133 protein-coding genes and 5 tRNA genes (1 of these 138 cut by a window edge) are annotated in these 106207 nt (G+C 58.2%); 42 read left to right on the top strand and 96 right to left on the bottom strand.

Annotated elements, in window-relative coordinates:
- The 19 genes from secY to rplC all read right to left on the bottom strand — a co-directional run.
- A protein-coding gene (gene secY / locus NCN05_RS12020) for a preprotein translocase subunit SecY (RefSeq protein ID WP_115010466.1) crosses the window boundary here: on the bottom strand, positions 1-986 show its 5' portion. 334 nt of this gene lie to the left of the window's left edge; the window shows 986 of its 1320 coding nt (coding positions 1-986); its start codon is at positions 984-986; its stop codon lies off the left edge, out of view.
- Positions 987-1090: 104 nt separating this feature from the next.
- Positions 1091-1546, bottom strand: a complete 456-nt coding sequence (gene rplO, locus NCN05_RS12015) for a 50S ribosomal protein L15 (protein WP_250398232.1) — start codon at positions 1544-1546, stop codon at positions 1091-1093.
- Between the two features lie 6 nt (positions 1547-1552).
- Entirely contained in the window at positions 1553-2197 is a 645-nt protein-coding gene (gene rpsE / locus NCN05_RS12010) for a 30S ribosomal protein S5 (protein WP_011363379.1), read from the bottom strand.
- A 14-nt stretch (positions 2198-2211) separates the two neighbouring features.
- Complete coding sequence (rplR, locus tag NCN05_RS12005) at positions 2212-2580, bottom strand: 50S ribosomal protein L18 (protein WP_114987264.1); 369 nt, start codon at positions 2578-2580, stop codon at positions 2212-2214.
- 33 nt (positions 2581-2613) lie between these two features.
- Positions 2614-3153 carry a 50S ribosomal protein L6 gene (gene rplF / locus NCN05_RS12000; protein WP_114987267.1) on the bottom strand — a complete coding sequence of 180 codons (540 nt, stop codon included), beginning with the start codon at positions 3151-3153 and terminating at the stop codon, positions 2614-2616.
- A gap of 14 nt (positions 3154-3167) precedes the next feature.
- Positions 3168-3569 carry a 30S ribosomal protein S8 gene (rpsH, locus tag NCN05_RS11995; protein WP_006850769.1) on the bottom strand — a complete coding sequence of 134 codons (402 nt, stop codon included), beginning with the start codon at positions 3567-3569 and terminating at the stop codon, positions 3168-3170.
- A gap of 19 nt (positions 3570-3588) precedes the next feature.
- Positions 3589-4128: a 50S ribosomal protein L5 gene (gene rplE / locus NCN05_RS11990; RefSeq protein ID WP_006851706.1), complete on the bottom strand. Its 540-nt coding sequence runs from the start codon at positions 4126-4128 to the stop codon at positions 3589-3591.
- 40 nt (positions 4129-4168) lie between these two features.
- Positions 4169-4525, bottom strand: a complete 357-nt coding sequence (gene rplX, locus NCN05_RS11985; protein WP_006852039.1) for a 50S ribosomal protein L24 — start codon at positions 4523-4525, stop codon at positions 4169-4171.
- A 2-nt stretch (positions 4526-4527) separates the two neighbouring features.
- Positions 4528-4893 (bottom strand): 50S ribosomal protein L14, encoded by a 366-nt coding sequence (rplN, locus tag NCN05_RS11980; protein ID WP_114987269.1) that lies wholly within the window; start codon positions 4891-4893, stop codon positions 4528-4530.
- Positions 4890-5186 carry a 30S ribosomal protein S17 gene (rpsQ, locus tag NCN05_RS11975; protein ID WP_006850241.1) on the bottom strand — a complete coding sequence of 99 codons (297 nt, stop codon included), beginning with the start codon at positions 5184-5186 and terminating at the stop codon, positions 4890-4892. Before rpsQ ends, rplN begins: the two co-directional genes overlap by 4 nt.
- 17 nt (positions 5187-5203) lie before the next feature.
- On the bottom strand, positions 5204-5413 hold the full coding sequence (gene rpmC / locus NCN05_RS11970; RefSeq protein WP_115010469.1) for a 50S ribosomal protein L29: 210 nt from the start codon (positions 5411-5413) through the stop codon (positions 5204-5206).
- 2 nt (positions 5414-5415) lie between these two features.
- Positions 5416-5892: a 50S ribosomal protein L16 gene (rplP, locus tag NCN05_RS11965; protein WP_006851743.1), complete on the bottom strand. Its 477-nt coding sequence runs from the start codon at positions 5890-5892 to the stop codon at positions 5416-5418.
- A gap of 16 nt (positions 5893-5908) precedes the next feature.
- A complete protein-coding gene (gene rpsC, locus NCN05_RS11960; RefSeq protein ID WP_011363386.1) occupies positions 5909-6637 on the bottom strand; it encodes a 30S ribosomal protein S3 in 729 nt (242 codons plus the stop codon).
- 20 nt (positions 6638-6657) lie between these two features.
- Positions 6658-7023, bottom strand: coding sequence for a 50S ribosomal protein L22 (gene rplV, locus NCN05_RS11955; protein WP_114987273.1), 366 nt, complete (start codon positions 7021-7023; stop codon positions 6658-6660).
- Positions 7024-7026: 3 nt separating this feature from the next.
- Positions 7027-7302: a 30S ribosomal protein S19 gene (rpsS, locus tag NCN05_RS11950; RefSeq protein WP_006849645.1), complete on the bottom strand. Its 276-nt coding sequence runs from the start codon at positions 7300-7302 to the stop codon at positions 7027-7029.
- Between the two features lie 35 nt (positions 7303-7337).
- Positions 7338-8201, bottom strand: coding sequence for a 50S ribosomal protein L2 (gene rplB / locus NCN05_RS11945; protein ID WP_250398231.1), 864 nt, complete (start codon positions 8199-8201; stop codon positions 7338-7340).
- Between the two features lie 15 nt (positions 8202-8216).
- The gene (locus tag NCN05_RS11940) at positions 8217-8519 is read right to left on the bottom strand and encodes a 50S ribosomal protein L23 (RefSeq protein ID WP_006850625.1); all 303 of its coding nucleotides are present in this window, start codon (positions 8517-8519) and stop codon (positions 8217-8219) included.
- A complete protein-coding gene (gene rplD / locus NCN05_RS11935) occupies positions 8512-9147 on the bottom strand; it encodes a 50S ribosomal protein L4 (RefSeq protein ID WP_250398230.1) in 636 nt (211 codons plus the stop codon). Before rplD ends, NCN05_RS11940 begins: the two co-directional genes overlap by 8 nt.
- Positions 9147-9803, bottom strand: a complete 657-nt coding sequence (gene rplC / locus NCN05_RS11930; protein WP_115010470.1) for a 50S ribosomal protein L3 — start codon at positions 9801-9803, stop codon at positions 9147-9149. Before rplC ends, rplD begins: the two co-directional genes overlap by 1 nt.
- 381 nt (positions 9804-10184) lie before the next feature.
- On the opposite strand from rplC, the gene NCN05_RS11925 reads away from it, so the two are divergent.
- From NCN05_RS11925 to recA, 6 genes are all read left to right on the top strand, one after another.
- Entirely contained in the window at positions 10185-10646 is a 462-nt protein-coding gene (locus NCN05_RS11925) for an NAD(P)H-quinone oxidoreductase subunit N (RefSeq protein WP_250398229.1), read from the top strand.
- Entirely contained in the window at positions 10613-11644 is a 1032-nt protein-coding gene (locus tag NCN05_RS11920) for a Light dependent period protein LdpA domain-containing protein (protein ID WP_250398228.1), read from the top strand. The genes NCN05_RS11925 and NCN05_RS11920 overlap by 34 nt, the downstream gene beginning before the upstream one ends.
- Before the next feature lie 22 nt (positions 11645-11666).
- Positions 11667-13307: an AAA ATPase domain-containing protein gene (locus tag NCN05_RS11915; protein ID WP_250398227.1), complete on the top strand. Its 1641-nt coding sequence runs from the start codon at positions 11667-11669 to the stop codon at positions 13305-13307.
- A gap of 102 nt (positions 13308-13409) precedes the next feature.
- Positions 13410-13481: transfer RNA gene (locus NCN05_RS11910), tRNA-Gln, on the top strand.
- 9 nt (positions 13482-13490) lie between these two features.
- Complete coding sequence (locus tag NCN05_RS11905) at positions 13491-14240, top strand: HAD family hydrolase (RefSeq protein WP_250398226.1); 750 nt, start codon at positions 13491-13493, stop codon at positions 14238-14240.
- Between the two features lie 86 nt (positions 14241-14326).
- The gene (gene recA, locus NCN05_RS11900) at positions 14327-15448 is read left to right on the top strand and encodes a recombinase RecA (RefSeq protein WP_115132346.1); all 1122 of its coding nucleotides are present in this window, start codon (positions 14327-14329) and stop codon (positions 15446-15448) included.
- Positions 15449-15450: 2 nt separating this feature from the next.
- Here recA and NCN05_RS11895 read toward each other — a convergent pair whose 3' ends face one another.
- From NCN05_RS11895 to NCN05_RS11885, 3 genes are all read right to left on the bottom strand, one after another.
- On the bottom strand, positions 15451-15795 hold the full coding sequence (locus tag NCN05_RS11895) for a DUF1815 family protein (RefSeq protein WP_114987287.1): 345 nt from the start codon (positions 15793-15795) through the stop codon (positions 15451-15453).
- Between the two features lie 69 nt (positions 15796-15864).
- Positions 15865-16113: a DUF2839 domain-containing protein gene (locus NCN05_RS11890; RefSeq protein ID WP_250398225.1), complete on the bottom strand. Its 249-nt coding sequence runs from the start codon at positions 16111-16113 to the stop codon at positions 15865-15867.
- A 35-nt stretch (positions 16114-16148) separates the two neighbouring features.
- Positions 16149-17594, bottom strand: coding sequence for an ATP-dependent DNA helicase (locus NCN05_RS11885; protein WP_250398224.1), 1446 nt, complete (start codon positions 17592-17594; stop codon positions 16149-16151).
- Positions 17595-17677: 83 nt separating this feature from the next.
- Between NCN05_RS11885 and NCN05_RS11880 the strand changes: the two genes are divergently transcribed.
- On the top strand, positions 17678-18559 hold the full coding sequence (locus NCN05_RS11880) for a prephenate/arogenate dehydrogenase (RefSeq protein ID WP_250398223.1): 882 nt from the start codon (positions 17678-17680) through the stop codon (positions 18557-18559).
- On the opposite strand, the gene crtD is transcribed toward NCN05_RS11880, so the two are convergent.
- Positions 18543-20045, bottom strand: a complete 1503-nt coding sequence (gene crtD / locus NCN05_RS11875; protein WP_250398222.1) for a C-3',4' desaturase CrtD — start codon at positions 20043-20045, stop codon at positions 18543-18545. The genes NCN05_RS11880 and crtD overlap by 17 nt on opposite strands.
- Before the next feature lie 50 nt (positions 20046-20095).
- On the opposite strand from crtD, the gene NCN05_RS11870 reads away from it, so the two are divergent.
- Positions 20096-20983 carry a fructosamine kinase family protein gene (locus NCN05_RS11870; RefSeq protein WP_250398221.1) on the top strand — a complete coding sequence of 296 codons (888 nt, stop codon included), beginning with the start codon at positions 20096-20098 and terminating at the stop codon, positions 20981-20983.
- A 3-nt stretch (positions 20984-20986) separates the two neighbouring features.
- Here the strand turns inward: NCN05_RS11870 and NCN05_RS11865 are convergent, their stop codons facing one another.
- A complete protein-coding gene (locus NCN05_RS11865) occupies positions 20987-21373 on the bottom strand; it encodes a CAAD domain-containing protein (protein WP_114987298.1) in 387 nt (128 codons plus the stop codon).
- On the opposite strand from NCN05_RS11865, the gene NCN05_RS11860 reads away from it, so the two are divergent.
- Entirely contained in the window at positions 21372-21890 is a 519-nt protein-coding gene (locus tag NCN05_RS11860; RefSeq protein WP_284500694.1) for a M67 family metallopeptidase, read from the top strand. The genes NCN05_RS11865 and NCN05_RS11860 overlap by 2 nt on opposite strands.
- A complete protein-coding gene (gene moeB, locus NCN05_RS11855; RefSeq protein ID WP_250398220.1) occupies positions 21883-23019 on the top strand; it encodes a molybdopterin-synthase adenylyltransferase MoeB in 1137 nt (378 codons plus the stop codon). Before NCN05_RS11860 ends, moeB begins: the two co-directional genes overlap by 8 nt.
- Positions 23020-23028: 9 nt before the next feature.
- Here the strand turns inward: moeB and NCN05_RS11850 are convergent, their stop codons facing one another.
- Entirely contained in the window at positions 23029-24177 is a 1149-nt protein-coding gene (locus NCN05_RS11850; protein ID WP_250398219.1) for a cob(I)yrinic acid a,c-diamide adenosyltransferase, read from the bottom strand.
- A 53-nt stretch (positions 24178-24230) separates the two neighbouring features.
- Here NCN05_RS11850 and larE point away from each other — a divergent pair, with 53 nt between their 5' ends.
- Positions 24231-25058 carry an ATP-dependent sacrificial sulfur transferase LarE gene (larE, locus tag NCN05_RS11845; RefSeq protein ID WP_250398218.1) on the top strand — a complete coding sequence of 276 codons (828 nt, stop codon included), beginning with the start codon at positions 24231-24233 and terminating at the stop codon, positions 25056-25058.
- Positions 25059-25074: 16 nt separating this feature from the next.
- Here the strand turns inward: larE and speD are convergent, their stop codons facing one another.
- Positions 25075-25542 carry an adenosylmethionine decarboxylase gene (gene speD, locus NCN05_RS11840; RefSeq protein WP_186510481.1) on the bottom strand — a complete coding sequence of 156 codons (468 nt, stop codon included), beginning with the start codon at positions 25540-25542 and terminating at the stop codon, positions 25075-25077.
- Between the two features lie 31 nt (positions 25543-25573).
- Positions 25574-26668, bottom strand: coding sequence for a DNA replication/repair protein RecF (recF, locus tag NCN05_RS11835; RefSeq protein WP_250398258.1), 1095 nt, complete (start codon positions 26666-26668; stop codon positions 25574-25576).
- A 103-nt stretch (positions 26669-26771) separates the two neighbouring features.
- On the opposite strand from recF, the gene NCN05_RS11830 reads away from it, so the two are divergent.
- Positions 26772-26845 (top strand) — tRNA-Arg (locus tag NCN05_RS11830).
- Positions 26846-26862: 17 nt separating this feature from the next.
- Here NCN05_RS11830 and NCN05_RS11825 read toward each other — a convergent pair.
- The 8 genes from NCN05_RS11825 to NCN05_RS11790 all read right to left on the bottom strand — a co-directional run bounded on the left by NCN05_RS11825 (position 26863) and on the right by NCN05_RS11790 (position 37265).
- Positions 26863-27318, bottom strand: a complete 456-nt coding sequence (locus NCN05_RS11825; protein ID WP_250398217.1) for an N-acetyltransferase — start codon at positions 27316-27318, stop codon at positions 26863-26865.
- A 6-nt stretch (positions 27319-27324) separates the two neighbouring features.
- A complete protein-coding gene (ppc, locus tag NCN05_RS11820; RefSeq protein WP_502988816.1) occupies positions 27325-30354 on the bottom strand; it encodes a phosphoenolpyruvate carboxylase in 3030 nt (1009 codons plus the stop codon).
- Positions 30351-31493: a glutamate--cysteine ligase gene (gene gshA, locus NCN05_RS11815; protein ID WP_250398256.1), complete on the bottom strand. Its 1143-nt coding sequence runs from the start codon at positions 31491-31493 to the stop codon at positions 30351-30353. Before gshA ends, ppc begins: the two co-directional genes overlap by 4 nt.
- Complete coding sequence (locus NCN05_RS11810; RefSeq protein WP_250398216.1) at positions 31490-33007, bottom strand: anthranilate synthase component I family protein; 1518 nt, start codon at positions 33005-33007, stop codon at positions 31490-31492. Before NCN05_RS11810 ends, gshA begins: the two co-directional genes overlap by 4 nt.
- A gap of 60 nt (positions 33008-33067) precedes the next feature.
- On the bottom strand, positions 33068-33499 hold the full coding sequence (locus tag NCN05_RS11805; RefSeq protein WP_250398215.1) for a photosystem I reaction center subunit II PsaD: 432 nt from the start codon (positions 33497-33499) through the stop codon (positions 33068-33070).
- A 102-nt stretch (positions 33500-33601) separates the two neighbouring features.
- Positions 33602-34951, bottom strand: a complete 1350-nt coding sequence (locus NCN05_RS11800) for a sensor histidine kinase (RefSeq protein ID WP_250398214.1) — start codon at positions 34949-34951, stop codon at positions 33602-33604.
- On the bottom strand, positions 34948-36186 hold the full coding sequence (gene rodA, locus NCN05_RS11795; protein ID WP_250398213.1) for a rod shape-determining protein RodA: 1239 nt from the start codon (positions 36184-36186) through the stop codon (positions 34948-34950). Before rodA ends, NCN05_RS11800 begins: the two co-directional genes overlap by 4 nt.
- 2 nt (positions 36187-36188) lie before the next feature.
- Complete coding sequence (locus NCN05_RS11790) at positions 36189-37265, bottom strand: Mrp/NBP35 family ATP-binding protein (RefSeq protein WP_115080364.1); 1077 nt, start codon at positions 37263-37265, stop codon at positions 36189-36191.
- Positions 37266-37380: 115 nt separating this feature from the next.
- Between NCN05_RS11790 and hemF the strand changes: the two genes are divergently transcribed.
- Positions 37381-38469 (top strand): oxygen-dependent coproporphyrinogen oxidase, encoded by a 1089-nt coding sequence (gene hemF, locus NCN05_RS11785; protein WP_250398212.1) that lies wholly within the window; start codon positions 37381-37383, stop codon positions 38467-38469.
- Here hemF and NCN05_RS11780 read toward each other — a convergent pair.
- Genes NCN05_RS11780 through NCN05_RS11770 form a run of 3 tightly spaced genes read right to left on the bottom strand, consistent with a single transcriptional unit; the run spans position 38466 to position 40291 of the window.
- On the bottom strand, positions 38466-39299 hold the full coding sequence (locus NCN05_RS11780; RefSeq protein WP_250398211.1) for an N-acetylmuramoyl-L-alanine amidase: 834 nt from the start codon (positions 39297-39299) through the stop codon (positions 38466-38468). The genes hemF and NCN05_RS11780 overlap by 4 nt on opposite strands.
- A 3-nt stretch (positions 39300-39302) precedes the next feature.
- Positions 39303-39857 (bottom strand): cofactor assembly of complex C subunit B, encoded by a 555-nt coding sequence (locus NCN05_RS11775; protein ID WP_115080359.1) that lies wholly within the window; start codon positions 39855-39857, stop codon positions 39303-39305.
- Between the two features lie 50 nt (positions 39858-39907).
- Complete coding sequence (locus tag NCN05_RS11770; RefSeq protein WP_115010493.1) at positions 39908-40291, bottom strand: helix-turn-helix transcriptional regulator; 384 nt, start codon at positions 40289-40291, stop codon at positions 39908-39910.
- A 115-nt stretch (positions 40292-40406) separates the two neighbouring features.
- Here NCN05_RS11770 and NCN05_RS11765 point away from each other — a divergent pair, with 115 nt between their 5' ends.
- Positions 40407-41051 (top strand): ribonuclease D, encoded by a 645-nt coding sequence (locus tag NCN05_RS11765; RefSeq protein WP_250398210.1) that lies wholly within the window; start codon positions 40407-40409, stop codon positions 41049-41051.
- 9 nt (positions 41052-41060) lie between these two features.
- Here NCN05_RS11765 and NCN05_RS11760 read toward each other — a convergent pair whose 3' ends face one another.
- Together NCN05_RS11760 and NCN05_RS11755 are read right to left on the bottom strand one after the other, a co-directional pair.
- On the bottom strand, positions 41061-41318 hold the full coding sequence (locus tag NCN05_RS11760) for a DUF8658 family protein (RefSeq protein ID WP_006850096.1): 258 nt from the start codon (positions 41316-41318) through the stop codon (positions 41061-41063).
- Positions 41319-41337: 19 nt separating this feature from the next.
- Positions 41338-42558: a lipid-A-disaccharide synthase-related protein gene (locus NCN05_RS11755; RefSeq protein ID WP_115160575.1), complete on the bottom strand. Its 1221-nt coding sequence runs from the start codon at positions 42556-42558 to the stop codon at positions 41338-41340.
- Positions 42559-42612: 54 nt separating this feature from the next.
- Here NCN05_RS11755 and NCN05_RS11750 point away from each other — a divergent pair.
- Positions 42613-42683, top strand: a tRNA-Cys gene (locus NCN05_RS11750).
- Between the two features lie 1367 nt (positions 42684-44050).
- Here the strand turns inward: NCN05_RS11750 and NCN05_RS11745 are convergent.
- A complete protein-coding gene (locus NCN05_RS11745; RefSeq protein ID WP_250398255.1) occupies positions 44051-44299 on the bottom strand; it encodes a DUF1651 domain-containing protein in 249 nt (82 codons plus the stop codon).
- A 427-nt stretch (positions 44300-44726) separates the two neighbouring features.
- On the opposite strand from NCN05_RS11745, the gene NCN05_RS11735 reads away from it, so the two are divergent.
- The 4 genes from NCN05_RS11735 to NCN05_RS11720 all read left to right on the top strand — a co-directional run bounded on the left by NCN05_RS11735 (position 44727) and on the right by NCN05_RS11720 (position 47693).
- Positions 44727-45305, top strand: a complete 579-nt coding sequence (locus tag NCN05_RS11735; protein WP_250398208.1) for a recombinase family protein — start codon at positions 44727-44729, stop codon at positions 45303-45305.
- The gene (locus NCN05_RS11730; RefSeq protein WP_250398207.1) at positions 45302-45475 is read left to right on the top strand and encodes a hypothetical protein; all 174 of its coding nucleotides are present in this window, start codon (positions 45302-45304) and stop codon (positions 45473-45475) included. The genes NCN05_RS11735 and NCN05_RS11730 overlap by 4 nt, the downstream gene beginning before the upstream one ends.
- Positions 45476-46093: 618 nt before the next feature.
- Positions 46094-46459 carry a hypothetical protein gene (locus NCN05_RS11725; protein ID WP_250398206.1) on the top strand — a complete coding sequence of 122 codons (366 nt, stop codon included), beginning with the start codon at positions 46094-46096 and terminating at the stop codon, positions 46457-46459.
- Between the two features lie 400 nt (positions 46460-46859).
- On the top strand, positions 46860-47693 hold the full coding sequence (locus tag NCN05_RS11720) for a methyltransferase domain-containing protein (RefSeq protein ID WP_250398205.1): 834 nt from the start codon (positions 46860-46862) through the stop codon (positions 47691-47693).
- A gap of 122 nt (positions 47694-47815) precedes the next feature.
- Here the strand turns inward: NCN05_RS11720 and NCN05_RS11715 are convergent, their stop codons facing one another.
- The 3 genes from NCN05_RS11715 to NCN05_RS11705 all read right to left on the bottom strand — a co-directional run bounded on the left by NCN05_RS11715 (position 47816) and on the right by NCN05_RS11705 (position 50023).
- Positions 47816-49219, bottom strand: a complete 1404-nt coding sequence (locus tag NCN05_RS11715; protein ID WP_250398204.1) for a hypothetical protein — start codon at positions 49217-49219, stop codon at positions 47816-47818.
- A gap of 172 nt (positions 49220-49391) precedes the next feature.
- Positions 49392-49865, bottom strand: a complete 474-nt coding sequence (locus NCN05_RS11710; RefSeq protein WP_250398203.1) for a hypothetical protein — start codon at positions 49863-49865, stop codon at positions 49392-49394.
- Positions 49865-50023, bottom strand: coding sequence for a DUF8639 family protein (locus NCN05_RS11705; protein WP_170950470.1), 159 nt, complete (start codon positions 50021-50023; stop codon positions 49865-49867). Before NCN05_RS11705 ends, NCN05_RS11710 begins: the two co-directional genes overlap by 1 nt.
- Here NCN05_RS11705 and NCN05_RS11700 point away from each other — a divergent pair.
- Complete coding sequence (locus NCN05_RS11700; RefSeq protein ID WP_250398202.1) at positions 50022-51038, top strand: aldo/keto reductase; 1017 nt, start codon at positions 50022-50024, stop codon at positions 51036-51038. The two genes, NCN05_RS11705 and NCN05_RS11700, sit on opposite strands and share 2 nt — an antisense overlap.
- Before the next feature lie 9 nt (positions 51039-51047).
- Here the strand turns inward: NCN05_RS11700 and NCN05_RS11695 are convergent, their stop codons facing one another.
- The gene (locus tag NCN05_RS11695; RefSeq protein ID WP_250398201.1) at positions 51048-51680 is read right to left on the bottom strand and encodes a DUF8655 family protein; all 633 of its coding nucleotides are present in this window, start codon (positions 51678-51680) and stop codon (positions 51048-51050) included.
- A gap of 116 nt (positions 51681-51796) precedes the next feature.
- On the bottom strand, positions 51797-52834 hold the full coding sequence (gene purM, locus NCN05_RS11690; RefSeq protein ID WP_250398200.1) for a phosphoribosylformylglycinamidine cyclo-ligase: 1038 nt from the start codon (positions 52832-52834) through the stop codon (positions 51797-51799).
- Between the two features lie 319 nt (positions 52835-53153).
- Between purM and NCN05_RS11685 the strand changes: the two genes are divergently transcribed.
- A complete protein-coding gene (locus NCN05_RS11685) occupies positions 53154-53693 on the top strand; it encodes a septal ring lytic transglycosylase RlpA family protein (RefSeq protein ID WP_250398199.1) in 540 nt (179 codons plus the stop codon).
- Positions 53690-55207 (top strand): bifunctional pantoate--beta-alanine ligase/(d)CMP kinase, encoded by a 1518-nt coding sequence (locus NCN05_RS11680; RefSeq protein ID WP_284500716.1) that lies wholly within the window; start codon positions 53690-53692, stop codon positions 55205-55207. The genes NCN05_RS11685 and NCN05_RS11680 overlap by 4 nt, the downstream gene beginning before the upstream one ends.
- On the opposite strand, the gene NCN05_RS11675 is transcribed toward NCN05_RS11680, so the two are convergent.
- The 10 genes from NCN05_RS11675 to NCN05_RS11630 all read right to left on the bottom strand — a co-directional run bounded on the left by NCN05_RS11675 (position 55191) and on the right by NCN05_RS11630 (position 61350).
- Complete coding sequence (locus NCN05_RS11675) at positions 55191-55670, bottom strand: low molecular weight protein-tyrosine-phosphatase (RefSeq protein WP_250398198.1); 480 nt, start codon at positions 55668-55670, stop codon at positions 55191-55193. The genes NCN05_RS11680 and NCN05_RS11675 overlap by 17 nt on opposite strands.
- On the bottom strand, positions 55667-56299 hold the full coding sequence (locus tag NCN05_RS11670; RefSeq protein WP_250398197.1) for a HEAT repeat domain-containing protein: 633 nt from the start codon (positions 56297-56299) through the stop codon (positions 55667-55669). The genes NCN05_RS11675 and NCN05_RS11670 overlap by 4 nt, the downstream gene beginning before the upstream one ends.
- On the bottom strand, positions 56299-57072 hold the full coding sequence (locus tag NCN05_RS11665; protein ID WP_250398196.1) for a HEAT repeat domain-containing protein: 774 nt from the start codon (positions 57070-57072) through the stop codon (positions 56299-56301). Before NCN05_RS11665 ends, NCN05_RS11670 begins: the two co-directional genes overlap by 1 nt.
- The gene (locus NCN05_RS11660) at positions 57072-57665 is read right to left on the bottom strand and encodes a chromophore lyase CpcT/CpeT (RefSeq protein WP_250398195.1); all 594 of its coding nucleotides are present in this window, start codon (positions 57663-57665) and stop codon (positions 57072-57074) included. Before NCN05_RS11660 ends, NCN05_RS11665 begins: the two co-directional genes overlap by 1 nt.
- Positions 57666-57739: 74 nt before the next feature.
- Entirely contained in the window at positions 57740-58228 is a 489-nt protein-coding gene (gene cpcA / locus NCN05_RS11655) for a C-phycocyanin subunit alpha (protein ID WP_115080337.1), read from the bottom strand.
- A 37-nt stretch (positions 58229-58265) separates the two neighbouring features.
- The gene (cpcB, locus tag NCN05_RS11650; RefSeq protein WP_038551074.1) at positions 58266-58784 is read right to left on the bottom strand and encodes a C-phycocyanin subunit beta; all 519 of its coding nucleotides are present in this window, start codon (positions 58782-58784) and stop codon (positions 58266-58268) included.
- A 136-nt stretch (positions 58785-58920) separates the two neighbouring features.
- Positions 58921-59736, bottom strand: a complete 816-nt coding sequence (locus tag NCN05_RS11645; RefSeq protein ID WP_250398194.1) for a phycoerythrobilin:ferredoxin oxidoreductase — start codon at positions 59734-59736, stop codon at positions 58921-58923.
- Positions 59733-60440, bottom strand: coding sequence for a 15,16-dihydrobiliverdin:ferredoxin oxidoreductase (locus tag NCN05_RS11640; RefSeq protein WP_250398193.1), 708 nt, complete (start codon positions 60438-60440; stop codon positions 59733-59735). The genes NCN05_RS11645 and NCN05_RS11640 overlap by 4 nt, the downstream gene beginning before the upstream one ends.
- Positions 60441-60445: 5 nt before the next feature.
- A complete protein-coding gene (locus tag NCN05_RS11635; RefSeq protein WP_250398192.1) occupies positions 60446-61057 on the bottom strand; it encodes a phycobiliprotein lyase in 612 nt (203 codons plus the stop codon).
- A 59-nt stretch (positions 61058-61116) separates the two neighbouring features.
- Positions 61117-61350: a DUF8630 family protein gene (locus NCN05_RS11630; protein ID WP_250398191.1), complete on the bottom strand. Its 234-nt coding sequence runs from the start codon at positions 61348-61350 to the stop codon at positions 61117-61119.
- Between the two features lie 307 nt (positions 61351-61657).
- Between NCN05_RS11630 and cpeB (NCN05_RS11625) the strand changes: the two genes are divergently transcribed.
- The 6 genes from cpeB (NCN05_RS11625) (at position 61658) to NCN05_RS11600 (ending at position 65876) form a co-directional block, all read left to right on the top strand.
- Positions 61658-62212: a phycoerythrin subunit beta gene (gene cpeB / locus NCN05_RS11625; RefSeq protein WP_250398190.1), complete on the top strand. Its 555-nt coding sequence runs from the start codon at positions 61658-61660 to the stop codon at positions 62210-62212.
- A 61-nt stretch (positions 62213-62273) separates the two neighbouring features.
- Positions 62274-62768, top strand: coding sequence for a C-phycoerythrin subunit alpha (gene cpeA / locus NCN05_RS11620; RefSeq protein WP_006851808.1), 495 nt, complete (start codon positions 62274-62276; stop codon positions 62766-62768).
- Between the two features lie 141 nt (positions 62769-62909).
- Complete coding sequence (locus NCN05_RS11615) at positions 62910-63344, top strand: DUF2656 family protein (protein ID WP_115080329.1); 435 nt, start codon at positions 62910-62912, stop codon at positions 63342-63344.
- 59 nt (positions 63345-63403) lie between these two features.
- Positions 63404-63754, top strand: coding sequence for a hypothetical protein (locus tag NCN05_RS11610; RefSeq protein WP_250398189.1), 351 nt, complete (start codon positions 63404-63406; stop codon positions 63752-63754).
- A gap of 88 nt (positions 63755-63842) precedes the next feature.
- Positions 63843-65168 (top strand): HEAT repeat domain-containing protein, encoded by a 1326-nt coding sequence (locus NCN05_RS11605; protein WP_250398188.1) that lies wholly within the window; start codon positions 63843-63845, stop codon positions 65166-65168.
- 69 nt (positions 65169-65237) lie between these two features.
- Entirely contained in the window at positions 65238-65876 is a 639-nt protein-coding gene (locus NCN05_RS11600) for a HEAT repeat domain-containing protein (protein ID WP_350223294.1), read from the top strand.
- A gap of 8 nt (positions 65877-65884) precedes the next feature.
- Here the strand turns inward: NCN05_RS11600 and NCN05_RS11595 are convergent, their stop codons facing one another.
- Positions 65885-66229 carry a Nif11-like leader peptide family natural product precursor gene (locus tag NCN05_RS11595; protein WP_250398186.1) on the bottom strand — a complete coding sequence of 115 codons (345 nt, stop codon included), beginning with the start codon at positions 66227-66229 and terminating at the stop codon, positions 65885-65887.
- Positions 66230-66624: 395 nt separating this feature from the next.
- Here NCN05_RS11595 and NCN05_RS11590 point away from each other — a divergent pair, with 395 nt between their 5' ends.
- Positions 66625-67776 (top strand): HEAT repeat domain-containing protein, encoded by a 1152-nt coding sequence (locus tag NCN05_RS11590; RefSeq protein WP_250398185.1) that lies wholly within the window; start codon positions 66625-66627, stop codon positions 67774-67776.
- A 28-nt stretch (positions 67777-67804) separates the two neighbouring features.
- Here the strand turns inward: NCN05_RS11590 and NCN05_RS11585 are convergent, their stop codons facing one another.
- The 7 genes from NCN05_RS11585 to NCN05_RS11555 form a co-directional block, all read right to left on the bottom strand.
- Positions 67805-68770, bottom strand: a complete 966-nt coding sequence (locus NCN05_RS11585) for a helix-turn-helix transcriptional regulator (protein WP_250398184.1) — start codon at positions 68768-68770, stop codon at positions 67805-67807.
- A gap of 3 nt (positions 68771-68773) precedes the next feature.
- On the bottom strand, positions 68774-69757 hold the full coding sequence (locus tag NCN05_RS11580) for a helix-turn-helix transcriptional regulator (RefSeq protein ID WP_250398183.1): 984 nt from the start codon (positions 69755-69757) through the stop codon (positions 68774-68776).
- A 245-nt stretch (positions 69758-70002) separates the two neighbouring features.
- Entirely contained in the window at positions 70003-70920 is a 918-nt protein-coding gene (locus NCN05_RS11575) for a HEAT repeat domain-containing protein (RefSeq protein ID WP_250398182.1), read from the bottom strand.
- 156 nt (positions 70921-71076) lie between these two features.
- Positions 71077-71946, bottom strand: coding sequence for a phycobilisome rod-core linker polypeptide (locus NCN05_RS11570; RefSeq protein ID WP_250398181.1), 870 nt, complete (start codon positions 71944-71946; stop codon positions 71077-71079).
- Between the two features lie 328 nt (positions 71947-72274).
- Positions 72275-72772 (bottom strand): C-phycoerythrin subunit alpha, encoded by a 498-nt coding sequence (gene cpeA / locus NCN05_RS11565; protein WP_006850994.1) that lies wholly within the window; start codon positions 72770-72772, stop codon positions 72275-72277.
- A gap of 46 nt (positions 72773-72818) precedes the next feature.
- Positions 72819-73355, bottom strand: coding sequence for a phycoerythrin subunit beta (gene cpeB / locus NCN05_RS11560; protein ID WP_006850273.1), 537 nt, complete (start codon positions 73353-73355; stop codon positions 72819-72821).
- 180 nt (positions 73356-73535) lie between these two features.
- Entirely contained in the window at positions 73536-74732 is a 1197-nt protein-coding gene (locus NCN05_RS11555) for a HEAT repeat domain-containing protein (RefSeq protein WP_250398180.1), read from the bottom strand.
- A 249-nt stretch (positions 74733-74981) separates the two neighbouring features.
- On the opposite strand from NCN05_RS11555, the gene NCN05_RS11550 reads away from it, so the two are divergent.
- From NCN05_RS11550 to NCN05_RS11540, 3 genes are all read left to right on the top strand, one after another.
- The gene (locus NCN05_RS11550) at positions 74982-75302 is read left to right on the top strand and encodes a hypothetical protein (RefSeq protein WP_115080312.1); all 321 of its coding nucleotides are present in this window, start codon (positions 74982-74984) and stop codon (positions 75300-75302) included.
- A 2-nt stretch (positions 75303-75304) separates the two neighbouring features.
- Positions 75305-75586: a Nif11-like leader peptide family natural product precursor gene (locus tag NCN05_RS11545; RefSeq protein WP_250398179.1), complete on the top strand. Its 282-nt coding sequence runs from the start codon at positions 75305-75307 to the stop codon at positions 75584-75586.
- Positions 75587-75647: 61 nt separating this feature from the next.
- Entirely contained in the window at positions 75648-75881 is a 234-nt protein-coding gene (locus NCN05_RS11540; protein WP_250398178.1) for a Nif11-like leader peptide family natural product precursor, read from the top strand.
- An 8-nt stretch (positions 75882-75889) separates the two neighbouring features.
- Here NCN05_RS11540 and NCN05_RS11535 read toward each other — a convergent pair whose 3' ends face one another.
- The 11 genes from NCN05_RS11535 to NCN05_RS11485 all read right to left on the bottom strand — a co-directional run bounded on the left by NCN05_RS11535 (position 75890) and on the right by NCN05_RS11485 (position 84535).
- Positions 75890-76195 carry a CpeR family transcriptional regulator gene (locus NCN05_RS11535; protein WP_250398253.1) on the bottom strand — a complete coding sequence of 102 codons (306 nt, stop codon included), beginning with the start codon at positions 76193-76195 and terminating at the stop codon, positions 75890-75892.
- 1 nt (position 76196) lies between these two features.
- Positions 76197-76811, bottom strand: coding sequence for a chromophore lyase CpcT/CpeT (locus NCN05_RS11530; protein ID WP_250398177.1), 615 nt, complete (start codon positions 76809-76811; stop codon positions 76197-76199).
- Between the two features lie 9 nt (positions 76812-76820).
- Positions 76821-77363 (bottom strand): phycobiliprotein lyase, encoded by a 543-nt coding sequence (locus tag NCN05_RS11525; protein ID WP_250398252.1) that lies wholly within the window; start codon positions 77361-77363, stop codon positions 76821-76823.
- Between the two features lie 279 nt (positions 77364-77642).
- Positions 77643-78386: a phycobilisome rod-core linker polypeptide gene (locus NCN05_RS11520; protein ID WP_115080298.1), complete on the bottom strand. Its 744-nt coding sequence runs from the start codon at positions 78384-78386 to the stop codon at positions 77643-77645.
- 75 nt (positions 78387-78461) lie between these two features.
- Entirely contained in the window at positions 78462-80108 is a 1647-nt protein-coding gene (locus tag NCN05_RS11515) for a phycobilisome rod-core linker polypeptide (protein ID WP_250398176.1), read from the bottom strand.
- Between the two features lie 55 nt (positions 80109-80163).
- Positions 80164-81048, bottom strand: a complete 885-nt coding sequence (locus tag NCN05_RS11510) for a phycobilisome linker polypeptide (RefSeq protein WP_115080295.1) — start codon at positions 81046-81048, stop codon at positions 80164-80166.
- Between the two features lie 172 nt (positions 81049-81220).
- Positions 81221-81940: a pentapeptide repeat-containing protein gene (locus tag NCN05_RS11505; RefSeq protein WP_250398175.1), complete on the bottom strand. Its 720-nt coding sequence runs from the start codon at positions 81938-81940 to the stop codon at positions 81221-81223.
- Between the two features lies 1 nt (position 81941).
- Complete coding sequence (locus NCN05_RS11500) at positions 81942-82700, bottom strand: phycobilisome rod-core linker polypeptide (RefSeq protein WP_250398174.1); 759 nt, start codon at positions 82698-82700, stop codon at positions 81942-81944.
- 71 nt (positions 82701-82771) lie between these two features.
- Positions 82772-83410, bottom strand: coding sequence for a bilin-binding protein (locus NCN05_RS11495; RefSeq protein ID WP_250398173.1), 639 nt, complete (start codon positions 83408-83410; stop codon positions 82772-82774).
- Positions 83344-83769, bottom strand: a complete 426-nt coding sequence (locus tag NCN05_RS11490; RefSeq protein ID WP_115132297.1) for a hypothetical protein — start codon at positions 83767-83769, stop codon at positions 83344-83346. Before NCN05_RS11490 ends, NCN05_RS11495 begins: the two co-directional genes overlap by 67 nt.
- A gap of 109 nt (positions 83770-83878) precedes the next feature.
- Complete coding sequence (locus NCN05_RS11485) at positions 83879-84535, bottom strand: TVP38/TMEM64 family protein (protein ID WP_115080287.1); 657 nt, start codon at positions 84533-84535, stop codon at positions 83879-83881.
- Positions 84536-84654: 119 nt separating this feature from the next.
- On the opposite strand from NCN05_RS11485, the gene NCN05_RS11480 reads away from it, so the two are divergent.
- Complete coding sequence (locus tag NCN05_RS11480) at positions 84655-85095, top strand: hypothetical protein (RefSeq protein ID WP_250398172.1); 441 nt, start codon at positions 84655-84657, stop codon at positions 85093-85095.
- Here NCN05_RS11480 and NCN05_RS11475 read toward each other — a convergent pair whose 3' ends face one another.
- The 12 genes from NCN05_RS11475 to psbB form a co-directional block, all read right to left on the bottom strand.
- The gene (locus NCN05_RS11475; protein WP_114987387.1) at positions 85096-85335 is read right to left on the bottom strand and encodes a hypothetical protein; all 240 of its coding nucleotides are present in this window, start codon (positions 85333-85335) and stop codon (positions 85096-85098) included.
- A 21-nt stretch (positions 85336-85356) separates the two neighbouring features.
- A tRNA-Phe gene (locus NCN05_RS11470) sits at positions 85357-85429 on the bottom strand.
- A gap of 30 nt (positions 85430-85459) precedes the next feature.
- Positions 85460-85798 carry a ComF family protein gene (locus tag NCN05_RS11465; RefSeq protein ID WP_250398171.1) on the bottom strand — a complete coding sequence of 113 codons (339 nt, stop codon included), beginning with the start codon at positions 85796-85798 and terminating at the stop codon, positions 85460-85462.
- Between the two features lie 69 nt (positions 85799-85867).
- Positions 85868-86104, bottom strand: a complete 237-nt coding sequence (locus NCN05_RS11460) for a hypothetical protein (protein ID WP_250398170.1) — start codon at positions 86102-86104, stop codon at positions 85868-85870.
- Positions 86105-86158: 54 nt separating this feature from the next.
- Entirely contained in the window at positions 86159-86434 is a 276-nt protein-coding gene (locus NCN05_RS11455; RefSeq protein WP_250398169.1) for a DUF2470 domain-containing protein, read from the bottom strand.
- A gap of 180 nt (positions 86435-86614) precedes the next feature.
- Positions 86615-87853, bottom strand: a complete 1239-nt coding sequence (locus tag NCN05_RS11450; RefSeq protein WP_250398168.1) for an FGGY-family carbohydrate kinase — start codon at positions 87851-87853, stop codon at positions 86615-86617.
- Between the two features lie 4 nt (positions 87854-87857).
- The gene (metK, locus tag NCN05_RS11445; RefSeq protein WP_114987395.1) at positions 87858-89093 is read right to left on the bottom strand and encodes a methionine adenosyltransferase; all 1236 of its coding nucleotides are present in this window, start codon (positions 89091-89093) and stop codon (positions 87858-87860) included.
- Positions 89094-89116: 23 nt separating this feature from the next.
- A complete protein-coding gene (locus NCN05_RS11440) occupies positions 89117-89890 on the bottom strand; it encodes an HAD family hydrolase (protein ID WP_250398167.1) in 774 nt (257 codons plus the stop codon).
- A 5-nt stretch (positions 89891-89895) separates the two neighbouring features.
- Complete coding sequence (locus tag NCN05_RS11435; protein ID WP_115010536.1) at positions 89896-90987, bottom strand: 30S ribosomal protein S1; 1092 nt, start codon at positions 90985-90987, stop codon at positions 89896-89898.
- A gap of 174 nt (positions 90988-91161) precedes the next feature.
- Positions 91162-91644, bottom strand: a complete 483-nt coding sequence (gene nrdR / locus NCN05_RS11430) for a transcriptional regulator NrdR (RefSeq protein ID WP_115010537.1) — start codon at positions 91642-91644, stop codon at positions 91162-91164.
- A 213-nt stretch (positions 91645-91857) separates the two neighbouring features.
- Positions 91858-91953, bottom strand: a complete 96-nt coding sequence (locus NCN05_RS11425; RefSeq protein WP_011128841.1) for a photosystem II reaction center protein T — start codon at positions 91951-91953, stop codon at positions 91858-91860.
- Between the two features lie 21 nt (positions 91954-91974).
- On the bottom strand, positions 91975-93534 hold the full coding sequence (gene psbB, locus NCN05_RS11420) for a photosystem II chlorophyll-binding protein CP47 (protein WP_114987403.1): 1560 nt from the start codon (positions 93532-93534) through the stop codon (positions 91975-91977).
- A 182-nt stretch (positions 93535-93716) separates the two neighbouring features.
- On the opposite strand from psbB, the gene NCN05_RS11415 reads away from it, so the two are divergent.
- Both NCN05_RS11415 and psbM read left to right on the top strand, forming a co-directional pair.
- Positions 93717-94193, top strand: coding sequence for a 2Fe-2S iron-sulfur cluster-binding protein (locus NCN05_RS11415; protein WP_250398166.1), 477 nt, complete (start codon positions 93717-93719; stop codon positions 94191-94193).
- 59 nt (positions 94194-94252) lie between these two features.
- Complete coding sequence (gene psbM / locus NCN05_RS11410; RefSeq protein WP_025362091.1) at positions 94253-94357, top strand: photosystem II reaction center protein PsbM; 105 nt, start codon at positions 94253-94255, stop codon at positions 94355-94357.
- Position 94358: 1 nt separating this feature from the next.
- Here the strand turns inward: psbM and NCN05_RS11405 are convergent, their stop codons facing one another.
- Complete coding sequence (locus tag NCN05_RS11405) at positions 94359-95207, bottom strand: universal stress protein (RefSeq protein WP_114987407.1); 849 nt, start codon at positions 95205-95207, stop codon at positions 94359-94361.
- Positions 95208-95289: 82 nt separating this feature from the next.
- Here NCN05_RS11405 and NCN05_RS11400 point away from each other — a divergent pair, with 82 nt between their 5' ends.
- The 5 genes from NCN05_RS11400 to NCN05_RS11380 all read left to right on the top strand — a co-directional run bounded on the left by NCN05_RS11400 (position 95290) and on the right by NCN05_RS11380 (position 98502).
- Positions 95290-95694, top strand: a complete 405-nt coding sequence (locus NCN05_RS11400) for an acyl-CoA thioesterase (protein ID WP_250398165.1) — start codon at positions 95290-95292, stop codon at positions 95692-95694.
- Between the two features lie 94 nt (positions 95695-95788).
- The gene (locus NCN05_RS11395) at positions 95789-96820 is read left to right on the top strand and encodes a DNA-processing protein DprA (RefSeq protein ID WP_350223293.1); all 1032 of its coding nucleotides are present in this window, start codon (positions 95789-95791) and stop codon (positions 96818-96820) included.
- Positions 96799-97704, top strand: a complete 906-nt coding sequence (gene prmC / locus NCN05_RS11390) for a peptide chain release factor N(5)-glutamine methyltransferase (protein WP_250398164.1) — start codon at positions 96799-96801, stop codon at positions 97702-97704. The genes NCN05_RS11395 and prmC overlap by 22 nt, the downstream gene beginning before the upstream one ends.
- A 13-nt stretch (positions 97705-97717) precedes the next feature.
- Positions 97718-98332: an L-threonylcarbamoyladenylate synthase gene (locus NCN05_RS11385; RefSeq protein WP_250398163.1), complete on the top strand. Its 615-nt coding sequence runs from the start codon at positions 97718-97720 to the stop codon at positions 98330-98332.
- Positions 98329-98502 (top strand): hypothetical protein, encoded by a 174-nt coding sequence (locus NCN05_RS11380; RefSeq protein WP_250398162.1) that lies wholly within the window; start codon positions 98329-98331, stop codon positions 98500-98502. The genes NCN05_RS11385 and NCN05_RS11380 overlap by 4 nt, the downstream gene beginning before the upstream one ends.
- A 9-nt stretch (positions 98503-98511) precedes the next feature.
- Here NCN05_RS11380 and NCN05_RS11375 read toward each other — a convergent pair.
- From NCN05_RS11375 to ctpZ, 7 genes are all read right to left on the bottom strand, one after another.
- Positions 98512-98583, bottom strand: a tRNA-Thr gene (locus tag NCN05_RS11375).
- Positions 98574-98828: a response regulator transcription factor gene (locus NCN05_RS11370; protein WP_284500687.1), complete on the bottom strand. Its 255-nt coding sequence runs from the start codon at positions 98826-98828 to the stop codon at positions 98574-98576. The genes NCN05_RS11375 and NCN05_RS11370 overlap by 10 nt, the downstream gene beginning before the upstream one ends.
- Positions 98825-99133, bottom strand: a complete 309-nt coding sequence (gene minE, locus NCN05_RS11365; RefSeq protein WP_006851856.1) for a cell division topological specificity factor MinE — start codon at positions 99131-99133, stop codon at positions 98825-98827. Before minE ends, NCN05_RS11370 begins: the two co-directional genes overlap by 4 nt.
- A gap of 4 nt (positions 99134-99137) precedes the next feature.
- A complete protein-coding gene (gene minD, locus NCN05_RS11360; protein WP_006849989.1) occupies positions 99138-99950 on the bottom strand; it encodes a septum site-determining protein MinD in 813 nt (270 codons plus the stop codon).
- Positions 99951-100006: 56 nt separating this feature from the next.
- The gene (locus NCN05_RS11355; RefSeq protein WP_250398249.1) at positions 100007-100645 is read right to left on the bottom strand and encodes a septum site-determining protein MinC; all 639 of its coding nucleotides are present in this window, start codon (positions 100643-100645) and stop codon (positions 100007-100009) included.
- A 7-nt stretch (positions 100646-100652) separates the two neighbouring features.
- Entirely contained in the window at positions 100653-101918 is a 1266-nt protein-coding gene (locus tag NCN05_RS11350; protein ID WP_250398161.1) for an HD domain-containing protein, read from the bottom strand.
- Entirely contained in the window at positions 101915-103192 is a 1278-nt protein-coding gene (gene ctpZ, locus NCN05_RS11345) for a carboxyl-terminal processing protease CtpZ (protein WP_250398160.1), read from the bottom strand. The genes NCN05_RS11350 and ctpZ overlap by 4 nt, the downstream gene beginning before the upstream one ends.
- Before the next feature lie 67 nt (positions 103193-103259).
- On the opposite strand from ctpZ, the gene petB reads away from it, so the two are divergent.
- Together petB and petD are read left to right on the top strand one after the other, a co-directional pair.
- Positions 103260-103916 (top strand): cytochrome b6, encoded by a 657-nt coding sequence (petB, locus tag NCN05_RS11340; protein ID WP_011363493.1) that lies wholly within the window; start codon positions 103260-103262, stop codon positions 103914-103916.
- A 39-nt stretch (positions 103917-103955) separates the two neighbouring features.
- Positions 103956-104438, top strand: a complete 483-nt coding sequence (gene petD, locus NCN05_RS11335) for a cytochrome b6-f complex subunit IV (protein ID WP_006851144.1) — start codon at positions 103956-103958, stop codon at positions 104436-104438.
- Between the two features lie 76 nt (positions 104439-104514).
- Here petD and NCN05_RS11330 read toward each other — a convergent pair whose 3' ends face one another.
- The gene (locus NCN05_RS11330; protein ID WP_250398159.1) at positions 104515-105972 is read right to left on the bottom strand and encodes a glycoside hydrolase 100 family protein; all 1458 of its coding nucleotides are present in this window, start codon (positions 105970-105972) and stop codon (positions 104515-104517) included.
- Positions 105973-106207 lie beyond the last annotated feature (235 nt).

Below are 106207 nucleotides of genomic sequence, written 5' to 3'. Positions count from 1 at the left end.
CCCAGGATCAACGCAAAAAATGTGAGTGCGTATGGCCAGGGGTTCGCTGCCCCAGGATTCAGGGCACTGGCCGCACGGATCAACCACTCACTCTTGGTGAGGTTGGCGATGGTGACCGGCAGGAAAATCAGGGCTGAAGCGAAAATGATCGGCATCACACCGCCGGCATTCAGCTTGAGCGGCAGATAGCTCTGACGCGTGGGGAGCACACCTGCTCCACCCACCTGGCGCTTGGCGCTGACGATCGGGATACGGCGAGCTCCCTCCTGCACGAAGATGATTCCAACGATCGTGGCCAGGAACACCAGCACCAGAACAATGATGCCCAGCACGGTGTCGCGGTCACCGGTTTGAGCGGCTTCGATCGTGGCGCCGAGGGTGCGCGGCAGGGTGGCGACGATGTTCAGAAAAATCACCAGGGAAGCCCCCTGGCCGATGCCCCGCTCCGTGATTACTTCACTCAGCCACATCACCACCATCGAGCCGGTCACCAGGGCCAGTGCCGTCTGAACCACAAAGGTCACTTCGCTCAGACCTTCCACGGCGTATTGGCGCAGGATCATGGCGAAGACCACGCTCTGGACGAGACCCCAACCGAGCGCCACATAACGGGTGATCTGGGCGATCTTGCGTCGGCCAGCCTCGCCTTCATTCTTCTGGAGGTCTTCCAGCTGCGGCAGCGCTGCGGTCAGCAACTGGAGGATGATCGAGGCGTTGATGAAGGGCAGGATCCCCAGGGCAAAGATGCCCAGGGTGGAGATCCCGCCGCCGGTGAAGATGTCGAGAAAACCGATCAGCTGTCCGCCTTGATCGATGAATTGCTTGAACGCTTCCCGATCGATTCCGGGCATTGGGATATAGATCCCAAGACGCACCAACAACAGCAGGCCGAGTGTGGTGAGCACGCGACTGCGGAGCCCAGGGTTGGTGATCAGCTGGCCGATCACTTCGGAGGCGTTGGGGTTGCGACCCCGACTGACGAGCATGTCCGGAAGAAAGTGAAGTTGGGCGAAAAGCCAAGAAGCCGCCCGTGGATCGAAATCCAGCGGACGGCTCAGACCCTAGGGCTGACTTGGGGACGAGCCCTTGATTAGTCGAGGATTTCGCAGGTTCCGCCTGCGGCTTCGATCTTGGTGCGGGCCGAGGCGGTGAACGCCGCGGCTTGCACTGTCAGCTTTTTGGCTTTCAGTTCACCGTTGCCGAGCATCTTCAGAGGATGCTTGGGGCTGGTCAAGATGCCGTCCTTGACCAGGGAATCCAAGTTGACGGTGCTGCCGTCCTTCAGGTCGTTCAACGCAGAAACGTTGAGCACGGTGAAGAACTTGGGATTCACCAGGGGGAAGTGCTTCAGCTTCGGCACCCGGCGGTACAGAGGCATTTGGCCACCCTCGAAGCCGGGGCGCGTGGGGCGACCCGAACGGGATTTCTGGCCGCGCATACCGAAGCCGCAGCTGGCACCCTGACCGGCGGCGATGCCGCGGCCCTTGCGCAATTTGCGGCGACGAGCGCCCTTGTTGGATTTGAGGGAATCGAGTCGGAGAGTCATCGCGAATCAGGAATAGATCTGTTCGAGGGAGATTCCCCGTTCCTTCGCCGTCTCCTTGTGGGTGCGGAGAAGCGACAGGGCCACCATGGCAGCCCGTGCATTGTTCAGGGGGGTCTTGCTGCCCAGGCGCTTGGCCAGGACATTCTTGATGCCGGCGAGTTCGAGCACTGTGCGGATGGAACCGCCAGCGATCACACCGGTACCAGGGGCTGCAGGGCGGATGAGCACGCTGGCAGCACCATCACGACCATTGGAGAGGGTCGGGATGGAGTTGTGGCGGGTCAACGGCACTTTGACGAGGTGCTTCTTGCCATCGGCAACACCCTTGCGGACGGCACCGATCACATCACCGGCCTTGCCGACACCAACGCCGACCTGGCCTTTCTCGTTGCCGACAACCACGATGGCCCGGAAGCTCATCTTCTTACCGCCTTTCACGGTCTTGGAGACGCGGCGGATCTGAACCACGCGCTCTTGCCATTCGGAATCGCGTTCCTGGCCGCGACGGCCACCACGCCGGTCGCCACGACGACCATCACGGTCACCACGGCCGCGGCGCTGTTCCTGTTGCTGCTGCCCTTCGGCTGCCGCTGGAACGTCGGCCGCACCCGGCACGGCGTTGGGATTGGATTGGGGGGAGGAATCTGTCATGGGTTGAGCAGGAATCAGAACTGAAGGCCCGCTTCCCGGGCGGCATCGGCGAGGGCTTTAATCCGGCCGTGGTACAGATTTCCGCCGCGGTCGAACACCACCTGCTGGATGCCTTTGGCGATGGCGCGCTTGGCGACCAGTTCGCCGACGGCGACAGAGGCGTCGCAGCTGCCAGCCGGAGCCTTGAGGCCGGCGCGCAGCTCCTTGTCAACGGTGGAGGCGGAGCAGAGTGTGCTCTGGGCCGCGTCGTCGATGACCTGGGCGTAGATGTGGTTGTTGGAGCGGAACACGGCCAGACGCGGACGGTCTGAGGTTCCGGTGATGTGACGACGCAGACGCCGGTGGCGTTTTTGCGTCTGCTGTTTGCGGGACAGTTGGGACATGGTGGGTGAAGGGAAGGAACGTCAGGACAAGGCTTATTTCTTGCCGGACTTGCCTGCCTTGCGCAGGATGCGCTCGCCCTCGTACTTGATGCCTTTGCCCTTGTAGGGCTCGGGCGGACGGATGGCGCGGACCTTGGCGGCTTCGTTGCCCACCAGCTCCTTGTCGATGCCGGAGACGATCACCTTGGTGTTGTTCTCCACCTTGAAGGTGATGCCTTCAGGGGCTTCCATCTCGACGGGGTGGCTGTAGCCAGCACTCACCACGAGAGTTTTGCCTTTGACCTGGGCACGGGAGCCCACACCAACGATCTCCAAGGCTTTGCTGTAGCCGTTGCTGACACCCTCGATCATGTTGGCGACGAGGGTGCGGCTCAGGCCGTGGCGCTCGCGGGAGATGCGCTTGGTGCTCGTGGGGGAGACCACGATGGTGTTGTTGTCCTGGCTGACGCTGACGCCTTCAGGAAGGGTGCGCTCCAGTTCGCCTTTGGGTCCTTTCACCTTGACAGTGAGACCGTCGAGGGAAACCGTGACCTTTTCAGGGACGGGAACAGGGTTTTTGCCGATTCGTGACATGGTTCAGCTCCGGATCAGTAGACGTAACAGAGCACTTCGCCACCGACGCCCTCACGACGGGCGTCGCGGTCGCTCATCACACCTTTGGAGGTGGAGATGATCGCCACGCCCAGTCCTCCGAGGACTTTGGGCAGGCCGCGAGTGTTCTTGTAGATGCGGAGACCGGGCTTGCTGACCCGCTGCATGGAGCGGATGGTGGGCAGCCTGTGCTTGCCGCTGTACTTGAGGGCGAGCACCAGTTCGGTGCGAACGCCTTCACCCTGCTCGCTGATCTCGGAGATGAAGCCCTCCTGCTGCAGCACCTTGGCGATGCTGCGGGTCATCCGCGAAGCGGGGATCTTGGTGGTTTCGTGACGTTTCTCACTCGCATTGCGAATGCGGGTGAGCATGTCGGAAATGGGGTCGTGGTTGGCCATAGGTGTCGACGGGGAGGGCTCAGTTGCTCTGGAACGGCATTCCCATCTCGCGGAGGAGGGCCCGGCCCTCTTCGTCCGAACGGGCAGTGGTCACGATGGTGATGTCCATGCCCCGGATCGCATCGATCTTGTCGAAGGAGATCTCAGGGAAAATGATCTGTTCGCGCACCCCAAGGGTGTAGTTGCCGCGGCCATCGAAACTCTTTGGGCTGACCCCGCGGAAGTCGCGGATGCGGGGCAGCGCCAGGTTGATCAGGCGCTCGAGGAAGGCATACATCCGATCACCACGGAGGGTGACGGCACAGCCGATCGGCATGCCCTGCCGAATCTTGAAGCCGGCGATGGCTTTTTTGGCACGGGTCACAACGACCTTCTGGCCGGTGATCTGCGCCAGCTCATTCACCGAAGCCTCGAGGGACTTGGCATTGGCGGCGGCTTCGCCGAGACCCCGGTTGACGGTGACTTTCACCACCTTGGGGACTTCATGGATGTTGGTGAGGGAGAGATCCTTCTGCAGCTTGGGCTGGATGGTCTCCCGGTAGCGCTTCTTGAGTGACATAACGGGTTGGGGTGCTTCTGGGCGTGGTCAGAAGTCGGGATCAGTCGAGGACTTCACCGGTTTTCTTCAGCCGGCGCTTCTTGGTGCCGTCCTTCTCGACGACGATTTCAACGCGGCTGGCCACCTTTTTGTCGGTGGAATACAGCATCACGTTGGAGGCATGCAGGGAAGCTTCCTCCGTCACGATGCGGCCGGTCTCGCCCTCCTGGGTGGGCTTTTCGTGGCGGGTGCGCATGTTCACGCCCTCCACGACGACACGGTTTTCGTTGGGCAGGGTGCGCAGAACGGCACCGGTTTTGCCCTTGTCCTTGCCGGCGATCACCTGAACGGTGTCGCCCTTGCGGATGCGCATCTTGATGCGCTCGGTGGCCTTGGCCTTGGTGGTTGCAGTCGCCATGGTCAGATCACCTCCGGAGCGAGGGACACGATTTTGGTGAAGCTGCGGTCACGCAGCTCACGGGCCACCGGTCCGAAGACGCGGGTGCCTTTCGGGTTTTTGTCGTCGTTGATGATGACGGCGGCGTTGTCGTCGAAACGGATCGAGTTTCCGGTTTCACGACGCATGGTGGCTTTGGTGCGCACCACAACGGCCTTCACCACGTCGGACTTTTTGACGCCCATGTTGGGGGCGGCATCCTTCACGGCGGCAACGATCACGTCGCCCACGTGGGCATAGCGACGGTTGGTGCCGAGGACGCGAATGCACTGAATGCGCTTGGCGCCGCTGTTGTCGGCAACGGTGAGATAGGACTCCTGCTGGATCACTGCTTCACCTCCTGAGCTTCAGCCTTGTTGGCTTCCTCAGCTGCAGCTTTCGGGCTGTGGCTGAGAACCTCGGCGATGGCCCACCGCTTTTGGCGGCTCATCGGACGGGTTTCAGTGATGCGAACGCGGTCACCGACGCGACAGGTGTTGTCTTCGTCGTGAGCCTTGTAACGGGTGGTACGGCTGACCGTCTTTTGATAGATGGGGTGTGGGAAGCGGCTTTCCACCGCGACCACCACCGTTTTTTCCATCTTGTCGCTGACGACGGTGCCGATCCTTTCCTTGACTGCCATGGTTACGGAGTGGGGGATCAGGAGGCGGTGGAGCGCTGGCGCTCCGACTGCACCGTCAGCAGCTGGGCCAGCTTGATGCGGACCTCTTTGAAACGGTGCGTGTTAGCGAGCTGGCGCGTGGCCTGCTGGAAACGGAGTTGGAACAGCTCGCGGCGCAGGCCGTCGATCTGTTCGTTGATGTCCGAATCGGACAGGCTGCGCACATCGGCGGCGTTGGGACGGGCCATGGTCAGGACTCCACGGTGACGGCTTCAGAAGCTGCCGGAGCCTTGGCACCAGCTGACTTCTCCTGCTCATCCAGTTGGATGAACTTGGTCTTCACGGGAAGCTTGTACTGCGCGAGGCGCATGGCTTCCTTGGCGATTTCGGGGGTGATTTCATCACCACCCATCTCGAACAGGATCCGACCGGGCTTGATCACCGCCACCCAGAATTCTGGGTTGCCCTTACCGGAACCCATCCGGGTTTCGGCAGCGCGCATGGTGACCGGCTTGTCGGGGAAGATCCGGATCCAGATTTTTCCGCCACGCTTGACGTAGCGGGTCATGGCACGACGGCTGGCCTCGATCTGGCGCGAGGTAATCCAGCCACATTCCTGTGCCTGCAGCGCGAATTGTCCGAAGGCAATGGTGTTGCCCCGGGTGGCGACGCCGCGCATGCGGCCTCGCTGCTGCTTACGGAATTTGACGCGTTTTGGACTCAGCATGGTTCAGGCCTCCTGTTCAACCCTCGTTTGAGCGGTCTTCGAACTGTTGGGGCCGACGGCTGGCCCGGCGCCGGGGGGCAGCACCCACCGGCATGGGCTGAGCCTGTTCGCTCAGCACTTCGCCCTTGAACACCCAAACCTTGATGCCGAGCACGCCGTAGGTCGTGCTGGCCACCTTGGTGGCGTAGTCGATGTCGGCACGCAGGGTGTGCAGGGGCACCCGACCCTCGCGGGTCCATTCCGTCCGGGCGATCTCAGCACCGTTCAGGCGACCGGACACCTGGATCTTCAGACCCAGAACCCCGGCACGCTGAGCGCGCTGCACAGCCATGCGAATGGTGCGGCGGAAGGCCACACGCTTCTCCAGCTGCTGGGCGATGTACTCGGCAAGGAGGAAGGCATCACCGTCGACGCGTTCGACCTCGACAACATTGATCCGCACCTGACGACTGGAGTCGCCGATGGTCTTCTGAATGCCGGAGCGAAGCTCTTCGATGCCGCTGCCTTGACGGCCGACCAGCACGCCGGGGCGTGCGGTCTTGAGTTCAACTTCCAGTTGATCGGCCTTACGGGCGATCAGCACATCGCTGATGCCGGCGGAGCCGTACTTCTTGTGGATGAACTTGCGAATCCGGTCGTCCTCCTGGAGGAGGGCCGGATAGTTCTTGCTGGAGGCGTACCAGCGTGACCGGTGTTCCTGGGTGATCCCCAGGCGCAGACCGGTTGGGTTGATTTTGTGTCCCATTGGGTCAGAGTCCTCGGGGGTCAGGAATCGGTCTGAGCCGCCACAGCAATGCTGATGTGGCAGGTCTGTTTCTTGATCTGGTAAGCCCGGCCCTGGGCGCGGGGGCGATAGCGCTTCATGGAGGGGCCCATGTCAGCGGTCGCGCTCGAGATCACCAGAGATGAGGGGTCGAGACCGAGGTTGTGCTCAGCGTTGGCCACCGCAGACCGGAGCACCTTGGTGATCGGGCCGGTGGAGCGGTAGGGCATGAACTCGAGCATGATCAGCGCGTCGCGATAGGTGCGGCCACGGATTTGGTCGAGCACACGGCGCACCTTCGACACGGAGCCTCGGATGAAGCGACCGTGAGCCTGGGCGGTGGGTGCCGTTTGGGTTGACGATGTCATGGTTTAGCGGCCTCCTTTCTTGTCTCTGATGTGGCCCTTGAAGGTGCGGGTGGGAGCGAACTCTCCCAGCTTGTGGCCCACCATCTGCTCGGTGATGAACACCGGCACATGGGTGCGGCCGTTGTGAACCGCGATCGTGTGGCCGATCATCATCGGCAGGATCGTGGAGGCCCGTGACCAGGTCTTGATCACAGACTTGTCGTCGTTGTCGTTCTGCTTTTCAACCTTGCGAAGCAGGCTGTCGGCAATAAACGGACCTTTTTTGAGTGAACGTCCCATAACGGTTTAAGCAAGCGGATAAGTGATGGTTTGCATCAGGAATCGCGTCCGCCACGGCTCCGCTTGGAGGTCTTGCGACGCTTCCGGAGCACGTATTGGTTGCTGGGTTTGTTCCGCTTGCGGGTCTTGAGACCGAGGGCGGGTTTGCCCCAGGGGGTCACCGGGCCGGAACGGCCGATCGGTGCACGACCCTCACCACCACCGTGGGGGTGATCGCAGGGGTTCATCACACTGCCTCGAACCTGAGGACGGCGACCGAGCCAGCGGCGACGACCGGCCTTACCCAGGCTGGTGTTGCGCATCTCGGAGTTACCGACCTCGCCGAGGGTGGCGTAGCACTCGCGGCGAACCAAGCGAACCTCGGTGGAGGGCAGCTTCAGAGCGACGTAGTCGCCTTCTTTCGCCATCACCTGGGCACTGGCACCGGCGGTACGGACCATTTGGCCACCACGACCGGCGTAGAGCTCAACGCAGTGAACCGCCGAACCGAGGGGCACCGAGGACAACGGCATGGCATTGCCGTTTTCGATCGGGGCATCAGGGCCGGAGACCACGGTCTGGCCCACCTGAATTCCTGCAGGAGCAAGGATGTAGCGCTTCTCGCCATCGGCGTAGAAGAGCAGTGCCAGACGCGCGTTGCGGTGCGGGTCGTAGTGAATCGCGGCCACCTTGGCGGGGACACCGTGCTTGTTGCGACGGAAATCCACCACGCGATAGAGGCGCTTGTGGCCACCACCGCGGTGGCGGCAGGTGATCACACCGCGGTTGTTGCGGCCCTTGCGGCGGTGTTTGGCCACCACCAGGGTCCGCTCCGGCTTGCGGCTGGTGATCTCACTGAAATCAGTGACCACCCGGGTGCGGGTACCGGGGGTGTAGGGGCGGAAATTACGGATTGCCATGACGATTCAGACCCCTCAGGACTCAGGGAAGAGTTGGATCGAGTTGCCCTCCGCCAGGCGCACCACGGCTTTCTTCACCTGGGCACGTTTGCCGGCGAAGCGACCCATGCGACGGGAGCGTCGCGGGGGATTCATGGTGCTGATGCCGGTGACCTTCACATCGAAGAGCTGCTCAATGGCGGCCTTGATGTCGGGCTTTGCGGCGCGGTGGTCCACCTCGAAGGTGTACTGGTTGATTTCGAGGGCGCGGGTGGCCTTCTCGGTGATCAGGGGACGGCGGATCACATCCGCCAGGCGTCCTTGGAAACGTTCAGTCATCGCCGTAGACCTCCTGGATGGTTGCGAGAGCTTCCTCGCCCAGCACCAGAGCATTGGCGTGGAGCAGGTCGAAGACGTTCAGCTGATCTGCGGAGATCAACTTGACTTTCTCCAGGTTGCGCACGGAACGGCGCACAACATCGGAGGGGTTCGTCAGAACGATGAGCACCTTGGAGCCGGCAGCAACACCGAGGCGACCCAGAGCATCTGTGATCTCACGGGTCTTGGGGGCCTCCAGCGAAGCACCGAAGTCCTTCACGACGGTCACATCGTCAATGCGGGCCATCAGCGCGGTGCGCAGGGCCAGACGACGCTCCTTGCGGTTCATCGCAAGGTTGTACGTGCGGGGCTTGGGTCCAAAGATGATGCCGCCGCCGGGTTTCAGAGGAGTGCGGATCGATCCCTGACGGGCCCGACCAGTTCCTTTCTGCTTGTAGGGCTTGCGACCACCACCGCGCACTTCTGAGCGGGTGAGGGTGCTGGCGGTTCCTTGGCGTGCATGGGCCTGCTGACGCAGAACGGCCCGATGCATCAGGTCAACGGCGGTGGTCTCTTTGGCCACCTTCAGGTCCAGGGTTGCCTTGCCGGCTTCCTTGCCCTGCCAATCACGAACGACACAATTGGCCATCACTTACCTCCTTTGGCGGGCTTGGCGCCCACGCGCAAGGCCGGGCGGATGTTGAGCAGCGCACCAGGCTTGCCGGGCACGGATCCCTTCACCACCAGCAGGTTGTGCTCGCTGTCCACCTTGAGGATGGTCAGGCCGCGGGTGGTGATTTTCTTGCCGCCGTAGCGACCGGCCATCCGCTTTCCGGGATAGATGCGGCCCGGGGTCGTACCGGCACCGGTCGAACCGGGCTCGCGGTGGTTCTTCGAACCGTGGGTCATCGGACCCCGGCTGAAGCCGTGGCGCTTCTGGTAGCCAGCGAAGCCGCGGCCGACGGTGTCACCGCTGACGTCCACCTTCTGGCCGGCTTCGAAATCGCCGACGGTGATGGCGCCACCGAGTTCGAGACCTTCAACGCTGTCGACGCGGTATTCGCGCAGATGACGCAGAAGGCCCTCACCGGATTTGTTGAGGTGACCCTGGGCGGGCTTGTTGATCAGCTTCTCGCGGGTTTCGCCAAAGCCGATCTGCACTGCGGAATAACCGTCAGTGTCGTCGTTTTTGAGTTGGGTGATGCGGCAGGGGCCGGCTTCGATCAAGGTGACCGGAACAGCTCTGCCCTGCTCGTCGAAGAACTGGGACATACCCAGCTTCTTCCCGAGGATGCCGATGGACATGGATGGGGAGGAAGCGCCAGCGTGGACAACCACCAGGCGGAGAACCGCATGGGGTCAGGTGCTGATCGATTGGACGCAGACGTGGTTCGAAGCGGAACTCCCGAAGGAGTGGATTCGAATGGGCTAGCGAACGATTCAGCGAGGCTGGGACTTGCATCTGCACGATGTGCTGTTGCAGTTTCCCGACGGAGATCTCCGAAGAAAGCTTCCGTACTGGCCTGGGGATTCGACGCAATCGTCGAATCTGTTCTGCCGACTGGAGGCCCGGCTAGCGGACGGGCACAGAAACACAGAACAAACAACGAAACTACAACACCGACCTTCCCTCTCCCCTGATCCCTCTGCCTGCTGCCAGAATCTCCTCCAATCCCTGTAGCTGCCATGCCTCTGCTTCTCACCGGTCAGGCATTTCGCCGTGATCTCGAAGCCAATGGCTGCCTGGCGGTGCAGGCTCCGCTTGAAGGCGGTGCAGAAACCCGTCTATTAAGACGTCTGCGCGGCGCTGGTTACAGCACTCGCATGACATCGGCCCGTGGTCTTGGTGATCCGGAGGTGTTTCTCACCCAGAAGCACGGCATCCGTCCGCCCCATCTCGGCCATCAAAGTGTTGGTCGTGGAGCTGCTTTGGGAGAAGTGCAGGAGGTGGCTCCCCAGCTCGGCGACCTGTTTGAAGGTGATGCTCCCGTGGCTCTCTGGCTGCTGGAAGGCCAGGTGCTCTCGCGCTCTGAACTTCTTTCTCTCTGCGATCTGTGCAAGCGCGAACCGCGTTTACGCATCATCGTGGAGATGGGTGGTGCTCGCAGCCTGAAGTGGGAACCGATGACCACATATCTGAAGGCCTGACGCCTGACGATGCCCTCTTACAGGGCCGCTGGGTCAAGCTGATCTGTGGAGCAAGCAACCAGGATCTGCCGGCCATTGCCGACCTGACCGCAGTCTTTGCGGCTGTTGGTGTTCATTGCGTTGATGTGGCTGCCGATCCAGCAGTTGCCCTGGCAGCGCGTCGCGGCCTGGACTGGGTTGAGGCGCAAACAGGGCGTCGCCCCTGGCTGATGGTGAGCCTCAGCGATGGCACCGATGCTCACTTCCGCAAGGCCTGGTTCGATCCTGGCCGCTGCCCTGTGGACTGTCCGCGGCCCTGCGAAAGGATTTGTCCGGCGTCAGCGATTCCGCCCGCTGCTGGCATCGACCAGCAGCGTTGCTATGGCTGCGGCCGCTGCCTGCCGGCTTGCCCCCATGGGCTGATTGAGGAGCGCGACCACCGCTTGGCGCCCGAACAGGTGATCTCCCTGCTCCAATCGATTCAGCCCGATGCTGTGGAGATTCACACCGCATCTGGGCATGACGAGGGCTTCGCAACGCTGATCCAAAGCCTTCAGCAGCACAAGGTTTCCTTGCGGCGCTTGGCTGTGAGCTCCGGCTTGGAGGGCCACGGCGTGAAGGCTGATCAGTTGGCTGATTTGCTTTGGCGTCGCTACTCCCGCCTGCGGCAAGGCGGTTACAGACCCCTCTGGCAGCTGGATGGGCGTCCGATGAGCGGCGATGTGGGGGCTGGCACCGCGCGGGCTGCAGTTCAGCTCTGGCGTGCCATGCGAAGTCTGGCCCCGCCGGGCCCGCTGCAGCTGGCCGGTGGTACCAACGCCGCAACGCTGGAGTTCTTGCGTCCGACGGAGCGGCCGGCTGGCATCGCCTTTGGCGGTGTGGCCCGTCGCTTGCTGATGCCTGTGCTGGATGAGGCGCAAACCCGTGGCCTTGCCCTGTGGCAATGGCCCGAGGGTTGGAAGCGTGCCCTCTCCCTCGCGCGTCCATTGGTTGCGCCATGGCTGCAGCGCTCTTGCTAGAAGGCTGAAACGCGCAGATCCCATGGGCACGCAACGGGTCACCGACGATCTGGATCGCCTTCTCGAGCTCCTGCCGGATGCCGTGCAGGAGCAGTTGCGGCCGGAAGAAGCGCGAGAGCAGTTGCTTGAGGTGGTGCTCGATCTGGGTCGGGTTCCAGAAGCCCGTTATCCGGGCCGTGCCCTGGCGTTGGGTTCCACGCCTTTGTCCCGCGAGGATCTAACGGCTGTGGTGGCCAGGCTCGGTCAGTTCGGTGGCGACAACCGGGCGGGAATCGAACGAACGCTTCACCGGATCAGCGCGATCCGCAACCGTCAGGGTGAGGTGGTCGGTTTGACCTGTCGTGTGGGCCGAGCCGTGTTCGGCACCGTTGCCATGGTGCGGGACCTCCTGGATGGAGGGCAGTCCCTGTTGTTGTTGGGGCGCCCGGGTGTGGGCAAGACAACGGCGTTGCGCGAGATCGCCCGGGTGCTTGCCGATGAGCTGGAGCGGCGCGTTGTTGTGATCGACACGAGCAATGAGATCGCCGGTGATGGCGACATCCCGCACCCCGCGATCGGTCGGGCCCGCCGCATGCAGGTGGCCAGGCCTGAGCTGCAGCACCAAACCATGATCGAGGCGGTGGAAAACCACATGCCCGAAGTCATCGTGATCGATGAGATCGGCACGGAGCTGGAGGCGCAGGCCGCGCGCACCATCGCTGAACGTGGTGTGGTTCTCGTCGCCACAGCCCACGGCAATGCTTTGGCCAACCTGATCAAGAACCCCACCCTCAGCGATCTGGTGGGGGGGATTCAGGCGGTCACCCTCGGGGATGAGGAGGCCCGGCGGCGGCGCAGTCAGAAAACGGTGTTGGAGCGCGCCGCCGAACCAACGTTTCCGGTGGCGGTTGAAATGCACAGCCGGCAGCGCTGGGCCGTTCACACCGACGTTGCCGCCACCGTGGATCAACTGCTCCGGGGCCTGAAGCCAAGGGTTCAGGAGCGCGAGCTGACGCCTGAGGGGGGCGTTCAGTTGGTGGACCCGCCTCAGGCTTCCGGTTTGCTGCGGCCTCCGTCTCAACGGTCGTTTGCGGATCAGCCGGTCTCCGCTCCCGTGCCCATGCCTGCAGCCAGTGCCCAAGGGGCCAGTGCGGCAGAGGAACCACCTCCGCAGGAGACCAGCTCCGAGCATCTGCAGGTTCTCTGTTGCGGGGTTCCACCTCGTGTTGTGGAAGAGGCCATCCGTTCCCACGGTTGGAAGGCGCGGGTGGTGGAGGACTTGAGTGAGGCTGATGTGGTGTTGAGCGTTCGGCTGGGCCTTAGTCGTCAACCATCACTGCGCCGTCAGGTCAGGGATCTGGGGATCCCGATCCTGGTGATCAAGTCCGACACCCTGCCCCAGGTGACCCGTGCCATGGCACGTCTTCTGCGCCGTCAGGCCACCGAAACAGCCGCAGAGGTCACTCCGCCGGATCGGGCGTCTCAGGATGATGAATTGGCTGCTCTCGAGGAATGCCGGCTTGCGGTGGAACAGGTGGTGATGCCGCAAGGCAGGCCGGTGGAGTTGCTGCCTCGCAGTGAGCGTGTTCTCCGGATGCAGGCCGACCTTGTGCGCCGTTACCGATTGCGCAGTGATGTCTTCGGTGAGGCTGAAATGTCACGCCTGAGGGTTTTCCCCCGCTGATCGGCCGTCGGTTGGTTCGCCCGGTGGATTGACGAAGGGTTGGCTGCTGTGGGTAACTATGTGTACTCCGGTGATCCGCAGGTCGCGGTTCAAACGGATCAATGGGCCGTCGCCAAGTGGTAAGGCAGCGGGTTTTGGTCCCGCCATTCCTAGGTTCGAATCCTAGCGGCCCAGTTTTCGTCCATGAATGATCGCCCCCTCCTGGTCTTCGACTTCGACGGGGTCATCGTTGATGGCATGGCGGAGTACTGGTGGAGTGCCTGGCATGCCTGTCGTCGTCTTGAGGCTGCTCCAGAGGGCTTGACGCCTGATCAGGTCCCTGACGCCTTCCGACAGCTGCGGCCGTGGGTGCATCACGGTTGGGAGATGGTTCTGCTGGCCGCAGAGCTGCCGGTGCTGAACCTTCAGGTTTGGCTGGAGTCCTATGGGGACGCGCAGGCCTCGGCACTGCAACGGCGTGGATGGCGGCCGGAGCAGCTGCAGGCGGCCCTCGATGACGCCAGGGATCAAGCCGTTCGGCAGAGCCGTTCGGCTTGGTTGGCGCTGCATCGACCTTTCCCCGGTCTGGTGGAGCGGCTGCAGCAGTTGGAGGCTGAGGGGGTGGACTGGTCTGTTCTGACCACCAAAACCCAGACCTTCACAGCTGAACTGCTGAACAGCCTTGGCCTGCACCCTTGGCGCCTGGATGGCCGTGAGGCTGGCGCCAAGCCTCAGGTGCTGCTTCAGCTTCAGCAGCAGCGAAGGCTGTGTGGCTTCGTGGAAGACCGCCGGGCGACGCTGGAGGCGGTGCGCTCAACCCCAGGGTTAGAAAAGTTGCCCTGTTTTCTGGTGAGTTGGGGCTATCTTCGCCCGCAGGATCAGAGCGGTCTTCCGCCTGGGATTGCGTTGCTCCATCCGGATCGCTTTCGGGCCCCCCTGGCGCAATGGCCCTGATTCGTTACGGTACGCTTGTACTACCTGAGACGATTCGGCGCTTCTGTGGCATTGGATCTCTCGTTCCTTAGTTTCAGGTCCTTTTCATGCCTGCAGATATGAAATCCGGCGCTTCCGATCCCCGTTCCTCCGGCGAGAGGGACAAGGCGCTGAATCTGGTGCTGGGTCAGATCGAGCGCAACTTCGGCAAGGGATCGATCATGCGGCTGGGCGATGCCTCCCGCATGCGGGTGGAGACGATTTCCACCGGTGCGCTGACCCTTGATCTCGCTTTGGGTGGTGGATACCCGAAGGGCCGCGTGGTGGAGATCTACGGCCCGGAAAGTTCCGGTAAAACCACGCTCACGCTGCACGCGATCGCTGAAGTGCAGAAGCGTGGTGGTGTGGCGGCCTTCGTGGATGCGGAGCATGCTCTGGATCCCGTTTATGCCGCTTCGCTGGGCGTTGATGTGGAGAACCTGCTGGTCTCTCAGCCCGACACCGGCGAGATGGCGCTGGAGATCGTTGATCAACTGGTGCGATCGGCGGCGGTGGATCTGGTCGTTGTCGACTCGGTGGCTGCCCTCACCCCCCGCGCTGAGATCGAAGGTGAGATGGGAGATCTGGCGGTTGGCGCCCAGGCGCGTCTGATGAGTCAGGCGATGCGGAAGATCACCGGCAACATCGGCAAGTCGGGTTGCACCGTCATCTTCCTCAACCAGCTGCGTCTCAAGATTGGTGTGACCTACGGCAATCCAGAGACCACCACTGGAGGCAACGCGCTCAAGTTCTATGCCTCGGTTCGCCTCGACATCCGTCGGATTCAGACCCTCAAGAAGGGAACAGAGGAATTCGGCATCAGGGCCAAGGTGAAAGTGGCGAAAAACAAGGTGGCGCCACCCTTCCGCATTGCCGAATTCGACATTCTCTTTGGCCGCGGCATCAGCACCTTGGGTTGTCTGCTGGATCTCGCCGAAGAGACAGGCGTTGTTGTCCGTAAGGGCGCCTGGTACAGCTACGAGGGAGACAACATCGGTCAGGGTCGCGACAACACCATCACCTGGATGGAGGAGAACCCGGATGCAACAGCCACCATCGAAACGCTGGTGCGTCAAAAGCTGACGGAGGGCTCTGAGGTGAAGTCGAATTCGATGCGGCCTTTGGCCGCCGCTGCGAAGGCGGCTGCTGACAAGCCCGTTGTGGCAAAGGCTCCGGAAGCCGCCGCCTGATCTCAGGCGGCCTGGGCCAGGGACTGCATGGCGCGGACCTGGCCTTCCTGGGCCAAGTCAGCCATCCGCTGCAATTCCTGGATGGCTTCTGCTCCCTCCAGCTTCACCAGTTCTCGGCCGTTGCGGGATTCCACCCAGCTGATGCCGAAGTCGGAGACAAGAAAGCGCACCATGTGGCCATCGCCGATGTCAGCCACAAACGAAGCTCCATGGCCATCGCGGCCGTCGCCACAGGAATAGCAAGTGGCTGTGAAGCCCGCGCTTTGAAGGCTGCTGGCGAGGGCCTGCAGGCTCATCACCAGGTCTTCAACAACGGATCGATAGTGCTCTGCGAGGCGCGGAAACATAATTGAGTCTCCAATGAGACCCAGTCTAAAGGTTTTCTTTTGTTTTCGTTTGTTGGTTGAGCCGGTTGCTCAGGGGGTATCCGCAAGCGTCCACCAACCGGCCGCTGGGCCGATGAAGCGCACCGTCACCCAAAGCACCACCATCCCTCCGATTCCAATCCAGGCGCCGCGGGTGGTCACCGCCATGAACTGCTGCGTCTGATTGCGGGTGAGCGGAAGCCAGGACACGACCCGTGGGGAGGTGTCCACAGTTTTGGTGCTGGCCTTGGGTTGACGAGGGGGTAAGCCCTGGGCAGCCCGGCGGCGTGCTTCTCCCATGCACTTCTGAGCGTTGCAGGGAGGTTAGGCGTTGTTCACTCCGGCAGCAGTCGCTGCAATGGAATCCAAGGTTCCAGTCGATTCAGCACCTGATCACCCCAGCTGCGCCCTCGCAGGCGGCCATCGAGAATGGCCAGACGACCACCACTGCGGCGCAGCGGCGCAATGGCGGCGGGGATCAGGCTCAGGGCTTCCGGCAGCAGCAGGGTGCGGAACCAGTCCTCTCCCTGCTGTTTCAACCGCTCCACTCGAGCCGAGGTGAGTGGATTGTCCAGGCTGGCGATGGGGAGCATGCCGACAATCAGCTGTGCTGGGGCCGGCAGCTGCTCCTGATGCTCCAGCCACCAGTCCCAGTTGCAGGTCACCACGCCATTGCTTTCGGGTGCTGTCGACTCATGCACCACACGGCGTCCGAATTCCGCAGCCAGGGAACTGGTCAGCTGCCGACGCAGCTGGTCGTCATTGATCAGAACAAGGGTGAGCCCCGCCTGGCCAAGGATGAGCCTTCTGCTCTCCTCCAGAAGATGTTGGGCGTAGATCCGGGTGTTCGGCAGCGGCTGGCGACGCGGGGCATAGACGGGGAGCGGTTCATTCAGCTCCCGTTCCCGCAGTGTTGCCCGCACGTCGGGGACAACGCCGGCCTGTTCAAATTCCAGATCAAGCCTGGCGTTGTCTCCATTGCTGCTGAACATCAGGCAGGGGTGATCCAGCAGAACTCCCCGCAGCAGTTGGATTGGTTCGAGGGGGGCCAGCTTCCAGCGCCACTGGAGCAGCCGGTGATCCAGTTCAGCCCATTGACTCCACTCAGTCGGGTTGATGCTGCGGAGGCTGTTCCACGGTTCAGGGCTGGCTGGCATCAGCTGGAGCAGGTCACGCAGGGCCTGCCCGGCTGAGCCCTCGAGTCGCACGGCGCCATCGGGCCTCGTGGCATCAGCGAACAGCTGCCGGCTCATCCGGTCATGCAATTCCAGCAATCCGGATTCCGCCTGGGGACAGGCCTGGCGCAGCTCATCCCAGTGCTGATGCTCGATCTCCAAGGTGAGAGCGTTGCGCATGCGCCGGCTCAACTGATCCATCTCCGGGATCAGCAGTTGCCGTTGGCCCAAGTGCCCGTCGCGATGGGCCTGAATCAGCTCGCCAACATCCATCAGCCAGAGCTGTGGACCCTCCGGAGGGGTCGGTCCCTGCCAGCAGGGGAGCCTCAGGCCCTGGTTACGGAGACGGGGCAATTCCAGCTGGAGCAGACGCCGGCGCTGGGGGGGTGTCAGCACCAGTGCCCCCGCTTCGGGTGCCAGGCACAGCGGCACCAGCAGACCGAGCCACCAGCGTTCGCTGCTGCTGGGGGGGAGCTGAACGAGTGTTGTGTCGCGACGCCTCAGGCTTCGTGCCACCAGCCGGCTCAGGGTCAGGTGGTGGGGCCAGTCCGATTCCTCCTGACGGAGCAGGGTTTTGATCTGGTGGTGGGCCTGGGCTTCCAACATCGTCAAACCCTAAGCAGGGTTCCCCTGGCGATTGGTTCATGGCAATCCATCCATCAACATGGCTTCACGACCCTGCGGGAGAGATGGCGGTGCAACCGGGACGTGTGGGGATCGTTGGCCTTGGCTTGATCGGGGGATCCCTTGGTCTGGATCTGCAGGCGCGGGGCTGGTCGGTGCAGGGCCTTGTGAATCGTCAGGCCACGGCGGATCGCGCCATGGCCCGAGGGCTGGTTGGTTCGGTGTCGACCGATCCCAGCTGCCTCTCGGGTTGCGACCTGGTGATCCTGGCGTTGCCCATTCCCTTGCTGCTGAACCCACCGGATGAGCTCATTGCGGCCCTGCCTGAAGCAGCGGTGATCACCGATGTTGGTTCGGTCAAACAGCCTGTGTTGGAGGCTTGGCGCCAGCGGCATCCCCGCTTTGTGGCCAGTCACCCCATGGCAGGCACCGCTCAGGCGGGCGTTGAGGCCGGGGTGGTGGATCTGTTCCGCGGTCGCCCTTGGATCGCGACTCCGGATCAAACAACAGACCCTGCTGCCCTGGCCCAGGTTCGTGATCTGGCCGTCAGCGTGGGCGGCCATTGGCTGACGGCCACCGCGTCCCAGCACGACCAGGCTGTGGCTCTGATTTCCCACATGCCGGTGCTGGTGAGTGCTGCACTGCTGCGGGCAGTGGGCGATGAACGGGATCCGGAGATCCGGCAGTTGGCCATGGTGCTGGCGTCCAGTGGCTTCGCCGACACCAGTCGTGTGGGTGGCGGGAATCCCGAGCTGGGGGTGGCGATGGCCTCCACCAATCGGGATGCGGTGTTGCGTGGCTTGGCGGCCTACCGCTGGAGCCTGGAGCAGCTCGAAGATGCCGTGCTCCAGCAAAACTGGTCTCAGCTCGCGTTGGAACTGCGCCGAACGCAGACCCTGCGCCCGGATTTTTTGAAGGCGCCTGGGGAGGTCAGCTCCGAAAACTGAGCGGTTGACCCCGTTCGGCCCTGAGCTGCCGGCAGGCATTGAGGGCTGACAGGCTCACCCCCGCTGTGCCCTCGCCCGGATGGAGGCTGTCGCCGCAGAGCCAAAGCCCCGGCATGGGCGTTCGTCCTGCCAGGCCGAAGGGGCCGAACCGGCTTGGATGCTGTCCAAGGCCCCCGACCATGCCGTTGGGACGGCCCGTCCAGCCGGCGAAGCCCCGTGGTGTTGCCAGTTCAGCGTGCAACCAGGCGTCGTCTTCGAGCGAGAGCCAGCGGTTCAATTCGGCTTGGATCAGCTTCAGCATCTCTGTTTTGCGCTGCTGGTACTCCGGCTCCGGCAAGCGGCACCAGTCACCTGTTGGGGTGAACACGCTGGCAATCAAGGTGGCCTGCCCCTGGGGCGCACGCCCATCGCCCTCGCGGCTGATGGAAACGAACAGAGGCCCTGGGGATGTGCAGCCCCGCTGGAGATGGCCTGGGCAGGAATCTGGCAGTGCATCACGCCGCACCGCTCCGTAAAGCACCAGTGCACCACTCGGTTCATGCAGGTTGTCCAGTCGCTTGCGGTACCCCTGGGGCAGTTGATCCGGTTCGATCAACTCCTGCAGGCACTGGGGCGGCAGGCTGCAGACCACATCACGGCTGCTGCGTTGGTGTTCCGTGCCCTTGCCGGTGCTGATCGTCACCTGCCAACCGGATGAGCGGGGCTGCAGCTTGGTCACCCGATGCTTCATCAGCACCGTGCCGCCGTCGCGCTCAATGGCCGCCACCAGCTGATTGCTCAACACTTGCATCGATCCCTCCAGATGCCAGAGCCCGAGCGGTGCTTGGGCCATGTGCAGGACGGTTGCGCCGTACAGCGCCGCCGTGCGATTGGCTGGTTCTTGGGAGTACAGCTTCAGCTGGAGGTCGAGAAAGCGCCGCAGCCGTTGATCGCCACCGCACCCGCACAGCTGCAACAGATCGGCGATGGTCAGACCTGTGAACAGTCCTGATGCCAGCGTTGCGGGCCGAAGGGCCCGCAGCAATGTGCCGAGATCCCAGAGGGAGCGCGGCGTCACCACAGGGTCCTGGCTGGCGAACTGCCAGTTGCTGGAATGCAACTGATGGCAAAGGCTCCAGAAGCGCTGGCTGCCAGGGAATTGACGCTCACGCTCGGCGGCCCAGGCGTCCGGGTCATGCCATAGCGAAATGGGAGGGGAGCCATCGCCCAGGTCGACCACACAACCTGGGTCCAGAAGCTTTGCACTGGGCAGAGGCATGTCCAGATGCTTCAGCAGTCGTGCATGACTGCCTCCGGGCTCCAACCCAGCCACCTGGGTCGCCCCAACATCGAACACCCATGGACCACGCCGGAAGGTTCCGGCACATCCCCCCGGTTGTTGATGCGCTTCCAGCAGCGTGACCTTGACGCCATCGCGGGCTAGGAGTGCCGCTGCGGTTAAGCCAGCGATCCCACCGCCCACCACGATCACGCTGGAATCGCTCACGACGCCCTGAAGAATCGGGCCATGCTGGCAAGACAGGGGGCCTGCTGAGGATGAACAGCGAACTGCGCCGGGATCTCACCGCGAAGGATGGGCCATTGGCGGGGGCTGTGATCACAGACGTCTCCCCCGTTGGTGGGGGCTGCATCCATCAGGCCTGGAAACTTCGCCTCCGTGATGGCCAGGTGTTGTTTGCCAAAACTGGTGGCGCCAGCGCCCTACCCCTGTTTGAGGTGGAGGCGGAGGCCCTCGAGGCCCTGCATGCCCAAGCTGATGCCTCGTTCCTGGTTGTGCCGCAGCCCATCGCTCTGGCAGCACTGTCCCACGGTGCGGTGCTGCTGTTGCCTTGGCTGGATTTTGGTGGCAGCGACCAAACAGCCCTTGGCCGGGGTTTGGCCTTGCTGCACCAGTCGTCGATGGCCTCCAGCCCAGCTCGTTTCGGCTGGCACCGGGATGGCTTCATCGGCGCTGGGTCTCAACCCGGTGGGTGGCGTGATGACTGGGGATCGGCCTTCGTGGAGCTCAGGCTGCGCCCGCAGCTCGACATCCTTGATGGGTTGCAGCAGGATTCAATGGACCTCAATCCGTTGTTGCTGCGCCTCGCCGAGCACTTGAACGAGCATCAACCGTGTCCTGCGTTGGTGCACGGCGATCTCTGGGGTGGGAATGCTGCCAGCCTCAGCGATGGACGGGGGAGCATTTTTGATCCCGCCAGCTGGTGGGCTGATCGGGAAGTTGATCTGGCCATGACCCGGCTATTCGGCGGCTTCGGTGAAGCCTTCCGCTCGGGTTATCGGGAGGTGATTCCCGAGGCTTCAGGCGCTGACGGTCGGGTGGAGATCTACAACTTGTACCACCTGCTCAACCACGCCAATTTGTTTGGGGGGAGTTATCTGAGCCAATGCCGAGCCAGTCTCAAAGATCTGGCTCGGCGGCTTTGAGGGTCAGCCCAGGTACTCCTTCCGGAGGGTTTGAACACGCTGAACAAGTGCATTGCGCTTGTCGCTGGTGGTGAGGTTCTTCCAGCTCCATTGGCCCACCACGACCACGCCGAGCAGTTCCAGCAGGCCCGGAACGATCGGCAACAGGTTGATCGTGTCGAGGATTCCCTTGATCAGGATCTGGGCAATGATCACGGCAGCAAAGATGCCGACGATCTTGCCGATGCGTCCCATCTGGCTCCAGTCGACCTGATCGAGCGTGTCGTTCACCTTGCCCAGTACGTCGCTGTAGCGCTCAGCGAAGGAGGTGGTGTCCTCCTGCTCAGGGGTTTCGAGCGGTGTCGTCACGGTTGTGGCGGCATCCTTAACTTCAGTGGTGGCGTCACTCATGAGAACGACTAAATCCTTCACAATTTCAGCTGAGCGTATCGGTGCGACGGGGTCTACGCCATCCGTGCTGCAAATTGATCACCGATGCCACACGGATCTGGCCCGGATTTTGTTGGCGCCCCACCCCGAAGAAGGGTGCGCCTTGCTGCTGGGACAACGGACGAATTCAGGCTGTTTGAGGCTGACCACGACCTGGCCCTGTTGCAATGTCTGGGGACGGGGGGCATCCGGTCAGCAGCCTGTCCACGACCGTCGCAGCAGGTTTCTGGTGGATCCGAGGGAGCAGTTGGCAGCCCAGCGATGGGCGCGGGATCGCAATCAACGTTGCCTTGGGGTGGCCCATTCTCATCCGGCGTCCGCGCCCGTTCCCTCGCCCCAGGATCGGCGCTTGGGACAAACGGAGAGTCTGATGTTGATCCTCTCTGCCTCGCTTGGTCTGCGGTCCTGGTGGCTGCATGGGGACCGCAGTGTGGATGAAATCCCGATTCAGCTCTGGGACACTCAAAACCATGCATGACCACGCGATGCTGAGTGCTGATGAGCGAGGGCGCTACGCCCGCCATCTGATCCTTCCCGAGGTTGGTGCTGCCGGTCAGCTCCGGTTGAAGTCTGCTTCTGTGCTCTGTGTTGGCAGCGGTGGGCTGGGATCTCCTCTGTTGCTGTATATGGCCGCGGCAGGGGTTGGTCGTATTGGAATCGTGGATGGAGATGTGGTGGAGCTGTCCAATCTCCAGCGGCAGGTGATCCACAGCTCCAGCGGGGTTGGCGGCTCCAAGGCCCGCTCAGCCGCAGCGCGGATTCACGACCTCAATCCCCACTGCCAGGTGGAGGTGCATGAACACATGCTGGATGTGGGCAATGCTTTGGATCTCATCGGTGCCTATGACCTGGTCTGTGATGGCACCGACAACTTCCCCAGCCGGTATCTGATCAACGACGCCTGTGTGTTGCTCGGCAAGCCCCTCGTCTACGGCTCTGTTCAGCGCTTTGACGGCCAGGTCAGCGTGTTCAACCGCACGCCGACGAGCCCCAATTACCGCGATCTGCTGCCGGAACCCCCTCCGCCGGACGCTGTTCCGTCTTGCTCGGAGGCTGGGGTGATGGGTGTAGTGCCGGGGTTGATCGGTCTGCTTCAGGCCACCGAGGCGATCAAACTGATCACCGGGATCGGGGATTGCCTGGACGGTCGGCTGTTGGTGGTCGACGCCCTGGCGATGCGATTTCGCGAACTCACCCTCCGCGTTGATCCCGACCGACCAAAGGTCGAGAGCCTGATTGACTACCGCCAGTACTGCCGTCCGGTGTCATCGGAGATGGAAGCCATCACTGTCATGGAGCTGAAGGCCCTGCTCGACTCCGCTCCAGACGAGATTGCGCTGGTTGATGTGCGCAATCCTGCTGAAGCAGAGGTGGCTTCGATTGAAGGAAGCCACTTGGTGCCGTTGGCTTCGCTGGAGAGTGGTGAGGCGATCGATCGCATTCGTGCATTGGCAGAGGGACGGCGCCTTTTGGTGCACTGCAAGCTCGGGGGGCGCTCTGCCAGGGCCGTTGAGCTGTTGGCTCAGCAGGGCATCGCGGCAACGAATGTGACCGGTGGAATTGATGCCTGGTCTCAGCAGGTGGATCCTGCAATCCCTCGCTACTGAACCTGAGGGTTAGTAATCCACCCCTCGCTTCAGGTCGACGCCCTGTTCGGCGTAGTGCTTGTGGCACACCATTTCGGAATGGATGCTGGCCAAATCGAAGTAGGCGGGCGGGTTTTTGCAGCGTCCCGTGATGATCACCTCGGTTTCCGCCGGTTTGCGCAGCAGGGTCTGCAGGATTGGTTCGACGGGTAGCAGTTCTAGGTCGACTGTGGGGTTCAATTCATCGAGGATCACGGTCTTGTAGAGCCCGCTGGAGATGGCGGCCCGTGCGATCTCCCAGGCCCGCTCGGCTTCCACGTAGTCAATCGGCTCCTGCTGGCCCCGCCAGACGATGGCATCGCGGCCGGAGCGGAGGTGGTCCACCAAATGGGGATAGCTCTCGCGAAGGGCAGCGATGGCTGCATCTTCGGTGTAACCGCTGCCGCCTTTGAGCCACTGCAGGATCAAGACCCGATGGCTCTTGTCCTGGCTGATGCCCCGCCCGATGGCCTGCAGCGCTTTGCCCAGCGCACTGGTTGATTTGCCTTTGCCTTCACCGGTGTAGATCTCGATGCCGCTGCTCACATTGAGGGGCACCACCCGGTTGTCGTGCATGCCCGGGCGGCGGTGGGCGCGCATCTCGGAGTGGAGGTCGGCCTCACGCACCAAGGGGGCCGGTGCGGCGCGACCGGTGACGATGATCTCCATCCCCTCCGGCCGGTTGCTGAGGGTGCGGACCACGTCCTCCAGGTCCAGCAGGCCGAGATCCAGCACAGGATTCAGCTCGTCCAGAACCACCACCGAGTAGAGGGCGCTGGCGATCGCGCCCTTGGCGATCACCCAGCCCCGCTGGGCTTCGTCGCGGTCGAATCGCGTGGCTTCATCAGCGGTGAAGTGATCGGCCCGTCCGGTGCGTAGATGATCGATCAGATGGGGAAAGCCCTGTTGCAGAGCTTCAATGGCCGCATCCTCGTCGTAGGCCCGACCGGGGCCCTTGAGAAAGCGAAGCAGCAGCACCCGGGTCTGCCGCTGCTCGCAGATGCCGAGGCCGATGGTGCGCAGCACAACTCCAAGGGCTGCCTGGCTTTTGCCCTTGCCCTCGCCGTCATAGATGTGCAGCTGTCCATGGCTGCGCTCGCGGCTGTCCGCTGCGGTGACGATGCCGATGCTTCGAGGCATGGGGACAGCTCTTACCGTTGGAGCCTACCTAGCTCAACTGGTTTTCCCCGCTGATGTTTCGGTTGCAGGAGCCTTTGGCGGATCGAGAGCAGCAGCTGCTGTCGGACCTGCGGCACTGGATGGCGGCACAGTCAGCCCTGTGTGTGGCGTACTCCGGTGGTGTCGACAGCACCCTGGTGGCGGCGATGGCCTACGAAGCCCAGGGCGATGCCGCTCTGGCTGTAACGGGTGTCTCCCCGGCCCTGGCGCCGCATCTGTTGCGGGAAGCGCGTGATCAGGCCTCCTGGATCGGCATCCCGCATCGGGAGTGTGCGACGGCCGAGTTGAACGACCCGGACTACAGCAGCAACCCCGTGGATCGCTGCTTTGCCTGCAAGCGTGAACTGCACCAGCATCTTCAGCCCATTGCTGCGGCGGCTGGAGATGCGTTGGTGATTGATGGGGTCAACCTTGATGACCTCGGTGATCACCGGCCCGGCATTGAAGCGGCTCGACAGGCGGGGGTTCGCTCCCCCCTGGCGGAATTGTCGATTGACAAAGCAGCGATCCGTGCCCTGTCCCGGGCCCTTGGTTTTCCCTGGTGGGACAAACCGGCGCAGCCCTGCCTGGCCTCCCGCTTCCCCTATGGCGAAAGCATCAGCGCCGAGCGGTTGAAGCGGGTGGGTCAGGCGGAAGCCTGGTTGATCGCCAGGGGATTCAGCTCCGTCCGTGTGCGATCCCATGGTCTCGCAGCACGGATCGAGGTGCCCAGCGAGCAGATCCGCGCTGTGCTCGCGCTGGCGGAGAGCGAGCCTCTGGTGGAGGCTTTTCGCTCCCTTGGGTTTACCTCCGTCAACCTGGATCTTGAAGGTCTGGTCAGCGGCAAGTTGAACCGCCGCTGATTTCGTCTGGGCCGGATCAGCTGGGGAGCTGGCTTGGCGTTTCAACAGGTTCTCTCACCCCAGTGGCAATGGCCGCAGGTGTTTCACGAAGAAAGCTCTTCAGGGCGTGCCGTTTCGCTTGGAGCTCACTGCAGAGAATCGCGCAGGCTTGCTCCGGCATGGTGTGGTCACCACAAGTGAACACATCGATCGCCGCGTAGCCGGATTCCGGCCAGGTGTGGATGGAAATGTGGGATTCCGCCAGCAGGGCCAGGCCTGTGACGCCCTGGGGTTGAAATTGATGGGTGATCAGGTTCAGCAGCGTCGCACCAGCGCCTTTGGCTGCTGAGGTGATCGTTGTGCGGATGAATGCTTCGTCGTCGAGCCGGCTCGGATCGCAGTCGTAGAGCTCGAGAATGCAGTGTTTGCCGACCATGTCGGTGGCATGAATCTCAGGTGCCCCCCATCCCGGGTTGGGATGCAGTTCAGAGAGGGTCTGCTCCATCAGGCGATGAGAGAAAAACAGGTCCGCCACCCTATCCGATCTTCAGGTCGGGTCTCAGGTCTCTTGCGCCGAGAATTTGGGCCTGCTGCTGCCACCCGCCGCCAAAGCCCTCGAGGTGGGTGGCGCTCACCAGGCATTGATGCGATTCGCCCACGGCCTCAAGCAGAAGCTGCTGCCGGGTTGGATCCAGTTCGGCGAGCACATCATCAAGAAGCAGCAGGGGTGGCTCCCCACAGAGCTGAGTCACCAGCTCCAGTTCGGCGAGCTTCAGGCCCAGCACCAGCGACCTCTGCTGGCCTGCGGAGCCAAACCGTCGTGCCGGGCTGCCCCCCAGCAGCAGGGCGATCTCATCGCGGTGCGGGCCCACGCGGCAGCTGCCGAGCCGTTCCTCCTCTCCCCGCTGCTGGCGCAGTTGCTCCTCGATGGCCAGTCGCCAGGGTTCTTCGGCATCCTCCCCGTCGAGCTTGCTGCCGGGTTTGTAGTGCAGTTCCAGGGCTTCTGTGCCCCCGCTGAGGTGGGCCTGCCAGCGTTGGGCGATCGGTTCCAGCCGATGCAGGATCCGTTGCCGTCGCCGGTGAATTCGGGTGCTCACCAGCGCCATCTGAACGTCAAAGGCATCAAGCAGTGCATGGCGTTCGCCACTGGAGACCTGCCGCTGGCGCCAGAGCTGGCTGCGCTGCCGCAACAACCGGTTCAGCCGTGCCATCAGATCGGCATACACCGGTTCGAGCTGCAGCACGACGCGGTCCAGCCACTGGCGTCGTAGGGCGGGTTCGCCCCGCACCAGATCAAGATCCAGGGCGCTGAAGCCGATGCAACGCAGCGGACCAATCAGGTCCAGCTGCCGATCCAGCAGCTTGCCGTTCCTTTTGGCCTGACGGCCACCCTGGCGGCGCAGTTCCAGCTCCAGACTATCCCCATCCCCCACGTCGCCCCGGATCAGGGCCTGTGGAGCGTCCCACTGGATCAGATCGCGATCATTGCTGCAGCGATGGGAGCGCAGGCTGCCCAGCAGCTCAACCGCCTCGAGCAGGTTGGACTTGCCAATGCCATTGGGCCCGATCACCAAAAGGCGTGGCTGCGTCAGTTCCAGCTGCAGAACGGTGTGGTTCCGGAAGCCCTGCAGTTGGAGCCTGTGGAGCCGGATGGGTGCTGGGGCGACCAGTGAGTAAGGTACCTGTATCGGGACGGTTGCCGCTCGATATCACTGCGGCTTAAGGCCGATCAGTGGGCATGTAGCTCAGTTGGATAGAGCATCAGATTCCGGTTCTGAGGGTCGGGGGTTCGAGTCCCTCCATGCTCGTGTTTGAACTCAATGTCTCAGCTCAGGCTGAGGCCCATGGCGCGAATGCCATTGGGATCAATCAGGAAACCCTGCTGTTTGAGAGCTTCCAGCGCATCCGCAGGGGCCGAGATCGAGAGACTGCAGCCCGGCAGATCCCGGCGCAGAATCTGCAGCGCTCGGTGCACCAGAACGGCGAAAAGGGCCCCTTGGTTCGGCCCTGGTTTGGCGGCGAGGTTCCAAAGATTGGCGTTGAGGGCCAGATCACTGGTGGCCCGCACAAATCCGACCAGTTCCCCTGTTGATTCCTCCAGGATGCTGATCTGCCACAGGCTGCGCTGAAGGGCGAGCTCCCAGCGTTCCTCAGGGTGGATTGATTCCCCGCAGGACATCAACAACGTGTTGAGCTGCTGGGAGGTGGGAGGGATCGATGTTTCGAGTCGCGTTCCCTCGGGCAAGGGTGGAATCGAGGGTTGTTGAAGGAACGACAGCACTGTGGATCAGCCGGTGTTGCGCATGCCGGCTGCAATGCCGTTGAGGGTGAGCAAGGCCCCCCGCAGCAGTTCACTGCGGCTGTAGGTGCGGGTGTCCTCGGGGGCACCTGGCGTCTCACTCATGGGCGGTTGCCTGTTCTGATCCCGCAGTCGCTTCAGCAGCGCAACCTGCAGGAAGCCCAGGGGAACGATGGTGCGGTTGCGCAGATCAACTGACAGCTGCAGCCCTTGATCAGCGCCCAGCAGTCTGTTTTGGCCCGTGATTTCAAGAACCAGTTTTCTGGTGAGTTCGTATTCCTTGGCGATCACCTCGAAGATCGCTTCAAAGGCCTCCCGCTGTTCCGGGTGCCCCAGGCTGTTCATGTAGTGATGGGCCAGGTCGAGATCCACCTTGGAGAGGGTCATTTCCACCTTGGAAATGAGCATCCGGAAGAACGGCCAACGTTGATGGAGGCGCCGCAGCAGGTCGAGCTGTTCGGAGTCGCCGCCCACTTCTTCCGAGAGCGCCGTGCCGAAGCCAAACCAGCTCGGCAAAAGGAACCGGCTCTGGGTCCAACCGAAGACCCAGGGAATGGCCCGGAGGCTGGAGAGGTCCTTGGCACCGGTTTTGCGTCGGGCTGGTCGACTGGAGATCTGCAACTTGCTGATTTCCTCGATCGGCGTGACCTGCTGGAAAAACGCCACCAGATCAGGATTGTCGTGAACCAGAGCCCGGTAATGATCCCGTGAGCGGGTGGCAAGGCGACTCATCAGCTGGTTCCAGCTGGGTGTCGCATCAAGCTGGTTGGTCACCAGGCTGTTCTGCACCACGGCCGTGGTGACGGTCTCCAGGTTGTAGAGCGCCAACTCAGGCAGGCTGTATTTGGAGGCCAGCACTTCACCCTGTTCGGTGATTTTGATCCGGCCCTGCAGCGTGCCGCTGGGTTGGGCCAGGATCGCCTGATAGGCCGGCCCGCCGCCACGACTGACGGATCCACCGCGGCCGTGGAATAGGCGAAGTGCCACATCCTGGCGGCTGGCGAGTTCCTGAAGGGCGATCTGAGCCTGATGAATCTCCCAGTTGCTGGAGAGGAAGCCGGAATCCTTGTTGCTGTCGGAGTAGCCCAGCATCAGCTCCTGCAGCGGCTGCTTCTGCTGCCCCACAACGGGGAGGAGTTCGCGGTAGAGCGGCGTCTTGAACAGCCCCTTCATCACCTCAGGGGCCCGTTGGAGATCCTCCACGGTTTCGAACAGCGGCACCACCAACAGGGAGGCCCGTTTGTTGGGCGGGTCGACAAGACCCGCCTCCTTGGCCAGCAGCAGGACCTCCAAGAGATCCGATGCCGTGTGGCTCATGGAGATCACGTAGGAGTTGCAGATCCGCGGACCGAACTCCTCCTGGAGGCGCTGCAGCATTCGGAACACCGCCAGCGTCTCGGCCGTCGCTGCCGACCAGCTGGCGGCAGGCGGGATCAGGGGTCGACGGGTCTGCAACTCCTGCAGGAGCCATGCCATCCGCTCCGTCTCGTCCATGTCCCCATAGGCCTGGGGCAGTTCAAGGCTGCGGGTGAGCTCGTCGATGGCATCGCTGTGGCGGGTGCTCTCCTGACGGATGTCCAGGCTGGCCAGTGAGAACCCGAAGATGTGCACCTGGTGCAGCAGGGTGTCGAGCTGTTCGCAGCTCAGTTCGGTGCTAACGAGGCTGTTGCGCACCAACTCCAGATCACTGCGGAACTGGTCCACCGAGGTGTAGTGGAGAACCTCAGCGTTACCGAGCCCATCCTTGGGATCGGCCAGCGCCTCACAGGGCATCTGCCAGCCCGCTTCCGACAGTTGGTTGTTGCGGGCGAGGGTTCGCTCTAGTTTTTCGAGGACATAGCAGAGCTTCAGCCGGTAAGGCTCCAGTCGGTATCGCGCTGCTCTGCGCTCGTAGATCTCAGGGAAGCGGAGCCGATCCATTTCGAGCGACTCCAACAGTGATGGAGCCACCTGACTCCACTGCATGGAGATGCTCAGCTGCTGGCGGAGCGACTGCACAGAACTGATGTAGAGCTCCAGCATCAGCTGTCGCTGGTAACAGGCGGTTCGCCAGGTGATCTCAGGTGTGACCGAAGGATTGCCGTCCCGATCGGAACCCACCCAGGAGCCGAAGGTGCAGAACGACGCCTGGGGCACCTGGACATCGGGATAGTGGCGATGCAGGGCGGAGATCAGCCTTCGGCGCAGTTGCGGCATCGCGTCAAACAACACCTGCTGGAAGTAGTGCAGGGTTGAATCCACCTCGTCGATGACGGTGGGCTTGAACTGGTGGAGTTCATCGGTGCGCCACCACAGGCGGATTTCCTCCTCCAGTTGGTCGCGGCAGTCCTCCCGCAGCTGAGTCGCCAGGGGGGCGTCGGATTGAAGTTGCTGGAGCAGGTTGGCCACCCGCCTCTGTTTGTGCCGCACCGTGTGCCGCACGATCTCCGTCGGGTGCGCGGTGAAGACCAGCCGGATGTCCAGTTCCCGCAGCAGTTGTTCCACCTGCGCGGGGGGAACGTTCATCCGCCGCAGCCGCTCGAACACCTCTCCAAAGGTGGCTGGATCGGTCTGGTTGGCGAGGGGCGGGGCGAAGGGATCAAAGGCATCCCGTTGGGCCGCGTCAGCACTGGAATTGGGTCTCAGGCTGTCGAGATAACTATCTTCCTCGATCCGTTGCTCAAGGATGTTGATGAGCTGGAAATACAGCGAAAAGGCACGGGCGGCCGAGATGGCCTCCGAAAGGTCCATGGCCTTGATCAGCTCGACGATCGCCTCGCTCGTGCTGTCACCATCTCGCCCTCCCATCGAGACGGGGTCGCTGAGTTGTTTGAGCCTCAGCAGGCGTTCGCTCTGCTCCGGTGGGCACTCGCTGCGCAGCACCGACTTCCAGAGGTCTTCAATCAGGTCCAGGCGGTGCTGAAGAAGCTGTCCTGCGCCGGATCCGCCACCGCTCAAGCGTGCAGTCTCTTGCTCGGAGACAGGGGTGGTGGACTCGGGCATGAAGTCTCCACGCTGCGACGAACTCGACATGATCATCCCAAACAGGCTTCCCCGGTGGAGATCCGTTCCTCCTCCTCCATTCGCTGGATACCTTCCTGCAGCAGGTTTTCGATGGATTGCCCCTGGCCATGGGCCGCTTCCCAGCGCATGGCCTGGTTGCCATCAACAAGCAGGGAATCCAAGGGCTTCAAGCAGGCGCTGAGCTGGAGCGATTCGGCCAGGGGAGTGAGCTGATCAATCAGCTCCAGCAGCCAGTCTTTGCAGTTGATGACATGGCCGTCCTGCCAATGCCTGAGTTCAGCATTCAGGCTGGATCGGGCCACGGCGGCGTCGTTGCTGTCGGCGAGCTGGACCAGTTCAGCGGCGCTCAGCGAACTGCTGCGGAGTGGATCGAGGCTTTCGATGTTGTTTTTGAGGGCCAGCAGCCGCAGCTCCAGCAGACAGGTGATCGCCAGCAGCTGATCGGGATTGGTGACCAGATCACAGATCCTTAATTCCAACCGGTTGAGGTCGTAGGGGCGCCGCGGACCATTGGGCCGAACCGACGTCCACAGGTGACGCTCGTTGCGCATGGCACCCGTGGACAGCTGCTCCTCCACCCACTCGATGTAGTGCAGGTGATCCCGAAAGAGAGGAACTGCAGCGGGCGTGAGCGGGAATTGATGCCATCGCTGGGAGTGGTGGCTTGTGCTCTGCCCATCCAGGAAGGGAGAACTGGCACTCAGAGCAAGCAGCAGAGCCGCTTCGCAGCGCACGAGCCGGACCGCTGCAAACAACCAGTTGAGATCGGTGATCCCAAGGTTGATGTGGATGCTGGCTGTCACGACCCTGGTGCCGTACAGCTGTTCAATCAGCGCGTGATAGGCGTTCTTGGGGTCGGAGCGTTCGAATCGCCTGCTGTTACCCAGGCTCATGGTGCTGCCGGGGAGAAGCGTCAGCTCCCGCTTCTGCAGCCACTCCCGCAGCGTCCGCCGGGGAGCGAGCAGCGCCTCGGGCAGTTCGGCGTAATCCCGGATCGGCTCGGTGATGTATTCGAGGTTGCGACGGTCCGGTTCCGTCACGAAGCCAGGCAGCTCCCTGGCCACCTCGGGGGCGACGCCCACGTTGGCTCCGTTGCCTCGACCGGTGAACAGTTCAACCTCGAAGCCTTTCAGCAGAAGGGGGTGCGCTGTCATCCCGGCGGATTCAGGCACGCCAGTGCTGTCAGCATTCCCCGGGCTTTGTTGAGGGTCTCCTCAAACTCCGCCGTCGGTTGTGAATCGGCCACAACGCCGGCTCCGGCCTGCACTTTCACCCGGCATCCCCCTCCATCACGGGGTTGCACCACCATGGTGCGGATCGTGATCGCCGTGTTGAGGGCTCCGGCCAGATCAACGGATCCGTACACCCCCGAATAGGGCCCGCGGGCATCGGGCTCCAGCTCGTGGATGAGTTGCATCGCCCGGATTTTCGGTGCGCCGCTGACGGTGCCGGCGGGGAACGCCGCCATCAGCAGATCCCACACGTCGTGCGTTGGGCCGAGGCGTCCTTCGACTTGGCTGACGATGTGCATCACGTGGGAGTAGCGCTCGATCACCATCAGGTCTTGCACGGCCACGCTTCCGGGCTGACAGACCCTGCCGAGGTCATTGCGGCCCAGATCCACCAGCATCACGTGCTCAGCCCTTTCCTTGGGGTCGGCCAGCAGGTCCGCTTCTAGTTCGCGGTCTTCCAGGGGCGTGGCGCCGCGGGGCCGAGTTCCGGCAATGGGTCGAAGGCTGGCGTGGATGCCATCGGCAGCGGGTTCGGCTTGAACCATCACCTCCGGACTGGAGCCAATCAGTTGCCAGTCCCCAAAGTCGAAGAACGCCATATATGGGGAAGGATTCACCATCCGCAAACTGCGGTATAGCTCCAGGGGCGATTGAGGCACCTCGGTTTCCAGGCGCTGACTGATCACCAGTTGGAACACATCGCCGGCTGCGATGTGTTCCTTGGCGGTGTCGACGGCGGCTTCGAATTCATCGCGGCTGCGGTTGGAGCGCACCGCGGGAAGTTCTTTGCTTCTCGCGTCCCAGGTGAGTGGTTTGACGGCCGGCAGAGGTGCGTCCATCCGCTGGCGCAGGGCCTCAATCCGTCCGATTGCGGTTTGCCAGGCTTGCTCCTCATCCGCTCCGTTGGAGAGGTCGCCGAAGGCGACAGCGGTGATCTGGCGTTTCACCTGATCAAAGATCAGGATCGCGTCCATCAACATCCAGATCCCATCCGGGGGATCGGCAGCGGCGCGGGGATGAACGCCGACGGTGGGTTCGATCCACTGGATGAGTTCGTAACCCCAAACGCCATAGAGCTGCCCAAGGGGAGGGAGGCCCGGCAGGTTGACGCAGGAGTACGGCTCCAGGCAGTCGCGCAGGGATTCGAATGGATTCCCGTTGAGGATTTCTTCGCGACCATCTCGCCAGGTGCGCGTCAGACGATCGTTGCGCGCTGACGCCGTCCAAAGCGGATCGCAGGCGATCACGCTCCAACGCCCCAAGGTTTCACCACCCTCAACAGACTCCAGCAGCACGCCTGGAGGCCTTCCGTCACCCACCTTGATCCAGGTGGTGAGGGGTGTTTCAAGATCTGCGGGCCAACTCTGAGCCAGAGGAATCAGGTTGGCACCACTGCAAACAGCCTGATGAAAGGCGTCGCGATCGGGACTGAACATGACCTGATCATCGCAGCCGAGACCCGGAGATCATGACCTCCGGGCTTCGGTTTTGAGAGATCAGGCGTCGAAGGTGTTGCGGCCGCTGAACTTGATGTTGGCCGGGTTGACGTTCTGGCCTATGCGACGGGGGTTGTGGCCCACCATGGGACGACCTTCGTTCACCTTTTCGGAGAACACACCATCCTTGGGATGCAGGAACTCGGTTTCACCACCGGGGTAGATCCGGTAGATCTTGTAGTCCTCGATCCGGGGCTTGAATTTCGTGCGCAGCTGGGTGCCGAGGGCGAGGCACTGTTCCTTGCGAGCGAAATACATCAGGTTCTCGCCTGAGTTCATCAGAGCGGCGCCACCGGTGGGCAGCTCAAAAGCTTGCTCTGTCTTGCTGGTCCAGGTGATTGCGTATTTCTCTTCAGTCTCCGCTGAATTCAGAAGGCCGCCAGTGCTGGCGATGTGCTGGGGAAGTTGACCGTTCAACGCCGTTGCTGCCATGGCTGAAAGAATCCACAAGAGCCGTTATGGCTGGAAAGTAGCACCGTCATTGGGGCCTGTTTTGAGCTCCGAAAGCAAGCTTCACACCCGTCAACAAACCCGTCACTCTCCGGGCGTATGCACCGGGAAAAAAACGGTGATGTCTCGGTCGCGCCTGGGCTGATAGCGGCCTCCCAGGCTGGCCATCATCTGGCGGGTCGCATCCTGGCTTAACTGCAGGCTCCCGGTGCTGGGATCCCAGCTCAGGACGGTCCCCACGTCCTCGCGCTGGGGAGACGGGCCGGCCTCCGCGGCCTGGCTCCTGCCGGGATGCTCCACATGCAGCTGAAGCTTCACCCGCTGACCGGCTGCCTGGAGGTGAAGCGTGAGCTGACTGCCGGAGGGGAGCCCCCTGGTGCTGCGGTCGATCAGACCCCCCAGCATCGGTTCCAGTCGCCGTGAGTCACTGAGGATCGCCGGCAGGTCAGCGCTGAGATCCAGTTCCAGGGCGATTCCGCGACGGTCCAGCTGCTCCGTCCAGCTGGGTGCAAGGGCGCTCAGCATGGCCTGCAAATCCGTGCGGGCCAGATTGGCCTCGTTGGGCTCCCGTTGCAGTTCGGCGGCATGGAAGATCAGGCCAAATCGATCGATCTGCTCGCTGCACTCCACATCGATCTGCCGCAGGCGATTCACAACGACATCAGCCAGATCCTTTCGCCGCAGCAGAGAGCGGATCAGTGTTCGGATCGTGGCCAGTGGGGTTCGCACCTCATGGGTGATCGCTTCCAGCAAATTCAGATCTCCATGGCTGGGTGCTTCCGGTGGGCGCTCAGCCTGGATGGGTTGCAGCATCAGCCCAGGGGCTGTGCCGGTGAGCCGCTCCGTGAGCCGTGGCCAGAACTGTTCTGACCAGGCTGCATTGCTCCGCAGGGAGCCGATCGATTCGAGCGCTTTGCGCAGCTGCTCGGCCTGCGCTGGTGACTGGTGCTCCAGCCGTCCTCCCAGCTGCACCAGCACATCACTGAGCGTTGCCGGGTCGCATCGCATCAGCAGCTGACGCTTCTGGGCTGGCCCATGCAGGGCTAGGGCCACCTGGACCTCGGGTGTGATCACCAGCAGCAGTGGGTCATCACCGTCGTCGGGGCCTAGGGACAAGCGTTGGAATCCCCGCAGGAAACCGGACTCATCGCTGCTGGACCGTCCCGGCAGTGCTGTTGGATGCGGACTCAGTTGATCCAGTTGATCTGGAGCCCACACCCATCCCTGCAGATGTTTCAGTAATTCAGGTTCGTAGAGGGCTGGCAGGGGGGCAGCCAGCCAGATGCCGCGTTCCAGGCCCCGCTCAAGCAGGTCCTGTTGCAGGGTTTCAAGAGCAGCCCACCAAAGCCGCCGCACACCAATCTCATCGCAGCGACCCTGGGGCACGTCCTGTGCCAGCCGTTGCCGCAGGTCGGTGAAGGAGGGGCCGGTCAACGGAGGTGCGCCAAGGAGCGTCGGCTTTGCCGGACCACCGACAGGCAGAGGCCGAGCGCGATGAAGTTCACCACCATGGCTGAGCGCCCATAGCTGAGGAAGGGCAGGGGGATTCCTGTGACAGGGCCCAAGCCGATGGTCATGAAGATGTTGACCACCACCTGGAACATCAGCATCGTGCCGATACCGATCACCACGAGTGATTCGAAGTCGGTGCGGGCATTGCGTGCGATCTGGAGCAACCGTGCCATCAACGCGGCAAAGCCAAGAACCACCAGAAGGCAGCCAAGAAAGCCGGTTTCCTCACCCAGGGCGCTGAAGATGAAATCGGTGTGCTGTTCAGGGATGAAACGAAGCTTGGTCAGTTGTCCTTGAAGAAGACCTGTGCCCAAGACGCCGCCTGAACCGATGCCAACGGTGCTCTGGAGCAGGTGATAGCCCCCGCCCAATGGATCCTGACTGGGGTCGAGGAACAGCACCAAACGGTCCCGTTGATAGTCCTTCAAACCATGCATCCAGAGCCATGGCGTCACAGCAGCCATGGCGCCGTGGATGGCCAGGGTTGCTGTGGCTGCCAGACGTTTCCAGGGCAAGGAGCGGTATGCGAGAACTCCCATCAGCGGGATCCAGAGGGCCATGGCCCAGGGGAGAAAGCCTGAGAGCAGGGCCGTCACCAGCGGTGACAACAACAGAATCACCCACTCGACCGGCATCCCCGACCAATAGAGCATCGTGAGCATCAGGGCGCCGAACACAAGCGATGTGCCGAGATCAGGCTGGATGAACACCAACAGCCACGGCACTGCAATCACCCCGAGCGGGCGCATCAGATCAACCGGTCGTTCCACCGGGTGTCGCGACAGGACTGCTGCCACGAGCAGGATCGCCGCGATCTTGGCGAACTCCGATGGCTGAACATGAACCCCGCCAATGCTGATCCAGCGTTGGGCGCCCAGCGCTGTGGTTCCAATCACGCGCACCGCCACCAGGCTGATCACGGTGAGGGCGTAGACGGGAACCAACAGAGGCCGGAGACGCTGCAACGGCAGCCGTTCCAGTCCCAGCGCCAGCAGCACTCCGAAGGCCGCGGTGATCCAGTGGTGATACCAGTCGGCATAGTCCGCCTGGCGTTGGGTGCTGGCGATCAGCACCCCGGCGATGGTGATCATTCCGAGCGGAACACCCCAGAGCACCCACTCCCGGTGCGATCTGCGGCGGTCACGTCGGCTGAACATCGTCAGACGGGCTGGGTGACGGCCTTGAGCACCGCTGTCGCAAGGCCCTTGAACTCAGCGGCGCTGGCGGAGTCGCTGCGGTTGATCACGATCGGTCGCCCCGTGTCACCGCCTTCCTGCACGGGCATTTCCATGGGGATCTGAGCCAGCAGGGGTACGTCGTAATCCGCAGCGAGTTGGGCGCCGCCGCCACTGCCGAAGAGGGCGTAGCGGCAGTCGGGACGGTCCGGAGGAATGAAGGCGCTCATGTTCTCCACCACCCCCAGAACGGGAATGCCCATCTGCCGGAACATGGCGAGCCCCCGTCGCGCATCCTGCAGCGACACCTGTTGTGGGGTGGTCACGATCACAACGCCCGCCATCGGCACTGCCTGGGCCAGGGAGAGCTGTGCATCACCGGTGCCCGGCGGCAGATCAACGATGAGAACGTCCCGCTCACCCCATTCGGCCTGATACAGGAACTGCCGAATGATGCCGTTGAGCATCGGGCCGCGCCAGATCACAGGCTGGTGATCGTCGATCAGCAGACCCATCGACACCATGGCGATGCCGCAGGTCTCGATCGGGACAATCCGTTGCTGATCACCGCTGCCCTGCACCTCAGGTGTTTGGTCAGCGACGCCCAGCATGGTGGGTGCGTTCGGCCCGTAAATATCGGCGTCCAGAAGTCCGACCCGCAGGCCTGTCTGGGCGAGGGCGCAGGCCAGATTGACCGCGACGGTGCTTTTGCCGACGCCGCCCTTGCCGCTGCTCACGGCAATCACCTGGCGGACGCCGGGGATCGACTGGCGTTCCGCCGGCTGACCATGGCCGGCCTGGCCAATGCCCCCTTGGCTTGGCGGTTGGCCGATCTCGATCTGCACGTCGTCAATGCCATCGAGCGCCATCAGAGCGCCCCGTGCTTCGGCCACGATGCGGTCTCGCTGGCTTTGGGCAAAGCCTGGAAGGCTGAGGCGAAACACAGCCCGCGGCGGGGTGATGCGGATCTGTTCGATCCAGCCGAGCTCCAGGGCCGTTTTGCCACTGCCGGCATCTTTGACTTGCTGGAGGGCTTGGTTGGCCTGCTCGACCGGGGTCATCCGTTTCATCAAGGCAAGCCGGATCCTAGGGGCGCCGCCCGTGACAGTCCCTGACGGATGCTTGTCCAGGCCTGGGGTGACCTGGTTAGGTTTCGATGTCTTCAGTCTCTGACACATGGTCCGCTCCCTGATTCGCCGCGTCCTCGGACGCCAGGACGTGGGTGTCAGCAAGGCTCCCCTTGAGCTGCCCCCCAGCGATTCCAGAGAGCGGGCTCGGGCGATGGTGATGGGGCTGCAGGACGAAATCTGTGCGGGCCTGGAAGCCCTCGACGGTGAAGGTCGCTTCGTTGAGGAGAGTTGGGTCAGGCCTGAAGGGGGTGGTGGGCGCTCCCGGGTGATGCGTGAGGGGCGCGTCTTTGAACAGGGCGGCGTGAATTTCTCCGAGGTTCAAGGCGAAGAACTGCCCCCGTCGATCCTCAAGCAGCGTCCTGAGGCCAAGGGGCATCCCTGGTTCGCCACGGGAACCTCGATGGTGCTGCATCCCCGCAACCCCTACATCCCGACCGTTCACCTCAATTACCGCTATTTCGAGGCTGGCCCGGTGTGGTGGTTCGGCGGCGGTGCCGACCTCACGCCCTACTACCCGTTCCTCGAGGACGCCCGTCATTTCCATCGCACCCACCAGGCGGCCTGTGATTCAGTTCACCCGGATCTGCACAAGGTGTTCAAGCCCTGGTGCGATGAATACTTCTATTTGAAGCACCGTGGTGAAACCCGCGGCGTTGGCGGCATCTTTTACGACTACCAAGACGCCAACGGCACCCTCTACAAGGGTCAGGATCCCTCCGGGCCTGCTGCTCAGGTGTCGGCTCGCTTGGGAGCTCGGCCGTTGAGCTGGGAGCAGCTGTTCTCCTTGGGGCAGGCCAATGGCAGAGCCTTCCTACCCGCCTATGCCCCCATCGTGGAGAAGCGCCACCCGATGGCCTACGGCGATCGCGAAAGGGACTTTCAGCTCTATCGCCGGGGACGTTATGTGGAGTTCAACCTGGTGTGGGATCGCGGCACGATCTTCGGCCTGCAGACCAATGGACGCACGGAGTCGATCCTGATGTCTCTGCCCCCCTTGGTGCGTTGGGAGTACGGCTACACCGCCGAGGCCGGATCAAGGGAAGCCCTGCTGACCGAACTGTTCACCAAGCCGCAGGACTGGCTCGGTGATGCCTCGCTGGATGAGCGCTGCCGCCCCCATGGAGCGATCAACTAACTGACGCCTTGAACGAGCGCGTTCACCACGCGCTCGGCCAGGCAATTCACCGTGTGCTCTCTGGAGCGTGGATCCCTCAGTTTCGTCTCGAGAGGGGGCTCAAGCATGGCGATTTCAAGAATTCCGATCCCGCGCCGCGGACCGCCAAGGCCTCCGCGGAACAGGCGTGGGTAGCGCCCAAATGCCTGGGCCAGGCTTTCATCGACGACATTCAGTTCGCGCACATTTGGGAGCACCGGAATCAGGCCGGAGCCGAAGCCATGGGGCCGGTAGGCATCGAAATGGATCTCCAGGACATATTCACCACGCTCTGAAAAGACCTTGGCCTTCGACCAGTTGGTGCTGGGGTCGTCATCGTTCGCGACGCTGATTGACGGCGGGGTGTAAGCGCGGATGTTCAAGCCACGGGCTTGGCCTTGTCTCACCACAGCGGCCTGAACTTCGCGGTTCCAGAACAGCTCATCGCGAATGCCCGGTTGCATCGGCGCTCGCTTCTGCTGATCCACGGCAAATCCAGGGGTTCCTGGACTGGCAGTGCCCTGGGAGTCGGCGTGTCCTGCCATGACGACGATTGGCAGGTTGCTCTGCACAGGGCTTCTGCCAACCCAGCTCCCGGGCTTCTTTGTGCGTGGGCCGAGCAGGGGATCTGGCGTGGCGGGCTCAGGACAGGGGGCTGGCTGTTTCGGTGCTGTTTTTTTGCTGGGCTCGGCTGTGCCAAGCCAGTTGTGCTTTTCCGCAGCCTTGGTCATCGCCAGGGTTGCCAGTGACAGGCCTGCGATGGCAAGTCCTGAGGCAAAGCGACGCCGTCGCATCCAGGCCGGCAGACCCATGGTTCAGATGGGCGAGGAGAGCAGGGATCCGTCACTGGCGAGTTGCAGGGTCTCAGCCAGTTCCAGTTCGATGGCGATCAATTCGTCCCGATGAGCCCGCAGACGAATGGCGCTGCCGTCTCCCTCGGGAGCAGGAAGGAGTTGCAGTTCAAGGGCTTCTGTGCGAGCGGCCCGCCGTGTGTAGACAGCTCCTGCCAGAGGGCCGAGGCCGATCAGCAGCAGAGGCCACCAGTGCAGTTGCGGTGCCAGCTGACGCAGGACCAGACCGAAGCAGGCGGAGCCAATGGCCGCCAGCACTGACAGCAATACGGCAAGGGGTTGGCTGGAGGCCACTTTCCCCTTGAAGCGGAGCACCTGGCGCTCAGCATCGCCGCCATCCCGGCTCCAGCCGCGCTCTTCCAGCCAAGTGCTGAGCCCGTCAAGCACGGTGATGGGGGGTTGGGGGGACATCACGTCCACCACTGTGGTTCGGTCTTTGCTGGCTGCACGAAGAAAGAAGACCAGACCAATCGCCAGCAGAACAGTCAGCAGGAGGGTGGATTGAAATCCTGCAGGCATGGCATCCCGGTGATGTTCAACCTTTTTAAGCCTTGCGCCGGCTGAATCGCTTAGTTCAAGGCGAACCGGTGGGAGTCCAGCCAGCTGCGCCAGGGCTGCATCAGTCGCTCGGCTTCGCCGCGTGCATCGGATTCAAGGTGCAGCATGCGCCGCGGCCGTCCGCGGCTCGGGCAGCGTTGGGTGTAACTGCTGATCGAGCCCTGTTGCTCAAGGAACTCCAGGGCCTGTTGCAGCACGGTTTCAGAAAGCCGCAGTTGGGGCTCCTCCCGGATCAGTTTTTGCAGGAGTCCGGAGGGGTAGTTGTCGTCTTTGAGCAAGCACTCGAGGATCCAGCAGACAGCCAGCTCGAGATCGAGGAACTGCGGCGGCGGCTGATGGAAGTACTGCTCGATGTCTGCCAGACAGGTGCGCGAAGGCTTTCTGCGAGAGAACACAGGCGCGGGACGACTTCACTAATCAAAAACGATCTCATTTCGAGATTCAAGAGGAGAGTCTTGAGACTTGCTGTGGAGGCGATTGGCCACACTGGCCCTATCCCTTCCTGAAGTCATGGCTGAGAAGTCGTCATCCCCAGCGGAATTCGCCGTCTTTGATCGCGACCTCGATGCAGCTTGGACGGAGCGCTATCTGCAGTCCCCGCGGCTTGCCGTTGATACCGAAGCGATGGGGCTGATCCATGGGCGTGATCGGCTTTGCCTTGTTCAGATCGCCGACGCCGAGGACCGTGTGGCCTGCGTCCGCATTGGCCTGGGCCAGACCGAGGCGCCGAATCTCAAGCGCCTGTTTGAGGCGCCCACGGTGGAGAAGGTGTTTCACTTCGCCCGTTTTGATGTGGCTGCGCTTGCTGTCGGTTTGGGGATCGAAGTGAACCCCGTGTTCTGCACCAAGGTCGGCAGTCGGCTCGGCCGCACATACACCCCCCGCCATGGCCTCAAGGATCTGGTGATGGAATTGGTCGGCGTCGAGCTGGACAAGGGCGCCCAGAGCAGTGACTGGGGCCGGGTGGACGAACTCACGGATGCCCAGCTGGCCTACGCCGCCAACGATGTGCGCTATCTGCTGCCAGCCCGTGAGCGCCTGGAGCAGATGTTGCGGCGGGAAGGGCGCTGGGATCTGGCGCAACGCTGCTTCCAGTGCGTTCCGGTGGTAGCCGAGCTGGATCGGCTGCGTTTTCACCAGATCTTTGAGCACTGAGGTTGGGGCTCAGTCTTCCAGCATGAAATTGCCGTCGCCTTCGCTGTTCTCGAGCAACGCGTCCAGCTGACGGGCATGGTCACCGTTGTCCTTGTCGAGGGCGGCCAGCATGGATTCAGCCATTGCTCGCCGTCCCTCGACATCGCGATGTCCTTCTCGGGCCGCGGCTTGTTCCACCTGGCGCCGGGCACTGGCGAGGCTGATGCTCAGTCGACTCGCCAACTGGGCACAAAGTTTGACGAGGGTGGGGTCTTGAATCGCGGCCATCGCAACCAACCGAAGATCTTCAGTATCCGTTGAAGCGATCCAGGATCAGGCGTGCCAGCTGATCGCTTCCCCCTGCCGGCCCCATCCGCTGCGTGCCGATTCGTCCCAGGTGGGAGCGGAGTGTCGGGTCGTCCAGGAGGAATTCCAGCCGTCTAGTGAGCTCGGATTCATCAGAGCAGGGACGAACCGCTCCCCCCAGCAGGCGGCTCTGACGGCGAGCGAAGCCAGGCTTGAACTGCGGTCCTGGTCCCGGCAGGGACAGGGCCGGAATGCCCAGCCCCACCAGTTGTTCCGTCGCCGTTCCGGCAGTGGCGATGCCGGCTTCTGCCCAGCCAGCCCATTGGTCAAAGCAACCTCGCCCGATCAGCACCAGGCAGGCTCCTTTCACCCAGCAGGCTTCGGCACCCAGTTGGTCTGAAGGCGGAAGGCTGCGTCGAAACCCCAGTTGTTCAAGACTGTTGCTCAGGGCCTCTGCATCGGGTTGGGCGCCCACGGCCACCAGCAGTGCCATCGGCACGCGGCCGGGCAGCGCCATGGCACTGCGAACCAACCGCTGCAGGTTTCGCTGGGCCTCCGGCATGCGACTTCCGCAGAGCAGGAGCACTCGGCGGCAGCGGTCCAGGGCCGATGGCAGCGGTTGGACTTGCAGGCCATCCATCATCGGATTGCCCGGCGCAAGGGCGCCCACGCCCTTGCGTTGCAAGCCTCGGGCCGTGAGCCGATCACGCATGGCCACCAGCTGACAACGGCGCGAGCGCATCAGGCGCCATTCCCATGGGTCCCACTCACTGCCTTTAAGCCGGTGGTAGCAGTCGCTCTTGGCCCGTCCGGGACCGCTGAGCCAGGTGTAGTCGCTTTTGGGAGTGCCGATGAAGCCGAAGGGGGCACCACTGCTCCAGGCCATCAGCAGCGGCAGCAAATCACCCACGGCAACGATGGGTTGGCGCTCATGTCCCAGGCGGCGTACCAACTGCCATTGACTCCAGCTCAGGCTGGGGAGTCCAGCCCTGACGTCTGCCAGCAGACCTCTCAGGCTTTGGTTGCTGAAGCCACCGCTGGGCAAGGCCGCTTTTGGCCCCAGGCGTGTCAACCATCCCTGCTGAACAGCAGCATCAAACACTCGTCCGGCACCCACCAGAGGAAGCACGGTCAGGGGGCGTCGCGGTGCGCGCCGATGCACGGCCTGGATGATCCGCAGGGTGATCAGGTCTTCGCCGTGGCCGTTGCAGAGAAACAGCAGAGAGCCAGGGGCATGGCTGATACGATCCCCTGATGGGGACAGCTGTTCCCGGGCGGCGGCATGGCCAAGTGGTAAGGCAGAGGATTGCAAATCCTTTATCCCCAGTTCGAATCTGGGTGCCGCCTTTGAGAAAATCCCTGAGAGTGCTGATGATAACTGCATTCTCAGGGATTTCTTCTGCGACGACACAGGTAGGTAAACGGTAGGTAACCGTCTGGTTCCCTCCAGTCTCCCAAACGTCCGAGAAGTTACCTACTTCACCCCTGCTGAGAGGGGGGTCTGCACGCATGCGGTTTTGCGATACCTGGCACTCACTGCGGGGTGCTTCTCTTCCGCAGAGTGCAAAAAAAGACCTCTGGGTGTCTCCCACTCCCAGAGGTCTGAACCCTCGTCTTCTCGACCCATTCACCTTCCTCCTGGTGTTTTCCCGTGAGGAGTGGGAGAACCGTCAGAACAGGTAGTGACGACCGTTCCTGGTTCGGTTGCCCACAAGCAATAAAAAAGGCGGCAGGGAGTGCCGCCAAAGAAGGGAGGTAATGCGTCGAACCAAGGGAGTAGGTCCGTAGACAGCATCACCGCTCCAAAGGCAAAGGCGAGAGCACTCTTTACGAAACGGCAAAAAAAAAGAGGGGTCCCACCCCCTCCCAGTTCGACGCATTGCCCCTTCATCGAAGGAGCAACTGAAGGATCACTCGGGGTTCACCTACTGGTCGTCGCCGTTACAACCAAACGACTACTGGGGTCAGCAACCCAAGAAAAAGCAGAGGTCCCACCCTCTGCCTGTGTTCGACGCATTCATCTCTTACGGATGATGCTCTTTTATGTTCGCTCCGTTACAAACCCTTCCACCATCGGTAGAACCGCTCATTAAGAAGGGGGGTGAGCAGACACCCCCCTGAAGGTCGTTGAGACCTGGTTTCCGACCTGTTCGGTCTCTGACCTCATCCCTGTTTTAAGGCGGGTCAGAGCAGTGAGGCATGAGCGGAACTACCGCTTTCTGTATCGGTAGAGCACAAAAAAGGAGCGGTCCCACCCGCTCCCCTCATGACGCATCCATCCCCCCTTACGAGGGATGAACAGATATTCGCGACGCAACAGACGCGCCGCCATCCGTAGAAGCGCCCATTGAGAAGGGGGGTAAGCGGCACCCCCCTAAAGGTCGTTGAGACCTGGTTACTGCTTCAGCGGTCTCTGACCTCATTCCCGTTCTAAGGCGCTTCAGAGCGCCAAGGCATGAGCGGAACTACTCCTCAAGGGCACAAAAAAAGGAGCGGTATCCCTATCGCTCCCTCGGAAACTGAAAGTGCCGCCGGGCGGGACGACGCCAAGCGAACACCACCTTCACCGATGAGGCGGGACTGCCGTGGGTGCTGTGAGCGTTTTCCAAGAAAAGACCCAGGGGTGTTTGACCTCCTGGGTTCCTCGCTCTCATGCGATACGACTGGTCTAACACCGCCTGTTGAGTATTTGTGCTTACGGTTTGCCGAACGTCTTAAACGTCAGCAGCAGCACCCCAAGCAGGTTCCTTGAGAGGTTTCCATCCCTGCGTTTGAAGGGACTTCCATAACTGCTCTGCTGCGTCCTTCCGCAGATACCGACGCTCCTTCAGCAAAGGAGGTCCATCAGGCAGCAAGCGACCACGGTCCAAAAACATCTTCGGGTCGCGAACCCAGGCGCTCTCATCACGCCAGAAGCGCCATATCCAACGGTCATCGCCGTCAATCAACCACCCCTCTCGCATCACGCCACCTCCGGGCACCAACCCATTTCCGTCTCTCTGCGGACCATCCAGTTGCGGCACCTCTTCGTCAGATGCTCGCCATGTGGAACCTGGCGACGCTGAAGACCGCAGGTCAGCAACGTGTGGCAGTGCTGGTCGCAGAAGTAAGAGAAGTGCTGGCACGTCATACAGACGCAAGAGGATCTGGTCTGCTTCAGACCATCCACAAAGTCCCATTCCTCTTCCGACATCGAACCCTCCTTATGAGTAGTACGCACGTTCTACTCCTGGTTTGAGGAGTTGGGTCAAGAGGGAAATCTGAAGAGTTGGCGGTGTTCGGAAACCCAAGAGTTGCCAGGACGCCAAAAACTGCCGTCACAACTGGGGTTTTGCCGTGTTCAAAACTCTGTACGGTTGATCTGTGCTGAAAACCCAGTGGGTTTTGACCATGTCTCGATCAATCGGGTACGCCCGCTGTTCCACCACGCATCAAGACACCGCTGCTCAGACCGATGAACTGAAGGGTGCTGGATGCGTGGAGGTGTTCGCCGAGAAGGTCTCCTCCCGTGCACCTCTGGAGAAACGACACCAGTTGCGTGCCTGCCTGGAGACCCTGCAGAAGGGAGATGAACTAGTGGTCTCCAAACTCGACCGCTTGGGACGGTCCCAGGTGGAGGTGATCAACCGTCTTGCTGACCTGCAGGAGAAGGGAATCCACATCAGGACCCTCGATGGACTGATCAACACCAGAGGACTGGGACGACTCGCCCCTTTGGTCATTGGACTACTGACGGGACTTGCCGAGGTGGAGAGGTCCTTAATTCAGGAACGCACCAGAGAGTCCGTTGAACATCGAAGGAAGACGGGTGGAAACCTTGGTGGGAGACCTAGGACCTCAGAGAAGAAAGAACGTCTGGTGCTGCGTCTGAGGGGTGAGGGGGAGTCCTACAGGTCGATTCGTGATCAGACGGGTGTCTCTGTCTCCACGATTCAACGGATCCTCCAGAACCAGGAGGTCGCGTCATGACCAAGATCGATATCCAGTACCAGGATCAGTTCGGGAAATGGAGACACCTCCAGACCAAACACAACGAAGGTGATGCCTATCGCTCTGCTGCTAACCGCGCACGATCCACAGGGAAACGTCATCGACTGGTGGATCAAGACGGAACTCTTCTGGACTTGATTGAACCTTGAGAGAAAAACACAAGAGTTAATCTATAAAAGGTGCATAGAGATCCTATTTGTCGAAATTGGTTTAAAAATATTGCCGTCTTCTGTGTCTCTTGTGGTCTGACCCTGCAAATACGCAAAACTGCTTAACCTGTATAAATAATCTCTGTATAATCATTGAACACAAAGTCAAAGATATTTGGACCCTCTGCAGAGGTAGAGATCGTCGAATTTTGCTTTAAAAGTCTCTGGAATCGGTCGGTTTCCCCAAGTGACTCGGTGTACCCAGAGATATTCCTTAAATCTCCATAAGATCGCGTAAAACTAGTGATAACAATGAGTTACCCCAAATCAACCAAAACAAATCACCAGAGAAGAACCGATCGAAGAGAGGTTCATTCACGACCAACGGGAGTGAATCAGTCAAGATCCTCAAGGATGCTCCTGAATCAGAAACTCCAACGGATCCATCAAAAGACTAGATCTCATCCCAAGGTCCTCCAGGAACTCATCAGAGATCAATGGGAGAACAATGTCCACCCCCAGTGGTTCATCACACTGCTATGGAACGATCTCCCGACTCGATCTGAAACCGTCACCAGTCACTCCAGACACTTCAGGAATGTGTTCTTGACCTCGCTGTTGAACCAACCCCTCAAGAAACTTCCTGAACCACCCCTTAGACCCCATCTGGTGTTCTTTCATGAACGCAAATCAGTGATCACCAGAGGACGACAGATCACTGCATTCCACACCCATCTCCATCTGGGTGCTCTACCTGACCCTCTGAACCATCTCTGGTATCTGGACTACCTGATACAACAGAAGGTCACTGCAAGAGTCCAGAAACTCCTCAAGACCACTTCAGAGGGGAACAGGGGTGTGGTGATCAAGCCATGGAACTGGGAGCACCATGTGTTCTACAACCTGAAGGACTACTACGCTTACAGATACCACCAGGATTCTGACTTGGTTTTGGATTATCAGAATTCAGATCTGGTGTTCTAAACAGAATAAATAGAGATGTCCCCATCAGAGACATCTCCATGAAAACCCTTGCCAAATCAGATCAAAGGAACATTAATCTATTTTTTGGGAAAAGGAATCAGTCCACTCTGCAGAAGTTTGACTCTTTATCCCATCAACTCAGACGATCCAGGACAGGAACACTGGATTACTTGATCACTCACTATGAATGGTCCCAGTGTAACTGTAGTGAAGTGGTCAGATGAATATCACCATCCGACTGACCAAGGTTGAATATGAGATGCTCAAGGAACTTCAGAAGAAGGACAAGAGGTATGAAAAAGGAATTCCAGCAAAAGTCTTAATCGATCTAAGGCATGACTACGGAACTAGTGTATCTGGACGCTAATGATGCTAAAATAAATTAGTTTCTGATTCGACGGTGGCGCCCATAAATTCTGACGATCTTACTGTAAAAGGATTTGGCGAAGAATGGGATGCATACAGACAGGGAAATACTGGCGAACTTAAAACCGCATTTAACCAGTATTTCTCTATTTTCCCTTGGGATTTAATAGATAAAGACTCTGAGGGATTTGACATGGGATGTGGAAGTGGAAGATGGGCGAGGTTTGTTGCACCTTACGTTGGAAGACTCAACTGCGTGGATCCATCCGAAAAGGCGTTGAATGTTGCAAAAGAAAATCTGTCAGAATTTGATAATTGCAATTTTGAGCGATCTGTCGTAGAAGAATGTTCTCTCAAAGACTGTTCGCAAGACTTCGGTTACTGTCTTGGAGTACTTCATCATATCCCAGATACTCTTGGTGCAATGAAAGAATGCGTAAAAAAATTGAAACCAGGTTCACCATTCCTGATTTATTTATACTATAGATTTGATAATAAACCTTTTGTCTTCAAGGTAGTCTGGTTCGCGTCAGATGTCATCAGAAGATTCATCTGTCGCATGCCTTTTCGCCTAAAACTCCCTCTTACAAAAGCGATTGCTGCGATAATTTATTTTCCCCTAGCGAGGATTTCTTTATTTCTGGAAGTGATTGGAATAGATTCTCGTAATGTGCCTTTGTCAGATTATAAGGATAAAACATTCTATTTCATGTTGACGGATGCCCTTGATAGGTTTGGGACGCGATTGGAGCAGAGGTTCACTAAAGATGAGATTCGAAGCATGATGAAGGAAAGTGGACTTGAATCTATCCGCTTTAGTGCTTCCACTCCTTACTGGGTTGCAATAGGTTTTAGATCCTGCACATAATCCTTGGACGATATTCCATTTTATTTTCGGTGCTCCTGTCGCTCTCCTCGCGTCGTAGTGGAAGCAGCGCTCTTGGACGTACTGGATGCTCGTATCGCAGTTGTTGCAGGCGGTTCTGAACCTCAGGTCTCTCCTGCTCTTTTGACCATTGTCCACTTGCCCTCTCTAATCGTCTGACGAGGCTCTCTTGCAGCCCTTTTTGCGTCGATGTACCTGAGATAAGTATTTCTGAGTTGATCTGGACTGGTATGACCATTCTCTGCGAACGAATTGATCTTTGGAGGAATTGCCAATGATGGATCTTCTTCAAGAGTCAGTCGGAATGCTGTATGCCGAATAGTCGTCCAATTCCTTCCTGCTGAAGGGAACTCATTCCCAAAGGTTTGTTCTATAACATGCTTCAAGAGAAAGTTCAGGGTTTTCAGGACGTGACTGTCTGCTGGATTTCCTGATGGTCTTTCGATCTGGGGAAGAACTAGATAACCAGATGGTTTTCTCCTTTTGAGTAGTTCCCAGAATCTGTATACATCGTTTCTGTAGTGGGTCGTCTGATGAATCGGACGATCTTTTTTGGTCGTCTCCAAATTGCAGACGACTGTCTGGTGCCCCTGGTCCCTGAACCACTCGCTCTTGATTCGGTACATGTCTTCTGCCCGCAGGTAGAAGAACCACTCCAAGAGAAGTGCGTCATAGAGATCGACCCAGTTTCGTTGGTTCAGTCGATTGCTCTTGCTCCACTCCAACTCCCTGTACTCGTCTGGATCGAGGAGTTGTCTCGCTGAGTCGAGAGACAAGTCCACCACTGCTGCCAGGAGATGGTCCCACTGCTTCTGAGTCAGATGCTGAACCTGTTTGGTCTGCTTGCTGATCGCAGGGAATCTTGGAAATGCATGCCCAGGAAAGTCGTCCTCTGCCAGAACCAGGAGTTTGTTGATCAGGGTTTTCTGCTGACCCTTCATCCCACTGCCATTGGATCCGCTGCTTCCACGTGCACGTCTCTCCAGAAGGGAGAAGTAGTCCTTGAAGTCCTGACTCGTAATCAGGTCAACGCTTCTGGACGCCCAAGGTTGGTGACGGATGCCGTATTCACTTGCGTCCCACTTCAGGTACTCCTCTCGCTTCCACCGCTTGAAATTGCGTTGGGTCTCTCGGGTTTGGGATTCAGACGTGAAGTACCGCTCCCAGTACTCGCCAAGTGAGTTCTTGTTTTGTTCTTCCTGTAGGTCCAGGACTGCCTTGATCTCGTCCTGCCAATGCTGGAACAGGTTAACCGACCTCTTTGCCGCCTCGTAAGGGTCTTCTGTCCTCGTGGTCCTCTGGATGGTCAGACGCTTCCCCAGACCGCCCTTGGATCGCCCCTGATGGGGTCTTGGGTCATCGCTGGGGTCTGGTAACCACTCCGCGTACAGAACCCGTGTATGGGTCTGTCGCTTGATCCTGAGGTTCTGCGGGTACGAACCACGCACTTCAAAGACCTTCGACACGTTCAGGGTCGTCCAGTCCTCGGGGAGTGATGCTTTGCCCACCTCGCTTACCTACCTGGGTCTGTCGCCCAGTTCTGAACACTGACCCACTTTGCCGTTTCTGGTAGGTAAGTGGTAGGTAAGTTGTCGATTCTCTTCGACTAGACCCCAGTGTTTATCGGGTTTTTATGTGTTCAACCCCAGTTTGAATCTGGGTGCCGCCTTTCAATCCTCATCACAGTTGAGCCTCCGCGCTCATGCCGGCAACGTTGCGTGAGTGACTCTCGCAGCTCAAGGTGTTCGCATCAATCCAGCAACGCCCCTGGGCCATACGGGTTGCAGGAAGGCCTTTGGGGAGGCCTCTGGCATCAAAGTGAACCCATGACGTGCTGAGCAGGGTTGCGCTCCAGCGGCGTGAATCCACGCTGCAGCCTGAGTTGTCGCAGCTGAGCGGACTGCCTTGATCTCCATCCAGGCTGACGAAGCTCAACTGGTAGCTGCCCCCCGTTTCTTGATCGTCTCCGATGAATCGAAGCCGCAGGCCACGGCTCCCGTTCGCGCTGATCTGCAGGCGCTCGCAGGTCAAAGAACGCCCACCGACGACGATGCGGCAATGCGCAGGCCTGTGCTCCAGACGGCCAAAAGCCTGGGCTGGATTGACCGTTGCTGGCACGGCAAGCAGCAGTGGCGCCATCCAGAGATGAATCATCAGTAATCGCTGTCGGCAACGCACATGCCCAGGCAGCGAATGCCATTGCTGGCGGTTCTGCGGCAGTGGTTGCAGAGGATGCGTTCCGCGTCTGCAGTCGATCCCTCCACGGCTTGATCGGTCGATCGCGCAGGTTCCTGCGCGGGGGATGCGGTCATGACGCAACGGGACGGGCTGGTGGCGATCATGGCTGGCAGCAGCATCGCCCCGTTGAACGGCATCGGTTTCGGCACCTGGGCCTGGGGCAACAAGGCGGTTTGGGGATACGACGCCCAGCGGGACGACGCTCGCCTTCGTGCCACGTTTCGTCAGGCCCTCAGCTCTGGGCTCAACTTGATCGACACGGCGGATTCTTATGGAACGGGGAGCCTGAGTGGACGCAGTGAAGCGTTGCTTGGCGACTTCATGGCCGAGTTGCCAGCCCTGCGTCGATCCCAGTTGACGGTGGCCACGAAGTTGGCCCCATTCCCCTGGCGATGGGGGCGTCGGGGCTTTGATGCCGCCTTTGAGGCCAGTCGAACGCGGCTCAAGGGGCAGCTTCGGCGGGTGCAGCTGCACTGGAGCACAGCGCGCTACGCGCCCTGGCAGGAGACAGGCCTTCTTGATGGCTTGGCTGATCTTGTTCTGTCTGGCCGGGTTGAGGAGTTGGGCCTGTCCAACCTGGGCCCCCAACGCCTGCTGTTGATCCATCGCCGTCTGTTGGAGCGGGGCGTTTCCCTACGCAGCGTTCAGGTGCAGTGCTCGCTCTTGGCACCTGCGGATGATCGGCTGCGCGAGTTGATTGCCGTCAGCAGGGAGCTTGGCGTGGAGGTGTTGGCCTACAGCCCTCTGGCTTTCGGCGTGCTGGGTTGTGCTCCCGGGTCTGAGGAGAGGCGTCCTGTCACCTGGTTGAGACAACGCCTGTTCCAGCGCCTGCTTCCGGCAAGTCTTGAGTTACGCAGTGCGATGCAGGCCATCGCGATCGATCGCGGGGCATCGATGGTTCAAGTCGCTTTGAACTGGTGCAGATCTCTCGGCACAACGCCGATCCCGGGGCTGCGAACTCCAGAGCAGGCCAGGGATGTCGCCGCTGCGCTGCAGTGGTCATTGTCACCGCAGGAGTTTCAGCGGTTGGATGCGGCCCGGCTCCATTGCAGCGAGCGGATGCCCGCCAATCCCTTCCAGAGTCGCTGAGTGTTGTGCTCAGGCCTCCGAGGCGGATTCAGGGGCTGGACTTACCACCACCGGGAGGCTGTCGCCGTCATTGCGAATCGGAACGACTTTGTCCTGCGAGGGTTCCAGACGAGTGGGGGCTGGGGCAGTGTGCTGTTGCTGGGCACAGGCGGCGAGGGCTTCCTGCAGCAAGGAATCAAAGGTTGCCCCAGGCAGTCGATGCCGGGCGACCTCCAGAAAGGTGCGCGGAAGCGATTCGCCAGCAGCGCTCCTCAGAGCGGGGTTGTTCTGGCGATGTTCCTGCTCGTCCTGAATTGCCCGGATGAACCTGCGTGTGACATCGCGCTTGGTGGACGCCTTGATCAGGGTGTCGCGCTCCTGAGGACCATGACTGAGCTCCTGCTCCATGTCTTGAATCCGCCGTTCGAGGCTTTCCAAAACCTCCTGGGCTTCCTTGCCGATGTGAGCCAATTGCCCATCCGAAAGGTGGGGCATGTCGGCCACGAACACCTTGCCGTGATCCCGGAGCGTGAGAAAAGTTGGTCGTGGCCCCTGTCTGTAGCCCTGTTGCCTGTCCTGGCCTGAAGGCAAAGGACGCCTCGGAGGAACAGGACCTGCAGACGATCGACGGCGCGTAATGCGCTGGGGCTTATCAAGAGGCATTGAAAAAGATGTATTGACGCCGCTATCGGAAAAGGTTCCGATGTGCTTCAGGTCAGCCTATTCGATCCCTTCTGGGGAGTGGTCGACTGCTTTAAACCTGTCTGAAACTGACGTAATCAGGCGGGAACACCGTCCAGAATAGCGGCGCAGCCTGGGGTGTTGGACGTCACGTTGCCAATCACCCAAGCCCGATGGTTCTTGCCGCGGCAATGCTCGATCACAGCGGTTTCGCTCCCCGCCGGCACCACCAGGCAGAAACCGATGCCGAGGTTGAACGTGTGCCAAAGGTCTCTTTCGGGAATGTCTCCGGCCTCCTGCAGCCATCGGAACAGGGGTGGTCTTGTCCAGCTGGAGGCATCGATGCGCGCAGAGCAGCCATCCGGCAGGCAGCGCGGCAGGTTTTCCGGGAGTCCTCCGCCGGTGATATGGGCCATGCCGTGGAGCTTGCATCCGCTCTGCAGCAGGTGCTGCACCAGCTCGGCATACAGGGTTGTCGGCGCCAGCAGGTCGTCGATGAGAGGGCGCTGGTCGTCGCCATACAAGCTGTTCGCATTGGTGTTGGCCTTCTCCAGCACCTTGCGCACCAGGCTGAAGCCGTTGCTGTGCACGCCGCTGCTGGCCACACCGATCACGCTGTCGCCAGGTTGGATGCGCTGGCCGTCAATGAGCTCATCTTCTTCGACGACGGCCACACAAAAGCCGGCGAGGTCATAGCGCCCCTTCGGGTAAAAGCCCGGCATCTCTGCCGTTTCGCCGCCGAGTAGGGCGCAGCCGCTCTGCCTGCAGCCATCGGCTATTCCTTCAACGACCTCGGCCATTGCCGATGGCGCTAAGGCCCCGGTGGCCATGTAATCCAGGAAGAAGAGCGGCGCGGCTCCTGAGGTGATCACGTCGTTGACGCACATCGCCACTAGGTCGATGCCCACGCCGTGATGGCTGCCATGCTCCTGGGCCAGCTCCAGTTTGGTTCCGACGCCATCGGTGCCTGAGACCAGAAGGGGCTTGCGCAATCCGGCTGGAAGTCGCATCAGCCCGCCAAAACCGCCAAGGCCGCCGATGACCTCCGGTCGGTGGGTGGCTTCCACAGACGCCTTGATGCGTTGCACGAACGCGCGCCCGGCCTCAACGTCAACTCCAGCGCTCTTGTAATCCATGGAACGAATCCGATGCATTGATCCTGCAATGCCACGGAACCTGTGCTGATTGGCTTGTCGGCACAGCAGCTGATTAGCTGTGCTTATCGACTGTTCTCTCTTGGCTTATGGCCGGGGGCTTGCGTTCCGGCGTTGATCTGCCAGTCGGCACGCGGATTAGCGAAAGAGGCGGGCCTGGGTGGCTGTGCCGATCGCTCTGATGGCGCCCAGTTTCTTTCCAAGAGCACCCTTTTTAAGTTCACAACATTATTTTTTGTGAGGCCTGCCAACGGCCGAGAACTGCGCGCTCAGTTCCAAGACCTTGGCCACGCCGTTCTGCATGCGAGTCCTCCTGACGTTGGCGACGCTCTCCGGAGCGATCACAGGCAGTGCGGCCCTCCTGCCGGTCGTGGCCAGTGATTTCCTTTCGGTCAACGGTGCAGAGCCCCTTGACCCTCTGGATCTGGTGGTCGAGCCCCAGGCCTCTGGGCTGCAGGCAACGCTTTCTCCGGCGGAGGTCAAACCGGTTCTTGCACCTCCTTCCCCTGAGCTCCCCAAGCCGAAGCTGAAGGTCGTGCCCGAGGTGGTGAAGGTCATCACTGGTGAGGCCAGTTGGTACGGCCCCGGTTTTTACGGCAACCTCACGGCCAACGGTGAGGTTTACAAGCGCGACACGATGACGGCGGCTCACCGCACGCTTCCCTTTGGAACAAAAGTGCGCGTCACCAACCTCTGGAACGGGCGCACGGCCGTGATCCGCATCAACGATCGTGGACCTTTCATTGATCACCGGGTGATCGACCTGGGCCACGGCGCCGCCTCTGACCTGGGACTGACTGCCTCTGGAATTGCCCAGGTCAAGCTTGAGGTGCTCCGCTGAGCTGCGTCGTTCTCTCCACCCAGGCCGAGCTGGAACGCTTCCGGGCCAACCTCGATGGACCTCTGCAATTCGTGCCCACCATGGGGGGGTTGCACCAGGGTCACGGTGAGCTGATCCGCCTCGCTGCAGGACGGGGTCCTGTGCTCGTGAGTGTGTTCGTTAACCCACTCCAATTCGGGCCAGCTGAAGACTTTGATCGCTACCCGCGAACCCTCGAAGCGGATCGCGATTTAGCCGAACGTTGTGGCGCCCATGCCCTTTGGGCTCCGGCGGTCGACACGGTCTATCCCGGTGGACCTCAGTCGGCGGTGTCGCGTTCAGCACCGGTAGACCTGCAGACTCATCTTTGTGGAGCCTCCCGTCCCGGTCACTTTGATGGGGTGGTCACTGTCGTGGCCCGACTGCTGCAGCTGGTGGAGCCGTCCTGCCTTTGGCTGGGTGAGAAGGACTGGCAGCAGCTGGTGATCCTGCGCCGGCTCGTGGCCGATCTTGATCTGGGCGTGGCGGTGCAGGGCGTTCCCACCGTTCGTGAATCCGATGGTTTGGCGTTGAGTTCCCGTAACCAATACCTCTCTTCTGTTGATCGGGCTCGAGCCGCTGCTCTGCCGGCGGCACTGCGTCGTGCCGATCCCAATGATCCTGAGACTTCGGTGCGACAGAGCCTCGCTGAAGCAGGACTTGAAGTGGAGTATGTAGAGAGGGTCGATCCCCGCACCCTTCAGCCCTGTGGCGCTGAAACGGCCATCTCACTGTTGGCCGCGGCGGTGCGTTGCGGGACGACCCGTTTGATTGATCACGTCTTCCTGATGACCCGTCAGCCTCTTGTTGCCATCGATGGCCCTGCCGGTGCTGGCAAAAGCACCGTGACCCGGGCCTTTGCTGAGCGGATGGGGCTCGTTTACCTCGACACCGGTGCGATGTATCGGTCGGTGACCTGGTTGGTGCAACAGAACGGTGTGGACCCGCAGGATGCGGCGTCGATTGCACCGCTGTTGAACGACCTCGACCTTCAGCTGCGGTCGCTGCCCGGTGGTGGCCAGCAGGTGTTGGTGAATGGGCAGGACGTGAGTGACGCGATTCGCTCGCCGGAGGTCACCGCGTCGGTTTCGGCCGTGGCCGCCCACCGTTGCGTCAGGCAAGCGCTGACCGCTCAACAGAAAGCGATGGGTGCCAAGGGTGGTTTGGTGGCAGAAGGCCGCGACATCGGCACCGCTGTTTTCCCGGATGCGGATCTGAAGGTGTTCCTTACGGCCACGGTGGGCGAACGGGCCCGGCGCCGGGCTCTGGATCTGGAGCAGCGGGGCTTCCCGGTGCCTGAGCGATCTGAGCTTGAAGCACAGATCGCCGAACGGGATCACCTCGACAGCACCCGTGAGGAGGCTCCTCTGGTGCAGGCGGACGATGCCGTTCAGCTCGTGACCGATGGCATGAGCATCGAGGCTGTGATCGATGCCCTGGTGGGGCAGTTCCGGTCTCGGGTGGCTGAAGAAGCCTGGCCTACGCCGGCGGGCTGAGCTCGTCGAGCAGGTTGGTGCAGGCATCCTCGAGCAGGTCGAGCACATGCTCGAAGCCCGCCTCGCCCCCGTAATAGGGATCCGGTACTTCCGTTTCAGAGAACCGGCCGGCGTAGCTGAGCATGGGCTTGATGCTGGCCGTTGCTTGGGGCCCGGCTTCGCGAGCCAGTCCCTGGACGGCCGCGAGATTGTCGTCGTCCATGGTCAGCACCAGATCGAAACTCGAGAAATCGTCGAGGCTGATCTGCCTTGCTCGGCTGGGGAGTTTGATGCCTCGGCGGTTGGCGGCAGCCTGCATGCGTCGGTCTGCCGGGTTGCCCACATGCCATCCGCCCGTTCCGGCGGAATCCACCACGAACTGATCACTGAGGCCACGCTCTTCAAGCAGATGCAGGAAGACGCCTTCGGCTGCCGGTGAGCGGCAGATGTTGCCGAGGCAGACGAACAACAGTTTCTGGGTCATCCGGCGTTGAGGCGTTGGAGGGCTTTCAGAGCCCGCAGCTGCACCACCCTGACACCTTCCGCATCGGATGCGAGCTGGTTCAGTGCGGCCAGGCCCTGTTCGGCGAGGTGCGCTGACACAGCTGCGCTGTTCAAGCGTTGCTCGAGTCCGTAGGCCGCTGCATAACGCACCACCCACTCGTCGTCTCGCACGGCTTTGAGCAGTCCCTCGAAAGAGCGCACAAGCTGATCGTGCGCTGCGTCTTCACTGAACTCCAAGTCCGCCAGGCCACGGGTTGCGGAGCGCCGCACGCTCGGAGCGATGTCGGCCTGAAGGGCATGCTCCAGGAGGTCAAGACCCCGTGGATCCCGCAGGGCGGCAATCACCTTCACCACCCATGCCCGTGCGCCGTAATTGCGGGCATCCAGGCTCACCAGAAGGATGGGAATGGTGTCCCGTCCCAGTTGAATCAGCCCCTGTGTTGCCACGGCTGCCACCGCTGGATTGTTGAACCCCAGCACCTTTACGAGCGGTTTGGCGGCCTCAAGGTCGTTCAGTGCACAAAGGGCTTGCGTTGCTTTGACCAGCTCTGGGGTGCTGGTGGCCCGCTCGAGCGTCTGAAGAGCCTGGTCCAATGCTGTTGTGGTCATCAGAGCAGTCCGTCCATTGCGTCGAGAACGTCATCGGGGTCGTCGTTGCGTTCCGCTACCTCTCGGAGTGCAACCAGCTTGAGGCTGGGTTCCACTGCAGCCGAGCGGATCGAGGGCACGGCGTCGAGCCAGCCGGTGGCGCCAAGGTCGAGCAGCGCGCCACGGCGCACCAGGGGTTCTGGATGGTTCAGCAGCTTTTTCAGTTCCATCCCCCATTGATCAAGTCCGGTCAGCTGCAGCAATGCTCGGCAGGCCGCAGAACGGATCAAGGGCCGAGGGTGCTCCGTGAACGGCTGAATCACAGCGAGATTGCTGCTGCTGCCATCACCGATGTCACCCAGGGCTTCCAGCAACGCTTCACAGGGTTCATTGAGCAAGGGGGATGAGGGTTGCTCAGCTCCTGCTCCCTCCAATCCACTGGCAAGCAAGGCCCGGATGCCCTCAACAGCCCCACAGCTGCCCATGGCACCAAGCGTGCGGACCACCTCCTCTCGCACGGTGTAATCGTTGGAGTGCAGCAGCGCCAGAAGAGGTTGTTCCGCTCTCATGTCCCTGAGCAGACCGAGGGCACGGATTGCGTTGAGAGCGATACCGCGCTGCTCTGGATCAATCGGCGTGGCATCCAGTGCTTCAAGAGCCCTGAGCAGAAGAGGGATGGCATCGGGATGCTGGCTGCGCATTTTTCCGAGCCACCAGGCGGCGTAGTACTGCGCCGAAGGGTCCTCCGTCTGGCGGAGGTTTTGGATCACCTGCGTTTCACTCAGCGGTTCCATCACACCCAGGCCGATGCCATGTCGGCTGTCCAGCTTTCAGTTCGTTTGAACCGGAACGGTCCCGCCACCGAGCCCCAGCAACGCTCATTGGTTTCCGGGTCATGACCGCGATCGAGGGTCGCAAGGGAGTCTCCCTGCAAATGAAAGCTGCTCACCAGCACGGTGTCCTTGCCATTCCGTTGCACGATGCATTTGCAGCCTGGTTCCATGGCGCCGTGGTAGCCGTCTGACTGTTCGAGCACTTGGTAGTGGCACTGATCCAGGCTGATCAGGTCGCTGTCCTGAATGGCAAGGCGCAGTTGTGGATCAAACGTGGCTCCGGCGAAGCGTTCCGGATCACGGAAGGTGTGATTCCAGAGCTTGATGGCGCCGGAGGCTTGCTCTTCAGCGCGGATCATGCGCAACCGATAGGGATGCTTGGGATCAACGGCATAGGTCTGTTCGAGCAGAATCGACCCTGGATGGAGCTGTATGAGCGGGCGATACCTCAGAAAGATGTGGGCATAGAGGGGTGGATTGTCGAAGGCTTGCTGCTGGTTGCTGTATTCGCCGCAGAGCAGGTTGAGAAAACGCCGAACGTTTGGGGTGATCACAGCGCTCTGATGGGGCCGAAAAAGAACAATAAAAAAAGCCCCCCGAGGGGGGCTTGGAAGACAACGTCAACCAATCAGATCAGGGCGTTGATGGCGTAATCGATGTAGCTGTTGGCTTCGGTAGCAGCGTCGCCGCTGAGGCCGTGGTTGGCCTTGATGTGCTTCAGAGCTTCCACATACCAGGAGGGGGAGAGCTCGAAGGTGCGGTTGATCTCGTCGAGACCGGCGATCAGGTAGTCGTCCATGGGGCCGGTACCACCTGCCACGAGGCAGTAGGTGATCATGCGCAGGTAGTAGCCCACGTCACGGGAGCACTTGGCTTTGCCTTCGGGGGTGGCTGAATAGTTCGGCCCAGCCATCTGGGTGGTGTAGGGGAACTTGGTGTACACGGCCTGGGCAGCGCCGTTCACCAGGGAATCAGCCTTGCTGGTAAGAGCCTTAGCAGCTTCGAGGCTGGCCTTGGCGCGGTTGAAACGACCGGAGGCAGCTTGAACTTCGGTGTTGCTCAGGAAACGTCCCTGAGAATCAGCTGCTGCAACAGCTTCGGTGAGAGGGGTTTTCATTGTTTAGGAGAAGTAAGACGTCGAATCAACGCGTCGATCAGGCGACGGAAGCTGCGGCTTTGTCGAAGTAGGTGCCGATTTCGCTGCTCAGGGAGGCGCAGTCACCAGCTGAGATGCCAGCTTTGTCGTTGACGAGTGCTAAAGCGGCTTCCTTCATCAGGTTGACTCCAGCTGCAACCGAAGCACCGGGAGTGCCGAGGGCCAGGTAGGTCTCGCGAAGGCCGTTCAGGCAGCGGTCTTCCATCACGGAAGAATCGCCGGTGAAAGCGGAGTAGGTGACGTAACGCAGGATGATCTCCATGTCGCGAAGGCAAGCAGCCATACGACGGGAGGTGTAGGCGTTACCACCGGGGGAAATCAAAGAAGGCTGTTGGGCAAACAGCTGGCGAGCGGCCGAAGCAACGATGCTGGAGGCGTTGCTGGAGATGCGGTTAACGGCATCCAGACGCTTGTTGCTGTCGGAAACCATGGCAGCGAGGGCGTCGATCTCGCTGGTGCTGATGAATTGTCCCCGGGCATCGGCCTGGGCGACAACCTTGGTGAAGGCGTCGAACATGGTTGTTGTTCCTGTGAACTACGTCTGGAGCGGGAATCTCAGACTTGAAAGGGATGGTTGAAGGCTATTGCCTCCATCCCGTCGCCCGCGATTCTGGCCAACAGCTCGGGAGCGTCCCGAAAGCTGTTCATAATGCTTAACTCCCTTGCGGCGACAAGGAAGTGGCGGTGGCTTCTTCGAGGTCAAACAGCACGCCGTGGATGTACGACTCCGTCCATTCACTGCCATAAAAGCGCGTCAACATGCCGCGGGCTGGATCTTTCTCGGCGCGGTATGCCGTGTAGCGCTTCTGGCCCGAGAGCAGGTGTGCAGCACGCTCATGGTCAACGGGCTGTGCCTCCTCCACCAACGCCAGGTAGAGCTGAAGGTAGTCCGCAAAAGCCGGACGGATCACGCGGTCAATCAGCGCATCGCCTTCCTCCCCAAGAGGGATCCTGGTCCATAGAAAGGCAGGTGAGAAATAGGGCTGTGCTTCGTCAGGAATGGGTCCCCCATCGGGCAGTTCGGCGCGCCAGCGCTCGAAAAGCGGCATCAGCCGCTGCCAAACCGGGTCCGTGTGCTCGGGATCTGTCTTGTCGACAGGTTGCAAATCCAGAGCGAGCAGGTGCCCGTTGGGCAGCGTTACCAGATCGGCTCCGAAGAAAGGAAGATCAAAACGACTGCTGGGGTTGATCACGAAGTTGAGCACCGATGCAGCCGCACCAGCCTCAACGCAGGCACAGCGCACTTGGCGCAGCTTTTCTGTTGAACAGGCCCAGGTTGCAGTGCTGACCGGCACTGGTTTTGCCTTGGATCCTGTGCTGCCCTCTTTTTGTAGAAAACGTTCCGCAATTGGATAAGGATTCGGCTGCAGAGGGCTCAGTGCCGCAACGGCGGTGTCGAGAAAAGGCTGCCAGCGCCATCCGGGGATCTGGACAGGATCAAGACTCGTCGTGCGGAGAGGGAGGGTCATTTGGGCTGGCTGGCGGGGAAGAGAAATTCGTGCAGGAAACGATCAGACCATTCACTTCCGAAATGGCTGGTAAATAGGCCGTGTGCAGGATCTCTCTCTGCACTGTAAATATCATAATTTTTCTGAAGTTGTTCCACTTCGATGGGATTAATGGAAGAAGGGATTTTAACGGCCTCGTCGTGTAAATCCCAGTAGGATTTTAGAAAAGCGCTGAAAGCTGGGGGTAGTGATGATGTCGCCTGTTCTGCTCCGCCCCGGCAGAACAGTAGCCATGAGGAAAAGTATTGATTTGGGTCAAAGGAACGCATGGTCTCTTCACCATTGAGATCCGGAAATTGAGCGTTGAGTGACTTCAGTCCATCGAAGTAGCGCTCCAAATAATCCTTGTCTTGAACAAGTGGTTGGAAATCAAGAACAGCAACCAACTTCTGCTTGGCACCGAACCACAGCAGATCAACTCCCATTAATGGATGGTCGTAGGTGTAGTCGGGATAGGCAACAGAATTAAGGACCTGCAAGCTGTCACCAGCATCCAACCGGGTAACGCGCCACCTCCGAAAGCCAGGCACGTCCCAAAGCCAGCTCTTGATGGTGCTAGAGCGTTTGGATGATTGATTGTGCTCAAGTCCATGAGGAACCTCAACTGGTACTGCTCCCCGGGCTTTGATTCCTGCAATCAATTCCTCAAGAAATGGATCAAACATGGTGATCAGTTGTTACCTATTGAAGATGCCATGGCCAGTTGTTGTGCCCGCTGGGTGATATCTGAAATTTCGGCATCAGTAGGGCACCGAAACTCGGTGCAGTATGTGGTCATTGCAACGCCATCCAAGCACTGAACAGAACTCACTCTCATTCTGATCTGATCGGTCACAAACCAACAGCGTTCAATGCCGATATTGGTGTCGTATCGCGTCGTGATCGTTACGACGCCGTCGTCAGCGAAGTTATAAGTGCTTAAAACAGATTGCTTTTCAACATATCCAACATCTCGAAGTAGAAATCCCTTTCGGTGATCTTCATGATCAGGAACGTCGATAACCACTGCAGCGTAATCATCGTTGCGAACGCCCTTCTTGATATTGCTTTCCCACCAAAATCGTGCTCCGCCTGAGCTATCTTCGGTTTTAATGTTCAAAGAATTGCAGATCTTGGTGACGACCGGGTCATCAGCACTAAATGGTTCAATGACTAGATTGGAATCCGCAGCTTCGTCATCTTGATAGTCGTGGTGATGAACAGCGCGCCTGTTTAACCAAGTCCCTCGGCTGGCTTCGAAGAAATCCGCCATCGTCATCGGCGGGTGAGGTGTCTGCACCATTGGTTTGTGCTTTGTAGAGGATTGATTAATACAGGCGAGCCGGTAAAATTTTATGCAATTCAAGACTTGCTCTGCTGTGCATTTCTCTGTGCAACCAGCTGTGACATCACTTCGTCGAGTCTTTGAAGTTCTGGGTGTGCTGCAACAGTGGCGTCAATTTTCTTTTGTGATAAGCGCAGTTTTTTACCCAAGCCAACTACATCCTGAAAAAGTCTTTCCCTGTAGGCAGCTAATTCATCGATGGACTCTTGCAACTCTTCAAGGGTAGGTAAATCGGACGCTGCGTTGTCCATGAAGTTCTGATTGAGCCCGAAGATCCTAAGCCTGTCAGACGCCTGACCAAGGCTTTTGTGAACCTTTACTCGGGGTTGCGTCAATAAAGGAGAGATTGCTCTCGGATCGGCCTAATTCCCAGGACGTCAACCGGGGCGATTGGCCCAAGGTGACAAACTTTTGCGTAAGGGGGGTGTTTCACGAACCCTGCCCACAACTGAGTTTAGCCTGAGTCAGCGCTTCCACCACCCTTGGGTTTCCGGGCTTTAAGGCCTGTTCACCCGGCGGTTTCCGAAGCACTGCATCCCCAAAACTGTCTGGCCCCCAATGCTCGACGCATTCTCCCGCACAGTCGTCAGCGCTGACGCCAAAACTGCACCTGTTGGTGGTAGCGATCTCGCTAGCCTCCGCTCCTATGTGCAAGATGGCAACAAGCGTTTGGACGCTGTGAATGCCATTACTTCCAACGCCTACTGCATCGTCTCTGATGCAGTCACCGGCATGATCTGCGAAAACACAGGTCTGATCCAGGCTGGCGGCAACTGCTATCCCACCCGTCGGATGGCTGCTTGCCTTCGCGATGGTGAGATTGTGCTTCGCTACATCAGCTATGCACTGCTGGCTGGCGACGCTTCCGTGCTGGATGACCGTTGCCTGAATGGCCTCAAGGAAACCTATATCGCTCTAGGTGTTCCTACTCAGTCTGCTGCCCGTGCGGTCGCGATCATGAAATCCGCTGCTACGGCTCTGATTGGTCAGACCAACTCTCCTGCCAGCGGTGGTGCTAAGTACCGCAAGATGGAAACCACGCCGGGCGACTGCTCTGCACTGGTGGCTGAAGCAGGTTCTTACTTCGATCGTGTGATTGGCGCAATCAGCTGATCTCCGGACGATCAAGTCTTCTCTCCTTACCTTTTCAGCACCTTTTACCTAAGGATCTCAAATGAAATCCGTCGTCACCACTGTTGTGACCGCAGCTGATGCAGCCGGTCGCTTCCCTTCCCAGAACGATCTGGAGGCTGTTCAGGGCAACATCCAGCGTGCAGCTGCACGTCTGGAAGCTGCCGAAAAGCTTGCCGCCGGTCTGGACAATGTCACCCGCGAAGCAGGTGATGCTTGCTTCAATAAGTACGCCTATCTGCGGCAACCCGGTGAAGCCGGTGATAGCCAAGTGAAGGTCGACAAGTGCTACCGCGACCTCGGTCACTACCTGCGCTTGATCAACTACTGCCTCATCGTGGGTGGTACTGGTCCTCTCGATGAGTGGGGTATTGCAGGAGCACGTGAGGTGTATCGCACCTTGGGTCTGCCCACCAACGCATACATCGAAGCTCTGACTTACACTCGCGATCGTGCTTGCGCCCCTCGCGATATGAGTCCTCAGGCTCTTAACGAGTTCAAGAGCTATCTTGATTACGCGATCAACGCTCTGTCTTGATCAATTCGAGATTATAGGGAAAGGGGGGAGCAGTTGCTCCCCCCTTTTTTGTGTCAGCCAGATGGAAGACCACTGATCATCGATCATCCATCACAGACAAGCTGAAATTCCATTAGGTTAGTCAGAGGTGTATTTTTTTTGATGACGACGTTTGTTCTATCTCATAACTTACAGGTTCAATCAGATCTCGTACCAGCATTGAATTTTGAACTACTTGCTCAAGAACTTAAATCTCTTTCGAAGAATATTTCTTCAACGGTAGTTTTAAATCATCCTCATTGGAAACTCTCTATATCATCTGATTTGTCTCCGCAAGATATGGCTGTTGATTTGGTGCAAACTTGGTCTGAACACCGTCGTCAACTCGGACACGACATGAACCACGTTGTCCTGGCACTTGGTGGAAGGAAAGATTCCCAAGCTTCTCCTGGAGCTCCACTCCAGGAGGGATATTGGGGTGTTGATTTGGTTGAAACGCCTGATGAAAGCACTTTTCTTCAAGCGATCAACTGGGAAGCTCTTAAGGCTGGACGACCCGAAGATGCGATTTTTGAAGTCTCTTCGAGAGCCTCATAGATCTTGATCAGGCTTGTTTCCGACGATTCCTACGGCGGCTAGAGGTATTTTTACGTTTGTTGGCCTCTGGCTTGTCTGAGTCTGCTTTTTCTTTCTTATTAGAACTGGTTTCTTTTTGGGGTGTTAATTTCTCTACTAGTTTTCGAACCTTGGATGTAGACGGTTGCTTTTTAGGTGCTGGTATTAAAGGCTGGTCCGCTGCGCTCCAGCCAATAGATGTTATCGGTGTATTGCAACTTCTAAAGGATTTCATCCATTGCGCCATGAACCGGGTGTCCACGCAAACTGTGTGGGAAGTTGAGGGCCTGCAGCCGTCCATCACACCAGTGGAAACATGGATCAATCGTCCGGGGAAAGGTCCCATATTTTTTGTAGTGACTCAGAAGAATTTTGCCTCCGGTATCGTCTGATGGCAAGCTTGCTATTACTTTCTTATTCCAACAGGCCCCATTGGATTACGCACCTCAAGTAGAATTATCCGAATGTTGACCGTTGCCGATGACTGGTCTTTTCGATAATATTCATGCTGGCTTGGATCAACAGGGAGCAATTGATATCTTGTCTAAAGAAGTTGGTATTCTGGAGAGTGAGAGTGATTATTATATGGCTATTTCTCATTTGATTAATTTTCCTGGCTCAAAAACAACCCAAGCTTTATTGGCATTTCTGGATAAGTGTTCTGCGGATGTACCTGTAGGTCTTGCACAACGAAAGGCTGTAGAAGTTCTTGCGCGATTAGGGGTTGCAGAGGCTACGTCCAAAATTGCAAGTTTTTTAAGTAGCTCTGATGTGTATATGGTTGAGAATGCTGCTTGGGCATTGTCTCATTTGAACTGTCAAGATCCTGAAGTGCACCAACATATGATCGATTTGTTAGATGATGCTAGCCAGAATCAAAGAGTCCTAATTCAAAGTCTCTCAAAGCTTTCTGTTAAAGCAGCAATTTCGACTATTTCAGTACACACAGCCCATGAAAAGACTTCGGTCCGTGGTGCTGCCATCGCTGCCATTATTCATTTATCTGGTGATCAATCCCATCTGGCTGATCTTTCAGATCATTTGTATGACGCCAATCAAATGGATCGCCAGTCGGCAGTGCAGGATGTGATAGATGCGAATGCTGTTGAGCTTTTGTCTGATTTGATGCAAGCACCAATCTCGCCTGCGTTCCGGATGCGAGCTGTGAGATCTCTCTTGAATAACCCTTCCAATAAATTCTCAGACAATGATTCACTATCAGCGGTAGATCAAGTTTTGCTTGACGATCCTCGTTTGATCACTGTCCTTCATCATTACGGCGATCCTTTGCCTACAAAGCTACTGATTGACGGATTGTTCCATCCCGATTTTAGTCGTTGCTATCTTGCGATGCAGGCACTAATAAAACGTGATGCCCAAGAGATTTGGAGAGCTATTGAGAATTGCTGGCAAGATAAAGCCCACAATGACTATGGTGCACACTATTTTTTGATGCGATTGTTTGGCCTTGTTGGAGGTTGGACAGACGAAGCATTGCTTGATATTCGCAAAATTCTCTCAGATGCTATTACAGATAAGCGTCCTCAATTTAGAAAATCACCTCCAGCTGCTTTGCTTTCTTATGCTCGGCTGTTTCCTGAGCAATGCATGTGCTTCCTGGATCATTGTTTGTCTGGTGATAATAAGCTTAGTTGGGATATGCATTATGTCGGCCTCCTTGTGATCCAATCCGATCAGAGCGACCATCTCAAAAATCAATATCAATGTCAATTGCAAAAGCTTGTCAATGCTGATGTTGATAATTTGGTGAAGCTCAAAGCGAAAAGCATTCTGGATCGTAGATAAGAACTAAGCTTGAACCCAAATGGCCTTAGTCAACAATGCTAGTATTAAGTACAGGTCATTATTTCTGAAGTGAACGGCGATTCGACTATCCCTTCTGTTGATGCATTGTTTGAAGACCTGATGCATCCCAACCCTAGGATTCAAGAAGAAGCTTGTTTGATTCTTTCTGAGAACTATCGGGAAGAAGCATTGCCAAGATTGTTAGACCTGTTTTGTCATCATGATCCTAAAGTCTATAGAGCGGCTGTTAAAGGTGTTGGTTTTTTTGGGAGCTCTGCGTTTGATCCCTTGATCGAACTTTATGCAACAACAGAGAATCAAACTGCAAGACGTTGCTGCCCTAAGGCCTTTGTGCAGGTGTTCAAAAACTTCCCAGATCAGCCGTTTCCTGATTCAGTCATGCAAATGTTGGAGCAAGGAATCGACGATTCAGATATGGTTGTCGTACAAGGTGCGTTGATGTGTCTTGGTCAGATCGGCAAGCAACAATTTAAGTCTGAAGAGGCAATCCAAATTTTGGCCAAGTCTCTCAGCAGCCAAAATGTTGCTTTAATCTTCAGTGCATCTCAGGCTCTTGCCGATATTCCCAATCCTTTGGCAGAAAACGCTTTACGTTCACTACAGAACAATAATGATGATCCCTTGATTCAGGAGGCTGCACAGTCTGCATTGGCACGACTTCAGAATCTACTCAACTCAAAGAGTTAGATGTTCCTTCATCGAGGTACAGTTTCTACTCCTTCGTAATAACCTCCAGCGCGGAAGTCAAAACGTTCTACTTTGTCTTCTTTAGCACAAGTCGTCTGCGAATAATGTAGCAGTGTGCTGAATCCTTCCGGCACCATTTTGGGGCATAGTCTTCCGACATCATTGGCAAATGGGCAGAAGTACACCCCTGCCCATCGATTAAGAAAACGCCCTTTTATTTCATCAGAAAAGATAAATCCATGTTGATCAGCGAGCTTGAGGATCTCCTCGGGCTCAGCTTCTTTGAACAGGGATCTGAACGACAGGTCTTCTTCTAGAACCTGAAGAAAGCGTATGAATTCAGCACGTGACATGATAAACCAGCGGCATATCCATATTTTATCAGCAACTATCCGCTTCTTATCAGCGTCTTTTTACTTATTTATGTCTGAGTAGGCCACCAATAATTTTATATGGCAGCGTACTTTTCCTGCGCTGATCTTATGTGGATAAAGAATTGAACCGGTCACAATTTGATGATTGGATAAATCGTCATTTGTTCGAATTTAATCAACGACTACTTGTTAACTCTTGATTAGTTGTAGTGGTTTATTGTTCTTAAAATAGATGTCCACTAATTATCAATCTCTCTGCCGTGCGGGTCATTTCTTATCAAATCAGATTTGCCGATCAATTTTTCTGTAAAAATTGAATATACGCATATTGCATGGTGCCAAGTTCACAGCGATTTGATAATTTGTTTTCATGGATGGGTGAACAGCAAGCAATTGAGTTGCTTTCGCAAAATGTTAGTACTCTTGATAATCCTGGCATCAAATATATAGCTGCAACACGGTTGGGAGCTTGTTCTTCAAGAGACTCTCTAGATGCATTAGTTGTAGCGGCCACTGGGGATAGAGACAATATCTTCGATTCCATTACGCGTCGTAAGTCTATTGAAGCGCTAGGGCGTCGACGCGACCTTAGTACTCTGCCAACCATTTATGAAGCTATGCATAGCAGTGATGAGCAGACGATTGTGAATTCAGTAGATACGCTAATTCATTTTGGCATACCTCTTGATGCTCAGTTTAAATCATCTCTTTTGAAGATTATTCAAAATGGCTCCGATGTACTCAAGCGTGTTGCCATTCAATGTTTCACGCGTTTGGAGATGCATGAGTTTAATGGCATCATTCGTGAGCAAGAGAGCAATCCAAATATATTGGTTAATGGCGCATCAATCGCTTATTCAATAAGGGTTGAAGATGACAAGCGTAAATTGCATATTCTTGAAAATCACCTCAACGATTTGAATGTCATACATAGACGTTCATCCGTCATTGATATTGGTGATGCTGGAGACCCTTCTCTTTTGTCAAGTATTTCGAAAGCAGCGGTGTCAATGCCTTTGAGAGCTAAAAGTGCGTTCAAGATGACTTCTAAAATTAAAACCAAATCACAAAGAACACTAATCAATCAAATGTTGAAGGATGATTCTCGTCATTTATATTTTACACAGAAATTTGATGCACCAAATGATTTAGAAAAAGTTTGCGATTTCCTTAAGCATAGAGATGAGGAGCGCCAGTACTTTGGTGCTAAGGCCTTATTCAGTTGGCCAGCTTCAACTGTTTCTGACGCAATTAAGACTATTTGGGACAATCATGGCTCTGATTATGGTGTTCACTATCAAGTAAATTGTTTGGTGTCTCAACTCGGCTTAACAGAATTGTCTTACATAATCAAGGAATCATTATTGGAGCCAGCTCCGCAATATGCAAAATCAAAAATTGCAGCGACTTGGGGATGTTTGAACTTGGGTTTGTTGGAATGTCGTGCTGACATTGAGAATTTGTTGATGACATCTACTTGGGAGCCCCTTCGATGGACATGTGCAGAGGTTTTGCGTAAGTTGTAAAGACTATTTCTCTTTGCCATTCGTTTGTTTACATAGTTAATTTATATCTTCTCGACTTTTCGATGGTCTGACTTGGAAGTTCTCCGAATGCAGTGTAATAGCGCCGTGCATATCTTCCTTGATGTTTAAACCCATATTTAATTGCAATATCTCGAATTGAATATAGATTTAATTTCCGACGAGCGTCTTGGTTAAGCATAATTCTTCTGGATTCCTCAAGTCTAATTTGTGTCATCAATTCAATGATTCCCATTCCAAAGTAATCCTGACATATACGATATAATGATGCTTGACTTGTATTTATATACTTGCAAACTTCAAGCAGTGACAGAGGGGATTCCATGGTCTTCTCACTATGTGCAAGATCAATGATTTCTCTTAATTGATCGATATGTTTTGGATCTTGACTGTTTTGCTCAGTCATTGGCTCTTCTAGGCATGCGATTACAAGATCAAAATATTTTTCTGGGCTCTGAATTCCAGTAGCTACTTCTCTGGCAGCTAATCTCTTAAGTTGATTTAGAGCTTTATTATTGCAAAAAATCCCTTGATCACCCGTGAGTCGTTCAAGTCCATCATATGCTTTGCAATTTTCGAGTAATTCAAATAGGAGCTGCTTTTCAAGCATGCAACCAGTGCTAGAGCATTCGTTATTATATTTTCCCCATGCATTTCCTGGTACTGAATTAATCGTGCCAAATCCAGCCAGGCTATTTTTTGTCATCTTAAATCCATCGCAATAGCCAAAGACTCCTTGAGTATTCGCTTTTGGCGTAATCCAATTAAAATCAATAGTTATACCATTGCCCCAACCCTCGTATAATAATGTTTTGCTTGCAGATATTTCTGCGAGTGTGACTTTATTAGCATTTGCTGCTTGCATAGTATAGAAACCACTGCCACCTTCCAGTTGCGTTATTTTTGTAAGCTGCCCGAGTTTTGCAAGCTCTTCAGAGAGCTCAAGTGGATCACGATATTCAATAGAAGTTTTCATATATCACTCTCCCTGCCATGCACTAAATGAATATAAATTCTTATTGGATCTATCTATTGTTTGGCTGGGTGATTCTCCAAAATATGTGGAGTAGGAGGCTTCAAATTTTTTCCAGTTCTTAAAACCGTAGTAAAGTGCTGTTCTCTTTTTTGTAAACTCTTTGAGACCTGTTGAGGAATGTGGAGTTAAAAAAGCCTTGCGGGTCTGTTCCAGGCGTACTCTTCTTACAAGCTCAATTACATCCATATTAAAGATCTTTCGGCATATAGTATTGAGAGACTCTGTTTTTGAATTCAAGTATTCAGTAATTTCGTCAAGTGTTATTGGTGGCATTCCAGCCCTATCTTCGTGAATTAGTTTAACCATGTCTTCTATTAGATCAGTTGACTCGCATCGATGTGCATCATAGGTTGATTCATTATTTTCGTTGTCTAGGAATATGATTGCTAGATCGTAAAATGAATTTGGTTTTGTTGATGGATGGCCATTAAAATGTCGGTTAAATAATTTTTTGAGCTGAGCACTTGCATGATCATGCGAGTCAATTCCAATGCATTCCTCAAGCCTCCCATAGGCATTAAATGCATTCAATTTGTTGATTCTTTCTTGTAATTTATTCCATTTCAGGCTCATGCAGCACAGCTCTTCGTTTGCTCCAACAATGTCCCAGATATTTCCTCCTGTTTTGTTGATCCGATTGAAGCCAGCAATGCTATTTCTTGTCATTTGGTGGCCGCTAATGATTGTCTGTGCCTCCGTATCATTTTTCGGTAATGTGTCTAGCCAGCAGAATGATACTGATTTCGTGTTGGCTTCTTCCTCGTAGAGCAGAGTTTGGTTCGATTTAAAAATTTCAAGATGCACATCTTGAATTGGTGAGCAAGTGGTCTTCGTTTCGAGAAGGCCGGTGCTTAACTGAGTTACATTGCATCCGAAGCTAGATGTTGAGTGATATTCTTCAAAATGTGCCCTGCAAAACTCTTCCATCTCGAGCGTGTCCGAAAAAATATAATTGCGCGATCGTTTTTTTCGCAAACTTCTTCTGCGTATTTCTATACTTTATTGTTTTTCGTCGATTGTGTGTAAGAAGCTTAACATTTTTCTGAATTATTGATTTTTATTTTTTTGCTATCCACTTCCTATCATGTCGCCTGACCTTCCTTGACTTTGTGTTAAAGCCGAGACATGATTTGCTCGTCTGAGTATTCTTCTGAGCTGTTTTCCTAAAAGCCCTATTCGCTTTCCTGCTTCTCCTCTAAATCTCTACTTAGTATGTTAATGGCAACACTGAATACCGCTTGAACCGACTTATCTTTTTCTGTTGATTTTGCTGCTTCTATGCTTTCTATGGTGTTAAATGCTTCAAGCTTCATTAGTGCCATTGCTGTATTTTTGCGCACCTGTGTGTCTTGATCGACTAGCTTTCTGCTCAGCATATTTTCAACATCTTCGGCATCACATGATTTTCCGATAAGGGTTACTGCTTCTGCTCTGACCTCTGCTGAGCTGTCATCGAGCGCTTGAAATACTCTGTTTTTTGCCCGCAGATCATCACTCTTCTGTATTTGATCTCCCAAGGCTGAAATTGCGGCAACACGAACTTCAGCCACGTCTGAATCCGCAGCCTCGAGCAATGCCTCCGGTGCTTTGGCGCCGATGAAACTTAGCGCAAGGTTGACCAAGCCAACCTGAAATGGTGTGCAGTCTGGATTTTTAAGGATTCCAAGCAGTGAATCCATGGCATCCGGCCCAATGGTTGCCATCGCTCCAGCAGATGAACCGAGAACAACTGGGTCATCATCTTCTAAAAAGGCTTCAAGCAGATAAGGCAATGCGTCCTTGTTGCCAATCAAATTTAGTGTTTTGGCTGATGCTCGTCTTACGATCACATTTTGGTGCTGGCGAAGTGCTTTACACAGAATGGGTAGAGCTTCATCACCTATCGCCCCAAGACTTTTAGCAAAGGTGAGTCGTAAAGCGCCTCTCGCATCCCCAAGTCCGGCGACCATACGATTAAGTGACTCGGCATCAGATCTTGGGATCTCACCTTCGCTTAATTTTGCACTGAGCTCATCAGCGAGTTGCAGAGCTTCTTCTTCCGTGAGTTGGCTTTCGCTGATTGATGAGATATCGGTGAAATCCTGGAGCACAGTGGACGTCCAACTTCGCTGAGTCGCAATCTAAGCGACTCTGATCAGGCACCTACCGGCTTGTGGGGCTTTGCAGTGTCGCTGCAGGACACAAAAATGCCCCCTTCCTGGAAAGGGGGCAGAAGTGATGGCATTTCGGTGCCAAACTCATCTTCATCAATATGGCAATGGCTTAACGCCGAAGGGACGGAAGTGAGCAGCGCCGGTGCTCCTGGGAGGCTGATGTCCGCCGTACTTTTGTTGGGGCAGCGTTGGTGCGCCCTTGAAGATCGGCTTCATCATGCTGATCGCTGCCGCAGCCAGTTGCGTCGTCGTGCGACTCCGACGTCCTTGTGCGTTGTCACTAACGGCAACCTTTGTGCCGGCAAGCTCCCGCATCATGTTGAAGGAGCTGGTCATCATTCCTGCGTAGGAATCGCCTGCTCGCATGTAAGGAACGATGTCTGACCCAAACACCTCGGCATATTCTGCGCAATCTGTGAGGCTGTCGATCAGAGCATCAAATCCCTCCTCTGCTTGAAGTTTGATGCTGTTTTGAACTTCTTCTTGAGTGAGGGGTGCCCGTCCAAGCAGGTGTTTGAAGTTCAGTTCAATCCCACGTTGAGGGGCGACACTATGGAAATAATTTTCCTTGTAGAAAGGAGATTTTGCCAGGCCGTTCACAAAGTCGCGAACTGTAATTTCTCCGTTCATCAAGCGAGCCTCAAGGGATGTGCAACGCTCGTTTTCAGTGGGAGGTAGGTTCCCGTACACCTGCCTGTAGGCGGAAATGATTGTCCGCTCTAGTGCTGCACTGCTGCTTGGGTGATATTCGTCGAAAGTCACCGCAAAGGGACATTCACTATGCAGCCTTGGGCCAATGCCAAGTCCCATTTGGGAACAGGTGTTGCGCTTAAATTCAGCGATGGCTCCAGCAACAGTCCGATGGACGGTGTTTTTGCCAGCTTTGCTGGGTATCGCGTAAGACGCTGGTTTGGTGCGGCTAGCAGCAGCCATTCCAGCCGGGCTTGTTTGTGTACTGAGCATGGGGTTAGTGAGGGGTGGTGGATTGCGGTGACTATTCCCTAATGCTTAAGGCAACAAATTGTTGTTGCTCGTAGGCTTGATAAAGGTTTTTTGTGAAATGTGAGCATTAATTTGGCTCATATATTCCACTGAATGTCACCTTGAGTAAGCAATGCGTCTGCAATTGTGGCTAAATCGTTTGTTGATTGGCCACATTTTTCTGGGTTATTCCAGAATTAATTACTCTCGATTGTCAAGAAGTTGTGTTTTTTGATTTTGAAAACAAAAAGGGGTGGGCTTTTGGCCCACCCCTTGGTTAGATCAAAAAATCACTCAGTTTGACTGTTGATCAGCCGAGGGAGTTGATCACGTAGTCGAGCAGCTGGTTGTAAGCGGTCAGGGCCTGAGCGCTCATGTCGCGAGGCGCGCAACCGCGGGAACGCAGGTGGGAGAAACCAGCCACGTAGGTGCCAGCGTCGATGCTGAGGGCCTTGTAGACCTCTTTCTGACCGTTGATGGCCAGCTCATCCAGAGGGCCGGTGCCGCCGGTGACCAGGCAGTAGTTGATCAGACGCAGGTAGTGAACGAAGTCACGCTTGCACTTCTCTTTGCCTTCGGTGGCGCACTTACGGGGCTGACGGCCGGTGGCACCGTTGGGGTACTGGGCGTAGACAGCATCAACAGCTTCCTGGGCAACTTGGTCGTAGTTGCTGGCCAGCTTTTCAGCAGCTTCCAAACGAGCAGAGGCGCGTTGGATGGAGCCCTGGACGGACTCCATGTCGGAGGCGGTGGGGAAGCGGGATGCGCTGTCGGCTGCGCCGACGACGGTGGTGATAACGGACTTCATGATTAAGAAGAAGGGTTTTCAGGTGTGCAGAAAATCGATACCTGGCTCAGCTGATGGCGCTGATCACCATGTCGAAGTAGCTAGCAGCTTCACCAGACAGGCTGGCGCAATCGCCAGAGGTCAGAGCCATCTTCTTGGGCTGGCTGTTGGTGTTGGTGATCAGGGCACTAGCAGCGGCCTTCATGATGGCAACAGCACGGGCGGCGGAACCGGTGGGAACGCCCAGAGCGGCATAGGTCTCGCGGAGACCGTTCAGGCAGCGGTCCTGCAGCACGGAAGCGTCGCCGGCGAGCAGTGCGTAGGAGACGTAACGCAGAACGATCTCGCCATCACGCAGGCAAGCAGCCATCTTGCGGTTGGTGTACACACCACCGTTGGGGGCGGTCAGGCCGGTGTTCTCGCAGCAGATGCCGGCGACGGCGTCAGACACGATGCAGCTGGCGTTAGAGGTGATGGCGTTCACAGCGTCCAGGCGCTTGTTGCCATCAGCAATGAAGGACTTCAGGGAAGCCAGTTCGCCGCCACCAATGAAGGAGCCGCTGGAATCGGCCGAGACAGCAGCCCGGGAGAATGCGTCGAGCATGGGGTTGTGGAATACGTTGTTTGGGGAGATGCATTCCGCATCACGAATGACACTACCCCTGCTTCCCAGGTCGTCTTCCCGAAGGAGGACGTCAGGACACACAAGTTGACAAAGGCGAAATCAGTAAGGCCGTGTCGTCAACCAATGTCCGACAGTTCACCTTATTTATTGCTCGTCTTTTTATGACAACTGTTTAAGGACGCGTTGGCAGGTCCATTTCAGTGGTAGCCAGAAGGCATTGGCCGAAAGCTCCTCCAGAAGAGGCTTTTGGTCCACAAGGCCTAAGCGGAGGCACCCCCATGCAGCTGCAATGCGGGACTTGGTGTACTGAGGGATTGTTTCGGCTAAGGCAAGCCTGATTAGATCGCTTCGTTCTTCCAAACCCTGAAGACTGACGACGGCGGTTAGGTAATAGTGCGTAACGTAATCACTCCATAATTTTTCTTTAATTTCGTCAATTAAAATCATTCTCTCTGCTTTAGGCATGGCCATCAAGCTTGAGGCACCACCGTATTGGCGTGCTTCGTCGCGATGTTGAAGGTTATTTTCGATCTCTGTAGGCTCAATATCGCAAATCCACTCTTTCCTAAGTTTTAGTTGTTGAGGGTTATCTTGTAAGAGTTGTGTTATTAGCTCAGCATATTCTTCCGGTATCTGGCATTTCTTATCAGGATCGACCAACTGAAATGCACTTCTAGCCCGCAACGACATCGACACGGGAGCTGTGACAAGAGCTTCCAGCCTTGAAACGTCACCTGCATCGCCCAAATCAATCACGGCAGAGCGCCTTCGTCCTGCGATTGGATCAACAAGTTGCGGGATGAGCACATCAAGGCCCTCTGGCTGTTGAGCAACTTTCGACATGTATGCCCTTGCCGCACCAGCCACCAAGGGATTGGAATCATCCTGGAGGGGGCTGATGCTGTTGATGACAGAGGGTACTCCTAAACGACAAAATGCCTGTATGACAGCTCGCTTTTGAATATCCTCGCCCTCAAGCGCTCCCAATAATTTTTCATGATCTACTTCTGTTAACGGTGCTCCAATTTTTGTTATCGCTTCTACAGAATTAATCACCGCAGCTTCATCGTTGCATTTTAAGGCTAGAAACAGAGATGGTAGGGCCTTTGGACTTTTTCGTCTGCCAAGGGCGTCAATCGCCTTGCGTCGCGTGATTCGATTAAAAAGATGCTCTGGATCCAGCTCTGCAGCCTGAATCAGCACATCAAGTGATTCTTCGCTGTTACTCGCTCCAAGCCTTGTGGCTGCCATGTATTTATCAACGGGCCTCTCAAGTGAGTCTGGATCAGCCAAAATCACTGCCATGGCCTGCTCTTCTGTCAAGCCTTCAACCAAGTTGTCGAATCGCTCGGCCATGTTTAAAGCGTCATCAATGAAATTTCTGGATTTTCTGTCAGCGGGTGTTTAGCTGCAGTTTTAGAGCAGCTGACCTGATTCTGTTGAATCTGCAGTGACGTTGAAATTCCATCATCTCTTTGACCATAGCATCCACGTCTGTATATCAGTGATGATTTATGACTGGTTGATTGTCTTTTTTAATTTGCGCTGTCTTTTTATGAATACGTTCTCGGCGTCTGTTATCGTAAGAGCAAGGGTTTTTGTATCATGCCAGTCTCTCCCGAGCTCGAACAAGCTCTTCCTAGGTTTGTTGAAGCTGTCCAAAAGTCAGCAGATGTCCAAGATCAATTGAACCTTGTTGTTGATTTGGAGCAATTAAAGGCAATTGTTAATGATGTTGAGCCCTCATTGACTGGTTCCGCATTGATCCCATATGAACAGGCGACGAGCCCCCCAAAAATTACCATTGATTCAGGTATTCTAGAAAAAAATATTCCATGGCGTTTGTTGCGTTGCCCGGGTGGTCCTTTGGTGCTGCAGATGATTTGCGAGAAGGTGAATTTTGCGCTTTGGATAGAAAGCTGCTGAAGATGTCTGCTTCTGTTATCGATGATTTTGTGCAGATGGTTATCTATGATCATTCTGTTGCAACTGGATTAAAGTCTTGCAGCACAGATCAAGATATTGTGGATTTTGCGGCTTCCTGTGATTATGTTTTTTCAATCACAGCTTGGCTTCAGTATGTTGAATCAGATTCAGTTGGTTTATCTGAATCTGAAGCCTTGGCGATCAAGGCCATCGCAAACGATCACTGGTCATGGGCATTCCGTAAGGTCGCGCCTTGGCGAGCCATGTTGATGGATGGTGCCTAGTTTTACGGTCTACTGAAGGAAGTTTCGTTTAGACTTGTTCTATCGATTTCGATGGCCTTTGATGACCGGCTCTGCACTTAGCGCAAATCAAGATCAAGTCTTAGAGGATTTTATTGCTTTAGTCCGACAAAAGCCAGATCTAAAAGCTCAAATTAAAGCTGCCCTTAATCAGGATCAAGTCATTGACATCGCTGCTGCTAATGGTTTTGATATCGATTCCTCCGCTATTTTGAGAAAATGGAGCAAACATACTGATTTCAGCCAAGACACCTGGATGGGTTGGTTTGAAGAATAAATTTTGATTCAAGAATTGATTTCTGAATATCTTGTTGTTTTACTACCTTTTTTCGCCCAATAAGTGACAAGATCTTCTCCTCCAGGCCTGGGTACGCTTGCTGTGGCTTGCAGTATTTTGAACGATCTTCTGGGGCCCATTGGCCAATTTCCAATTGCTTTGACTGTTCTTATTCTTCCCCCAATTGCTTGAATAGAAGCTTCAAACTTATCGAGTTGAGTTTGATCAACTGTTTCGAAGATAAAGTCCGTGCCAACACATATTAGATGTTGTGAGCGTATCCAAGACTTCATTTGTTTTTTGGTATCTTCCATTCTAGGTTTTAGAATCCAGCCACTCTTCATTGATTTCCTCTGAGAAGCTTTTGATTCTTTTGAATCTGAGAAGGCCGTGTTCAGAGCCCCAAATCTGTTCGTCTGTGTTTGGATCAAAGCCCCGATCGCGACTAATCCAATTTTCTTGGTCTACTTCAACTTCGCTCACAAGATAAGTGAGTTTTCCGTCTCGTGGAACCAAGCAATTTTTACCTGGCTCAACTTTTCCGACGTAATGCCCTTTTTCTTTGCGATGAAAGTGCATTGCACACCCACAACGTTCTGTTAGGTTTGTGGAGTCGATTGCATTCATGATTTGGGGATCTCGACCAGCTCCCGCTAATCTTCTGGGGTTTGTGAACCCATAGTTCTCAACCACAAAAGTATCTTCATGCGTAGTTAATCGGTGAATACCCTGTCGATAGGGATCCCATGGTGCATAGTCATAACATTGTTCAGAATAAAAACCAGGACCTTTGAAAATATGCCAGGGTAATGGTCGAAAGAAAATATTGATACGAGCAAAATCTTTCGGCTCTTTTTGTGACTGTTCGATGTTGTCGTACACGCCTGCAAGAGTTTTGGCAAACTCGGCAAGGGCAAAATTCTTGTTCATCTTTAGTGATTATGCATTAATTCGTCTGACTTCTGAGGCAAACGATGTTTGGAGCACGCCTGATCCGGCTGAAGTTCTTAAAACAGATGATCTACAGCGTACATTTTCTGAGACAAACCAAATTTTTTCTTCGGCAATTGACTGCTCGTAGTTTGTTGTGAGCGTGAATGTACCGTCGTTAGAAAAGTTGTATTCCGATATTGCCGCCTCAGCTTCTGCATACCCAACACTTCTGATCAGCGTTCCTGAAGAAATATCTTTGACCAAAGGAATAATAATGCAAGATCCAGATGACACTTCTGATGGGTCTTCAGGTTCCCAGTCACTTTCTGCGCACCATTCCATTTTGAATGGAGATGAAATAGTTTCTAAATTATGTTTATTGGCTAGGGATGATTCAAGTAAATGTTTGACGGCAGAATCATCTTTGCTGATCGCTTCGATCGTAACTTCGCTCAGAACCTCTTCAAACTGCTGGAAGGCCAAGGAATGACCCGAACGCATTGAGCGCCATTTGCCTGAACTTTGAGCAACAAATTGCTCAATCGTCATGCAGGCTTGTGTTGTTTTCTGAGCTGAGCTCATCCAGCGAAGGAGAGTTGATGTGCATCATGTTAACCATGGAGTCGACCATCATGGACATGGCCATGGGTGTTGATGCAACTGACTGGAGGAATGTGCTGTTCCTGTTTGGGTTTTCGCTGGATGGCGGTCGAAGGATAGGCATCGTTAAAAGGTTTGTTTGACGCGATTTTCAAGCCGAATCGCTGAAACGATCAAATTTGAATTCCTTCCATCATCACTGATGAGCTACAGGAAATTCCGAGATCTTCAAAAGGAGTTAGCCTTCGCAATAGAAAGGATCTGGCCTCCCTGCGAGAGGATTGATTTTATCGTGGCTGACATCGATGTTTGGGTCACCACCGATTTCTGCACAGCGCGGCGGTTGGCACCCACTTGGCGGCGTGATGTCCAGTTGATGGTCAACGAATTGGCGTTGCCAACACCTCTACGGTCTTGGGCCTCTGGTGAACTATCAGTGCAGAGACTATTCAAGAGTTTTGAATCAGTTTCCGCATTGTCGTATCCGGCAAAACCGGCATCCAAAGCCTTCGCACGTGTGAAGTACAGAGTGCTCCCGCCCACCACGGTCTGGGTGGCACGATTGTATGGAACTTGGTCGATGCCGAAGGCAGATAGGTATTCATCGCTGTAGGTGTAACTGGCGATTTCTGTTTCATACCCTTCTTCCTGCAAAAGCCGAACATGGCTCATCAATTCAGCTTGGTCACGGGGAGGACGGCCTAAAAGATGTTTGAAGTTCAGTTCAACAAACCTGTAGGGGCTATTGCTTTCTAGAAAAAGCTTTTTATATGTTTCCGATTGTGCGAGAGCCGTTACCAATCCTTGAACTGTTAGATCCCCATTGATGAACAACGCCTCAATGGAGGGGTTCACATCGAGTTCCATCAGGTGTCGATTACCAAAAACCTGGCGGTAGGCTTGTCGAATCACATCTGCCGCATGTGCTGTGTCGACATTGGCAGCTGAGGAAAGTGTTGTTGGCTCAGTCATGGGAATCTGATTAAAAGGTGATGTGAGAGAGCTGTTCTTTACGAAGCAGCTCTCAGTTGCAGCAATCGAATGCTTTTACATCACCTCAGTGATGGAAACGATCTTGCCTCCGCGTGCATGGATGTATTTCATCTGGCTGCTCATGTCCTTACCGGACACGACGTAGCTGTTTCCTGCTGTGCGTTGACGTGAACGCGCTGCCTGAGAGGCAACAACAATGCGGAAACGCTTCTTGGTGGGATCAGGGGCACCAGACTGTGTACCGGTGCGGTTCGCCCGGCTTGTGGTTTTGCTCCAGCCACTGGGCGCCAGCCCTGTCGCAACCGAACTCACCAAAGCGGAGCTGCCGAGGACCGTATCGCTTGCGGCATATCCTTCTGCCAGGCTCAGTTGACGGTTGAAGTCAACTTGAGAGCGGCCGCTTTCGGTGAGGATTCGAGCGAACGGAACTGTGTCTTCACCAAAGGTGTTCTGGTATTCAGCGCTATCGACATAGCTGGAGATTTCAGCGTCATAGCCACCTTCGGCAAGGATCTTGGTGTGCTCGCTGATTTCGGCCTGGGACTGCGGAGCTCTTCCCAGGAAATGCTTGAAGTTCAGCTCGATGAAGCGATACGGGGCACTGGTTTCGAAGAAACGGCGCTTGTATTCGGCTGACAGGCCAACAGCACGAACGAATTCACGTGTGCTCAGGTAGCCATCGATGAATTTGCTCTCCGCGGACACAACTCGTTCGAACTCCATCAGATGGGGATTGCCCATCACCTGTTTGTAGGTGGAACGAATCAGTGCAGCGAGTTGATCGGGGCCGTCACCTGGGCAACGTTGGTATGTCTCTTGCTCCCGCTGGCCAAGACCGAAGGTGACATACACGTCGCCGCGCATGGGCCCTGAATCTTTGCCTGAGGTGATTCCAGGTGCTTTGCTGCTGAACTGCGTGGCCGTGAAACTTCCAGAGGAGGGACGCAGACCAATGGGCTGACTTGGCAGGCTGATCCTTGGAGCCACTCCATTGGCGAGGCTGCGGGTCAGTGCAGGACTTCCGCCGCGGGCGCTATCACTACCGGCAAAACTCTTTTGAAGAGCGGCCAGCATTGGGAAGGCTGCTGTCGACAGGTCTGCGGGCGAACTCCATGAACGCGCATAGGGCACGACGTCGCTACCGAAGACTTCGAGGTACTCCGCGGAGTCAACGATGCTGTCGACCAAGCCGTCGTGACCGTGTTCTGCCTGCAGGGCGATTTTCGCTGAGATCTCGGCCTGTGTTTCAGGTGCTCGGCCCAACAGGTGCTTGAACGTCAGCTCGACACCCCGCTGTGGAGCAACGCTTCTGAAGAAACGGTCCTTGTAGAAACTGGACTTGGCCAGACCACGTACGAATTCACGCACTGTCAAACGACCGTCCCGAAGCTGAGCTTCCAATTCCGAGCAACGCTCGAAATCCATCACGTGGGCGTTGCCAAATACCTGTCGATATGACGCACTGATCACCGTTTCCAGTGACGCCACATCTTCTGGGCTGTAGCACTCGCTCGTGACGCGATGGGGGCAGTCAGCGTGACTCCGGGGACCAACCCCAATCGCCATCTGATCACACGACTGCTTCAGGAACTCACCAATGGTGAGGGCAGCGGTTTGGGCTACTCCCTTGCGCTGGAAGCGAACGGGATCACTCCACTTGGTGGTTGTGCCGAAGCCAAGAGAAGATTGGGTGCTGGCCATTGTTTTGTGAGGGGAGAGGGGGTCGTGTGCGTCGAGCTGAGAGCGGATGAAGCGTTTAGGTCACCGGCGTAATGCTGGCGATTTTGCCGCCTTCGTTATGGATGCGTTTGAACTGCTCTGAGAGCTTGTCGAACGGCACGTAGAAGATGCGGTTGCTTCGGGTGTAGCGGGAAATCCGCCTGACATTGTTGGCTTTGTATGCCGTGACCTCGACCCGATACGTGATGCCTTGATCGCCTGCGCCAACCCCGAGACGTGTGGGTGCGTCCTGAAGGTTGGTCGAGGGACGGAAGCTCCAGCCAGCGGTTTCTTTGGATGAAGGGGGAACCACTGCGATGGCTCGGTTCAGATAAGCCGAACCACCCAGCTTGCTCCTGTTGCCTGCAAGATCACCCTTGAGGCTGCTGCTGCTGTTGCCTCGCAGCAACTGGAAGCTCCAGGTGAATTCCTGCAAAGTGGCACAGCTTTCGGTCTTCCAGCCCCGCTGATAGGGGACCGTCCATTCACCGAAGGTGTTTTGGTATTCCGCGCTGTTCAGGAAGCTGTCGATATCAGCCTCATACCCTTGGCTGTCCAGGCGATCGGCATGCTCACGCATTTCTGCGTAGTCAGCAGGTGCGCGACCGAGAAGATGGCGGAAGGCCAGCTCGATGTAGCGGTATCGCGCGCAGTTATCAAAGAAGCGGCTGCGGTATAGGTCGCTTTTGGCAATGCGGCCCACCAGCTCACGGACGCTGATTTCACCGAGCTTGAACTGCGATTCTTCGACGATCTGCCGCTCGCTGTCCATCACGTAAGCATTGCCAAGCACTTGCTTGTACACAGCACGGATGATCTGTTCTTTCCTGGCGTCCTCATCGCCTGGGATCAGCTCGAGAGGGGCTTCACTCTCCTCAGAGAAGCGTTCGACCCCTAGAAGCGAGGCTGGACCGAAAGGCATGAATTCACACGCAGTGGTTCGACTAATAGTCCTTCAGAAGCTCACGCCCGAAGAGCATTCTTTATAAACCTCAATCAATTGTGTCCGACTGTTGCGTCACGCACTGGTTCCCCCGCCTTGACGGCGATCTCGGCGGGTTCTGTAGGAAAAGTTTGGATTCAAATGGCTCGTTTTAGGCGTCCTGCCCTTGCCCCTTGATCAGGGACTCAAGGCTCGCCCTTGTTGTGGAGCGGGTCATCGGATTCCAGCAGTCGAGTTCCTGGACGGATCGACTGAGAAGAGCGCCAATTTGATCCTCCAGCCCAGTGCAAAGCGAAAAGTCCGCCCCGCGAATCGACGTAACGGTTTCGAGGGCGGCCCCCTCAAGGTTGGCGCCGCGAAGATCGGCCATGTCCATCTCGCAGGTTCCGAACCGGGTCCCCCGGCACATGGCTCCGCGAAATGTGGCTGATCGCAGGTCAGCGCCGGCTAAAGAAACGCCATCGAGCAAAGCACCACTCAGATCTGAACCACTCAGATAGGCACCCATCAACACGCTTCCCCTGAGGTCCATCCCGCGCAGATCTGTGCTGTTGAGAAAAGCCCCATTCAGCTTCGCCCCGGGCCCAACAGCACCGCTTGTGTTCAGTGCAAAGCCCTCAGGCACCAGGGTGGTTTGGTCGTAACGGGCCAGGCGTAAATCAGCGCCTTCGAGTTGGCACTGGCTGAGGTTTGTGCCGCGCAGATCACACCGACAGAGCTTGGCGTCTCTTAGGTCGAGTTCTCCCAAGTCCTGACCGCTCCAGTCAGCCCCTCGAGCATCGACTGGATTTGTGACTGAGCCTGTTGCTCCGCACGTTTCGGGTGCCGTCCACTCACGCAGATTTAGAGCCCCAGATTTGGGCATCGACATCTCAGTTGCGCAGCATTGCGACAACGATGGTAATGAGCACCCGCACGATTTCGAATCCACCGACGGCAAACAGGCCGAGCCAGAGCTTGAGAGCGAAAGCAGGGGGTTCCTCGTTCACCCAAGTGGCAGCAACCTCCAGTCGCTCTGACGGCGCGCCTTGATGGATGGGCGCCCGATCTTGAAGGGCGTCGCGCCAGTCGGTTCCGTAGCGCGGGAATTGTTGGTAGATCGGGATTTCCCCAAGGGGCCGCCCGGGCAGAACGCGTGAACGTTGCTGAGGAACCAGGTCGTACCCGAAACAGTTCATGTATTCCGGACTGTCGAGCAGGGCGTCGATGAAGGCGGTGAAGCCCTTCTCTCCGATCACGATCGACCAGGCCCGGCGTTCGGCGTCGCCATGGGTCGGGCGCCCGAGCACGCGTCCCACCACCTGATCCACCATCCGGTAGTTCGAGTTGCACTGGTAGTAGCCCTGTTGGAAGCGTTCCGACAGCAGCAGACCTCGGATGAAATCCCGAACCGTGATGTTGCCGCTCCGGAGCTGTGATTCCAGGAACGGTTCGCGATCACTGCGCATCGCATGGAAGAAGACTTGGCGATAGGCCTGTTCAATCAAGCTGTCCATCTCTGTTCTGGCGCTGTCATCGCCCGCTGCAGAGGAGGCATACGTTTGGGGCTTGATGGTGCTGTTGTCGCCGGCCAGGTTGCTAACGCGACCGTTTTGGGTGTTGAGCGGGTACCCAAGAAGCGGGATGGCCATGGGGTGCTCCGTGAGTAGAAATACTTGGGTGTAATCCTCTCTTGAACAAAAAATTTTGGTGGTGGCGCTTATCAGCTCTTAACTGCAGTTTTGTTGAGCTGATCGCTCAGGTGTTGGAAGCAGTCGCTGATCAGCTGCTGTTCGTTCGATCGCGAGAACCCTTCCAGTGCAAGCTTTTTGAGCTGAACGAGGGCGATGTTCATTCCCTCGATGGGCACGTTCATTCGTCTGTACAGCTCTCTCAGAGCGGCCATGCCGCTCGGGTTTGTAAAGCAGCTCTGGTTGCAGGCCACCGCGTAGATGATCACGCGTAGAAAGTTCCAGCAGTCCCGCCAGCAGGCCTCTGCCCTGTCCTGAGGGTGAAGAGCTCCGCCCGGTTGCACCAGATGCGGTTGGGTTGCAAGCAGCTGTGCCCGTGCCTGGTTTACCAGGTGATCCGATCGTTGGATCAGGCTGCTGGGGAGCGACTGATCAATGCCGGAAGCCTGGCAGATCGTGGTCAGCTCCTCACTCGTGAGCTGGCGTTGGGCTTGATCAGCACGCTCAAGAATGCGGCGTGTGGCCTGCGGCAAATCTTGGTTGAGGCTCAGTCCTTGAACCTGGGCGGTCTGCACCAGGGTCTTGAAGTCGGTGTTTTGAAGGTTCAAGGGTTGACGCTGGCCACCGGTGTGGCGATCAGCCAGCCGTGGCGTTCCAGGTAAAAAGCCCACACAAGGTCGTCCCCCAGGCCAGGACAACGGCTGATGGCTGCTTCCGTGAGTTCAGTTGGTACCCCCAACTGCGTCAACAGCCAGCCGACGGCGTCTGGGCTTGATGCCGTCGCTGTGCGGATGGCAGATCCCACCACCCAGGTCAGGCGGGTGTCCTTGAGGTCTCCATTGCTTTCTTCGCAAGCCAGCAGAAGGTTGGCTGCTGTGGTGTGTTGATCAAATGTCTCCTGCCAGAGCGCGATGTTTTCATCACGGAGGTTGATCCGAAAACAACCGTCTCCCACCGGTAGATCCAGCTCACCGCTGCTGCCGGCCTGGTTCTGCAGGGTGGCAATTCTCGGATCTGCCAGTGCGCTCATCGAGAAACGCCGATCAACTCGAATGTAACCAGTGTCTAGTAATTTCCTCGACCCAGTCAGCGGTTCGTGGGAATCGACATGGATCGGCTGTCATCCTCCAGGGCTCCTGTCAGGAGTGGGTGTTGGAGGGCGCCTCTGAGGATTTCCTTTTCAGCACACCGGTGATGGTGGCCAGAGCAAACATGGCCAATAGAGCCAAGCCCAAGGTGAGGCTGGCGCCCTGAGCGGCGCCTGCTCCGACGGCCACGAGGATTGAATCGCTGATCAGCACGCTGATCAGCAGGGCGGGAGCGAATAGACGCCAGTGGGTGCGGCTGATCCCGATGGCATAGCTGAGGAAATCAAACAGCCCGGTCATCAGCAGGCCTGTCATCAGGAAGAAGTTGCCCTCAAGCTGGTTCTTGCTGAAGCCATCGATCCGTTTCATTGCGCTGGCCCCTACCAGACGGCTCACTGGTCCGCGTCCCCAGCGACGGGCAATGAAGAAAGCCGCGCTGCAGAACACCAGGTCCGAAAGGATGATCGTGAGGTAGCCCGCTTTGAAGCCCAGCAGCGAGCCGGCTAGGAGGGAATACACCGAACTGGGCAGCGCCGGCAGGATGATGCTCACCCCCCGCAGCAGGAACAGGCCGAGTGGGGCCCAGATGCCCATGTCATTCACGGCGCTTTGCAGCGGTGCGATGCCATATCGCTGCAGATAAACGACGGCAACAATGAAGACGGCGACCCAGGCACTGACCTTCAGCCCTGTCTTCAGCCTGGACATCTCTTCAACCGCTTGAAAGCCCTGGGGAATGTAGGCCAGTCGTGGCTTTTCCCAGAGCCGTGGACACGAAGCTCAGCATCGATACCATCAGCGAAATTTCTCAACACGAGGCCAGCCCGGTGACCACCACCTCCCCGCGCACCGCGTTCGAGCAACAGCTGTGCACCCATCTGCTCAGTCTCAGTGAGGTGGTGGAAACGCTGGCGGACCGCTTGATGGAGCTGGAGACGCGGTTGGCCGCCGTTGAGGGCCAGCAGCTGGAAGATGCGGAGATCGCTGCGGTCAGTGATGATGCCGGCGACCTGCTCCTGGCCAGTGAAGAAAAGGTGCGGATGCTTCGGGATCGTCTGAGCCCAGGCGAGGTCGTGGAGCTTCACGCTGATTCCCACGCCGAGGAGGCTTCAGCAGAGCACGATCACGATTCTCCAGAAGCTCCTGAAATGGAGATGGGGGGGGAGATGGATGACGACCGAGTCGAGGATGAGGCCTTCAGTGATGAGCCCCTCAGCGATGACACGGAATATGTGGATGATCCCCAGATCGATCTGCTCTCCGCTTGATCAGGCCAGTTCCAGCAACCTGATTCGGAAGGCAGCCACCTGGCGTGCCATGTCTGGGGAACTGATCAGAAAGGGGTGATCAGCCATCGCCTCGAGCACGGCTTCGAGATGCTCCTCCTGGCTGAGTTCAGCCTTGTTGCTGCTTCGCAGTTGCTTCCAGGTGCGGTCAAACACCATGGCGAAACTGTCCGCGTTGTCGAAAACGCGATCTGTGCCTGCATCTGGGGAGATGAATGACACAGCAGTTTTGGCATCAAGTGATGCCAGGACCCAGATTTGAACTGGGGACACGGCGATTTTCAGTCGCCTGCTCTACCAACTGAGCTATCCCGGCGCGCCGCCGAAGCGACATAGGAATCTTAAATCACCGCCTGCGCTCCCTTGCGGGGGTTCGTCCAAGGCAGATCAATCCAGCCACGCGGTGGCCAGCCTCTTGAAGGGCCTGACGAGCCGCCAACGCAGTGGACCCGGTCGTGAGGATGTCGTCCACAAGCCAGACCGAGCTGTGGGCTCTTTGTCTGTCCAAGGGGCAGGCCTGGAACGCCCCGATCAGGTTGGTTTGGCGTTGGCGTTTGTTCAGATGGTGTTGGCTCAACCCGGCATGGGTGCGGTGCAGCAGCTCTGCCGTCGGGCGGCCCAATCCCAGGGCGATGCGCTGCGGCAGGGGGTTGGATCGTTGCCGCTTCCAGCTTGGAATCGGCACCAGCACTGCTGTTGTAGGCAGGGTGAATCGGTCGGATAGCAACTGAACCAAGGCCGCAAGCGCTTTGCCTTAGCGCGGTTGACGCAGCTTCAGCAGCAGCTGGCGCAGCTGGCCTGCGTAAGCCCCGAGAGCGCACCACGGCAAGGGCAGCAAGCCCTTGAGTCCCTGACCAGGGAGAGCAAGGGCATCGAGGCAGGTGGTGCAGGGAGCCGTCGGCGGCAGTGGGCTGTCCCAAGGTCCATCGCAGATCGGGCAGCGGGGCTCGATCAGAAGGGTTTGGGCAAAGCTCAGGAGCGCGCGATGCACAGCAGGTCGGTCGCTGCAACGAGCGTTCCCCTGTTGGGCTGAATCCCTCCGAGATCAGGCGCTTTCTTTGGGCATCGCCCGCAGCATGGCCACCAAGGTGCGGTGGGCGTCTTCGCTGTCGGTGAGGGTGTGATCAAAGGCAATGCTGATGCTGGCGCCATCCACCTCCAGTTCCATGGTTTCTGCTTTTACAGACACCATGCGCGCTGCAGCGGGATTGCTGACGCCGCCGTAGTGCTTGGCGTAGGCGAGCACCGCTTCGGCATGGTCGTCGTTCATGTGTTTGCAGATCCGTGTGCTGACGGCATCAGTGAGGGGGTCTGCAGGCATTGGGATCAAACAGGTGAGTGCAATCTTTGCAGTGATCGGCTCAAGCGAAGCGCTCGATCAACAAAAGGCCGAGGCGAATGCCGCTGAAGCCCACGTACCCGGCCAGAACGACGAAAAGGCCGATGGCCAGACCATCGCGGAGCTTGGTGGGCATGGGGGTGGGGCGTGATGCCGGAATTCTCACCCGACCAGGGCCTGTTGGGCCAGTCGCGCCACCCCTGCAGCAGGGGGAGTTTGGCAACTCGTTACGGCGCAGCCGAGGCGGCGTTCCCGCAGCCGTCGCCATTGGGGATTGCGCGCTCCACCGCCGATGCTGATGATCCGCCTGGGTGCAGCAGCACCCAGCTCGTTCAGGCGCTGCCAACCCTGCGCTTCGATCTCGGCGAGACCTTCCAGCAGTCCATGCAGATACAGGGCATCGCTCACCGGCCGTGGTTCAAGCACCGGCAGCATCTCTGGATCATCCATAGGGAAACGTTCCCCCGGGGCGGGAAGCGGCCGCAGGCGGAGTCCGCTGTCGGTGTTCGGGTTGATCTGGCGGCTCAGTTCGCTGAGTTGGTCGTCGCTGTAAAAACGCCGCAGCACACCGGCCCCTGCATTGGAGGCGCCTCCACAGAGCCAGCGTCCCCCCACGCGATGGCTGGTGACGCCCGGGGCGTGCAGGGGCGTCTCGGTGAAGCACTTCATCACCAGGGTGGTCCCCAGCACGGTGATCCCATCTCCGGGACCGGGATCGGCGGCGAGAACGGCGGCATTGGAATCCGTTGTGCCGGCAACGACGATCAGATCGTTCTCCAGGCCCAAGGCCTTCGCCTGCTCCGGTGCGATCGTCCCGAGAATGCTGCCGCTGGGACGGATTTCAGGCAGTGCCTGCCGCCAGGACTGTTCGGCAAAACGGGCTGGCCAGCTGTTCGTGATCAGATCCCAACCCAGACGCAGGTTGTTGCCTTCTTCTCCCCAGCGCCAATCGTTCAGCAGCCATCCGCTGATCCAGTCGGCCTGATGCCGCAGCAGGATCGCCTCGCCATGGCAGTTGAGGAGCCGCAAGGCCCGGGCCAGGCTGCCGCTGCAGCTGGCGGCTGGACTACCGGGATCCACCAAAGGCTGCAGGGCTGACTGCAGCTCAGGGCAGCTCTGGGAATAGGCCAGTGCTTCCCCCAGTGGGGAACCATCGTGATCACAGGCCAGCAGCGTGCCGGAGGTGCCATCCACGGCGAGTGCTTGCAGCTGGGATCGCAGCTGGGCTGGGATTGCCCGGATCAGATCCCCACAGCCTTTGCGCCAGCTGTGGGGGTTGGCGAAGTCTCCGCCATAGGCCTGGGATCGGCTGTCGAGAACCGCGCCGTTAGCGGCAACAACGGCTGTGCGGATTCCGCTGGTGCCCAGGTCGATTCCGAGCACCAGCGGTGAATCCGTCATGGCTTCAGGCCGCGGCGACCTGCTTCAGCTCCTGGCTTTTCGCTGTCACGTCTTCCCAGGGCGCGTTGAGGTCGTTGCGCCCGAAATGGCCGTAAGCCGCAGTGTCCTGATAGAAACGGCCGCCCCGTTGCTGGGGAAGGTTGCGCAAACCGAAGGTCTCGATGATGGCGCCGGGGCGCAGATCGAAGTGTTCCTGCACCAAGGCGGTGAGGGCATCGTTGGCCAGTGCGCTGGTGCCGAAGGATTCCACCAGGATCGACACGGGCTTGGCCACGCCGATGGCGTAGCTCAACTGCACTTCGGCCCGTTCGGCGAGCCCTGCGGCCACAAGGCACTTGGCCACGTAGCGCGCGGCGTAGGCGGCCGAACGGTCCACTTTGGTGGGGTCCTTGCCGGAGAAAGCACCACCGCCGTGGCGGGCATAGCCGCCGTAGGTGTCCACGATGATCTTGCGGCCGGTGAGACCGGCATCGCCTTGAGGGCCGCCCACCACGAACTTGCCGGTGGGGTTCACCAGATACTTGGTGGCCTCACGGGAGGGCTTGAGGGCCAGATCGGCGGTCGCCGGCTCCACCACATGGGTCCAGAGGTCTTCGGTGATGCGCTCGCGGATGCCCTGCTCATCACTGATCCCGTCCACTTCAGCGGTGTGCTGGGTGGAGATCAGGATCGTGTCGATCGAGACGGGCTTGTCGTTTTCGTAGACGACGCTCACCTGGGTTTTGCCATCGGGAAGCAGGTAACCCAGGGTTCCGTTGTGGCGCACTTCGGCCAGGCGGCGCGACAGCCTGTGGGCCAGACTGATCGGCAACGGCATCAGCTCGGGCGTCTCGTTGCAGGCGTAGCCGAACATGATTCCCTGGTCGCCGGCACCCACCAGATCCAGGGGATCACCGGCGTGGTCGTCGGCCTCGTTCACGCCCTGGGCGATGTCGGGGGACTGTTGGTCGAGGGCCACCAGCACCGCACAGCTGTTGGCATCGAAGCCACCGGCCCGGGCGCCGCTGTAACCGATCTCCTTGATCACGTTGCGCACCAGGTGGATGAAATCCACCTGCGCCTTGGAGGTCACCTCACCGGTGATCATGCAGAGGCCGGTGTTCACAACGGTCTCGCAGGCCACACGGCTGGCGGGATCCTGCGCCAGCAGAGCATCCAGAACGGCGTCGCTCACCTGGTCGCAGATCTTGTCGGGATGCCCTTCGGTGACGGACTCGGACGTAAAGACGTAACGGCTCATTCGGCGCTCCAGATCGCGCGACTTTACGCACCTGTGCTGAGGACGAGGTCGGTCCAGCTGTGGAGCAGATGCTGTGCTGATGGCAGTTCCGGAGCACGCTTCCAGCCACCGGTGAAGCCAATCACGCCGCCGATACCGGCCTCGAGGGCCATCTGGAGGTCGGTCTCCGCATCGCCAACCAAGGCACACCGTTGGGGTGGCAGTCCAAGCCTGTTGCAGAGCTCCAGAACGGCCTGTGGATCGGGTTTGCGCGGATGGTCATCAGCACTCCAGATTCCGGCAATGCCTGCGCCGAGCTGATGGTGACCCAGGAACTCTTCAATGCCGGAATGGGTGTCGTTGCTGATCACAGCTGCGGTGACGCCCTGCTGGTGCAGGTTCCGCAGCAGTTGCCCAGCCCCGTTGATCAACGGGCTTGGGGTGGTGTCGATCAGGCCCTCCTGGTCAACCGCGTCGAAGCAGGTGTGGGCCAGGGAGAGAGCCTGGGGCCATGAGCAGCCCATCAGGCAGAACACCGTTGCAGTCGAGGCGATGTTGTCCTGCCTGGAGGCAACCGCCAGGGTTCCGCCGGGATCGAGCATTCCTTGATCAACACCAAACGCTCTGCGCAGGGTGTGGCTCAGCTCAGAGGGGTTCAGCGCAGGGGCTTGTTCCTGAGCAACCTTGACGGCTTTGTTGATGCGTGCGTCTGCTAAGGCCAGCAGATGCGGCTCGCTATGGGAAAGGGTGCCGTCCTTATCGAACAGCACCCCTTGGAAATTGCCGATGGGATGTCCCTTCAGCAGCAGTTGGGCCATCAGGCTCAGATCATCATGGAGCTGATCGGATCTTCGCCCTCTTCGGCCTGCTCCATCAGCATCTGCTTGTAGCGAGCAGCCATTTCCTCGGCCTTCTCGAACACCTTCTGGGGGTCGGTCAGCATGTCGCCGGGTTCGGGCTCGAGAGCCTTCGTGGACAACGAAATCCGGCCGCGCTCGGCATCCAGATCGATGATCATCACTTTCATCTGATCATTCACGTTCAGCACCGAGTGGGGGGTCTCGATGTGCTCGTGGCTGATCTCGGAAATGTGCAGCAGACCGCTGACACCACCGATGTCGATGAAGGCGCCGTAGGGCTTGATGCCGCGGACGGTACCCACCACAACTTCGCCCACTTCCAGGCGATTCATCTTCCGCTCCACCAGGGCGCGGCGGTGGCTGAGCACCAGGCGGTTGCGCTCTTCGTCCACCTCGAGGAACTTCAGAGGCAGGAAGTCGGCAACCAGTTCTTCCTTCGGCTTGCGGGTGCTGATGTGGGATCCGGGGATGAAGCCCCGCAGACCTTCCACGCGCACCAAGGCACCACCACGGTTGGTGGCAAACACTTCGGAGTAGATGGTGGCGTCTTCCTTCTGGAGCTGGCGGACCCGCTCCCATGCCCGCTGGTATTCGATCCGACGGATCGACAGCGCCAGCTGACCATCTTCGTTCTCCTCACTCATGATGAAGAACTCACGGATCTCACCGGGCTGGAGCACGTCGCTCAGACCCTCGACCCGGTTGATCGACACCTCTTGCAGAGGCATGAAGGCAGCCGTCTTGGCGCCGATGTCGATCATGGCGCCCTTCGATTCCAGGGCGAAGACCGTGCCGTTGACGATGTCGCCAGGCTTGAAGTTGTAGTCGTACTTGCTGAGGAGAGCCGCGAACTCATCCAGGGTGAATCCGGCGTCGTCCAGGCTGCGGCTGGCGGCGCGGCTGGTTGGATCATCCGCAGTGGGGACGTCTTCAGGAATGCTCAGATCCTCACCCTCAAACGCCTGTTCGGCGGCGGCGGTTTCTGCAGAGGCTTCTGTGGCGTTCGCGTCCTGAACCTGATCCTGGATCTGATCTTCTGTCGGAGTCGCAGACATGGGGGGCTGGCGGTCTACCTCAGGTGGGTAGTTCGAAAAAAATCGCATGGAACGCCCGCCGACGTTTCACGGAGAACTACTGACTTTACAGATACGACCGACAGCTCTTCTTGCGCAGCGATGGCATGCACGGGTTCAACGAACCGATTCAGTGCACTGGTTCAGCGAAACGATTCAACGAACAGTGGCCAGATGGTTCTGTTCCTGATCGGCGTTCAGTGTTTCCAGGGTCGAGACGAAGTCGTCGATGCCTCGGAACTGGCGGTAAACGGATGCGAACCGGATGTAGGCCACTTCGCTGATCTGTTTGAGATCCCTCAGCACGAATTCACCGATCTCGGTGCTGCTCACTTCCTTGCCGGTGCGTTGCTGGAGTTTCAGTTCGAGTTCTTCCACGAGGGATTCAAGCCGAGAGGTGTCCAAGCCCGTTTTCTCGCAAGCTCGATTCAAGCCGTGCAGCAACTTGCTGCGACTGAAGATTTCACGGTTGCCGTTGCGTTTGATTACCGTGATCGGAACGGTCTCCACCCGTTCGTAGGTGGTGAAGCGAAATTCACAGTTGAGGCATTCACGCCGTCGTCTCACGCTGCGTCCACCATCCGCTGCCCTGGATTCGAGAACGCGACTATCTGTGTTTTGGCAGGAGGGGCACTGCATCCCCGAGGGCATCAATTAGTTGCACCAACTGTAGACACTGATTTGAGACTTGAGAAGGGCCTTGTGGACATCAGTCTCATTTGAGGATTGCGTCGACGGCTGTTGCTGACGTGAGACTGCTGTGATCCGCTCGCGCGGACGAGACCGGCTTGCGACGATGGGCGATGGAAAGCATGAAAAAACCCCGCCTCGGCGGGGTTTTGGGAGATCAAATCACTTACCGATTTTCGGCGGATCGCGGAAGGCGATTGCGAAGAAGAGGGTGGCAATCGCAAGGGTAAGGATGAGGACGTAAGCGAAGCTTTCCATCGTGTTGTTCCTAGAGGGCGATCAGTTGAGGGGAGTTCCAGCGGGGGGAACGTAGCCCTCGGGCAGGCGACGGGTGGTTTTGTCACCGAGCTTGGCGAAGAGGCCAAACTCCACCTGATCTCCGAGGTCGGGATCAATACCAGCGAACACGTCGCGGTACAGGGTGCGGGCACCGTGCCAGATGTGGCCGAAGAAGAACAGCAGCGCGAAGGTGGCATGGCCAAAGGTGAACCAGCCGCGTGGCGAGCTACGGAACGTACCGTCAGAGTTGTAAGTCTCACGGTCGAAGTCGAAGGCTTCACCCAGCTGAGCCTTACGGGCAAGGCGCTTCACGTCGGCAGGGTCAGTGAAGGTCTGGCCGTCGAGTGCTCCACCGAACACCTTGGCGGTCACGCCCTGTTGTTCGAAGGAGAACTTGGCTTCCGCACGACGATAAGGAATGTCGGCACGGACGATGCCCTGTTCATCTTCCAGAACGACAGGGAAGTTTTCGAAGAAGTTCGGCAGACGACGGACTTCGAGGTTGCGACCTTCTTTATCGCTGAATGCGATGTGACCAACCCAAGCGGTTGCCAGACCATCACCGTTCACCATCGGGCCCACGCGGAACAGACCGCCCTTGGCAGGGCTGTTGCCGACGTAGTCGTAGAAGGCGAGCTTCTCAGGGATGGCCTCGAAGGCTTCTTCCTGAGTAGCGCCATCGTCCATCGCGGTTTGTACGCGACGGTTGATCTCAGTCTTGAAGTAGCTCTGATCCCACTGGTAACGGGTGGGGCCAAACAGCTCGACGGGAGTCGCAGCAGAGCCATACCACATGGTTCCAGCCACAATGAAAGCGGCGAAGAACACGGCTGCGATGGCGCTGGCCAGAACGGTTTCGATGTTGCCCATCCGAAGCGCTTTGTAGAGACGCTCGGGCGGACGCGTGGTGATGTGGAAGATGCCGGCAATGATGCCGACGATGCCAGCAGCAATGTGGTGGGCAACGATTCCACCGGGATTGAAGGGGTTGAAACCTTCAGGTCCCCAAGACGGTTGAACCGCCTCTAGATGACCTGTTAGTGCATAAGGGTCAGAGATCCACATGCCTGGCCCGAATACGCCAGTGAGGTGGAAAGCACCGAAGCCGAAGCAGCCGAGTCCAGCGAGAAGCAGGTGGATGCCGAAGATTTTCGGCAGGTCAAGAGCAGGCTCGCCGGTGCGGGGGTCCTGCCAGATCTCAAGATCCCAGTAGGTCCAGTGCCAGATGGCGGCCAGCATCATCAGGCCGGAGAAAACGATGTGAGCGGCAGCGACGCCCTCGAAACTCCAGAAGCCGGGATCAACACCCGTTTCACCGGTGATGCTCCATCCACCCCAGCTGCCGGTCACGCCCAGGCGGGACATGAAAGGCATCACGAACATGCCCTGACGCCACATCGGGTTCAGGACAGGATCAGACGGATCGAAAATGGCCAGCTCATAGAGAGCCATGGAGCCGGCCCAGCCGGCTACGAGGGCTGTATGCATGAGGTGCACAGCCAGAAGGCGGCCCGGGTCATTAATGACAACGGTGTGCACCCGATACCAGGGCAATCCCATGGGTCAGGTTCGGGGGACAAGACTGCTTATGCAGTCAGACATGGGCGATCGTAAGGGCTTCAGTCCATAGGGCGGGGGAAAAGTGACCTGCCCGCAACGGTCAGTGACATGAAAGTCAGGACCCTGCTGTTCACAAAACGCAATGCTTCAGCCCATGATGGGTGTTGGTTGCTTGTGAGCTCATGCCCGTTATCCGGTTTGTTCGCGAAGGGCGTGATGTGGAGTGTTACCCCGGTGAGAATCTGCGTGAGGTGGCCCGTCGCGAGGGGATCGAGCTCTACGGCCTGAAGGGGCAGCTGGGCAATTGCGGAGGGTGTGGTCAGTGCATCACCTGCTTCGTTTCCGTGGTCGACGAAGACAACGCCGATGCGCTGACGGCACGCACTGCCGTCGAAGACAGCAAGTTGCGCCGTCGACCCCAGGAGTGGCGTCTGGCATGCCAGGCCCTGGTGGAGAAGTCCGTCATGGTTCTCACCCGGCCTCAGGTGAGGCTCGCCAATGCCGATTCGAGATTGGCTGCGGCCAGGCAGGCCCCGCTGCCGGCGGGTCCCACGGCATGGCCAGTGCCTCCGGCCAGTGAGCTCGATGAGGAAGACCAGGATGGGGGCGATGGCGACGGCCGAGATGCCAAGGCTGCTACCGCCGGTGACGAGGCCTAGGGCAGACGCTCCTCAGGCCTCTTGTCGGTGATACCTTCGCCTGGATCCCTCCAACGGCCATGGAAACCAACGATCTCGGATTCGTCGCCAGCCTCCTGTTCATCCTGGTTCCGGCGATCTTCCTGATCGTGCTCTACATCGGCACGCAGAACAACGAGGCCTGATTCAGCCTTGTTCAGGCTCACGCACCAGCAGCACAGGGGCTGGTGCGTGCACTCGGATGTAGTCGCTGACTGATCCGCCCAGAAGCTTGTCCAAATCCACCAGTCCTCTGGCGACAAGAGGACGTCGGTCCTGAGAGGCGATGACCACCAGGTCGGCGTTGCATTCCGATGCAGCCAGGCAAACACTGCGACCGATGTCCTTCCCTTCGGTGTGGATGGCTTTCATGTCGACGCCGAAACCCCTGGCCCGCTGAACAGCGGCGTCAAGAACCTCGTCTGCTTTTGTGCGGCCTCCCCGGGAGGGTGCTGACTCCTGGCGTACGACATGAACGCCGGTGAGCGTTCCGCCAGGGATTTCACGCACCAGTTCGCAGGCCGTGCGCAAGGCGTCGTCCCCAACGCCTGTTCCGTCGATCGTCACCATCACGCGGTTGACATGCTTGACGTAGAGGTCATCCCGCACCAGCAGCATCGGCCGCGTGGACAGTTGAAAGACGTATTGGCTGGTGCTGTTGGCCAGGATCGATTGAAGCCGTCCCAGGCCGCGGGATCCCATCACGATCAGGTCAGCCTGAACTTCATCGGCAACCTTGAGCACGGTCTGTTTGGTGTCGCCCTCGCGAATCAAGGTGCTCACGCTTGACGGGCTCAGGCCCATGCGCGTTATTGCGCTGTTCAAGAGGTTTTCTGCTTCGTCGCGATGGCCGTCGGATTGCGACTTGCTTTGCTCCGACACCACATGCAGCAAATTGATTTTTGCGGCCTTCAGGCTGGGAATGTCCTGGAGCATCCGGATCATTTCCTCGACGTGACCCTTGCCCGAGTCGGCAATCAGAAGGTTCCTGAACACAGGGAGATGTAGCAGCCTCTGCGGAAGCCTATGGGTGGTTGCCTCCGTGGAGAGAAGCTGATGTCACAGCGTTACGCGGATCATGTTCACCCTGACCAAGCGTGTGCTTCCGCAGCACACCGATTACGCCGGTGTGATGTGGCATGGGGCCTATGTGCAGTGGCTTGAGGAGGCCAGGGTTGAGGCCCTCCAGGCTGCGGGCCTTGGCTATGCCGCCATGACCGCGATGGGTGTCGATATGCCGGTGGTGTCCCTTCACCTGGATTACCGCCAGCCGCTCCGGCACGGCGACGAAGTGTGTGTTGAAAGCCGATGCCCTGGTCAGCAGGGGGTGCGCTGGCCATGGATCTCACGCTTTGTCTGCGGAGACGCGGTGGTTGCGGAGGCGTCGGTGAATCTGGTGATGGTGCGTGAGAGGCGCGTGCTCAGGCGCGTGCCGGCGCAGCTGCAGGAGCTGATGGATCAGCTGGTGCGCCAATCGCTCTGAATCGAACCCTGAGTCACCGCTGCCGTGCTAGTGCGCATGTACTTGCTCGGGACTGGTGCGGGGGTGGTGGTGGCTCTGGACCTGTTGCCCTGGCTTGGGCAACGCCCGCATGGCTGATCTGCGCAGGCTTTGCCGCGACCAAGCCATCGGCCCTGATCAGCTTTGGGGTTGGCCGATCGAACGCTTGGGCCAGGCGCTGGCTTGGCCGGCGCACTGTTTGCGCGACGTTGAGCGTTACAGGTTCGAGCACGGGGCTGCTCCGAAGCTTGACGTGCCTGCTTGTGCCCTTTTGCCGGGTGATCCTGATTGGCCTCGTTGCTTGGATGATCTGCACTCACCCCCTTCAGGGCTCTACGTCGAAGGGGATCGATCGCTGCTCCGGCACATCCATGCCCGCACGGCCATCGCGGTGGTGGGCACGCGTTCCGTCTCGGACCATGGTCTTGCCATGGCTGAAGAACTGGGCCGTGGTCTGGCTGAGGCGGGTTGGCCCGTCCTTAGTGGTCTTGCGGAAGGAATTGATGCTGCAGCCCATCGCGGCTGTTTGGCCAGAAACGGTGCACCCATCGCGGTGTTGGGGACACCCTTGGACCGTGTCTATCCAGCCCACCACCGATCGTTGCAACAGCAGGTCGGCAGGCAAGGGCTGTTGATCAGTCCGAGTCGGTCCGGCTGCCGTGTGCGCCCAGGGCACTTCGCGGCGCGGAACCGTTGGTTGGTGGCCTTTGCCCAGGCGCTCGTGGTGGTGGAGTGTCCGCAACGCAGCGGAGCACTGATTTCGGCCCGCTGGGCGAGCCGGTTGCAGTGCCCCGTGTGGGTGGTTCCGGGGGATGCCCGCCGTTGGTCCTGTCGGGGCAGCAATGCCCTGCTTCGCGATGGTGCAACTGCCTTGATTCACCCTGAGGATCTGCTCGCTTCCATTGGCGAGGGCCCATTGAAGTCAGAGGAGTCACGCGGCAAGCATCAGCGGTTGATGGAGGCCATTGGCTCAGGGGCGACCTTTGATCAGCTGGTGCTTCGTTTGCAGTGCACCCCTGCTGAGCTGGCCCCCCAGCTTTTGGCCCTTGAATGTCGGCGCGAACTGTTGTGTGAATCTGGATTGCATTGGCGCAAGCCTCGGCTTTGAGAGACTGCACAACCGTTGCCGGCACTGATGTGTTGCAGTGGCGGCGCCAACAACTCGCCCTGGGTGGCACCGCGGCTGATCTGGATTGGTTGCTTGATCTGGCCGCTGGTCTTCGTTGGGCCAGCCTGCAACGGCTGTTGCTGGACCCCACGCGCACCGTCGCCCTGGAGCAGTCCCTTGAGGTGCTCTCTGAGCTGTGGGAGCGTCACCTTCATGGAAATGTTCCCCTCCAGCACCTGGTTGGGCTCTGCCCTTGGCGGGATGTGCTGCTTGAGTCGTCGCCTGCCGCCTTGATTCCCCGTCAGGAAACGGAACTGCTGGTGGATCTGGCCATGAGCCAGTTCAAAGCCACCCCTCCCGCTCGTTGGGCTGACCTCGGCACTGGTTCAGGAGCCATCGCTGTGGCTCTGGCCCGTGCCTGGCCCACGGCACCAGGGCATGGCGTTGACCTCAGTTCCGATGCCTTGCAGTTGGCAGAACGCAATCTTGAGCGTTGCGCCCCGCATCACAACTGTTCGCTGCACCTCGGGTCGTGGTGGTCTCCCCTCAAGAGCTGGTGGGGAAGCCTGGATTTGGTGGTCAGCAATCCTCCATACATCCCCAGTGCTGTAGTTGACGGTCTTGAGGCTGTGGTGCGTGACCACGAACCTCACTTGGCGTTGCTTGGGGGAGCAGATGGCTTGGATGCGATCCGCACCGTGGTGGATGGCGCCCTAATGGGGCTGTCGCCCGGAGGTTGGCTTCTGCTCGAACACCACCACGACCAGAGCGCTCAGGTGACGCAGCTGCTGCGGGATGCCGGCTTGGTGGAGGTCAGAGCGGCCGCTGATCTTGAGGGGACCCTTCGCTTTGCGCTTGCTTGCAAACCTGCCGCATCAAGCTGATGCAACGCCTGCGATGAAGGAAGGATTCATGCCTGCTCCGGTTCTGGCCGCTTCCGACCTGACGCTGCGGCTTCGTGCCGGTGAAGCTGCCATCATTCCCACCGACACCCTGCCGGGGCTCGCGGTGATCCCCGCTCAAGCGCAGACCCTCTGGCATTTGAAACGGCGCCCAGCCGACAAGCCCCTGATCTTGATGGGAGCAACGGTTGAGGACTTGCTCCAGGAGGTCGCGGTTTCATGCCATAGGGAGGTTGAAGCGATGGCTCAGCGTCATTGGCCTGGAGCACTCACCCTGGTTCTGCCTGCTCGAGAGGGCGGTGTTGGCTGTCATCTCAACCCTGGCGGCACAACGCTGGGCTGCCGCATCCCTGCCTGTGAGCAGGCCCGAGCCTTGCTCCAGATCAGTGGCCCCTTGGCCACCACCAGTGCCAATCGCTCCGGAGAACAGGCCAGCACGACCGCGGCGGAGGCGGCGCGTTATTTCCCTGATGTCGCTCAGCTGGGGCCTCAGCCGTGGTCTCAACACTCCGGTCAGGCCAGCACGGTGTTGGTCTGGGTTGAGGACGGCCGCTGGCGCATGGTGCGTCGGGGTGCTGTGATTCCAGCAGGGGTTGAGGTGCTCGAGTGATCTCGCTTGTTGGGCTCTGCCTGCTGGTGATGGCCTTGCTTCATTGGGTTCTGGAACCCCTCGAAGCGGTCTTCACCTGGACGCTTCAACTGAATCTTCTCCCCTGGTTGTTGGGGGTGTTCTTCATCTGGCTGCTGGCGGGCGAATCAGACCGCAGTACGTTGCCCTGATCCAGATCAAGCCGGCTAACGGATTTGAACCGATGGCCTTCGCTTTACAAAAGCGCTGCTCTACCGCTGAGCTAAGCCGGCATGGGCTGCATCGTACCGGCTGCCAGGCAATTCAAGGCTGGGTCTTGATCGCTGATCAGCCAAAGCACCAGCTCAAGTCGATTGCAACATCCGCTTTTCCGGAGTGCCCTGCTGATGTGGCACTCAACGGTGCGATGACTGATCACCAACCGCTGGGCGATGGCTCGGTTGTTGAGGCCTTCCAGCAACAACAGCACCACCCGCTGTTCAGCGGGGGTGAGGAGGTTCGGGATTCGAGGTTTCAAGCTTGAGCAGGTTGCTGCTCAGAGGGTTCCACCTTTGCGGGTTGGGCGATCGGGCGACGGATCGGCAGGTTGGCCACCAGGGCGGTGACGCGGTCTTCCGTCTCGAGGCTTACATCACCTTCAGCGAGGTCGATCTCCACGTAGCGGGCCACCACTTCGAGGATCTCGCGCCGCATTTGTTCGAGCAGCTCCGGATTGAGGTCACTGCGGTCGTGGGCCAGCACCAACTGCAGCCGCTCTTTGGCTGTTTCTGCACTGGCAGGCTGACGGCGCAGGAGTTTGTCGATGAATTCCTTGAGTGTCATCGCCTCAGAAAATCCGGGTTTGCATCAGCTTGCGCATCCTGGCGCGGAGGCCGCGGCGGGCCTGAGAGGGGTCCATCAGAGGAATGTCTTCACCCTGAAGCCGTTGAGCGATGTTGCCGTAGGCCTGGGCCGCTGGGGACGAGGAATCACTCAGGGTCAAGGGTTCACCGCGGTTGGTGCTCACGATCACCTGTTCGTCTTCAAAGACAAGCCCCAGAAGAGGTAACGCCAGGATGTCGGTGACATCATCCACCGAAAGCATTTCCTGGTTCGACATCATCTTCGGCCGCACCCTGTTGAGCACGAGCTGCACAGGCTGCACGCCCTGGGTGTTCAGAAGCCCGATCACCCGATCAGCGTCACGCACGGCGGCCACTTCCGGGGTGGTGATCACCACTGCTTCTCGGGCTGCGGCCGCGGCATTTTTGAATCCGTCTTCGATGCCTGCCGGGCAGTCGATCAACACGTAATCGAACTGGCGTTCCAGCAGAGCAACGATGGCCTGCATGTCCTTGGGCTTGAGCCACTCGAGCATCCGAGGGTTGCCCGCAGGGAGCAGGGCCAGATTGGGCTCCTGCTTGTGCTTCACCAGGGCTTGCTCCAGCCGGCAGGTCTCGGCCAGCACCTCCTGAGCGGTGTAGACGATGCGGTTCTCCAGGCCCAGGAGCAGGTCGAGGTTCCTCAGACCGAAGTCCGCGTCCAGAACCACGGTCTTGGCGCCTTGGCGAGCAAGGGCGATCCCAAGGTTTGCTGTGGTCGTTGTTTTTCCGACACCGCCTTTGCCAGAACAGATGAGGATGGTTCGGGTCGTCGACACCAGGGTTCTGCTTTGGTGCGGCCAGAATAATCTGGCTTTTCGGCCTGACAACGACGTCAGCGTTTTTGAAAGCTCTGGATGACGGCCGGTTCAATGGCGATCACGCCATCCTTGAGCTCGGCCTGTTCGGCCAAACCCGCCTGGGGCAGATCCTCGGGGCCTCGAGCGACAACGTCAGCAATCCTCAGTTGCAGAGGCCGCAGCTGCAGGGCAACGATTTTCGCGGTTGTTGACCCCTCAAATCCGGCATGGGCCACGCCCCGCAGGCGACCCCACACCAAAACATCAGCGGCTGAACTGATCCGCGCACCGGGATTCACATCGCCATAGAGAAGGATGGTGCGCTCGCTTTGGAGATGGTCACCGGAGCGCAGGGTTCCGTGGTGAAACAAAAGCTCGGAAGGGGCTTTCGCCACAGGATTGGGCTGGAGTTCACGGCTGGACGGCGTGTTGGACCGGCTTGCGTCCAGTCCCAAGGCTGAAGCACTCACAACGGTCTCGGCTGCCTGGCCGGTGATGCGTCCGAGTTGATGGCCTGCCTCGCTCACGGCTGCGCACAAATCAGCGAGGTCGCTGCAGGTCAGGACCCAGTCCCCGCAATCGAGATCAACAATCGGCTGGGAACACCTGCTCAGCAGATCCGGCAAACGATCCCTCCAGTGATCAAGGCGCTGGTCGGGAAGCCTCAAGGTCATGGCTGCTTCACGCTGCTGCTGCTCGGGGCCATTCAACGTCCATCTCCTGCCTGAGTTCGTTGCTGATGTCGCGGGGGTGAATCAACCAGGAGGTTGCCGCCGGGGTCGCCAGACTTGCGACCAGGGGAGAGGCTTTCTCCAGGGCTTGGAGTTGTTGCCCGTCCCAGAGGCGCAAGCCGCCTCGATAGGGGTGGTACCCGCGCAGCTGTTGATGACGCAATCCGCAGCAGAGTTCAGGGTCGTGGCCATGACGATCGGCTAGACGCCTTGCTGTTGCGAGCAATTGCAGTTGATCCGCCGGGGAAAGATGTTCAACGGCCGTTGCTTTGAGCAGGCGTCGATCCAGGAAACGCCCACTCAGTTCAGCCAGGGCTGCTGGCGCTTCGGCTTGCCAGCGCTGGAGGTGGTAGCCGGTGCGTTGGTCATCGTTGGCGAGGAAGTCCTCCAAGGGGATCTGGTCTGGTTGCCAGAGCCAGTTGGCCATCACATCATCAGCCCACACCTGCTCAGGCCCCAGTTGTCGTGCCGTCAGGATCAGTTTTTCCAGCAGCCAGTTGCACACCACATTCAACCGGTGGTTGTAGACGCTCCTGTACATGAGGTTTCTCACTACCAGGTAGTGCTCCACAGCCATCAGACCCTTGGGATGAATGGCCATGTCCCCGTCAGGGGCCAGGGTCAGTGCTCCCAGGATGCGGTCGAGATCCAGTTGCCCGTAGCGAGTTCCGGTGCTGTAGCTGTCGCGCAGGAGGTAATCCAGTCGGTCGCAATCCAGCTGACTGCTGACCAGGTGTTTGATCAGGGGGTGAGGGCTATGTCCATGCTCCAGCAGGTTCGCCACCGCCTCAGCCGTGCCGGATGCATGGCTTTCAAGACAGTCATGGATCTCTGGGTGATGCCGGATTACCCGCGCTGACCACGCTTCATGGCGTAGGCCAAACATCTCTTCGCCGGTGTGGCTGAGGGGGCCATGGCCAATGTCATGGAGCAAAGCAGCTCCGTAGAGCAGCCCCCGGTACGTCTCCAACTCGGGTGCCAACGGCAGCATCCGCTCAAATGCACGGCGTGCCAGATGAAAGACCCCCAGCGAGTGGGTGAATCGACTGGATTCAGCGCTGTGAAAGGTGAGGTAGGCCGGACCCAGCTGGCGGATGCGCCGCAGGCGCTGGAACGGCGCCGTGTCCACCAGGTCCATCACCATTCCCTCGGCTGGGGCTTGGCGGTCAAGACCAATGCCGCGATGCAGAGGGTCGTGATAAGTCCGCTGGCTCATGCCTCGGTCTCTTCAGCGGGTTGTTCCAGCAGGGCCTCCATCCATTGCTCAGCTTCCGAGAGCCAGCGATCACCGTCACCGCCGGGGTTCAGGGGTTCTGGATCTGACAACCCACGATCGGGAGCGATGCCTTCCCCTTGGATGTCCCGTCCACTCGGTGTTACGTAGCCAGCAACGGTCACGGCGAGGCCGCTGCCATCACTGAGGTTGGTCAGCGTTTGAATCAGCCCTTTGCCGAACGTCTGTCCTCCGAGAAGCGTGGCGCGTTCGTTGTCCTGGAGGGCGCCAGCCAGGATTTCACTCGCACTGGCCGTCCCTCCGTTCACAAGGGTGACCATCGGTCCGTCGTACACCGTCTGAAGACTGGCCTGGATGGTGTCATTGATGCCCTCGCGGTTGCGGGTTTCAACGATGGCGCCACCGGAAAGGAAGTCGTCGGCGACCGCCAATCCCGCGCTCACCAATCCTCCTGAATTGTTACGGAGGTCGAGTACCAATCCTTCGATCTCCTTGTTCTGCAGTTCTTTGAGGGCTTCTTTCACCTGTTCGGGGACCCCTTCGCTGAATTGGGTGATCCGCAGATAGCCAAGGGTGTGACTGCCGCTGCGCAAGCGCCTTGTGCGCACCGGCCTGAGGTCCACGCTGCGGCGTTCCAGGGTCAGCTCGCTTGTTTCTCCGCTGCCGTTGTCCAGTGTCAGCACCACCTGCGAACCCACGTCTCCACGCAGCGCTGCCACGGTTCCCTCCAGACCCAGATCCACCACGTCCTTGCCGTCAACAGACAGCAATTGCGTGCCACTGGTGATCTGCGCCTCGCCGGCAGGTGAACCCTCGAGGGCAGAAATCACCACAACACCTTTGCTGCTTTCATCCGGCCCGAGTTGCAAGCCCACACCGCTGAGGCTGCCGTTGGTGCTGTTCTTCAGCGCCGTGTAGTCCTCTGGACGAAGCAGCCGCGTGTAGGGGTCGCCCAGCTGAGCCAGCATCGATTCGATGGCTGCATAGGCATCGTTGCTGCTCTCGATGCTGCGTTCCATGGCCTTCTGTCGTTGACGCTTCCAACGCACCGCATCAAGTTGCTCTGGATTCCAAAAGCCCTGGTTCACAAGCCGCCAGCTGTCCACCACGAGCTGTTGTGTGTCGCTAAGTGCAACGGCTGTGCAAGCGCTGCCCAGCACCAAAAAGCAGCAAAGAGACGCTGCGATCAGTTGCCTCAGCGCCTGAAAACCTCTGCGCCGCAGCCAGTCTGAAAGATCGTTAACAGTTGGATACATCGCGGTGGGTTCGCCTCAGTGGCAGAAGCGTGCTCAGTAGACTTTCGCAACTCGAGCCCGCTTGTGCATGGCGAACTCATCACCGGTTTACGACTGGTTCCAGGAACGTCTGGAAATCCAGGACATTGCTGACGACATTGGTTCCAAGTACGTGCCCCCCCACGTCAACATCTTTTATTGCTTGGGGGGCATCACGTTGGTGTGCTTCCTGATCCAGTTCGCGACCGGGTTCGCGATGACCTTCTATTACAAGCCCACCGTTGCTGAGGCTTACAAGTCGGTCGAATACCTGATGACCGACGTCAGCTTCGGTTGGCTGATCCGCTCTGTGCACCGCTGGAGCGCATCAATGATGGTGTTGATGCTCATCCTGCACGTGTTCCGCGTGTACCTCACCGGCGGCTTCAAGCGTCCCCGTGAGCTCACTTGGGTCACCGGCGTGACCATGGCAGTCATCACCGTGTCCTTCGGTGTGACCGGTTACTCCCTCCCCTGGGACCAGGTTGGTTACTGGGCTGTGAAGATCGTCTCCGGCGTCCCCGCTGCCATCCCTGTTGTAGGCGATTTCATGGTGGAACTGCTTCGCGGTGGCGAAAGCGTTGGCCAGGCCACGCTCACCCGCTTCTACAGCCTTCACACCTTCGTAATGCCCTGGCTGCTGGCGGTGTTCATGCTCATGCACTTTCTGATGATCCGGAAGCAGGGCATTTCTGGTCCCTTGTGATCTGCGTTCCTACTGTTCCCTCAACACCTGGACTAAACGATGCACATTCTCAAGAAGCCTGATCTCTCTGATCCCAAGATGCGGGCCAAGCTCGCCAAGGGCATGGGTCACAACTATTACGGCGAGCCTGCCTGGCCTAACGATCTCCTCTACATCTTCCCGGTGGTGATCCTCGGCACCATTGCCTGTGTGGTTGGTCTGGCTGTCCTGGATCCAGCCATGCTCGCTGACAAGGCTGATCCCTTCGCCACCCCTCTGGAAATTCTTCCTGAGTGGTACCTCTACCCCGTGTTCCAGATTCTGCGGGTTGTTCCCAACAAGCTTCTGGGTATTGCTCTGCAAACCCTGGTTCCCCTGGGTCTGATGCTTGTTCCTTTCATCGAGAGCTTCAACAAGTTCCAGAACCCTTTCCGTCGTCCCGTGGCGATGACTGTCTTCCTGACCGGAACCCTTGTCACCATCTACCTCGGTATTGGTGCAGCACTTCCGATCGACAAGTCCCTCACCCTCGGACTGTTCTGATCCGTTCTTCGAGCTCAGCTTCATGGACCCCGGCTCATCAAGCCGGGGTTTTTTGTGCCATAGCTGGGGTGGTTCGTCAGTGACCCATCGATTCGTCGAGGTTGAGCATCAGCACGTCGTCTGGGTTGATGTGGAGAAAGTGGTGCATCAGCAGAAAACCAACGATGGTCCAGGTCTGATAGGTGCGTGATTGCTGTCCAACCCAGGTTCCTGTTGGGCCATCGAAATATTCAGCCCACTGCTGACGGGGCAGTTGGTTGAGATGGCTCCAGTAGCACTCGTCCAACAGAGTTTTCATTTGCCCCATCAGCAACACGTCGGCCTGTGGATTCAGCCGTTCGTGCAGAAGGATGGACGCACCAAAAAACCAGAGCAGGCTCGGCCAGTGGCCACCGTTGTGATAACTCCAGGGCCAGTTCTTGGGGTCGGAGCCCGTTTTGTTCTCCCATTCCACGCCCTCCATGGGGGGATGACAGATGCGCATCGGCATCTGGGCCATGAGGTGATCACGGTTGTGCAGCACCAGTCGGAACAGGGCCCGTTGCTGTGGCGCGGTCAGCAACCCGAACAGCGATGCCAGGGAATTTCCTAAGGAGTAGAAGCGGAAATCCGGTCGTCCGGTCCGCATGTTGCCGATCATGTAACCGCCACGGTTCTCGAGCCAGTCCTGCAACCAGTCGGGGATGACCTGGGGTTGAACGTTGAATTCGTTGTGGTGCTGGTTTTCGCCGTACTGCTCCGTGGGGCGTCGCCGAAGCACTTGCATCGTTTTGCTGGTCACCCAGTAGTGCTTCAGCAGGAACTGCCGCAAGTCATGGGTCCATTGCCGGCTCAGCCGCAATCGTTCCCCCAGAAGAACGCTGTTCTCGTGGCGTTGGCAGAGTTCCATCAGCCCAACGCAGCTGCGCAGCGCTGCGAAGAGCAGCACCTCCACTTCCAGTGGAGCGCCCCACACGTCCATGGGGCGATCAATCATGAACGCGCAGTCGGGAACGAACAGCACCGGTGTGCCTTCGAAGCTGGGGTGAAGAACCAGATCGAGCAGCAGTTGTAAACCGCGTTGCACTTCTGGACTGCGACCGAAGTCGATGTCCCCACTGCGTTTGACGTAGATCCAGCAGAGAATCGGCCACCAGAGGCTTGCATCCACTGAGGTGATGCGACCGATCGAGCGCTGGCCATAGTCGGCAACCAGTTCTCCTTCTTCCTCCACAAAGCTGGTGGGGAAGACACCGCGGGTTTGAACGTTGGTGCTTTGGAGCTGAAGGCTGACGCTCAAAAACTGCTTCACGATGGCGAAGCGGCCTTCCAGCATCAGGTAGATCATCACGGGAACGTTGTCCCGCAGGAAGATCTCGCCGTAGTTGAGGGCGTCGTCAGCGCGGCGATGTTCCATCGCGGCAACGCTGCCGGCGAGTTCCCCCTGGACGCCAATCAGCGTGGCTTCGAAGTGTTCCCGTGCTTTTTGCAGCACCTGCTCTTCGTTTGAGTTGGGGCGGAAACGCTGGCTTTGTTCGGTGAAACGCGTTGGCATCGCGGTGACCTCCAACTGAAACGTAGTTCTGGCAATGGGTTTCGCCAGTGGAAGCAACCCTTCAGATCTTCAAGGGGGCTTGCCCATTGCGACCTCGGGGTCTGTGGTGTTATGTTTTTGTCTTGCGCGGGAGCCGAGAGGCGAGCGCGCAAGCCGAAGCGCTTGAGGCGAAAGTCTTGATGTGTCTGAGGCGGCTTACGAGACCAAGAGGGAGCGATCCCACGGTGTTGTAAGT

Source organism: Synechococcus sp. MU1651, from assembly GCF_023630635.1.
In the GTDB taxonomy this organism is placed as follows: domain Bacteria; phylum Cyanobacteriota; class Cyanobacteriia; order PCC-6307; family Cyanobiaceae; genus Parasynechococcus.
This window is presented reverse-complemented; position numbering and strand designations above follow the sequence as displayed.

Excerpts from the sequence above, each read along its gene's own strand:
- rplO (WP_250398232.1), bottom strand. The coding sequence starts at position 1,546 with ATGACTCTCCGACTCGATTCCCTCAAATCCAACAAGGGCGCTCGTCGC.
- rpsE (WP_011363379.1), bottom strand. The coding sequence starts at position 2,197 with ATGACAGATTCCTCCCCCCAATCCAATCCCAACGCCGTGCCGGGTGCG.
- rplR (WP_114987264.1), bottom strand. The coding sequence starts at position 2,580 with ATGTCCCAACTGTCCCGCAAACAGCAGACGCAAAAACGCCACCGGCGT.
- rplF (WP_114987267.1), bottom strand. The coding sequence starts at position 3,153 with ATGTCACGAATCGGCAAAAACCCTGTTCCCGTCCCTGAAAAGGTCACG.
- rpsH (WP_006850769.1), bottom strand. The coding sequence starts at position 3,569 with ATGGCCAACCACGACCCCATTTCCGACATGCTCACCCGCATTCGCAAT.
- rplE (WP_006851706.1), bottom strand. The coding sequence starts at position 4,128 with ATGTCACTCAAGAAGCGCTACCGGGAGACCATCCAGCCCAAGCTGCAG.
- rplX (WP_006852039.1), bottom strand. The coding sequence starts at position 4,525 with ATGGCGACTGCAACCACCAAGGCCAAGGCCACCGAGCGCATCAAGATG.
- rpsQ (WP_006850241.1), bottom strand. The coding sequence starts at position 5,186 with ATGGCAGTCAAGGAAAGGATCGGCACCGTCGTCAGCGACAAGATGGAA.
- rpmC (WP_115010469.1), bottom strand. The coding sequence starts at position 5,413 with ATGGCCCGTCCCAACGCCGCCGATGTGCGCAGCCTGTCCGATTCGGAC.
- rplP (WP_006851743.1), bottom strand. The coding sequence starts at position 5,892 with ATGCTGAGTCCAAAACGCGTCAAATTCCGTAAGCAGCAGCGAGGCCGC.
- rpsC (WP_011363386.1), bottom strand. The coding sequence starts at position 6,637 with ATGGGACACAAAATCAACCCAACCGGTCTGCGCCTGGGGATCACCCAG.
- rplV (WP_114987273.1), bottom strand. The coding sequence starts at position 7,023 with ATGACATCGTCAACCCAAACGGCACCCACCGCCCAGGCTCACGGTCGC.
- rpsS (WP_006849645.1), bottom strand. The coding sequence starts at position 7,302 with ATGGGACGTTCACTCAAAAAAGGTCCGTTTATTGCCGACAGCCTGCTT.
- rplB (WP_250398231.1), bottom strand. The coding sequence starts at position 8,201 with ATGGCAATCCGTAATTTCCGCCCCTACACCCCCGGTACCCGCACCCGG.
- NCN05_RS11940 (WP_006850625.1), bottom strand. The coding sequence starts at position 8,519 with ATGACTGAACGTTTCCAAGGACGCCTGGCGGATGTGATCCGCCGTCCC.
- rplD (WP_250398230.1), bottom strand. The coding sequence starts at position 9,147 with ATGGCCAATTGTGTCGTTCGTGATTGGCAGGGCAAGGAAGCCGGCAAG.
- rplC (WP_115010470.1), bottom strand. The coding sequence starts at position 9,803 with ATGTCCATCGGCATCCTCGGGAAGAAGCTGGGTATGTCCCAGTTCTTC.
- NCN05_RS11925 (WP_250398229.1), top strand. The coding sequence starts at position 10,185 with ATGCCTCTGCTTCTCACCGGTCAGGCATTTCGCCGTGATCTCGAAGCC.
- NCN05_RS11915 (WP_250398227.1), top strand. The coding sequence starts at position 11,667 with ATGGGCACGCAACGGGTCACCGACGATCTGGATCGCCTTCTCGAGCTC.
- NCN05_RS11905 (WP_250398226.1), top strand. The coding sequence starts at position 13,491 with ATGAATGATCGCCCCCTCCTGGTCTTCGACTTCGACGGGGTCATCGTT.
- recA (WP_115132346.1), top strand. The coding sequence starts at position 14,327 with ATGCCTGCAGATATGAAATCCGGCGCTTCCGATCCCCGTTCCTCCGGC.
- NCN05_RS11895 (WP_114987287.1), bottom strand. The coding sequence starts at position 15,795 with ATGTTTCCGCGCCTCGCAGAGCACTATCGATCCGTTGTTGAAGACCTG.
- NCN05_RS11890 (WP_250398225.1), bottom strand. The coding sequence starts at position 16,113 with ATGGGAGAAGCACGCCGCCGGGCTGCCCAGGGCTTACCCCCTCGTCAA.
- NCN05_RS11885 (WP_250398224.1), bottom strand. The coding sequence starts at position 17,594 with ATGTTGGAAGCCCAGGCCCACCACCAGATCAAAACCCTGCTCCGTCAG.
- NCN05_RS11880 (WP_250398223.1), top strand. The coding sequence starts at position 17,678 with ATGGCGGTGCAACCGGGACGTGTGGGGATCGTTGGCCTTGGCTTGATC.
- NCN05_RS11870 (WP_250398221.1), top strand. The coding sequence starts at position 20,096 with ATGAACAGCGAACTGCGCCGGGATCTCACCGCGAAGGATGGGCCATTG.
- NCN05_RS11860 (WP_284500694.1), top strand. The coding sequence starts at position 21,372 with ATGAGAACGACTAAATCCTTCACAATTTCAGCTGAGCGTATCGGTGCG.
- NCN05_RS11865 (WP_114987298.1), bottom strand. The coding sequence starts at position 21,373 with ATGAGTGACGCCACCACTGAAGTTAAGGATGCCGCCACAACCGTGACG.
- moeB (WP_250398220.1), top strand. The coding sequence starts at position 21,883 with ATGCATGACCACGCGATGCTGAGTGCTGATGAGCGAGGGCGCTACGCC.
- NCN05_RS11850 (WP_250398219.1), bottom strand. The coding sequence starts at position 24,177 with ATGCCTCGAAGCATCGGCATCGTCACCGCAGCGGACAGCCGCGAGCGC.
- larE (WP_250398218.1), top strand. The coding sequence starts at position 24,231 with ATGTTTCGGTTGCAGGAGCCTTTGGCGGATCGAGAGCAGCAGCTGCTG.
- speD (WP_186510481.1), bottom strand. The coding sequence starts at position 25,542 with ATGGAGCAGACCCTCTCTGAACTGCATCCCAACCCGGGATGGGGGGCA.
- ppc (WP_502988816.1), bottom strand. The coding sequence starts at position 30,354 with ATGATCATGTCGAGTTCGTCGCAGCGTGGAGACTTCATGCCCGAGTCC.
- gshA (WP_250398256.1), bottom strand. The coding sequence starts at position 31,493 with ATGACAGCGCACCCCCTTCTGCTGAAAGGCTTCGAGGTTGAACTGTTC.
- NCN05_RS11810 (WP_250398216.1), bottom strand. The coding sequence starts at position 33,007 with ATGTTCAGTCCCGATCGCGACGCCTTTCATCAGGCTGTTTGCAGTGGT.
- NCN05_RS11805 (WP_250398215.1), bottom strand. The coding sequence starts at position 33,499 with ATGGCAGCAACGGCGTTGAACGGTCAACTTCCCCAGCACATCGCCAGC.
- rodA (WP_250398213.1), bottom strand. The coding sequence starts at position 36,186 with ATGTTCAGCCGACGTGACCGCCGCAGATCGCACCGGGAGTGGGTGCTC.
- NCN05_RS11790 (WP_115080364.1), bottom strand. The coding sequence starts at position 37,265 with ATGACCCCGGTCGAGCAGGCCAACCAAGCCCTCCAGCAAGTCAAAGAT.
- hemF (WP_250398212.1), top strand. The coding sequence starts at position 37,381 with ATGGTCCGCTCCCTGATTCGCCGCGTCCTCGGACGCCAGGACGTGGGT.
- NCN05_RS11780 (WP_250398211.1), bottom strand. The coding sequence starts at position 39,299 with ATGGGTCTGCCGGCCTGGATGCGACGGCGTCGCTTTGCCTCAGGACTT.
- NCN05_RS11775 (WP_115080359.1), bottom strand. The coding sequence starts at position 39,857 with ATGCCTGCAGGATTTCAATCCACCCTCCTGCTGACTGTTCTGCTGGCG.
- NCN05_RS11765 (WP_250398210.1), top strand. The coding sequence starts at position 40,407 with ATGGCTGAGAAGTCGTCATCCCCAGCGGAATTCGCCGTCTTTGATCGC.
- NCN05_RS11760 (WP_006850096.1), bottom strand. The coding sequence starts at position 41,318 with ATGGCCGCGATTCAAGACCCCACCCTCGTCAAACTTTGTGCCCAGTTG.
- NCN05_RS11745 (WP_250398255.1), bottom strand. The coding sequence starts at position 44,299 with ATGCGAGAGGGGTGGTTGATTGACGGCGATGACCGTTGGATATGGCGC.
- NCN05_RS11735 (WP_250398208.1), top strand. The coding sequence starts at position 44,727 with ATGTCTCGATCAATCGGGTACGCCCGCTGTTCCACCACGCATCAAGAC.
- NCN05_RS11730 (WP_250398207.1), top strand. The coding sequence starts at position 45,302 with ATGACCAAGATCGATATCCAGTACCAGGATCAGTTCGGGAAATGGAGA.
- NCN05_RS11710 (WP_250398203.1), bottom strand. The coding sequence starts at position 49,865 with ATGATTCATCTCTGGATGGCGCCACTGCTGCTTGCCGTGCCAGCAACG.
- NCN05_RS11700 (WP_250398202.1), top strand. The coding sequence starts at position 50,022 with ATGACGCAACGGGACGGGCTGGTGGCGATCATGGCTGGCAGCAGCATC.
- NCN05_RS11705 (WP_170950470.1), bottom strand. The coding sequence starts at position 50,023 with ATGACCGCATCCCCCGCGCAGGAACCTGCGCGATCGACCGATCAAGCC.
- NCN05_RS11695 (WP_250398201.1), bottom strand. The coding sequence starts at position 51,680 with ATGCCTCTTGATAAGCCCCAGCGCATTACGCGCCGTCGATCGTCTGCA.
- purM (WP_250398200.1), bottom strand. The coding sequence starts at position 52,834 with ATGGATTACAAGAGCGCTGGAGTTGACGTTGAGGCCGGGCGCGCGTTC.
- NCN05_RS11685 (WP_250398199.1), top strand. The coding sequence starts at position 53,154 with ATGCGAGTCCTCCTGACGTTGGCGACGCTCTCCGGAGCGATCACAGGC.
- NCN05_RS11675 (WP_250398198.1), bottom strand. The coding sequence starts at position 55,670 with ATGACCCAGAAACTGTTGTTCGTCTGCCTCGGCAACATCTGCCGCTCA.
- NCN05_RS11670 (WP_250398197.1), bottom strand. The coding sequence starts at position 56,299 with ATGACCACAACAGCATTGGACCAGGCTCTTCAGACGCTCGAGCGGGCC.
- NCN05_RS11665 (WP_250398196.1), bottom strand. The coding sequence starts at position 57,072 with ATGGAACCGCTGAGTGAAACGCAGGTGATCCAAAACCTCCGCCAGACG.
- cpcA (WP_115080337.1), bottom strand. The coding sequence starts at position 58,228 with ATGAAAACCCCTCTCACCGAAGCTGTTGCAGCAGCTGATTCTCAGGGA.
- cpcB (WP_038551074.1), bottom strand. The coding sequence starts at position 58,784 with ATGTTCGACGCCTTCACCAAGGTTGTCGCCCAGGCCGATGCCCGGGGA.
- NCN05_RS11645 (WP_250398194.1), bottom strand. The coding sequence starts at position 59,736 with ATGACCCTCCCTCTCCGCACGACGAGTCTTGATCCTGTCCAGATCCCC.
- NCN05_RS11640 (WP_250398193.1), bottom strand. The coding sequence starts at position 60,440 with ATGTTTGATCCATTTCTTGAGGAATTGATTGCAGGAATCAAAGCCCGG.
- NCN05_RS11635 (WP_250398192.1), bottom strand. The coding sequence starts at position 61,057 with ATGGTGCAGACACCTCACCCGCCGATGACGATGGCGGATTTCTTCGAA.
- NCN05_RS11630 (WP_250398191.1), bottom strand. The coding sequence starts at position 61,350 with ATGGACAACGCAGCGTCCGATTTACCTACCCTTGAAGAGTTGCAAGAG.
- cpeB (WP_250398190.1), top strand. The coding sequence starts at position 61,658 with ATGCTCGACGCATTCTCCCGCACAGTCGTCAGCGCTGACGCCAAAACT.
- cpeA (WP_006851808.1), top strand. The coding sequence starts at position 62,274 with ATGAAATCCGTCGTCACCACTGTTGTGACCGCAGCTGATGCAGCCGGT.
- NCN05_RS11615 (WP_115080329.1), top strand. The coding sequence starts at position 62,910 with ATGACGACGTTTGTTCTATCTCATAACTTACAGGTTCAATCAGATCTC.
- NCN05_RS11605 (WP_250398188.1), top strand. The coding sequence starts at position 63,843 with ATGACTGGTCTTTTCGATAATATTCATGCTGGCTTGGATCAACAGGGA.
- NCN05_RS11595 (WP_250398186.1), bottom strand. The coding sequence starts at position 66,229 with ATGTCACGTGCTGAATTCATACGCTTTCTTCAGGTTCTAGAAGAAGAC.
- NCN05_RS11590 (WP_250398185.1), top strand. The coding sequence starts at position 66,625 with ATGGGTGAACAGCAAGCAATTGAGTTGCTTTCGCAAAATGTTAGTACT.
- NCN05_RS11585 (WP_250398184.1), bottom strand. The coding sequence starts at position 68,770 with ATGAAAACTTCTATTGAATATCGTGATCCACTTGAGCTCTCTGAAGAG.
- NCN05_RS11580 (WP_250398183.1), bottom strand. The coding sequence starts at position 69,757 with ATGGAAGAGTTTTGCAGGGCACATTTTGAAGAATATCACTCAACATCT.
- NCN05_RS11570 (WP_250398181.1), bottom strand. The coding sequence starts at position 71,946 with ATGCTCAGTACACAAACAAGCCCGGCTGGAATGGCTGCTGCTAGCCGC.
- cpeA (WP_006850994.1), bottom strand. The coding sequence starts at position 72,772 with ATGAAGTCCGTTATCACCACCGTCGTCGGCGCAGCCGACAGCGCATCC.
- cpeB (WP_006850273.1), bottom strand. The coding sequence starts at position 73,355 with ATGCTCGACGCATTCTCCCGGGCTGCTGTCTCGGCCGATTCCAGCGGC.
- NCN05_RS11555 (WP_250398180.1), bottom strand. The coding sequence starts at position 74,732 with ATGGCCGAGCGATTCGACAACTTGGTTGAAGGCTTGACAGAAGAGCAG.
- NCN05_RS11550 (WP_115080312.1), top strand. The coding sequence starts at position 74,982 with ATGCCAGTCTCTCCCGAGCTCGAACAAGCTCTTCCTAGGTTTGTTGAA.
- NCN05_RS11545 (WP_250398179.1), top strand. The coding sequence starts at position 75,305 with ATGTCTGCTTCTGTTATCGATGATTTTGTGCAGATGGTTATCTATGAT.
- NCN05_RS11540 (WP_250398178.1), top strand. The coding sequence starts at position 75,648 with ATGACCGGCTCTGCACTTAGCGCAAATCAAGATCAAGTCTTAGAGGAT.
- NCN05_RS11535 (WP_250398253.1), bottom strand. The coding sequence starts at position 76,195 with ATGGAAGATACCAAAAAACAAATGAAGTCTTGGATACGCTCACAACAT.
- NCN05_RS11530 (WP_250398177.1), bottom strand. The coding sequence starts at position 76,811 with ATGAACAAGAATTTTGCCCTTGCCGAGTTTGCCAAAACTCTTGCAGGC.
- NCN05_RS11525 (WP_250398252.1), bottom strand. The coding sequence starts at position 77,363 with ATGACGATTGAGCAATTTGTTGCTCAAAGTTCAGGCAAATGGCGCTCA.
- NCN05_RS11520 (WP_115080298.1), bottom strand. The coding sequence starts at position 78,386 with ATGACTGAGCCAACAACACTTTCCTCAGCTGCCAATGTCGACACAGCA.
- NCN05_RS11515 (WP_250398176.1), bottom strand. The coding sequence starts at position 80,108 with ATGGCCAGCACCCAATCTTCTCTTGGCTTCGGCACAACCACCAAGTGG.
- NCN05_RS11510 (WP_115080295.1), bottom strand. The coding sequence starts at position 81,048 with ATGCCTTTCGGTCCAGCCTCGCTTCTAGGGGTCGAACGCTTCTCTGAG.
- NCN05_RS11505 (WP_250398175.1), bottom strand. The coding sequence starts at position 81,940 with ATGTCGATGCCCAAATCTGGGGCTCTAAATCTGCGTGAGTGGACGGCA.
- NCN05_RS11500 (WP_250398174.1), bottom strand. The coding sequence starts at position 82,700 with ATGGCCATCCCGCTTCTTGGGTACCCGCTCAACACCCAAAACGGTCGC.
- NCN05_RS11490 (WP_115132297.1), bottom strand. The coding sequence starts at position 83,769 with ATGAGCGCACTGGCAGATCCGAGAATTGCCACCCTGCAGAACCAGGCC.
- NCN05_RS11485 (WP_115080287.1), bottom strand. The coding sequence starts at position 84,535 with ATGTCCAGGCTGAAGACAGGGCTGAAGGTCAGTGCCTGGGTCGCCGTC.
- NCN05_RS11455 (WP_250398169.1), bottom strand. The coding sequence starts at position 86,434 with ATGCCTGCAGACCCCCTCACTGATGCCGTCAGCACACGGATCTGCAAA.
- NCN05_RS11450 (WP_250398168.1), bottom strand. The coding sequence starts at position 87,853 with ATGACGGATTCACCGCTGGTGCTCGGAATCGACCTGGGCACCAGCGGA.
- metK (WP_114987395.1), bottom strand. The coding sequence starts at position 89,093 with ATGAGCCGTTACGTCTTTACGTCCGAGTCCGTCACCGAAGGGCATCCC.
- NCN05_RS11440 (WP_250398167.1), bottom strand. The coding sequence starts at position 89,890 with ATGGCCCAACTGCTGCTGAAGGGACATCCCATCGGCAATTTCCAAGGG.
- NCN05_RS11435 (WP_115010536.1), bottom strand. The coding sequence starts at position 90,987 with ATGTCTGCGACTCCGACAGAAGATCAGATCCAGGATCAGGTTCAGGAC.
- nrdR (WP_115010537.1), bottom strand. The coding sequence starts at position 91,644 with ATGCAGTGCCCCTCCTGCCAAAACACAGATAGTCGCGTTCTCGAATCC.
- NCN05_RS11425 (WP_011128841.1), bottom strand. The coding sequence starts at position 91,953 with ATGGAAAGCTTCGCTTACGTCCTCATCCTTACCCTTGCGATTGCCACC.
- psbB (WP_114987403.1), bottom strand. The coding sequence starts at position 93,534 with ATGGGATTGCCCTGGTATCGGGTGCACACCGTTGTCATTAATGACCCG.
- NCN05_RS11415 (WP_250398166.1), top strand. The coding sequence starts at position 93,717 with ATGCCCGTTATCCGGTTTGTTCGCGAAGGGCGTGATGTGGAGTGTTAC.
- psbM (WP_025362091.1), top strand. The coding sequence starts at position 94,253 with ATGGAAACCAACGATCTCGGATTCGTCGCCAGCCTCCTGTTCATCCTG.
- NCN05_RS11400 (WP_250398165.1), top strand. The coding sequence starts at position 95,290 with ATGTTCACCCTGACCAAGCGTGTGCTTCCGCAGCACACCGATTACGCC.
- NCN05_RS11385 (WP_250398163.1), top strand. The coding sequence starts at position 97,718 with ATGAAGGAAGGATTCATGCCTGCTCCGGTTCTGGCCGCTTCCGACCTG.
- minE (WP_006851856.1), bottom strand. The coding sequence starts at position 99,133 with ATGACACTCAAGGAATTCATCGACAAACTCCTGCGCCGTCAGCCTGCC.
- NCN05_RS11355 (WP_250398249.1), bottom strand. The coding sequence starts at position 100,645 with ATGACCTTGAGGCTTCCCGACCAGCGCCTTGATCACTGGAGGGATCGT.
- NCN05_RS11350 (WP_250398161.1), bottom strand. The coding sequence starts at position 101,918 with ATGAGCCAGCGGACTTATCACGACCCTCTGCATCGCGGCATTGGTCTT.
- ctpZ (WP_250398160.1), bottom strand. The coding sequence starts at position 103,192 with ATGTATCCAACTGTTAACGATCTTTCAGACTGGCTGCGGCGCAGAGGT.
- petB (WP_011363493.1), top strand. The coding sequence starts at position 103,260 with ATGGCGAACTCATCACCGGTTTACGACTGGTTCCAGGAACGTCTGGAA.
- petD (WP_006851144.1), top strand. The coding sequence starts at position 103,956 with ATGCACATTCTCAAGAAGCCTGATCTCTCTGATCCCAAGATGCGGGCC.
- NCN05_RS11330 (WP_250398159.1), bottom strand. The coding sequence starts at position 105,972 with ATGCCAACGCGTTTCACCGAACAAAGCCAGCGTTTCCGCCCCAACTCA.